The organism is Mycobacterium sp. IDUB_9 (assembly GCF_055419505.1).
On record NZ_JBVAXU010000001.1, the window covers coordinates 166103 to 277583 of the forward strand.

114 protein-coding genes, 1 pseudogene and 1 riboswitch (2 of these 116 cut by a window edge) are annotated in these 111481 nt (G+C 66.2%); of the genes and pseudogenes, 53 read left to right on the forward strand and 62 right to left on the reverse strand.

Annotation, left to right across the window (positions count from 1 at the left end):
• The 5 genes in view from ACZY08_RS00910 to ACZY08_RS00930 are tightly spaced (at most 12 nt apart) and all read right to left on the reverse strand, a layout consistent with a single transcriptional unit that may run on beyond the window.
• Window positions 1-509, reverse strand: the 5' end (the start) of a protein-coding gene (locus ACZY08_RS00910) for an MCE family protein (protein WP_463742739.1). 574 nt of this gene lie to the left of the window's left edge; 509 of the gene's 1083 nt are visible here — the first part of the coding sequence; its start codon is at window positions 507-509; the stop codon falls past the left edge of the window.
• The gene (locus ACZY08_RS00915; RefSeq protein ID WP_463742740.1) at window positions 509-1540 is read right to left on the reverse strand and encodes an MCE family protein; all 1032 of its coding nucleotides are present in this window, start codon (window positions 1538-1540) and stop codon (window positions 509-511) included. The genes ACZY08_RS00910 and ACZY08_RS00915 overlap by 1 nt, the downstream gene beginning before the upstream one ends.
• Window positions 1537-2724, reverse strand: coding sequence for an MCE family protein (locus tag ACZY08_RS00920; protein ID WP_463742741.1), 1188 nt, complete (start codon window positions 2722-2724; stop codon window positions 1537-1539). Before ACZY08_RS00920 ends, ACZY08_RS00915 begins: the two co-directional genes overlap by 4 nt.
• A gap of 12 nt (window positions 2725-2736) precedes the next feature.
• Window positions 2737-3597 carry an MlaE family ABC transporter permease gene (locus ACZY08_RS00925; RefSeq protein WP_463742742.1) on the reverse strand — a complete coding sequence of 287 codons (861 nt, stop codon included), beginning with the start codon at window positions 3595-3597 and terminating at the stop codon, window positions 2737-2739.
• A complete protein-coding gene (locus tag ACZY08_RS00930; RefSeq protein ID WP_463742743.1) occupies window positions 3594-4364 on the reverse strand; it encodes an MlaE family ABC transporter permease in 771 nt (256 codons plus the stop codon). Before ACZY08_RS00930 ends, ACZY08_RS00925 begins: the two co-directional genes overlap by 4 nt.
• A 234-nt stretch (window positions 4365-4598) precedes the next feature.
• Here ACZY08_RS00930 and ACZY08_RS00935 point away from each other — a divergent pair, with 234 nt between their 5' ends.
• Window positions 4599-5477, forward strand: a complete 879-nt coding sequence (locus ACZY08_RS00935; RefSeq protein WP_463742744.1) for an alpha/beta fold hydrolase — start codon at window positions 4599-4601, stop codon at window positions 5475-5477.
• Here ACZY08_RS00935 and ACZY08_RS00940 read toward each other — a convergent pair.
• Entirely contained in the window at window positions 5474-6118 is a 645-nt protein-coding gene (locus ACZY08_RS00940; protein ID WP_463742745.1) for a TetR/AcrR family transcriptional regulator, read from the reverse strand. The genes ACZY08_RS00935 and ACZY08_RS00940 overlap by 4 nt on opposite strands.
• Window positions 6119-6290: 172 nt before the next feature.
• Here ACZY08_RS00940 and ACZY08_RS00945 point away from each other — a divergent pair, with 172 nt between their 5' ends.
• Window positions 6291-7142: an IclR family transcriptional regulator gene (locus ACZY08_RS00945; protein WP_463742746.1), complete on the forward strand. Its 852-nt coding sequence runs from the start codon at window positions 6291-6293 to the stop codon at window positions 7140-7142.
• 81 nt (window positions 7143-7223) lie between these two features.
• On the opposite strand, the gene ACZY08_RS00950 is transcribed toward ACZY08_RS00945, so the two are convergent.
• The 4 genes from ACZY08_RS00950 to ACZY08_RS00965 all read right to left on the reverse strand — a co-directional run bounded on the left by ACZY08_RS00950 (window position 7224) and on the right by ACZY08_RS00965 (window position 11336).
• Window positions 7224-7997, reverse strand: a complete 774-nt coding sequence (locus ACZY08_RS00950; protein WP_463742747.1) for a hypothetical protein — start codon at window positions 7995-7997, stop codon at window positions 7224-7226.
• Between the two features lie 77 nt (window positions 7998-8074).
• Window positions 8075-8908 carry a mycofactocin-coupled SDR family oxidoreductase gene (locus tag ACZY08_RS00955; protein WP_463742748.1) on the reverse strand — a complete coding sequence of 278 codons (834 nt, stop codon included), beginning with the start codon at window positions 8906-8908 and terminating at the stop codon, window positions 8075-8077.
• On the reverse strand, window positions 8905-9723 hold the full coding sequence (locus ACZY08_RS00960) for a mycofactocin-coupled SDR family oxidoreductase (RefSeq protein ID WP_463742749.1): 819 nt from the start codon (window positions 9721-9723) through the stop codon (window positions 8905-8907). The genes ACZY08_RS00955 and ACZY08_RS00960 overlap by 4 nt, the downstream gene beginning before the upstream one ends.
• Window positions 9723-11336 carry a flavin-containing monooxygenase gene (locus tag ACZY08_RS00965; protein ID WP_463744098.1) on the reverse strand — a complete coding sequence of 538 codons (1614 nt, stop codon included), beginning with the start codon at window positions 11334-11336 and terminating at the stop codon, window positions 9723-9725. Before ACZY08_RS00965 ends, ACZY08_RS00960 begins: the two co-directional genes overlap by 1 nt.
• A gap of 147 nt (window positions 11337-11483) precedes the next feature.
• Here ACZY08_RS00965 and ACZY08_RS00970 point away from each other — a divergent pair, with 147 nt between their 5' ends.
• The 4 genes from ACZY08_RS00970 to ACZY08_RS00985 all read left to right on the forward strand — a co-directional run bounded on the left by ACZY08_RS00970 (window position 11484) and on the right by ACZY08_RS00985 (window position 16226).
• Entirely contained in the window at window positions 11484-12548 is a 1065-nt protein-coding gene (locus ACZY08_RS00970) for a 2Fe-2S iron-sulfur cluster-binding protein (RefSeq protein WP_463742750.1), read from the forward strand.
• 101 nt (window positions 12549-12649) lie between these two features.
• A complete protein-coding gene (locus ACZY08_RS00975) occupies window positions 12650-13843 on the forward strand; it encodes an acyl-CoA dehydrogenase family protein (protein WP_463742751.1) in 1194 nt (397 codons plus the stop codon).
• Window positions 13844-13854: 11 nt separating this feature from the next.
• A complete protein-coding gene (bphC, locus tag ACZY08_RS00980) occupies window positions 13855-14763 on the forward strand; it encodes a biphenyl-2,3-diol 1,2-dioxygenase (protein ID WP_463742752.1) in 909 nt (302 codons plus the stop codon).
• Entirely contained in the window at window positions 14760-16226 is a 1467-nt protein-coding gene (locus ACZY08_RS00985; protein ID WP_463742753.1) for an FAD-dependent oxidoreductase, read from the forward strand. The genes bphC and ACZY08_RS00985 overlap by 4 nt, the downstream gene beginning before the upstream one ends.
• 90 nt (window positions 16227-16316) lie before the next feature.
• Here ACZY08_RS00985 and ACZY08_RS00990 read toward each other — a convergent pair whose 3' ends face one another.
• Genes ACZY08_RS00990 through ACZY08_RS01005 form a run of 4 tightly spaced genes read right to left on the reverse strand, consistent with a single transcriptional unit; the run spans window position 16317 to window position 20548 of the window.
• Entirely contained in the window at window positions 16317-17327 is a 1011-nt protein-coding gene (locus ACZY08_RS00990; protein ID WP_463742754.1) for a zinc-dependent alcohol dehydrogenase, read from the reverse strand.
• A 34-nt stretch (window positions 17328-17361) separates the two neighbouring features.
• Complete coding sequence (locus tag ACZY08_RS00995) at window positions 17362-18111, reverse strand: SDR family NAD(P)-dependent oxidoreductase (protein ID WP_463742755.1); 750 nt, start codon at window positions 18109-18111, stop codon at window positions 17362-17364.
• Window positions 18108-19352 (reverse strand): alkyl sulfatase dimerization domain-containing protein, encoded by a 1245-nt coding sequence (locus ACZY08_RS01000; protein ID WP_463742756.1) that lies wholly within the window; start codon window positions 19350-19352, stop codon window positions 18108-18110. The genes ACZY08_RS00995 and ACZY08_RS01000 overlap by 4 nt, the downstream gene beginning before the upstream one ends.
• Complete coding sequence (locus ACZY08_RS01005) at window positions 19349-20548, reverse strand: sulfotransferase family protein (RefSeq protein WP_463744099.1); 1200 nt, start codon at window positions 20546-20548, stop codon at window positions 19349-19351. The genes ACZY08_RS01000 and ACZY08_RS01005 overlap by 4 nt, the downstream gene beginning before the upstream one ends.
• A 112-nt stretch (window positions 20549-20660) precedes the next feature.
• Here ACZY08_RS01005 and ACZY08_RS01010 point away from each other — a divergent pair, with 112 nt between their 5' ends.
• From ACZY08_RS01010 to ACZY08_RS01025, 4 genes and pseudogenes are all read left to right on the forward strand, one after another.
• Window positions 20661-21599, forward strand: a complete 939-nt coding sequence (locus ACZY08_RS01010) for an IclR family transcriptional regulator (RefSeq protein ID WP_463742757.1) — start codon at window positions 20661-20663, stop codon at window positions 21597-21599.
• Window position 21600: 1 nt separating this feature from the next.
• A complete protein-coding gene (locus ACZY08_RS01015) occupies window positions 21601-22617 on the forward strand; it encodes an LLM class flavin-dependent oxidoreductase (protein WP_463742758.1) in 1017 nt (338 codons plus the stop codon).
• 78 nt (window positions 22618-22695) lie between these two features.
• Window positions 22696-23376 (forward strand): annotated as a pseudogene (locus ACZY08_RS01020) (IclR family transcriptional regulator); the annotation flags it as partial.
• A gap of 170 nt (window positions 23377-23546) precedes the next feature.
• Complete coding sequence (locus ACZY08_RS01025) at window positions 23547-24470, forward strand: alpha/beta hydrolase (protein WP_463742759.1); 924 nt, start codon at window positions 23547-23549, stop codon at window positions 24468-24470.
• On the opposite strand, the gene ACZY08_RS01030 is transcribed toward ACZY08_RS01025, so the two are convergent.
• Complete coding sequence (locus ACZY08_RS01030) at window positions 24447-25652, reverse strand: NADH:flavin oxidoreductase (RefSeq protein ID WP_463742760.1); 1206 nt, start codon at window positions 25650-25652, stop codon at window positions 24447-24449. The two genes, ACZY08_RS01025 and ACZY08_RS01030, sit on opposite strands and share 24 nt — an antisense overlap.
• A 100-nt stretch (window positions 25653-25752) precedes the next feature.
• Between ACZY08_RS01030 and ACZY08_RS01035 the strand changes: the two genes are divergently transcribed.
• Window positions 25753-26739: a Dabb family protein gene (locus tag ACZY08_RS01035; protein ID WP_463742761.1), complete on the forward strand. Its 987-nt coding sequence runs from the start codon at window positions 25753-25755 to the stop codon at window positions 26737-26739.
• Window positions 26740-26882: 143 nt separating this feature from the next.
• Here the strand turns inward: ACZY08_RS01035 and ACZY08_RS01040 are convergent, their stop codons facing one another.
• Both ACZY08_RS01040 and ACZY08_RS01045 read right to left on the reverse strand, forming a co-directional pair.
• The gene (locus ACZY08_RS01040; protein WP_463742762.1) at window positions 26883-27770 is read right to left on the reverse strand and encodes an SDR family NAD(P)-dependent oxidoreductase; all 888 of its coding nucleotides are present in this window, start codon (window positions 27768-27770) and stop codon (window positions 26883-26885) included.
• Window positions 27767-29692, reverse strand: a complete 1926-nt coding sequence (locus tag ACZY08_RS01045) for a flavin-containing monooxygenase (protein WP_463742763.1) — start codon at window positions 29690-29692, stop codon at window positions 27767-27769. Before ACZY08_RS01045 ends, ACZY08_RS01040 begins: the two co-directional genes overlap by 4 nt.
• A 103-nt stretch (window positions 29693-29795) precedes the next feature.
• On the opposite strand from ACZY08_RS01045, the gene ACZY08_RS01050 reads away from it, so the two are divergent.
• The 13 genes from ACZY08_RS01050 to ACZY08_RS01110 all read left to right on the forward strand — a co-directional run bounded on the left by ACZY08_RS01050 (window position 29796) and on the right by ACZY08_RS01110 (window position 42357).
• Window positions 29796-31382, forward strand: coding sequence for a fatty acyl-CoA synthetase (locus ACZY08_RS01050; protein ID WP_463742764.1), 1587 nt, complete (start codon window positions 29796-29798; stop codon window positions 31380-31382).
• An 11-nt stretch (window positions 31383-31393) separates the two neighbouring features.
• Complete coding sequence (locus ACZY08_RS01055) at window positions 31394-32512, forward strand: zinc-binding dehydrogenase (protein WP_463742765.1); 1119 nt, start codon at window positions 31394-31396, stop codon at window positions 32510-32512.
• 18 nt (window positions 32513-32530) lie between these two features.
• Window positions 32531-33964: an aldehyde dehydrogenase family protein gene (locus ACZY08_RS01060; protein ID WP_463742766.1), complete on the forward strand. Its 1434-nt coding sequence runs from the start codon at window positions 32531-32533 to the stop codon at window positions 33962-33964.
• Window positions 33961-34737 carry a crotonase/enoyl-CoA hydratase family protein gene (locus ACZY08_RS01065; protein WP_463742767.1) on the forward strand — a complete coding sequence of 259 codons (777 nt, stop codon included), beginning with the start codon at window positions 33961-33963 and terminating at the stop codon, window positions 34735-34737. The genes ACZY08_RS01060 and ACZY08_RS01065 overlap by 4 nt, the downstream gene beginning before the upstream one ends.
• Window positions 34722-35837, forward strand: coding sequence for an acyl-CoA dehydrogenase family protein (locus ACZY08_RS01070; RefSeq protein WP_463742768.1), 1116 nt, complete (start codon window positions 34722-34724; stop codon window positions 35835-35837). Before ACZY08_RS01065 ends, ACZY08_RS01070 begins: the two co-directional genes overlap by 16 nt.
• Window positions 35834-36865 carry an acyl-CoA dehydrogenase family protein gene (locus ACZY08_RS01075; protein WP_463742769.1) on the forward strand — a complete coding sequence of 344 codons (1032 nt, stop codon included), beginning with the start codon at window positions 35834-35836 and terminating at the stop codon, window positions 36863-36865. The genes ACZY08_RS01070 and ACZY08_RS01075 overlap by 4 nt, the downstream gene beginning before the upstream one ends.
• Before the next feature lie 88 nt (window positions 36866-36953).
• Complete coding sequence (locus tag ACZY08_RS01080) at window positions 36954-37442, forward strand: polyketide cyclase (protein ID WP_463742770.1); 489 nt, start codon at window positions 36954-36956, stop codon at window positions 37440-37442.
• Window positions 37439-38302, forward strand: coding sequence for an SDR family NAD(P)-dependent oxidoreductase (locus tag ACZY08_RS01085; RefSeq protein WP_463742771.1), 864 nt, complete (start codon window positions 37439-37441; stop codon window positions 38300-38302). Before ACZY08_RS01080 ends, ACZY08_RS01085 begins: the two co-directional genes overlap by 4 nt.
• A gap of 1 nt (window position 38303) precedes the next feature.
• Complete coding sequence (locus tag ACZY08_RS01090) at window positions 38304-39284, forward strand: alpha/beta hydrolase (RefSeq protein WP_463742772.1); 981 nt, start codon at window positions 38304-38306, stop codon at window positions 39282-39284.
• A 42-nt stretch (window positions 39285-39326) separates the two neighbouring features.
• Window positions 39327-40403, forward strand: a complete 1077-nt coding sequence (locus ACZY08_RS01095) for a hypothetical protein (RefSeq protein WP_463744100.1) — start codon at window positions 39327-39329, stop codon at window positions 40401-40403.
• Between the two features lie 17 nt (window positions 40404-40420).
• Window positions 40421-41203 (forward strand): SDR family NAD(P)-dependent oxidoreductase, encoded by a 783-nt coding sequence (locus tag ACZY08_RS01100; protein ID WP_463742773.1) that lies wholly within the window; start codon window positions 40421-40423, stop codon window positions 41201-41203.
• Window positions 41196-41666, forward strand: a complete 471-nt coding sequence (locus tag ACZY08_RS01105) for a nuclear transport factor 2 family protein (protein WP_463742774.1) — start codon at window positions 41196-41198, stop codon at window positions 41664-41666. The genes ACZY08_RS01100 and ACZY08_RS01105 overlap by 8 nt, the downstream gene beginning before the upstream one ends.
• A gap of 94 nt (window positions 41667-41760) precedes the next feature.
• A complete protein-coding gene (locus tag ACZY08_RS01110) occupies window positions 41761-42357 on the forward strand; it encodes a TetR/AcrR family transcriptional regulator (RefSeq protein ID WP_463742775.1) in 597 nt (198 codons plus the stop codon).
• On the opposite strand, the gene ACZY08_RS01115 is transcribed toward ACZY08_RS01110, so the two are convergent.
• Entirely contained in the window at window positions 42326-42628 is a 303-nt protein-coding gene (locus tag ACZY08_RS01115) for a ferredoxin (protein WP_463742776.1), read from the reverse strand. The genes ACZY08_RS01110 and ACZY08_RS01115 overlap by 32 nt on opposite strands.
• Before the next feature lie 2 nt (window positions 42629-42630).
• Window positions 42631-43773: a Rieske 2Fe-2S domain-containing protein gene (locus ACZY08_RS01120; protein WP_463742777.1), complete on the reverse strand. Its 1143-nt coding sequence runs from the start codon at window positions 43771-43773 to the stop codon at window positions 42631-42633.
• A 102-nt stretch (window positions 43774-43875) separates the two neighbouring features.
• Between ACZY08_RS01120 and ACZY08_RS01125 the strand changes: the two genes are divergently transcribed.
• Window positions 43876-45579 (forward strand): 3-ketosteroid-delta-1-dehydrogenase, encoded by a 1704-nt coding sequence (locus tag ACZY08_RS01125; protein WP_463742778.1) that lies wholly within the window; start codon window positions 43876-43878, stop codon window positions 45577-45579.
• 17 nt (window positions 45580-45596) lie between these two features.
• Here ACZY08_RS01125 and ACZY08_RS01130 read toward each other — a convergent pair whose 3' ends face one another.
• Entirely contained in the window at window positions 45597-46271 is a 675-nt protein-coding gene (locus tag ACZY08_RS01130) for a PadR family transcriptional regulator (RefSeq protein ID WP_463742779.1), read from the reverse strand.
• 126 nt (window positions 46272-46397) lie between these two features.
• Here ACZY08_RS01130 and ACZY08_RS01135 point away from each other — a divergent pair, with 126 nt between their 5' ends.
• From ACZY08_RS01135 to ACZY08_RS01145, 3 genes are read left to right on the forward strand one after another with little or no spacing between them, the layout of a single operon-like run.
• On the forward strand, window positions 46398-46934 hold the full coding sequence (locus ACZY08_RS01135) for a flavin reductase family protein (RefSeq protein ID WP_463742780.1): 537 nt from the start codon (window positions 46398-46400) through the stop codon (window positions 46932-46934).
• A 4-nt stretch (window positions 46935-46938) separates the two neighbouring features.
• The gene (locus ACZY08_RS01140; RefSeq protein ID WP_463742781.1) at window positions 46939-47532 is read left to right on the forward strand and encodes a PaaI family thioesterase; all 594 of its coding nucleotides are present in this window, start codon (window positions 46939-46941) and stop codon (window positions 47530-47532) included.
• 17 nt (window positions 47533-47549) lie between these two features.
• Entirely contained in the window at window positions 47550-48779 is a 1230-nt protein-coding gene (locus ACZY08_RS01145; protein WP_463742782.1) for an APC family permease, read from the forward strand.
• On the opposite strand, the gene ACZY08_RS01150 is transcribed toward ACZY08_RS01145, so the two are convergent.
• The 4 genes from ACZY08_RS01150 to ACZY08_RS01165 are packed head-to-tail and all read right to left on the reverse strand — an operon-like array spanning window position 48776 to window position 52611.
• Window positions 48776-49444, reverse strand: a complete 669-nt coding sequence (locus ACZY08_RS01150) for a GntR family transcriptional regulator (RefSeq protein ID WP_463742783.1) — start codon at window positions 49442-49444, stop codon at window positions 48776-48778. The genes ACZY08_RS01145 and ACZY08_RS01150 overlap by 4 nt on opposite strands.
• A gap of 43 nt (window positions 49445-49487) precedes the next feature.
• Window positions 49488-50465: a transketolase family protein gene (locus tag ACZY08_RS01155; RefSeq protein ID WP_463742784.1), complete on the reverse strand. Its 978-nt coding sequence runs from the start codon at window positions 50463-50465 to the stop codon at window positions 49488-49490.
• On the reverse strand, window positions 50462-51280 hold the full coding sequence (locus tag ACZY08_RS01160; RefSeq protein WP_463742785.1) for a transketolase: 819 nt from the start codon (window positions 51278-51280) through the stop codon (window positions 50462-50464). The genes ACZY08_RS01155 and ACZY08_RS01160 overlap by 4 nt, the downstream gene beginning before the upstream one ends.
• A complete protein-coding gene (locus ACZY08_RS01165) occupies window positions 51280-52611 on the reverse strand; it encodes an MFS transporter (protein ID WP_463742786.1) in 1332 nt (443 codons plus the stop codon). Before ACZY08_RS01165 ends, ACZY08_RS01160 begins: the two co-directional genes overlap by 1 nt.
• Before the next feature lie 213 nt (window positions 52612-52824).
• On the opposite strand from ACZY08_RS01165, the gene ACZY08_RS01170 reads away from it, so the two are divergent.
• From ACZY08_RS01170 to ACZY08_RS01190, 5 genes are read left to right on the forward strand one after another with little or no spacing between them, the layout of a single operon-like run.
• On the forward strand, window positions 52825-53667 hold the full coding sequence (locus ACZY08_RS01170; RefSeq protein WP_463742787.1) for a sugar phosphate isomerase/epimerase family protein: 843 nt from the start codon (window positions 52825-52827) through the stop codon (window positions 53665-53667).
• 14 nt (window positions 53668-53681) lie between these two features.
• Window positions 53682-54452 (forward strand): SDR family NAD(P)-dependent oxidoreductase, encoded by a 771-nt coding sequence (locus tag ACZY08_RS01175; RefSeq protein WP_463742788.1) that lies wholly within the window; start codon window positions 53682-53684, stop codon window positions 54450-54452.
• 13 nt (window positions 54453-54465) lie between these two features.
• Window positions 54466-56184 (forward strand): dihydroxyacetone kinase family protein, encoded by a 1719-nt coding sequence (locus tag ACZY08_RS01180; RefSeq protein ID WP_463742789.1) that lies wholly within the window; start codon window positions 54466-54468, stop codon window positions 56182-56184.
• Window positions 56181-56651, forward strand: a complete 471-nt coding sequence (locus ACZY08_RS01185) for a ribose-5-phosphate isomerase (protein WP_463742790.1) — start codon at window positions 56181-56183, stop codon at window positions 56649-56651. The genes ACZY08_RS01180 and ACZY08_RS01185 overlap by 4 nt, the downstream gene beginning before the upstream one ends.
• A 56-nt stretch (window positions 56652-56707) precedes the next feature.
• On the forward strand, window positions 56708-58027 hold the full coding sequence (locus tag ACZY08_RS01190) for a uracil-xanthine permease family protein (protein WP_463742791.1): 1320 nt from the start codon (window positions 56708-56710) through the stop codon (window positions 58025-58027).
• On the opposite strand, the gene ACZY08_RS01195 is transcribed toward ACZY08_RS01190, so the two are convergent.
• From ACZY08_RS01195 to ACZY08_RS01215, 5 genes are read right to left on the reverse strand one after another with little or no spacing between them, the layout of a single operon-like run.
• Window positions 57963-58988: an NAD(P)/FAD-dependent oxidoreductase gene (locus ACZY08_RS01195; RefSeq protein ID WP_463742792.1), complete on the reverse strand. Its 1026-nt coding sequence runs from the start codon at window positions 58986-58988 to the stop codon at window positions 57963-57965. The two genes, ACZY08_RS01190 and ACZY08_RS01195, sit on opposite strands and share 65 nt — an antisense overlap.
• Window positions 58985-59494 carry an isoprenylcysteine carboxyl methyltransferase family protein gene (locus tag ACZY08_RS01200; protein WP_463742793.1) on the reverse strand — a complete coding sequence of 170 codons (510 nt, stop codon included), beginning with the start codon at window positions 59492-59494 and terminating at the stop codon, window positions 58985-58987. The genes ACZY08_RS01195 and ACZY08_RS01200 overlap by 4 nt, the downstream gene beginning before the upstream one ends.
• The gene (locus tag ACZY08_RS01205) at window positions 59494-60561 is read right to left on the reverse strand and encodes a type III polyketide synthase (RefSeq protein ID WP_463742794.1); all 1068 of its coding nucleotides are present in this window, start codon (window positions 60559-60561) and stop codon (window positions 59494-59496) included. The genes ACZY08_RS01200 and ACZY08_RS01205 overlap by 1 nt, the downstream gene beginning before the upstream one ends.
• 52 nt (window positions 60562-60613) lie before the next feature.
• A complete protein-coding gene (locus ACZY08_RS01210; protein WP_463742795.1) occupies window positions 60614-62041 on the reverse strand; it encodes a M28 family peptidase in 1428 nt (475 codons plus the stop codon).
• Complete coding sequence (locus ACZY08_RS01215) at window positions 62038-63543, reverse strand: M28 family metallopeptidase (RefSeq protein WP_463742796.1); 1506 nt, start codon at window positions 63541-63543, stop codon at window positions 62038-62040. Before ACZY08_RS01215 ends, ACZY08_RS01210 begins: the two co-directional genes overlap by 4 nt.
• A gap of 336 nt (window positions 63544-63879) precedes the next feature.
• On the opposite strand from ACZY08_RS01215, the gene ACZY08_RS01220 reads away from it, so the two are divergent.
• Window positions 63880-64584: a slipin family protein gene (locus ACZY08_RS01220; RefSeq protein WP_463742797.1), complete on the forward strand. Its 705-nt coding sequence runs from the start codon at window positions 63880-63882 to the stop codon at window positions 64582-64584.
• Window positions 64585-64591: 7 nt separating this feature from the next.
• Here the strand turns inward: ACZY08_RS01220 and ACZY08_RS01225 are convergent, their stop codons facing one another.
• From ACZY08_RS01225 to thiO, 8 genes are all read right to left on the reverse strand, one after another.
• Window positions 64592-65350, reverse strand: coding sequence for an ABC transporter permease (locus ACZY08_RS01225; RefSeq protein ID WP_463742798.1), 759 nt, complete (start codon window positions 65348-65350; stop codon window positions 64592-64594).
• Entirely contained in the window at window positions 65347-66291 is a 945-nt protein-coding gene (locus ACZY08_RS01230; RefSeq protein ID WP_463742799.1) for an ATP-binding cassette domain-containing protein, read from the reverse strand. Before ACZY08_RS01230 ends, ACZY08_RS01225 begins: the two co-directional genes overlap by 4 nt.
• Window positions 66292-66338: 47 nt before the next feature.
• The gene (locus ACZY08_RS01235; RefSeq protein WP_463742800.1) at window positions 66339-66629 is read right to left on the reverse strand and encodes a WXG100 family type VII secretion target; all 291 of its coding nucleotides are present in this window, start codon (window positions 66627-66629) and stop codon (window positions 66339-66341) included.
• Between the two features lie 16 nt (window positions 66630-66645).
• Entirely contained in the window at window positions 66646-66945 is a 300-nt protein-coding gene (locus ACZY08_RS01240) for a hypothetical protein (RefSeq protein ID WP_463742801.1), read from the reverse strand.
• A gap of 74 nt (window positions 66946-67019) precedes the next feature.
• Entirely contained in the window at window positions 67020-67796 is a 777-nt protein-coding gene (locus tag ACZY08_RS01245; RefSeq protein ID WP_463742802.1) for an SGNH/GDSL hydrolase family protein, read from the reverse strand.
• 6 nt (window positions 67797-67802) lie between these two features.
• On the reverse strand, window positions 67803-68561 hold the full coding sequence (thiG, locus tag ACZY08_RS01250) for a thiazole synthase (protein WP_463742803.1): 759 nt from the start codon (window positions 68559-68561) through the stop codon (window positions 67803-67805).
• Complete coding sequence (thiS, locus tag ACZY08_RS01255) at window positions 68554-68754, reverse strand: sulfur carrier protein ThiS (protein ID WP_463742804.1); 201 nt, start codon at window positions 68752-68754, stop codon at window positions 68554-68556. Before thiS ends, thiG begins: the two co-directional genes overlap by 8 nt.
• Window positions 68751-69755, reverse strand: a complete 1005-nt coding sequence (gene thiO / locus ACZY08_RS01260; protein WP_463742805.1) for a glycine oxidase ThiO — start codon at window positions 69753-69755, stop codon at window positions 68751-68753. Before thiO ends, thiS begins: the two co-directional genes overlap by 4 nt.
• A riboswitch (TPP riboswitch) is annotated at window positions 69745-69859 on the reverse strand. Its footprint overlaps the gene before it by 11 nt.
• A 39-nt stretch (window positions 69860-69898) precedes the next feature.
• Here thiO and thiE point away from each other — a divergent pair.
• Window positions 69899-70570, forward strand: a complete 672-nt coding sequence (gene thiE, locus ACZY08_RS01265) for a thiamine phosphate synthase (protein ID WP_463742806.1) — start codon at window positions 69899-69901, stop codon at window positions 70568-70570.
• Here thiE and ACZY08_RS01270 read toward each other — a convergent pair.
• Window positions 70554-71060 carry an NUDIX hydrolase gene (locus tag ACZY08_RS01270; protein ID WP_463742807.1) on the reverse strand — a complete coding sequence of 169 codons (507 nt, stop codon included), beginning with the start codon at window positions 71058-71060 and terminating at the stop codon, window positions 70554-70556. The genes thiE and ACZY08_RS01270 overlap by 17 nt on opposite strands.
• 135 nt (window positions 71061-71195) lie before the next feature.
• Between ACZY08_RS01270 and glnX the strand changes: the two genes are divergently transcribed.
• The 3 genes from glnX to ACZY08_RS01285 are packed head-to-tail and all read left to right on the forward strand — an operon-like array spanning window position 71196 to window position 75765.
• Window positions 71196-72515: a protein kinase G-activating protein GlnX gene (gene glnX / locus ACZY08_RS01275; protein WP_463742808.1), complete on the forward strand. Its 1320-nt coding sequence runs from the start codon at window positions 71196-71198 to the stop codon at window positions 72513-72515.
• A complete protein-coding gene (locus ACZY08_RS01280) occupies window positions 72512-73483 on the forward strand; it encodes a glutamate ABC transporter substrate-binding protein (RefSeq protein WP_463742809.1) in 972 nt (323 codons plus the stop codon). Before glnX ends, ACZY08_RS01280 begins: the two co-directional genes overlap by 4 nt.
• On the forward strand, window positions 73483-75765 hold the full coding sequence (locus ACZY08_RS01285; protein WP_463742810.1) for a serine/threonine-protein kinase PknG: 2283 nt from the start codon (window positions 73483-73485) through the stop codon (window positions 75763-75765). The genes ACZY08_RS01280 and ACZY08_RS01285 overlap by 1 nt, the downstream gene beginning before the upstream one ends.
• 1 nt (window position 75766) lies before the next feature.
• Here ACZY08_RS01285 and ACZY08_RS01290 read toward each other — a convergent pair whose 3' ends face one another.
• Genes ACZY08_RS01290 through ACZY08_RS01305 form a run of 4 tightly spaced genes read right to left on the reverse strand, consistent with a single transcriptional unit; the run spans window position 75767 to window position 81898 of the window.
• Window positions 75767-76897, reverse strand: a complete 1131-nt coding sequence (locus ACZY08_RS01290; protein ID WP_463742811.1) for an acetate kinase — start codon at window positions 76895-76897, stop codon at window positions 75767-75769.
• Window positions 76894-78972 carry a phosphate acetyltransferase gene (pta, locus tag ACZY08_RS01295; RefSeq protein ID WP_463742812.1) on the reverse strand — a complete coding sequence of 693 codons (2079 nt, stop codon included), beginning with the start codon at window positions 78970-78972 and terminating at the stop codon, window positions 76894-76896. Before pta ends, ACZY08_RS01290 begins: the two co-directional genes overlap by 4 nt.
• Before the next feature lie 19 nt (window positions 78973-78991).
• Window positions 78992-80311, reverse strand: a complete 1320-nt coding sequence (locus tag ACZY08_RS01300; protein ID WP_463742813.1) for an aspartate aminotransferase family protein — start codon at window positions 80309-80311, stop codon at window positions 78992-78994.
• Window positions 80312-80341: 30 nt separating this feature from the next.
• On the reverse strand, window positions 80342-81898 hold the full coding sequence (locus ACZY08_RS01305) for an APC family permease (protein WP_463742814.1): 1557 nt from the start codon (window positions 81896-81898) through the stop codon (window positions 80342-80344).
• A 245-nt stretch (window positions 81899-82143) separates the two neighbouring features.
• On the opposite strand from ACZY08_RS01305, the gene ACZY08_RS01310 reads away from it, so the two are divergent.
• A complete protein-coding gene (locus tag ACZY08_RS01310; protein ID WP_463742815.1) occupies window positions 82144-82905 on the forward strand; it encodes a GntR family transcriptional regulator in 762 nt (253 codons plus the stop codon).
• A 2-nt stretch (window positions 82906-82907) separates the two neighbouring features.
• Here ACZY08_RS01310 and ACZY08_RS01315 read toward each other — a convergent pair whose 3' ends face one another.
• Window positions 82908-83870: an endonuclease/exonuclease/phosphatase family protein gene (locus tag ACZY08_RS01315; RefSeq protein ID WP_463742816.1), complete on the reverse strand. Its 963-nt coding sequence runs from the start codon at window positions 83868-83870 to the stop codon at window positions 82908-82910.
• A 1-nt stretch (window position 83871) separates the two neighbouring features.
• Complete coding sequence (gene fgd, locus ACZY08_RS01320; protein ID WP_463742817.1) at window positions 83872-84882, reverse strand: glucose-6-phosphate dehydrogenase (coenzyme-F420); 1011 nt, start codon at window positions 84880-84882, stop codon at window positions 83872-83874.
• A gap of 34 nt (window positions 84883-84916) precedes the next feature.
• Here fgd and ACZY08_RS01325 point away from each other — a divergent pair, with 34 nt between their 5' ends.
• A complete protein-coding gene (locus tag ACZY08_RS01325; protein ID WP_463742818.1) occupies window positions 84917-85657 on the forward strand; it encodes an MBL fold metallo-hydrolase in 741 nt (246 codons plus the stop codon).
• On the opposite strand, the gene ACZY08_RS01330 is transcribed toward ACZY08_RS01325, so the two are convergent.
• From ACZY08_RS01330 to ACZY08_RS01345, 4 genes are all read right to left on the reverse strand, one after another.
• Entirely contained in the window at window positions 85654-85956 is a 303-nt protein-coding gene (locus tag ACZY08_RS01330; RefSeq protein ID WP_463742819.1) for a hypothetical protein, read from the reverse strand. The two genes, ACZY08_RS01325 and ACZY08_RS01330, sit on opposite strands and share 4 nt — an antisense overlap.
• 18 nt (window positions 85957-85974) lie before the next feature.
• Window positions 85975-87072, reverse strand: a complete 1098-nt coding sequence (locus ACZY08_RS01335) for an LLM class flavin-dependent oxidoreductase (protein ID WP_463742820.1) — start codon at window positions 87070-87072, stop codon at window positions 85975-85977.
• Window positions 87069-87554: a GNAT family N-acetyltransferase gene (locus ACZY08_RS01340; RefSeq protein WP_463742821.1), complete on the reverse strand. Its 486-nt coding sequence runs from the start codon at window positions 87552-87554 to the stop codon at window positions 87069-87071. The genes ACZY08_RS01335 and ACZY08_RS01340 overlap by 4 nt, the downstream gene beginning before the upstream one ends.
• 104 nt (window positions 87555-87658) lie before the next feature.
• Entirely contained in the window at window positions 87659-88738 is a 1080-nt protein-coding gene (locus ACZY08_RS01345; RefSeq protein ID WP_463744101.1) for a class I SAM-dependent methyltransferase, read from the reverse strand.
• Window positions 88739-88811: 73 nt separating this feature from the next.
• Between ACZY08_RS01345 and ACZY08_RS01350 the strand changes: the two genes are divergently transcribed.
• The gene (locus ACZY08_RS01350) at window positions 88812-89663 is read left to right on the forward strand and encodes an SDR family oxidoreductase (RefSeq protein ID WP_463742822.1); all 852 of its coding nucleotides are present in this window, start codon (window positions 88812-88814) and stop codon (window positions 89661-89663) included.
• Here ACZY08_RS01350 and ACZY08_RS01355 read toward each other — a convergent pair.
• Genes ACZY08_RS01355 through ACZY08_RS01380 form a run of 6 tightly spaced genes read right to left on the reverse strand, consistent with a single transcriptional unit; the run spans window position 89660 to window position 93751 of the window.
• Complete coding sequence (locus ACZY08_RS01355) at window positions 89660-90070, reverse strand: hypothetical protein (protein ID WP_463742823.1); 411 nt, start codon at window positions 90068-90070, stop codon at window positions 89660-89662. The genes ACZY08_RS01350 and ACZY08_RS01355 overlap by 4 nt on opposite strands.
• A 9-nt stretch (window positions 90071-90079) precedes the next feature.
• The gene (locus ACZY08_RS01360; protein WP_463742824.1) at window positions 90080-91294 is read right to left on the reverse strand and encodes an O-succinylhomoserine sulfhydrylase; all 1215 of its coding nucleotides are present in this window, start codon (window positions 91292-91294) and stop codon (window positions 90080-90082) included.
• A gap of 7 nt (window positions 91295-91301) precedes the next feature.
• Entirely contained in the window at window positions 91302-91715 is a 414-nt protein-coding gene (locus ACZY08_RS01365) for a rhodanese-like domain-containing protein (protein WP_463742825.1), read from the reverse strand.
• Window positions 91712-92167 carry an Rv0361 family membrane protein gene (locus ACZY08_RS01370; RefSeq protein WP_463742826.1) on the reverse strand — a complete coding sequence of 152 codons (456 nt, stop codon included), beginning with the start codon at window positions 92165-92167 and terminating at the stop codon, window positions 91712-91714. The genes ACZY08_RS01365 and ACZY08_RS01370 overlap by 4 nt, the downstream gene beginning before the upstream one ends.
• 6 nt (window positions 92168-92173) lie before the next feature.
• The gene (gene purT / locus ACZY08_RS01375; RefSeq protein ID WP_463742827.1) at window positions 92174-93424 is read right to left on the reverse strand and encodes a formate-dependent phosphoribosylglycinamide formyltransferase; all 1251 of its coding nucleotides are present in this window, start codon (window positions 93422-93424) and stop codon (window positions 92174-92176) included.
• A 24-nt stretch (window positions 93425-93448) separates the two neighbouring features.
• Window positions 93449-93751, reverse strand: coding sequence for a UBP-type zinc finger domain-containing protein (locus tag ACZY08_RS01380; protein WP_463742828.1), 303 nt, complete (start codon window positions 93749-93751; stop codon window positions 93449-93451).
• Window positions 93752-93794: 43 nt separating this feature from the next.
• On the opposite strand from ACZY08_RS01380, the gene ACZY08_RS01385 reads away from it, so the two are divergent.
• The 5 genes from ACZY08_RS01385 to ACZY08_RS01405 are packed head-to-tail and all read left to right on the forward strand — an operon-like array spanning window position 93795 to window position 99615.
• Window positions 93795-95384 carry a Na+/H+ antiporter gene (locus ACZY08_RS01385; protein ID WP_463742829.1) on the forward strand — a complete coding sequence of 530 codons (1590 nt, stop codon included), beginning with the start codon at window positions 93795-93797 and terminating at the stop codon, window positions 95382-95384.
• Window positions 95377-97383, forward strand: coding sequence for an MMPL family transporter (locus tag ACZY08_RS01390; RefSeq protein WP_463742830.1), 2007 nt, complete (start codon window positions 95377-95379; stop codon window positions 97381-97383). The genes ACZY08_RS01385 and ACZY08_RS01390 overlap by 8 nt, the downstream gene beginning before the upstream one ends.
• Window positions 97384-97393: 10 nt before the next feature.
• Window positions 97394-98200 carry an alpha/beta fold hydrolase gene (locus ACZY08_RS01395; protein WP_463742831.1) on the forward strand — a complete coding sequence of 269 codons (807 nt, stop codon included), beginning with the start codon at window positions 97394-97396 and terminating at the stop codon, window positions 98198-98200.
• Between the two features lie 9 nt (window positions 98201-98209).
• Complete coding sequence (locus ACZY08_RS01400; protein WP_463742832.1) at window positions 98210-99415, forward strand: cytochrome P450; 1206 nt, start codon at window positions 98210-98212, stop codon at window positions 99413-99415.
• A gap of 5 nt (window positions 99416-99420) precedes the next feature.
• Window positions 99421-99615, forward strand: coding sequence for a ferredoxin (locus tag ACZY08_RS01405; protein ID WP_463742833.1), 195 nt, complete (start codon window positions 99421-99423; stop codon window positions 99613-99615).
• Here the strand turns inward: ACZY08_RS01405 and ACZY08_RS01410 are convergent.
• The 3 genes from ACZY08_RS01410 to ACZY08_RS01420 all read right to left on the reverse strand — a co-directional run bounded on the left by ACZY08_RS01410 (window position 99602) and on the right by ACZY08_RS01420 (window position 102387).
• Window positions 99602-100060, reverse strand: a complete 459-nt coding sequence (locus ACZY08_RS01410; protein WP_463744102.1) for a nitroreductase family deazaflavin-dependent oxidoreductase — start codon at window positions 100058-100060, stop codon at window positions 99602-99604. The two genes, ACZY08_RS01405 and ACZY08_RS01410, sit on opposite strands and share 14 nt — an antisense overlap.
• A 51-nt stretch (window positions 100061-100111) precedes the next feature.
• Complete coding sequence (locus ACZY08_RS01415) at window positions 100112-101623, reverse strand: HNH endonuclease signature motif containing protein (RefSeq protein WP_463742834.1); 1512 nt, start codon at window positions 101621-101623, stop codon at window positions 100112-100114.
• Window positions 101624-101715: 92 nt separating this feature from the next.
• Window positions 101716-102387, reverse strand: coding sequence for a hypothetical protein (locus ACZY08_RS01420; RefSeq protein ID WP_463742835.1), 672 nt, complete (start codon window positions 102385-102387; stop codon window positions 101716-101718).
• A gap of 62 nt (window positions 102388-102449) precedes the next feature.
• On the opposite strand from ACZY08_RS01420, the gene ACZY08_RS01425 reads away from it, so the two are divergent.
• Entirely contained in the window at window positions 102450-103196 is a 747-nt protein-coding gene (locus ACZY08_RS01425) for an SDR family NAD(P)-dependent oxidoreductase (protein WP_463742836.1), read from the forward strand.
• Here the strand turns inward: ACZY08_RS01425 and ACZY08_RS01430 are convergent.
• Entirely contained in the window at window positions 103193-103816 is a 624-nt protein-coding gene (locus ACZY08_RS01430) for a PaaI family thioesterase (protein ID WP_463742837.1), read from the reverse strand. The two genes, ACZY08_RS01425 and ACZY08_RS01430, sit on opposite strands and share 4 nt — an antisense overlap.
• A complete protein-coding gene (locus tag ACZY08_RS01435) occupies window positions 103813-105108 on the reverse strand; it encodes an adenylosuccinate synthase (RefSeq protein WP_463742838.1) in 1296 nt (431 codons plus the stop codon). The genes ACZY08_RS01430 and ACZY08_RS01435 overlap by 4 nt, the downstream gene beginning before the upstream one ends.
• Window positions 105109-105213: 105 nt before the next feature.
• On the opposite strand from ACZY08_RS01435, the gene ACZY08_RS01440 reads away from it, so the two are divergent.
• The 3 genes from ACZY08_RS01440 to ACZY08_RS01450 are packed head-to-tail and all read left to right on the forward strand — an operon-like array spanning window position 105214 to window position 107541.
• A complete protein-coding gene (locus ACZY08_RS01440; protein ID WP_463742839.1) occupies window positions 105214-105795 on the forward strand; it encodes a hypothetical protein in 582 nt (193 codons plus the stop codon).
• 29 nt (window positions 105796-105824) lie between these two features.
• A complete protein-coding gene (locus ACZY08_RS01445; protein ID WP_463742840.1) occupies window positions 105825-106604 on the forward strand; it encodes a site-2 protease family protein in 780 nt (259 codons plus the stop codon).
• Between the two features lie 40 nt (window positions 106605-106644).
• A complete protein-coding gene (locus ACZY08_RS01450) occupies window positions 106645-107541 on the forward strand; it encodes a cation diffusion facilitator family transporter (RefSeq protein WP_463742841.1) in 897 nt (298 codons plus the stop codon).
• Here ACZY08_RS01450 and ACZY08_RS01455 read toward each other — a convergent pair.
• The gene (locus ACZY08_RS01455; RefSeq protein WP_463742842.1) at window positions 107538-107954 is read right to left on the reverse strand and encodes a DUF3151 domain-containing protein; all 417 of its coding nucleotides are present in this window, start codon (window positions 107952-107954) and stop codon (window positions 107538-107540) included. The two genes, ACZY08_RS01450 and ACZY08_RS01455, sit on opposite strands and share 4 nt — an antisense overlap.
• Before the next feature lie 64 nt (window positions 107955-108018).
• On the opposite strand from ACZY08_RS01455, the gene ACZY08_RS01460 reads away from it, so the two are divergent.
• The gene (locus ACZY08_RS01460) at window positions 108019-108819 is read left to right on the forward strand and encodes an Rv0361 family membrane protein (protein ID WP_463742843.1); all 801 of its coding nucleotides are present in this window, start codon (window positions 108019-108021) and stop codon (window positions 108817-108819) included.
• 9 nt (window positions 108820-108828) lie between these two features.
• Window positions 108829-109386, forward strand: coding sequence for a CHAP domain-containing protein (locus ACZY08_RS01465; protein WP_463742844.1), 558 nt, complete (start codon window positions 108829-108831; stop codon window positions 109384-109386).
• Here ACZY08_RS01465 and fbaA read toward each other — a convergent pair.
• Window positions 109383-110420, reverse strand: coding sequence for a class II fructose-bisphosphate aldolase (fbaA, locus tag ACZY08_RS01470; protein ID WP_463742845.1), 1038 nt, complete (start codon window positions 110418-110420; stop codon window positions 109383-109385). The genes ACZY08_RS01465 and fbaA overlap by 4 nt on opposite strands.
• Before the next feature lie 119 nt (window positions 110421-110539).
• Here fbaA and ACZY08_RS01475 point away from each other — a divergent pair, with 119 nt between their 5' ends.
• A complete protein-coding gene (locus ACZY08_RS01475) occupies window positions 110540-111187 on the forward strand; it encodes a VTT domain-containing protein (protein ID WP_463744103.1) in 648 nt (215 codons plus the stop codon).
• 9 nt (window positions 111188-111196) lie between these two features.
• On the opposite strand, the gene ACZY08_RS01480 is transcribed toward ACZY08_RS01475, so the two are convergent.
• A protein-coding gene (locus ACZY08_RS01480) for an LLM class F420-dependent oxidoreductase (protein ID WP_463742846.1) crosses the window boundary here: on the reverse strand, window positions 111197-111481 show its final stretch. The gene runs 615 nt beyond the window's last position; 285 of the gene's 900 nt are visible here — the last part of the coding sequence; its start codon lies beyond the right edge, outside the window; its stop codon occupies window positions 111197-111199.

A 111481-nucleotide genomic window follows, 5' to 3' on the forward strand; every position in this document is an offset into this window, starting at 1 on the left:
GCCATCCGATCGATGGTGTCCGACAACGTATCCAGCGACTGTGTCAGCGCCGTGGTGTCCGTGCCGGCGGTGTTGTTCGTGAAGTCACCGACCGCGTTGGTCAACGAATACGGTGAGGCCGTCCTGGCGATGGGGATCGTGTCCGAGGCGCGCATCGTGCCCGCGCCGGCCGGTTCGAGAGTCAACATCCTGGCGCCGAGCATCGTCCCGGTGCGGATGTGTGCAGTGGTATCGGAGCCGAGGCGGACCTGACTGTCGAGGGTGAAGGTCACCAGTGCCTTGCCGTGGCTCAGACCGACATCGGTGACGATGCCCTTGGTGACCCCGGAGATCTTGACGTCGTTACCGGTGGTGATGCCACCGGCCTCGACGAACACTGCGTGATATTTGACCGACGTAGCCCACGACCACAGTGCTTGCGGCTGGAGTCCGACAGCAATGACCATCGCGATCAGCACGATGCCGATGAGGCCACTCCGGATGAGATGCGATCCACGGTATTTCAGCATCAGGGCTCCCCACAGCGTCCGGTGTTCTGCATGATCCACGGGAAGTACGCGGTGCGCCCTTGCAGGTCGGTGACCCGGACATTCATGCCGCACAGGTACTGATTGATGAAACTTCCGTAAGCACCCAACCGGACGAGCTTGCGGTAATTCTTGGGCGCGTTCTGCAACGCCAGATCCATCCGCGCCATGTCGTCTTCATTGGAGAGCAACGGCGCCAGGCGCGTCAGTTGATCCACCGTGCCCGACAGTGGCGGCCGGGCCTGTGTCATCAGGTCCGTCAGCGACGCGGTTCCGTTGTCGAGCGCGGTGATGGCCTCTCCGATGGGATCGCGTTCTTGTGACAGACCGGTGATGAGTTGTTGCAGCTGGTCGACGGCACCCGAGAACTTGTCGCCGTCCTTGGCGACTGTTGCCACAGTGGTTTTCAGGTTGTCGATCAGTTGCTGCACGGTCTGCCCATTGTCGGCGAGCGCCTGGGTGAACGAAGTCGTATGCGCCATCAGCGATTCGACCGTGCCACCCTGGCCCTGCAGGATCTGGATCAGCGAGTTCGTCAAGGCGTTGACGTTCTGGGCGTTGAGTCCCTGGATGACCGGTTTGAGCCCTCCGAGGAGCAGGTCGAGATCCAGCGCCGGCTCGGTCCGGTCGACCGGAATCTGCGAACCGGGCGGCTGGAGTTTGGTCGAACCGGGTGCGTCGAGCAGCTCGAGATAGCGGTTGCCGACCAGATCCAGATAGCGCACGGCGATCTTCGTGGCCGTGGTCATCACGACTTCACGGTCCGAGTCGAAGCGCACCAGCACCGTGTTATCCGGCTGCAGTGCAACGTCGTTGACCGTACCGACGCGGATGCCGGCCACCCGGACGGAATCGCCGGCCTTCAGGCTCGACGCGTCGGTGAACACCGCGGAATAGCCGTTCGTCGACCCGGTGCGGTATTGGCCCATGATCGCGAACAGCGCTCCGGTCAGGAGCAGCATCGTCACTCCGAACACGCCGAATTTGACAGCGGTCCCGCGGCTGCGCGTCATCCCGGTTGTCCTATCTGGGTGGTGTTGCGCGGCGGGCCGTCGAGCGGACCGTAGAGCGCTTGCTTGAGCCCGTCGGAGTTCAACAGGATCCCCTGATTGCCGTATTGCGCTGGGTTGGCATCGATGTCGGTGACCACGAACGGCGGCCGCTGCCCGAAGCCGACCTCGGGCAGGCCCTGGCACTGCGCGCCACCGGTGGCGGCCACCTTCGGCAGGTTGCCCGGATAGCGGTAGCGTTCGGTGCCCAGCAGGAACGAGTCCAGCAGCATGACGCCGGGTAGCGGTTGCGGGGGGCCCATCGCCAGCGGCTCCATTCCCTTGAGCGCGCAGGTCAGTGCCGGGTTGTACTGGTTGAGCAAGTTCGTGGTCGGTACCAGCAGGCGCATCGCGTCCGTCACCGCGGCGCTGTTGGTCGCGACTACTTCGTTGCCCACGTCGGCCAGCCCGATCGCGCTGATGAGCAACGCATCCAGATCATTTCGGCGATCGACGAGCGTGTCGCTGAGCTGCGTCGCGTTACGGACGGTGTCCATCAGATCCGGCCCGGCGTCGGCATAGGCCTTGAACACCCTTGGCGCTACGGCCATCTCATGGCTCAGCGTCGGAAGGCTCGGGGCGATCTTGGCCAGCAGGGCGTCGAGATCTACCAAGGTCTGACCGAGTTTGTCGCCGCGGCCGTCGATGGCCTGGGCCATCGCGCCGAGCGTCTCGTTCAGTTTCTCCGGCTGGATCTGCGCCAGCACCGAGACCAATTGCTCGAATACCGTGTTGATCTCGACGGTGGTGTGCGACGCATCGAGGATCTGGCCGGCATACATCGATTCCCGCGAGGGCTGCGGCGGCGGGACAAGCTGAACGAACTTGGCGCCGAACACGGTGCTCGAGGCGATCTCTACACCGGTGTTGGCCGGGATGAGTTGCAGGTCACCAGGGTTCATCGCCAGCCGGAGCGCCGCCTGCCCGTCCGGCAGCGTCTCGATGGCGACGACCTTGCCGACCTGTGCCCCGTGCAGTTTGACCTTGGCATCAGGGTTCATCACCAGGCCGGCCCGCGGAGAGATGACGGTCACCGCGGCGGTGGGTGCGACCCCACCACGGAACAGCACGATGGCGCCCGTGATGATCGCGGCGATCACCACGACCGTGATCAGTCCGCTCAGTTGACGTTTAGCGTCACGCGACATCGGATGCCTTCTCTAGCCGGAGAGATTGAAGTTGCCGTTGGAGCCGTAGACAGCCAGCGAGATCAGCAGGGTGATCGAGACGACGACGATCAGCGACGTCCGGACCGCATTCCCGACCGCCACGCCCACGCCGGCCGGGCCGCCCGTGGCGAAGAAGCCGTAGTAGGTGTGCACCAGCAGGATGGCCAACGCCATCAGCAGCGCCTGCAGGAACGACCAGAGCAGGTCGATCGGGTTGAGGAACGTACTGAAGTAGTGGCCGTACAGCCCGCCGGACTGTCCGAGCAACACGACGGTGGTGAACTGGCTGGCCAGGAACGACAGGATCACGGCGATCGAGTACAGGGGCGTGATGGCGATCATCCCCGCCACGATGCGGGTGGACACCAGGTATTCGACGGGCCGGATCGCCATCGCTTCCAGCGCATCGACCTCTTCGTTGATCCGCATCGCGCCCAGCTGCGCGGTGACACCGGCGCCGAACGTGGCGGCCAGCCCGATCCCGGCGACGATGGGCGCCGAGATCCGGACGTTGATGAAGGCAGCCAGGAATCCGGTCAGCGCTTCGATGCCGATGTTGCCCAGAGAGCTGTAGCCCTGGATGGCCAGGACCCCGCCGGTGGCCAGGGTGAGGAACCCGACGATGACGACAGTGCCGCCGATCATGGCCAATGTTCCTGCACCCATGCTGATTTCGGCGATCAGGCGGACGACTTCCTTCCGGTAGTGCGCAGCCGCAAAGGGCACACCCGCCAGGGCCCGGCCGTAGAACAGGACATGGTCGCCGATGCTGCTCAGCACCGCCCCGGGCCGTCGCACCGCCCGGGACAGGCGCGGGTAAGCCGACTGGAGTACCACCGTCGACGCCGTCATCGGGTGGTCATCTGGATACCGATGGCGGTGACCACCACGTTGACCACGAACAAGGCCATGAAGGCGTAGACGACCGTTTCGTTGACAGCGTTGCCCACCGCTTTGGCGCCCCCACCGGACACGGTCAGACCTCGGTAGCAGGCGACCAGACCGGCGATGAGGCCGAACAACGCGGCCTTGACGCAGGAGATGATGACCTCCGGGATGCCGGTGAGCAAGGTGATGCCCGCGGCGAACGCGCCGGGATTGACGTCCTGGACGAACACCGAGAACAGGTATCCGCCAAGGATTCCGATGATGACGACGACGCTGTTGAGCAGCAGTGCAACCAGACCCGAGGCCAGCATCCGCGGAGTGACCAGCCGCTGGATCGGATTGATGCCGAGCACCTCCATGGCGTCGATCTCTTCGCGGACGGTGCGCGATCCCAGATCGGCGCACATCGCGGTGGCGCCGGCGCCGGCCACGATCAGCACCGTCACCATCGGCCCGACCTGGGTCACGGCGCCGAATGCCGCGCCCGCCCCGGATAGATCTGCCGCGCCCAGTTCCCGCAACAGGATGTTCAGGGTGAACGACACCAGGACGGTGAACGGGATGGCGACCAACAGCGTAGGCGCCATGGAAACCCTTGCCACAAACCATGATTGGTCGAGGAATTCGCGCCATTGGAATGGGCCGCGCACCACGAACCTGGCGGCATCCACCGACATGGCGAACAACCCACCCACCCCCTCGAGTGGGCCGGCGAGTTGTCGCTGCAGCATCGGATCTCCGTTCTGTGTGGCTCACGCGAGGGTCCGTATGACCTGGAACACGTCTCGACCGGGAACCATCGCAGTTCACAACCCAGCGCACCATCGCATGTCCCACCCACCGGGAATACCGCCCCGCGGCCCGCGCCGTGCACTGGTTACCGGTCAGCGGAACACGCCATTGCCGCCTTGGCGAGAGGGTGTGAAGCTGGGCGCAACGGGCCCACTCAGACGAAGGAAAGATGCATGTCAGATTCTGCTGCGGTCATCGATGGCACCGGTACGGCGGGTGCGCCGCGTGAGATCAACACGAGCGCGGGCGCTTTGCGCTACTACGACGTTGGCAGTGGTCCCACCGTGCTGTTCCTGCACGGGTCGGGCCCCGGGGTCACCGGATGGCGTAACTTCCGCGGAGTCCTGCCGACGTTCGCCGAGCGCTTCCGGTGTCTGGTGCTGGAGTTTCCCGGCTTCGGCGTCTCCGATGACTGGGGTGGGCACCCCATGGTCACCGCGCAAGGCACCGTCACCCCGTTCCTGGATGCCCTCGATATCGAACAGGCGGATATCGTCGGCAACTCGATGGGCGGCGGTGTCGGCATCAACACGGCGATCAATGCCCCCGAACGGGTGGGCCGTCTCGTCACGATCGGCGGGATCGGTACCACGATCTTCTCTCCCGGACCCAGCGAGGGAATCCGCCTGCTCCAGGAATTCACCGAGGACCCGACCCGGCAGCGCCTCATCGACTGGCTGCATTCCATGGTCTACGACCGGTCGTTGGTCACCGAGGAGCTCATCGAGGAGCGTTGGGCGCTGGCAACCGATCCCGAGACGCTGGCGGCCGCGCGCCGCATGTACGGGAAAGCGGTGTTCGCGGCGATGATGGCCTCGATGGCCGCTTCGGACCTGCCCATGCCCTGGGCGCGGATGCACAAGGTGTCGGCGCCGACGTTGTTGACGTGGGGGCGCGATGATCGCGTGAGTCCGCCTGACATGGCATTGATTCCGATGCGCACCATTCCCAACGCCGAGCTTCACGTATTCCCCAACTGCGGGCACTGGGCCATGATCGAGGCGAAGGCCGCTTTCGAGTCAGTGGTCACGACGTTCCTGGCGAGGGACTAGCGACCGGCGTCCAACCGCTCGAGGCCGGCCAGCACCAGGCCGATTCCGGACTTGTGCGCAGCTACCAATTCGTCGAGTTCGTGCGGTTTCTTGGCGTCGGTCCACCAGATGTAGGCATTGCTGCTGACGTGGACGATGAGTCTGCTGGGCAGTGAGCGGATGAATACGTCGTCCCCCAAGTCGAAATGCCCGGCCAGAAACTCGGTGATGGCGTCAGCGAGATTCTCGCTCCATTCCATCCACCTCAGGCGGTACTGGGGCGTCTCGGCAACGAGCGCCATCAGTTTCCGTGCGATCTCGACCGACTGCCGGTGCTGGACTCCGGCTGACTGCCGGTGCCGGACCTCGACCGTGAACATGTCGACGAGGACATCTACCGGGTCCGAATCCGCTGCAGCGCAGGCCAACAGGCCACGCATGTGGTTTTCGCTTCGCCGGAACAACGGCCCTAGAACATCTTCTTTGACCGGGAAGTGGCGGTAGAACGTACGCGTCGCGATGCCGACTTCGGCGCAGATGCGCTCCACGGTCGCAGTGGTGTCGCCGTCGGCGATGAAGATATCGCACGCGGTGCGGGCGATATTGAGCCGCAATTCCTCAGCGCGACGCTCGGTGAGCGTCGGCCCCTTACCCTTCGGCATTCGATGATTGTCGCTGCAATGCGCTGTTCACGGCCAGTGGCACGGCGGCCGGTCGAACGTGCAGGCGGCCCGGTGGCACCCGGCGGTCTTTACTTCGCGGCCGCGTTGTGCCTAGACTCACACCTGTCATGTTGTGACACATATGCAGAGTATGACAGGTATGGAGGGTGTTGTGCCAACGTCGCATGACGACGCAGCTCCCATCGCGATGCTCAATCGCGTGGCGTCGCTTATGGAGGTCTTCGGCACACGGCAAACGCTCACGCTGGCAGAGATCACCCGGTATTCGAACGTGCCCCGCTCGTCGGCTCATCGCATCCTGCAGGGCCTGGTCCAGCTGGGCTGGATCGAACGCCGAGGTGCCGCATATGCGCTCGGGCTCAAGATGTTCGAACTCGGCTGCCAGGCGATGCAGCAGCGGAGAGTGCCTGAGGCAGCGCTGCCGGTGATGGCAGACCTACATCGGCGCACCGGCCTCACCGCTCATCTCAGCGTCCTGTCAGATACGCACATGCTGCACGTCGAACGCTTCGGAATATGGCCCACCAGCGGCGATCGTTGGCAGGTCGGATTCAAGCAACCTGTGGCACAGAGTGCCTCCGGCCGCGCGCTCCTGGCTCAGATGGACGACGCAACCTGGCCAGAGTTGCAGTATGCGGTCATGTCGCCGGGTGGAATTCGGAACCGGGCGGAGTTGGACCGAAACCTGGCGGCGGTACGCGCCCGCGGCGGGGTCGCCGTCGATGCCGAGGGTTACGAGCGAGGAGTCACTGTCGTCGCCGCCCCCATCAGCCTAGGCGCGGAAGGCAGCCGATTCGCGCTGTCGCTGTGCGGACCCACCAGGTCAACGCGCATCGAGCCCGTGGTCGCCGCTGTTCACAGTGCATCGTGGGCCATCAGCCACAGCCTGTCAGACGTGCCCCGCAGCGGCACGAGTCATGCACGGGCAGCTCATCGCGTGGTGACGCCGGCCATGATCCATCGCACCGGCGAGTCCATCGTGGCCGCGGTCGGAGGTAGGTGACAAGAACCTATCGGCGCAGATACCTCAGGGCATACCCATCCATTCCGGATGCCGAGACTGTCACCGCATACGTACCCATGTTCACCAGTCCTGCCAGGGGATGATCGTGTTCAGTGGCGTGTCGATGACGCACTCTCCGGGTGCGGTCTCAAGCGCATCATCAGCCAGACGTTCCCTGATCCGGCCGGTGACGCGGACCGGATCGTCATCGAGGTACAGCAGCCGGATGCGCAGGCCGCCCGGCGGATCTGCGGCCTCCGCCGATCGGAGGCCCAGCCCGTTGTCCTGGTGGTGATGCAGCGCAAAGGTCCACGCCCCGGCCACACCGTCCAACTCCAGCAAGGCCGGAATCGCCACCCGGTCCTGCCACCGATGGTGCTCATGGGAGTCGGCGCCGTAGGGGTCGGCGAACCGGGTCATGGTCAGGTGCAGCCCTCGGTTGGGCCGGTACGGGATCACTCCCGGCGACACCAGCGCCGACGCCGCCGCGTAGCCCTTGACCGGTCGGAAGAACGCCAGCACCGTGCGACGCACGCCGGGGATCATGGGGCCGCGACCCCACTGGAACGAGTCGGCACCCAGTTGCTCCCACTCGCGCACCGATTGTTCGACCGGCGAACGGAACCAGTACATCGCGACGTAGTCGGTGTCAGCCTGTGCGGGTTCGGCAGTGGACGCGGCGCGGCAGGCTTCCGGGCGGCTCCAACGGTCTCCCCACGCGACCCCGGGTAGCGCCAGGTTCTCCGGCCGATGATCCAGTTGATGCCATTCGTTGTAGCGCCGGTGTTCCTCGGCTCCCCCGCCGTCGAGTACGACGAACGAGAAGAACACCAGCGGGCATTCGGCAGCTGGCATGGCATCCTCTCAAATCGCTTCGGACACAGTAGCTCCTGCCCACGGCCCGGACTTGGCCAAATCAGCCATTGCTCCTACTAGCGTTGCGTACTTCCGGCGTCAACCGGGAGGCTGACGGACGTGATGTAGCGGGCTTCATCGGAGGCCAGGAACAGGCTCGCATTCGCGACGTCGGCGGGCTGCACCCACGGGACGGCGAGCATGTTCATCCGCGACGCGGCCTCGGCGAACTCGTCACGGGTCGGTGGACGGTCCAAATCCGGCCGGAAACCGCTGCGGACGGCGTCATTCTGGATCAGCGGTGTGTCGACGTTGGTCGGATGGACGCAGTTGACCCGGACGTTGTGTGGCGCCAGATCCTGGGCCAGGCTGCGCATCAGCCCGACGACCCCGTGTTTGGCGGCCGTGTAATGAGCGACGCCGACCAGTCCTCGAAGGCCCGCGATCGAGCTGATCAACACCATCGACCCGGCGCCACGGCTGATCAGGTGGGGCGCCGCGGCCGTGCAAGTGTTCCACACTCCGGTGAGGTTGATGTCGAGCATGGTGCGCCACGCCGTCTCGGAGAGCTCAACGGTAGCGCCGCGCGAGGTGACTCCCGCAGTGGCGCAGACGATGTCGAGCCCGTTGAACCGGGCCGTACCGCGATCGACGGCGGACCGCAGTTCGTCTGGGTCACGGACGTCGACGATCTCGGTGACGACCCGCCCGCCGGCCCGCTCGACGAGACGGGCGGTTTCGGCAAGATCGTCCGCCGTGCTGGGCGGCACGTGCACGGTGTCGATCGATCCGCACACGTCGACCGCGACGATGTCCGCGCCTTCCTGTGCAAAGCGCACGGCCTGTGCCCGGCCGATACCGCGGGCCGCACCGGTGATCAGCGCGGTCTTGCCCGTGAGCCGACCGGTCATGTCGTCTTCTGAGTCAGGCCGGCGTCGACCACGAGTTGGGCACCTGTGATGTATCGGGCCTGCTCGGAGGCCAGAAAGACGGCGGCATTCGCCACATCGACGGGTTCCACCCACGGTACCGGGAGCAGGTTTCGGGCGGTCAGGACTTCCATGGCGTCCGCTTCGGTGGGGTTGGACAGGTCGGGCCGCAGCCTTTTGTAAGTGTCGGGGTTTCGCACCATCGGGGTCGCAACCGCGCCCGGATGAATGGTGTTGACCCGAATGCGCTGTGGTCCTAGTTCATTGGCCAGCGTGCGGGCCAATCCCACCGCGGCATGCTTACTCGCGGTGTAGTGCGCGGTGCCGGCGGTACCACGTAAACCGTTGGTGGAACTGATGATCACCACGGATCCGCCTTCGGAACCGATGTGGGGCACCCCGGCCTTGACGGTGTGCCAGACCCCGGTCACGTTGACATCCAAGGTGCGCTGCCATTCCTGGGCACTGATCTCCCACGCCGGCCTGTTCGGCAGGTGGATGCCGGCGTTGGCGACGATGACGTCCAATCGTCCGAGTATCTCGACGCCCGCATCGACCGCGGCAGTGACGTCGGCGAGATCGCTCACGTCGGCCGGTCCCGTCACACAGCGCCTGCCCCTCAACCGCACTTGGTCAGCTGTCTCACGAAGGTCCTCGGCCGCCTCGGAACGGTCGAGCGCGATGACATCGGCCCCGGCGTCGGCGAAGCGTTCACAGTGCACCCGCCCGGTGCCGCGGCCAGCGCCGGTGACGAGCACGACTCGGCCCGCCAAACCTGGGTCCGCCAGATCCGGCACTATGGCGCCTGCAGCAGGTCGAATCCCTTGTATCCAGCCGCCGCGGCCTCGTTGCAGATGTCCAGGTATGTCGCGAAGCCACCGATGAACAACATGAACATACGGGGCTTGCCGGGCACGTTGGCCCCCATGTACCAGGAGTTGGCCTTGGTGAACAACGTGGCTTCGGCACGCTGGGCGCACTCGGCGATCCAGCTGTCGACGGCGTCAGCGGTCGGTTCTATTGCGGCGTAGCGGTTCTGGTCGAGGTGCGCGATGGCGTCGGCGATCCAGTTCACGTGCGCTTCGGCATGCAGAACCATGTTCGCCAGCACCGCCGGCGCTCCGGGGCCCGATACCAGGAACAGGTTGGGGAAACCGTCGGTGCCCAGGCCGAGGTAGGTGCGCGGGCCGTCGGCCCAGTCGTCCGCCAGCTTCTCTCCGCCGCGGCCCACGATGTCGATCTTGGCAAGCGTTCCGGTCATCGCGTCGAACCCGGTGGCCAGCACCAACGCGTCGATGTCATAGTGCGCGTCGGACGTGTTGACACCTGTTTCGTCGATCGATTCGATCGGCGTCCTGCGGACACTCACAAGCTCGACGTTGGGGCGGTTGAACGTCTGAAAGTAGTTGGTGTCGGTGCAGATCCGCTTTGTGCCGATCGGGTGATCGTTGGGGATCAGCGCCTCGGCCACGTCCGGGTCGTCGATGACGGCGCGGATCTTGTTCTCGTAGAACTTGCGGGCCTCCTCGTTGGCCTGCAGGGAGACCATCTGATCGGCGAAGGTCTTGGAGAACAGCACACCGCCCAGTTCCCAACGCTTTTCGAAGGCATCGTGGCGCTCGCCAGACGTGGCTTCCATGGTCAGCTTGGGATGCGCCACATGTGGTGAGCCACCGCCGCTGCGCCACGACATCCGGCGCCGCTCGGCATAGTTGGCCTTGATCTCCGCGATCTCCTCACCGGTCAGTGGCCGGTTGCCCGCCGGGACACTGTAGTTGGGGGTCCGCTGAAACACATACAGCTGCTCGGCCTGTTCGGCGATGATCGGGATGGACTGGATCCCTGAGGAACCCGTCCCGATCACCGCGACGCGCTTGCCGCTGAAATCCACATCCTCATGCGGCCAGTGGGCGGTGTGGTAGACGTCCCCGGCGAAGGTGTCCAGGCCCGGGAAGTCAGGAGTCATTGCCGCCGACAACGGGCCGGTGGCCATGACCACGAACCGCGCGTCAACGGTCTCACCGGTATCGGTGGTGACGGTCCAGCGCAGCGTCTGCTCGTCGAGCACTGCCGAACTCACCCTGGTCTCGAACGTGATGTCGGAGCGCAGATCGAGCTTGTCCGCGACCCAGTTGATGTACTTCAGGATCTCGGACTGGGTGGCGTACTTCTCGGTCCACGTCCACTCTTGCTGGAGTTCGTCGGAAAACGAGTAGCAGTAGTCGACGCTCTCGACATCGCAACGCGCGCCCGGGTAGCGGTTGAAGTACCAGGTACCACCGACTTCCGGCGCCGCCTCGAAGACGCGCACCGACAGTCCCTGCGACCGGAACTTGTGCAACGCGTACAGGCCGCCGAAGCCTGCGCCGACCACCACAACATCCACAACGGCGACATCCACGACGCTCATCGATCCACTGCTCACACGGCGTACGGTAGGCGCCGATCGCGCGCTCGACCGCCACAGTTCCCGGTCACCGGACGCCGGGGCACCGTGTCCCGGCCACCGGAATAAGCGGGTTGGCGCCGTCGGCTCCTGCCACCAGAATCTCGGCCCATGATCGATGCGAGCATCCAGACCAGACGAAGCGTCCTTGTCACGGTCGCCGATGTCATCGATGAAAGCCCCGACGCTCGTTCCCTGGTCCTCACCGTGCCCCCGGACCAGCACGAGCGGTTTTCCTATCGGCCCGGACAGTTCCTGACCTTGCGGGTGCCGAGCGAGGAAACCGGATCGGTGGCCCGGTGCTACTCACTGGCCAGCTCACCGCACACCGATCCCGCTCCCAAGGTGACCATCAAGCGCACCATCGACGGGTACGGTTCGAATTGGTTGTGCGACAACGTCAAAGCCGGCGACACCATCGAGGTGCTGCCACCGTCGGGCCTGTTCACTCCGGCCAGCCTCGACGCAGACTTCCTGTTGTGGGCGGCCGGCAGCGGCATCACTCCGGTGATGTCGATCCTCAAATCGGTGTTGTCGGGGGGCACCGGTCGAGTGGTTCTGTGTTACGCCAACCGCGATGAACGCTCGGTGATCTTCGCCGGCGAACTACGCGAACTTGCCGCCCGCTACGCGGGTCGACTGACGGTGCTGCACTGGCTGGAATCGATCCAGGGCCTGCCGACCCGGGCACAGCTGAGCGGGTTCACCCAGACCGTATTCGCCGGCACCGGCGGCTTCGAGGCATTCGTCTGTGGTCCCGCACCGTTCATGGCGGTCGTCAAGGAGACGCTCACCGAGTCCGGCGTCTCGCGGGACCGGATCCACCTCGAGGTGTTCCAGTCGCTTTCCGGTGACCCGTTCGTCGATGACACCGTCGCAATGGCAACAGACTGCGATGAGAACGACGCCGCCGCCCTCCAGGTCGACCTGGACGGCACCAGTCACCAGCTGAGATGGCCGCGCCAGGCAACGCTGGTCGAGGTGCTGATCCGCTCAGGTGTGGATGTTCCGTACTCGTGCAAGGAGGGCCAGTGCGGATCGTGCGCGGCCAGAGTCGTACGCGGCGATGTGGACGTGGCCGCCTGCGACATCCTGGAAGCCGAGGACCTCGCCGACGGGGTCATCCTCGGCTGCCAGGCGCGCCCGGTCTCCGACGACATCCACATCGAATTCTGAGCCGCTGTGGTCGGCACGTTTCCACTGACCGGGATTGGCTCCCGCCACCGGTATCAAAGCGGTAGACCATCAGTACAGCCCTCGACGATAGGACCGAAACAATGACTGAGCGCGTAATCGACCGGGTGCGCGACATCGCCGACCAGTTGCGCCAGCAAGGCGCCGAAGCCGAGAAGGTCGGCAAGCTCACCGACGAGACCGTCAAGATGATGAAGTCGGCAGGAAACATCCGCCTGCTGCAGCCGAAGGCTCACGGCGGCTTGGAAGTCCATCCGCGGGAGTTCGCCGAGACCGTCATGTCCACCGCCGCACTCGACCCGTCCGCCGGGTGGATCAACGGCGTGGTCGGCGTGCACCCGTACCAACTGGCCTACGCCGACCCCAAGGTTGCCGCCGAGATCTGGGCCGACGACGTCGATACCTGGGTCGCATCTCCCTACGCGCCCCAGGGGGTGGCTGTTCCGGTCGACGGCGGCTATATCTTCAACGGCCGCTGGCAGTTCAGCTCGGGCACCGACCATTGCGACTGGATCTTCCTGGGCGCGATGATCGGCAGCAACGAACCCGGAGCCGACGGTAAGCCGTTGATGCCGCCGCAGATGCTGCACATGATCCTGCCGCGCAAGGACTACGAGATCGTGGAGGACTCGTGGAACGTCGTGGGGCTGCGCGGAACCGGCTCCAAGGATGTCATCGTCAAGGATGCGTTCGTGCCGTCCTACCGGACGATGGACGCGATGAAGGTCATGGACGGCACGGCCCAGCGTGAGGCCGGGATGACCGAAACCCTGTACCTGATGCCGTGGTCGACGATGTTCCCGCTCGGCATCAGCTCGGCGACCATCGGCATCGCCGAGGGCGCGCTGGCGGCCGCACTCGATTACCAACGTGAGCGGGTGAACTCCAGCGGTGTGGCGATCAAGGACGATCCCTACGTCATGTACGCGATCGGCGAGGCCGCCGCGGACATCAACGCCGCCCGCCAGGAGTTGTTGGCCAACGCCGACCGCATCTACGACATCGTCGACTCGGGCAAAGAGGTTTCCTTCGAAGACCGGGCCGCGGGCCGGCGTACCCAGGTGCGGGCGGTGTGGCGCGCGGTCTCGGCGGTAGACGAGATTTTCGCCCGCTGTGGCGGCAACGCCGCCCGGATGGACAAGCCGCTGCAACGGTATTGGCGCGATGTACACGTCGGGCAGGCACACGCCATCCACGTTCCGAGCACGGTCTATCACGCGTCGGCACTGAGTTCACTGGGAGTCGATCCGCAGGGTCCGCTGCGAGCGATGATCTGAGAGGACAGCACATGGGATTGATCAAGAGCCTCGGCTACGTCACCGTCGCCGCATCCGACATCGAACGCTGGCGGCACTTCGCCTTCGACGTACTCGGCTTCGCCACCGGTACCGGACCCGACCAGTCCGCTCTGTATCTGCGGATGGACGAGCGTGCCGCCCGCATCATCGTGGTGCCCGGGGAGTCCGACAAGATCGTCACCGTCGGCTGGGAGGTACGCGACCACGCCGACCTTGAGCAGGTCAAGAACGCACTCGGGGACGCCGGCGTGCCGTTCAAACAGCTCTCCCTCGAAGAGACGGACGCCCGGCGGGTCGAGGAGGCCATCGCGTTCGAGGATCCGGCCGGCACCTCGCTGGAGGTGTTCCACGGCCCGGTCCTCCAACACTCCCCTGTCATTACCCCGCACGGTGCGAAGTTCGTCACCGGCGACCAGGGTCTCGGGCATGTGGTGTTGCCAGCGCTCGACGTCAACGGCTTGTTCGAGTTTTACACCGAGGTACTGGGTTTCAAGTCTCGCGGCGCGTTCCGCGTTCCCGTGCCGCCGGAGTTCGGTCCGGTGCGGGTCCGCTTCATGGGCGTCAACGAGCGCCATCACAGTCTGGCGATCTGTCCCGCGCAGACGCTGCGCGATCCCGGCCTCATTCATCTCATGGTCGAAGTGGACAGCCTGGACGCAGTCGGTCAGGCCTTGGACCGGGTGAACGCCGAAGGCTTCCAGCTGTCGTCGACGCTGGGCCGCCACACCAACGACAAGATGGTGTCGTTCTATGTGCGCACCCCGGGCGACTGGGATATCGAATTCGGCACCGAAGGTATGCGGGTCGACGAAACCTACTACACGGCAGAGGAAATCACCGCGGACAGCTATTGGGGCCACCAGTGGGTGTCGGACCTTCCGGCGGCGATGCGTCCATGACAGGCACCGACGAGATCCGGCCGATCCCGGTCAGCGCGATCACCGAGTGGGCCGACGAAGCCGACGTTCTGATCGCCGGCTACGGCGTTGCCGGCGCGGCCGCTGCGGTGGAGGCGACACGTGCAGGGGCGGACGTACTGGTGCTGGAACGCACCGGGTCATGGGGCGGAGCCGCGTCGATGGCAGGTGGGTTCATCTACCTCGGCGGTGGCACCGACATCCAAAAGGCCTGCGGCTTTGATGATTCCGTCGATAACATGGCGGCGTTTCTCAACGTGGCGATGGGACCCGGCGCAGATACCGCACGTATCGCCGATTACTGCGAGGGAAGCGTCGCGCACTTCGACTGGCTGGTGGGCTGCGGGGTGCCGTTCAAAGCCGAGTTCTTCTCCGAGCCCGGCTGGGAGCCGATAGGTGACCAGGGGCTCATGTACAGCGGTGGCGAGAACTCCTACCCGTTCAACACGATCGCCACTCCCGCTCCGCGCGGGCACGTGCCGCAGATGCAGAACAAGAAGCAGGGCGAGTCCAGCGCGGGCTTCATGCTGATGAAGGGCCTGGTCGACACCGCGACCGCGGCCGGGGCACGGTCGCTGTACGACGTGCGCGTGCAGTCGCTGATCGTCGAGTCCGACGGCCGCGTCGTCGGCATCCGGACCAAGCGCTACGGCACCACGATGGACATCCGGGCGCGTCGCGGCGTGGTGCTGGCCACCGGCAGTTTCGCCTACAACGACGCCATGGTCGCCCAATACGCGCCGCGCATCGCCGGACGGCCGGCCGCCTCGATCGAGCAACACGACGGGCAGGCCATCCGGATGGCCCAGGCACTGGGTGCCGATCTGGCTCATATGGATGCCACCGAGGTGGCGTTGTTCATCGATCCTCAGCAGTTGGTGCGCGGGATCCTGGTGAATGAACGTGGTCAGCGCTATGTCGCCGAGGACACCTACCCCGGGCGGGCCGGTCAGCTGACGCTCTACCACCAGAACAACACCGCGTACCTGATCATCGACGGCGACGCCCAGGAGGAGGCGATGGCCTCGCTGACGCCGCTGTTGATGACGCGTCCGGCAACCTGGGTAGCCGACACCGTCGCCGAACTGGAAGCCGAAATCGGGCTGCCACCAAACTCCTTGCAGGCCACCGTGGATGCCTACAACGACGGTGCCGCCCGAGGCGAGGACCCGCTGCTGCACAAGAAGCCGCAGTGGCTCAAGCCGATCAAATCTCCGGTGGGCGCCATCGACCTCCGCGAATCCACCGGCGGTTTCACCCTCGGCGGGCTGCACACCACGCTCGACGCCGAGGTGCTCCACGTGAGCGGTGAGCCCATTCCGGGGCTGTTCGCCGCCGGACGCTGCACTGCCGGACTGGCAGCGTGGGGTTACGCCAGCGGGGTGTCACTGGGCGACGGAAGCTTCTACGGTCGCCGCGCCGGGCGGGCCGCTGCCCGCGCCTGACCCCGAACGCCCTAATCCCGAATGTGAAGAAGATCGCGAGATTCCGGAGAATTCTCGCGATCTTCTTCACATTCGGCACGCGCCGCCACGTCAGCCCAGTGTGATGACGACCTTGTCGGCCGCTCCCGGTGTGGCGACACACTCCAGCGCCCGCCCCAGGTCATCGAAATCGAAAGTGTGACTGATGATCAGCTGGTACTTCTCCCAGTTGTCGACGATGTCCTTGGTGACCTCGAAGATCTCACTCGGATAGCCCATCGACCCGACAATGGTGAGCTCGTTACTCATCACATTCATGAAGTCGATGTTGATCGGCTCTTTGTGGACGGCGACGATGCCCAGCTTGGCGCCCCGCTTGGCCGCACCGAGAGCTGTGTCGACGACTGCCGGCACTCCAGCGGCATCCAGAAACACGTCGGTGCCGGCCTTGTTCGGCCACATCGAATCCCCGGGCCCGTGGAGCTCGATCAATCGCGCGATGACGTCCTCGTCCTTGGAGTTGATCACCGCGTCCGCTCCGACTTTCAGCGCTTTGTCCAGGCGAGCCGGCAGGATGTCGGCCACCACAACGTGTTTGACGCCTCGCGATTTCAAGGCGATGGTGATGCCCAGGCCGATCGGGCCCGCCCCGAGCACCAGCACCTGGTCGCTCTGCCGAGGATTCACCTGGTTCACCGCGTGAGCGGCGACTGCCATGGGCTCGTTGAGTGCGGCTACCTCGAACGGAATGTGATCGGGCACGATCTCGAGGCTCCGGCCACGAACGGCATCCTTGATGAGCAGGTAGTCGGCCAGCGCACCGGCCGAACCGCCGTTGCCGATGATGTCGTCGGCAACGGCCATCGGATTGACCACGACACGGTCCCCCACCGCTATACCGCGCACCTCGCTTCCGACCTCCGCCACCTCACCGGCCGGCTCGTGACCGATCGGCATGCAGCCGTGCCGTGGCGGCAAACCTCCGATGGAGATGTAGAGAGTGTCAGAACCACAGATCCCGCACGCTCGAATTCTCACCAGGACGTCGCCTGGGCCCACGGTCGGCGTCGGCACCTCTACGATCTCGGTTTTGTCCGGAGCGGAGATGATGGCTGCTCTCACTGGGGTTTTCCCTCTCGTCGATGTTCGATTCCGCTCATAGCACGCTGTAGCCACCGTCGACGACGAGCGCCGATCCGGTGCTGTACGAGGCATTTCCACTGCACAGGTACAGGATTGGACCGGCGATCTCGTCCGGCGTGGCGAACCGGCCGAGTGGAATGTGGTCGACCTGTTCCTGTTTGATCTCGGGCACGTAGTCCATCGGTGCAGTCATGCGCGTGGCGACGACTCCCGGGACGACAGCGTTGATCCGGATGCCGTCGGCGGCCCATTTCGCGGCGAGGTTTCGGGTGAGTGCGAGCACTCCGGCCTTCGCCGATCCGTACCCGGGCACCACCGGTACGGATCGGATGGCCGCCATGGAGGCGAGCATCACCACGCTGGCACCGCCTGCAGCGTTCGAGGCCTTCAGCGCGCCGTGCAAACGCTCCGTCAACCTGAAGGGCGCCAAGAGGTTCACGGTTACCGAGGCGGTGAAGCCCTCCGGGGTCGATTCGTCGAGACCGCCCGGAAAGTTGGCTCCGGCGTTGTTGACGAGAATGTCCAGATCCGTGAACGAGTCTGCCAGCGCCTCGATGCCTTCCGAGTCGGTCAGCGCCAACTGCCGATAGTGCAGTCCCGACAGATCGACGTCGTAGTCCTGCGGTCCCGCTCTCGTGCCGGTGATCGTGACAGTCGCCCCGCTGTCTCTCAGAAGCGATGCGGTCGCGTGGCCGATACCACTGGTTCCTCCGGTGACCAGCGCGCTGGTACCGGTGAAATCGAACAGCACACGGTTTGTCATGACAGCTCCTTGATCTTCTCGCGCAGCCAGGCTGCTTCCCAGAAATTGGTGCTGCCCCGCAGCAGGTCTTCGTGGGCGGCGATCAACACCTGCTTGCCCTCCTGGCCGTCGGGTTCGGCGCGGTTCACGATCTCGGCCAATCGAATCGCCCGCACCGGTTCTCCGGCGTCCAGCAGTGTGCGCGCCTTACCGAGAACTGCTGCCGCACCGGCTAGTTCGAGTAGATCAACCTCGGTCGTGTCGGGGCTTTCGGCATAGAGTTCGGCCGTCGAGCGATGATGGAACCAGCCGGCGTAGTTCTCCCAGATCGCGCGCACGTTCCAGCGCACCATCCCGTAGCCCTGACCGACCTCCAGCTCGGGCGGCAGCACCACCTCACGCATCAAGGTGTGAACGTCCTTGCCGGCATTCATCCCGGCGACGGTCTGGTCGTGAATGTAGGTCACCGCATCGCGTAGTCGGGTCAGCTCCCAGTCGATGCGGTCCTTGCCGACGATCGGCCCGAAGTGCCCCGTGAGCAACGTCTCGGCCCCCAGCGCGCGGACGCGGTCGATCGATTCCACCACCGTCAGCGCATCGCGGTAGCGATCGCCGCGCACCGTCACCAGGTTCGGGATGTGGCCGAACAGCGCGCCGAAGACGTTGCCGCACAGGCAGACACCTTCTTCCGGCAGCCACACCACCAAGCTGTCGGTGGTCTCACCGCCGGGGGTGGCGTAGAGCTCCAAGCGGCGACCGCCGAGTTCGATGACGAGCTCGTCATCGACGACCACTGTCGGCGTCGGCACACTCTGCGGTGGCGGCGGACCGAATCGTGCAGCGTTGCGTTCGATCGTGTCCATCACCTTGCCCACCCACGCGAACGCAGAGTTTCTGGCCCGGAACTCTGCCAGCAGTTCGTTGTCCCGCCGCCACGTTTCCCAGTTGGCCTGGGCGACGATTTCGCTGTCGGGGTCGGCGACGGTGTCAATACCCCCGACATGGTCGACATGCCCCTGGGTGAGGATGACGTAGCGGATCGGCGCGGCGTCTATGGCGTCATAGTTGGCCCGGTGCACCGGTCCCTCGAAACCCATGCCGGTGTTCAGCACGATCCGGCCGGCATCGGTCGTCAGCATGAACGAATTCGACAGACCCGGTGAGAGCCAGATGCCGGGGCTGACTTCCTCTGCGGGGGCACCTGCACCGACGATGTCGTCGGCCCCGGGGCGGCTCAAGTAGGCGGGTTGATAGCTGGTCATGATTCCTCCCGTACGTCGAATCGGTCGAAATAGAAGCCGAAGCGCGACCGGACCTCGTCCGGCGAGCGGCCGAAGTGGCGTTGGAGGTCATACCTCATCCGGCCGTGTTTCCCGCGCGGATTGTCGTCGAGGTAACCGCGGAACGCCGCACGAGCACCATCGGTCAACGTGGTGCCGTTGTAGCCGTACACCGTCTCGAGAATCGACATCTCGTTTCCGTTGAGCTGGTGGAAGCCGATGTCCACACTTCGGTCGGAACCGATCAGCTCCCGGTCACGGACACAGGCGCGCAGCAGCCGCTCGATGCGATCGATCCAGTACTCGACGAGGCCTTCGGGATCGATCTCCTTGCGCCGCATACGGTCTCCATAGGCCAGCATCGTGACTGCGGATTGGATGACGGCTACCGGATCTCGGTGGGTGAACGCGACGGTGGCGTCCGGGAACGTTCGTATCAGCGGCCCGAGTTGCTCGCAGTGTTGCGGCGACTTGAGCACCCACTGGCGTGGGCCCCGCAAGAAGGTCAACGCCTTGAGCACCGTGCGTAGATAGCCGTAATGCTGGTCCTGGTTCAACCCGAGGTAGTAGTCCCGCCATTGCGGCACCCGGCCATGCCACTCCAGCACATAGCTGGCGAAGTCGAGGTCGAGGATCTCGACTTCTTCCTCGATCGCCTGGGGAAACCGGTCGTGCATGTTCTGTATCAGCGGAGTCATCGCCTTCGACGACTCGTGCTCGGAAACACTGCGGGCGAACCGTGGATCCACACCGTTGACGTCGGGACCTTCACCACGCAGCGGGAAGGGCTCCTGGCTCTCCCAGTACGGCAACGCCCGTCGCCTGGTATCGGAGGCGATGAGGTTGACCAGATGCGTTGTCCCCGAGCGTGGTAGACCGACGACGATGATCGGTCTGTCGATCTCGATATCGTGGATCTCCGGGTAGCGACGCAACAGGTCGGTCAACAACAACCGTTGCGAGAGCAGCCGGACGATGCGGTTGCGCAGGATCAGACGGTTGAGATTCGTGTTGCCGCTGTCGGACTCGACAGCCTCGGCGTACGCCTGTAGCCGGGGACGAAAATCGGCGGGCCCGAAGTCCTCCAATCCCGTCTTCTCGATCGCCTCACCGATCAGAAGCTCAGGATTCAGGTCCACCGTCAGGCTCTCCAGTTGCGCGAGAACCTCTTGTTGCATCGGGTTGAGCACGGGAATGGTCAGATCCTCGATGCCCAGTGCACTGTCCGGCACGCTGCTCCTTCACGGTGACGACTTGTGATGACGAATATTCGATGTAGTGTCCGAATATATGAACGCCAAGCTAGGGCAGCCCGATGAGCAGGGTCAAGACCCTTCGCCGCCCACCCGTCGCGTCGTCAGTGTCGTCGAGTTGCTCGCCGACCGGGCGGATAATCCCCTGACTCTCGCGGAAATCTGTCGTGACCTGGGCATCAGTCGATCCACGGGGCACGCGATCCTGACCACGCTCTGCTCGTGCGACTGGGTGCTGCGTGACCCACTCAGCGGGAGATACACCCTGGGCGCGGGCCTGCCCACGGCGTCGCCATCCGCGGCGCCGCTGTCGCGAATGCTGCGCGAGCCGCTGCGGACGCTGTGCTCAGCCATCGGTATGGCCGCATGCATCTCCGAGCTCCGGGACGGCTCCATTGCAGTGATCGAGTCGGCTTCGCCCGGCGCCAACCGCCCGCCCGTGGAAGCCGGCGTCCGCCTGCCCTTCGTAGCACCGTTCGGCCGGGAGTTCGTGGCGTGGGCGCCGGCGGCCGTCGGCGATGAGTGGATGGCCTCCGCGGGCCCTGTCAACGACGTCTATCGGGCGCGAATGCCCAAGGTGCTCAAAGAGATCAAGAACCGCGGCTACGGCATCGAGCGGCTCAGCGACCCGCTGCTCAAGGTGTTCGCGGCGCTGATGACGCTCGACGACGCGACTGCGCCGGATCCGGTGGCGGCGCGACTGGCCGGCGCCGTCGCCGATCTGACCATCATCGACTTCCTGCCCGGCGAGCTGAGCAAGGTCGAGGAGTGCCCGCTCGCGACGATCTCGGCGCCGATCTTCGACGGACACGGCAACGTGGTGATGTCGGTGTCCGCGCAGCCGTACAGGCGGCTGACCGATGAGGAAGTCCGAGGCGTCGGCGCCAGGGTCGTCGAGTTCGCCGCGCAAGCGAGTTCGCTGATCGCACAACATGTCCCGCCCGCCACGGCCTATTACGCCGATCGGAATCACTGAGATGGCACTGCCCATACTGAGGTTCAACTTCGCCTCGCCCAACGGGGAGCCGGCGAGGCAGCGGGACTCGATTCTGGCCGCGGTCGACATGGCGGCGTGGGGCGATACGCGAGGCGTGGCCGCGGTGAGCATCGACGAACACCACTTGACCGGCCATGGCTGGAGCTCCAATCCGGTCATGGCGGCCGCGTTGTTCTTACAGAAGACCAGCAACCTGATCGTGAGTATCGATTGCGCGCTGGGTCCGCTGTGGGATCCGCTGCGGCTGGCCGAAGACATTCGATTCGTCGACCTCATGAGCGCCGGACGACTGTCGACGACCATCGGTTTGGGATACCGGACGGTGGAATACGAAGGGTTCGGTGTTGATTTTCACCGCCGGGGCGCGCTCATGGACCGGCTGCTCGAGACGATGCTGGCGGCTTGGTCCGCGGATCCCGTCGACGGCGACTCAGGCGCGCGCATCGGCGCCGGCACCTGGTCGCAACCCCATCCACCGTTGTACGTGGGCGGCGGCGTGCGGGCGAGCGCGCGACGCGCGGTGCGATTCAGGTTGGGGCTGAGCCTGCCGGCGCATCTGCCCGAACTCGCCCGGTATTACCTCGATCTGTGCCGGGAGGCAGACGTCGCACCAGCCCTGATCATGCCGGCCGCCGTCAACCGGGGAATGGTCTTTTTGCACGAAGACCCCGAGAAGGCGTGGGCCGAGTTGGGCCGGCACATTCTGTGGGAGGCGGTGACCTACGGCGGCTGGGTCGATGGCGTACCGCTGTCGTCGATGCATCTCCCCGGCGTCCAGACGCTCGAGGCGGTTCGGGCGTCGGGCCGGTACCGGTTCCTGACGCCGGACGAGCTCATCGCCGAGGCCGGGGATTGCCCTGATTACGGGGCGCTGGTCTTTCACCCGTTGGTCGGCGGGATGCCGATCGACGAGGCTTGGAAGTCGATTCAGCTGCTCACGGACGAGGTGATTCCGCGGCTGAGCAGCCGTCACGCTCACGATCAGGCAGAAAAGTGACAGCGGACACATACTTGTGGTAGTCATATGACTATTAGTCATATGCGACTGGCAGTACCCCGCAGCCCGGAGGACCAAATGACCGCGATCATCGAACAACCCGCGACCCACAAGAAGGCGACCGCCGAGACGCCGAACGCTGTGATCGACCGGGTTTCCCTGGTCCTCGATGTCTTCGACGGACCGGGCCGGCTGACATTGGCCGAGATCGTGCGTCGCACGGGGCTACCGCGGTCCTCGGCCCACCGCATCCTGGAGCGCCTTGTACACCTGCGGTGGCTTCGCCGCGACGGCCGCGACTACGAGTTGGGTATGCGGCTGGTCGAGCTGGGGTCGCTGGCCCTGCATCAGGACCGCATCCATCGAGCAGCGATTCCCTTGCTGCGCGATCTGCACCGGGCCACCGGACTGGTTGTCCACCTCGCGGTCCTCGACGGATCCGACGTCGTCTACCTGGAGAAGATCGGCGGTCAGATGGTGGCAGCCATCCCGACACGTATCGGGGGTCGGCAGCCCGCACACTGCACGGCCGTCGGCAAGGCGATCCTCGCCGACAATTCAGCGGTCGACGTCAACTTAACCTCGCGGCTGACGCGATTTTCGATCACCACGGAACGTCAGCTGGAAGCCGATTTGGCAAAGGTCCGCGCTCACGGTGTCGCATTCGAGCGGGAGGAATCGCTCGCCGGATTCGGTTGTGTGGCAGCACCGATCGGTCCGGCCGGCGCAGCCGTCGCGGCAGTGTCGGTGTGTGGTCCGATCAGCCGGATGGCATTCGATCAGCGATTGGCCGCTCCGGTACGCATGACTGCGATGGGCATCTGGCGCAATGCCGAAGACGGGCCCCAGCGGGTGGCGCCTACGTTGCAAACCTTGCGGCCGCTCCGTGTGGGCAGCCCAGCTGGTTCTCGAGCCGCCCTGCTGCCCGCATGACCCTCGATCCTCAAATCGCCGGTCTGATCGAAACCCTCGATTCGGGCTTCCCACCGGTGCACACGATGACGGGCGCGCAAGCCCGCGCTGAAATCCGGGCGCGCTTCGTCGCCAACCCACAACCTGAGCCGGTCGCCTCGGTCACCGACCACCAGGTGCCGATCGACAACGGATCCGTCGGCGTCCGGGTCTACCGCCCCGACACGGCCGGACCCCTACCCATGCTGGTCTACGCCCATGGTGGCGGCTTCGTGTTCTGCGATCTCGATAGCCACGACGGGTTGTGCCGCAACCTTGCCAATCTCATTCCGGCTGTGGTTGTTTCGGTCGACTACCGATTGGCACCCGAGCACCGCTGGCCGACAGCAGCCGAAGACTTCTACGCTGCCACCAGTTGGGCCGTGGAGCACGCCGCCGATTTCGGTGCCGACCCGTCCCGGGTGGCCGTCGGCGGTGACAGCGCAGGCGGCAATCTGGCGGCGGCGACCGCGCAGATGGCCCGCGATCGCGGTGGGCCGGCACTGGCAGCGCAGCTTCTGCTCTACCCCGTCATCGCCGCGGATTTCGACACTCCGTCTTACCAACTGTTCGGCAAGGGTTTCTACAACCCGCGGCCGGCGCTGCAGTGGTACTGGGATCAGTACGTCCCCGACCTCGCCGATCGGCAGCACCCTTACGCGTCACCCCTACATGGCAACCTCGATGGGCTGCCCCCGGCCGTTGCCGTGCTCGCGGGCCACGATCCGCTTCGCGACGAGGGCATCGCATATCTCGACGCCCTCGAGACTGCAGGAGTGCCAATCACCCGGTGCGCCTACGACGGTGGCATCCACGGGTTCATGACGATGCCGATGCTCGATATCGCCCACCAGGCCCGGCGAGATGCCGGCCAGGCGCTAGGTGATCTTCTCGGGCCTTAGTACGGCCCCGAAGCGCTGCTCGGGATCGAGCACACAGTGCGTGCGCCCGAACACCGTCACCATGCACTTGTTGTTGTGGTTGCAGCGGCTGCGTGAGGCCGGTTCGGCAGTCATGGTGTTGACCCGGTCCGGCTCGCGCAGCAATGCCCGCCCCATCGCCAGAAAATCGAATCCTTCGCGCAACCCCGTCTCCAGGTGTTCGCGATCGGTGATACCGCCCAGCAGAATGAGTTTGGTGTTGCGCATGACGGGCACGAACTGGCGGGCGGCTTCCAGCATGTAAAGGTCCCGATACGGATAGACACCCATTGTCTGCTTGCCCACCAGCCGTACCGCCGGTCGCAATGCCGGCGGCATCACCTTCGCGAACTCCTTGACCGGTACGTCGCCACGGAACAGGTACATCGGCTTGTACACCGAAGACCCTTGAGTCAGTTCGATGGCATCGAGAGTGGCGTCGGCGTCGAGGAGTTGAGCGGTTCTGAGCGCCTCGTCGATCCAGATACTGCCCGGAAGCCCGTCGTCCATGTCCAGCTTGGCGATCACCGCGATCTGATTGCCCACGACGTCACGAACGTGTTGCGCGATCTCCCGCACCAACCGCGACCGATTGTCGATATCGCCGCCGTACTCGTCCTTTCGACGGTTGATCAGCGGACTCAGAAACGAGCTGGGCAGGTAGAGGTGACCGAAATGCAGTTCGACGGCATCGAATCCGGCGTCGACCGCTACCCGGGCCGCCTCACCGAACTGGTCGATCACGCGAGCGATTTCGGCGCGGGTGATCTCGCGGCAATAGGCGAACGACGTCGGGTTGATGAATCGGCTCGGCGCTACGGCCGTCACACCGGTCAGCTTCTTCTGCGCCACGACCCCGGCATGCCCCAGCTGTGCCGAAATAGCCGCCCCCGCACTGTGTACCGCGTCGGTGAGCCGGCGCAGGCCGGGCGCAGCTTTGCCGCTCATCACGATCTGTCCGGGAGCGCTGGCACCCTGCGGAGACACGCAGCAGTACGCGACGGTGGTCATCCCGACACCGCCCTCGGCGAAACTGCGATGGAAGTCGATGAGGTCGTCGGTGACCAACCCGTCGGGTGAGCGTCCTTCCGAGGTGGCGGCCTTGATCACTCGGTTACGCAGCGTGACGGGCCCAAGCTGGGCCGGGCTGAACGGATCGGTCATCGGCACACCATCGCGCCGACACTCACGATCGTCAACGGTGGTTTCCCGATGGCCGGGAACGCCGTCCTTCCGGTCTGGTGGCCGGCCGTAATCTCACGTCATGGCTGAGATTTTCGTCATCGACCGGGTGGTCACCGCGCCGGGCTGTGCACAGAAGTTCATCGACGCCTACCTGGCGGGTTATGTCCCGGGCGCTCGTGAGCGGGGCATGACATTGCGAGACGTCTTGGTCAGCCCGCCCCTCTGGTTCGACGACCGGCCCAACGTCGTCACGATCACCTGGTCGCTGCCCAGCGCACAGGCCTGGTGGGAGATGACGTGGAAGGGCCGCCCGGACCCCACGGTGGCGCGCTGGTGGGAAAGCGTTGCCGATCTGGTCGTGGAGCGCACTCGCGAAGTCGCATCCGCCGCCGATGATGTCACCGCCGGCGCTGCCGCGTCGGCCCCGTGCGGCACGTCAGCCGGCGCCGTCACCTTCGCAGTCACCCGATTGCTCGACGTCACCGAATCCGAACGCAGCCGAGTTCTCGACGCCCTGCGCGCCGCTGCCGAGCGCAGCGGCGCGCTGAGGTCTCTGGTCCAGCCCACGCTACCGGGGTCGCGCAATGGCGGCGACATCCTGGTCCATCTGCGGTTCGCCGACGAAGAGGCTTGGTACAAAAGCGGTTTCGACGACGTGCTGACCGATCCGGCGATCACCCATGTCAACGGCGTCACCTATCAAGGCGCTCCGGCCCGGAGCGGGGCCGGCAGCGTCTACCGCACGCTGCTGCTACGCATACCTCCCGAGGTGGGGGCGGAGACCGTTGCCGCGTTCGAACGTGAACTCGCGATGATGCCGCGGTACGTCTCGACCATCGCCGCCTGGCAACTGAGCCGGGTCGACGCCGCCGTCGGAGCCAGCGAGTGGACCCACGTCTTCGAGCAGGAATTCACCGATGTCGATGGTCTGATGGGCCCCTACCTGATGCATCCCATCCACTGGGCGGTGGTCGACCGCTGGTTCGACCCCGAGACCACCGACATCATCGTCCGAGACCGGGTCTGCCACAGCTTCTGCGAATTGGCTGCCCCAATGCTCAGCTGAGAAGTGCGGTGGATACCTCTCTGCCGCACTGTGCCGAGCGTGCAGCCTTTTGGCCGTGACAAGCCACGAATAGGGGAAAAGCCTGCACGTTCGCCACAGTGCAGCCCATCCATGCCATACCTACACTGGCCGAGACGAGCAGCTCAGACGCCGGCCGGCAGGATGTTCGGGTTCGCCGTTGCCGGCGGCTCCAGTGGGGGCAATACCGTGCCGCCGTCCAGCGAGTGCACCGGAAGTTGTTGTGACCACGGGTAATGCAGGCTGAACGCCACCAGCCCGGTCCGATCCGCTGCGGGCAGATGACACATCGCCAACACCGTTTCGGCCAGGTACTCGACAGGTTCGGTCGGAAAGCTGTCCGGAATCAGTGCCGCGGCGCCAGGCGTGCGCACCGCGGTCGACGGCCCGACGCAGTTCACCGCGATGTTGGCATCTACCAGTTCGGCGGCCACTCCCTGGGTGAACCGATGAAGGGCGGCCTTGCACGACGCGTAGATCACGTCCCCGGCCGTCTTGTTGTAGTCCCGGTAGGGCCGGAGCGGCGCCACACCGGTAACCGAGCCGATGTTGACGATCCAACCTGACCCCTGGTTACGCATGTGCGGCACAGCAGCTTTCGTCAACGCGAATGGTGTCTTCAGATAGTGCTCCACCGTCCGGTCGAATGTTTCCACCGGCATGTCCTCGACCACCGCGTAGTCGGCGAAACCCGCGTTGTTGACCAGGATGTCCAACCGACCGGTGCGCTCGATGACGGCATCGATCAAACCGTTGCGGGCGGAAGCGTCCTCCAGGTCGGCGGCCAGACCGAAGGCCGATCCTCCAGCCGCTTCGATGAGAGCGACCGTCTCCTCGATCGTGCCCGGGATCGCCTCGGTGACCCCGGCTCGCGTGGACGGAGTAGGAGTGTAGGAACGCGCGGTCACGGCCACGGTCGAGCCTTCGGCCGCCAACCGTTGTGCGATCGCGCGCCCGATACCGCGGCTGCTTCCGGTGACCAGTGCCGTTTTGCCGGCAAGCATCTGGCTCATCGGAGGACGAAGTCCTCTTCGACCGGGGCGCGGTGTTGATGCCACAGATCCACCAGGCGGTACGGTGTCGCCACCACGACGCGGCCGGACTGCGATCTGTAGTAGGTGTGGGCGTTGGGGGTGTGACACCAGACGGTGCCCTGCATCGTCTTGTCGATCCCGTCGACGTAGTCCTCGTATGCGGCCTGGGTGACTTCCATCGTGGCCGCACCACGCAAGGCCATCAGTTGCAGACACTCCAGGATGTAGTGCGCCAGTATCTCCATCGAGAAGTTTGCGCCTGCGCCATGTCCGGGGCTGTAATTCGGCGCGGAGGTGATGAACAGGTTCGGGAACCCGGGGACCGTGCCGCCCCGGTAGGAGCGCGGGCTGTCGCCCCATTCCTGGGCCAGGGTTTTGCCGTCACGCCCGCGGATGTCGACGGTGGACAGGAAATCCAGGTGGTAGCCGGTGGCGTAGATGATGACGTCGAGGTCGATCTGACGGCCGTCAGCCGTGACGATGCCGCGTTCGTTGATTTCGGCTGGTTCACTCGCTTCCACCGCTACGTGGTCGCGGGTCAGCGCGGCGTAGTAGCCTCCGGGATCACGGATGATCCGCTTGCCGTACGGAGCGAAATCCGGCGTGACCTTCTTCGCCAATTCTGTTCCGGCGCCGAACATCCGATCGATGTAGTCCAGGCACATCTGCAGAAGCACATCGTTGACCGGTGAGATCGACAGATGAGTCTTGGACCACTCGGGGTCCTGCAGGATGATGGGATAGTTGTTGTCGGCAGTGCCCCAGTAGGACTTGAGCCGATGCCACATCGAATAGAAGGGCAAGGCACGCCCCAGGTAGCGGCGGTGCTCTGGTACCTCATCGGAAAGGCGCTTTCGGGGGGCAACCCAGTGCGGTTGGCGTTGGAACACCGTCAGGTGCTCAATTTCGTTCACGCAGGCATCGACGATCTGCACCGCGGTACAGCCCGCACCGATCACCGCGACCTTCTTGCCCGCCAGATCCAGCGAGGAGTCCCACTGGGCCGAGTGAATGCTGATGCCGGCGAAGGTGTCTCGTCCCTTGATGTCAGGGAATCGCGGGCGATTCAAGTAGCCGGCCGCGGTGACGACGACGCTGGCATGGTCGATGCTCTTGGTGCCGTCGGTAGAGCGGGAGTGGATCTCCCACTGCCCCCGCTCCACATCCCACCACAACGCCTCGACCTCGGTGCCGAAGCGAATGTGACGACGGAGATCGTGTTTGTCGGCCAAGGAGACCAGATAGGCCTGGTACTCGGCGCCCTGCGGGTAGTAGTTCGTCCAGTCCGGGTTCACTTCACGCGACAGGGAGTAATACGCCGACGGTGTGTCGACACCGATGCCCGGATAGGTGGTGGTCAGCCAGGTGCCACCCACCTCGTCGTTACGGTCGAAGATCTCGAACTGCACGCCCTCTTCGGCAGCGGCCAGGGCCACCGCGATACCTGCGATACCGGCACCGATGATGGCCACGGTGGTGGATGACGGAATCGGTGTGCTGCGCGGCAGCGTCGGCTGCGACGGTCGGAAACCGCCTTGTTCGAGCAGCAGATCCACGTGTTCGTCATCGACCGCACTACCCAGCGCGATGGGCAGCAGGCGGGTGAAGAACCCACGATCGTCTGCGGGGGGCGCGCCTTCCGGGCGTGGGCGACCGAGGGCCGCGATGATCTCCTCGGCCAGCGCCTCCGCGGTACCGGGATCCGTCGTTCCGGCCCGCTCGGGCGGGTCGGGAACGTGGTCGATCTTGGCGGCGTATCGATCGATGACCGATGCATCCCCGGTCATCTGCGCCAGCACCGCAACCAGGACACCGGGGTCGGCCTCCAGCAGATGGCCGCGCAGGGCGTCAGGGTCTGGGGCGCGATCCGCGAGCGACGAGGATTCAGTGGTAGCCGTCATGGGTTCGAGTATCGAAGAAATTCGGCCCCGAGCGCCCCCACCCTGTCTACTGAGCGGGAGACGAACCACCGCACCGAGTGGTCGCACACCTACCCTGCGGTTCATGCACTCTGACGACCTCGCCGCCGTCATCGCCCAGGCTCGTAGCCACAGCCTCGCCGATATCCCCCGCCGCTCGGCACGCAAGCAGCCTGACAAGACCGCCATCATCGATGGCGACGTCGTCCTCAATTTCGCCGAGTTCGATCGCCTGGTGGACCGGGCGGCCGCCGCGTTGGGTGCCAACGGTCTGTCATCCGGTGACCGCCTCGCGCTCCTGTCACGGAACTGCTGGCAGTACGCAGTCCTGGCGTTCGCGACGGCCCGGGCCGGTGTTGTGCTCGTACCGATCAATTTCATGCTGACGGCAGAAGAGATCTCCTACATCCTCGGTCACAGCCGGGCCGCCGGCTTCATCGTCGAGGCCGACCTGATCCCGGTGGCCGAGCAGGCCATGGCCACGGGAACTGCGGTTCGCACGAAGGCCGCACTGGTCCCCGCCGGACAATCCGGCCCCGGCAGCTGGCCCGATTTCGCCGAATGGCTCACGACCACAGCGGAAGTTCCCGACCACCGGATCGACGACGATCAGTTGCTGCGGGTGATGTACACCAGCGGCACGGAGTCGCGGCCCAAAGGTGTCATGCACAGCAGCCGCAGCTTGATGTGGCAGTACATCAGCACCATCGTGGCCGGTTCGATGTCCGGCGACGACGTCGAAATCCATTCCCTGCCCCTGTATCACTGCGCGCAACTGGACAACTTCCTCGCCACGGACATCTATCTGGGAGCCACCAGCATCATCTTGCCCCGGCCCGAACCAGAACTGGTGCTGCGCGCGATCGAACGCCACGGCGTGACCAATTACTTTGCGCCACCGACGGTGTGGATCAGTCTGCTGCGCAGCCCGGTGTTCGACGAGGTAGACCTGTCCAGCCTGCGCAAGGGGTACTACGGCGCCTCACCGATGCCCACCGAGATCCTCCATGAGATGCGCCGACGTCTACCCAATCTGCGGCTGTGGAACTTCTACGGCCAGACGGAGATGGCACCGCTGGCTTCTGCCCTGGGACCTGCCGAGCAGGATGCACACGCAGGGGCGGCGGGCCGGCCCGTGGTCAACGTCGAGACCGTGATCCTCGATGACGACGACGTACCGGTCGAGTCCGGCACCGTCGGTGAAATTGCCCACCGCAGCCCGCATCTGATGCTGGGCTACCTCGACGACGAAGCCAAGACCGCCCAGGCCTTCGCCGGTGGCTGGTTTCATTCCGGCGATCTGGGCTTCTACGACGAGCACGGCCTGCTGCACGTCGTCGATCGCAAGAAGGACATGATCAAGACCGGCGGCGAGAACGTCGCCAGCCGCGAGGTCGAAGAAGTTCTCTACCGGCACAGCGGGATAGAGGAAGCCGCGGTCTTCGGATTGGCGCACCCGGTTTGGGTGGAAGCCGTCGTCGCCGCGGTGGTGACCCGCGCCGGCGCCACCGTGACCGAAGACGAGGTCCTGCGTCACTGCCGTGACCACCTCGCCGGGTTCAAGACCCCCAAACAGATCTTCTTCGTCGACTCCCTACCCAAGAACCCCAGCGGCAAGCTGCTCAAACGCGCTCTGCGACAGCGGTTCAGCCTCGAATCCACCAGCAACTGAAGGAACGCACCGTGACCAACTCCTCTCGAACCGGACGCATCGCGCGCTTCGACGAACCCGGCAAGCCATTTCGGATCGAAACGGTCACCCTGCCCGACGTCGGGCCCGGGGAGATTCTGATCCGTGTCCTGCGGGCGAACATCTGCGGCTCAGACGTCCACGCCTGGCACGGCACCTTCGCCACCCGCGGTTTGGGTGGGCAGCTGCCCACCGTGTTGGGCCACGAGATGGTCGGTGCCATCGAAGTACTGGGCGACGGAGTGAGCACCGACTCCAACGGCAAACCGTTGGGCACGGGCACGCGAGTGGTGTTTCCGTACTTCTACTGCTGCCACAAGTGCCGCAACTGCCTGGCCGGGCGCCGCAATGCCTGCCTCAACCTCAAAATGGCCATGTTGGGCCGCGCCGACCAGCCGCCCTATTTTGTCGGCGGCTACGGCGACTACTACCTGTTGCCTGCCGGTGCCGTCGTCTACACGGTTCCCGACACTCTGAGCGACGACATCGCCGCGGGCGCCAACTGCGCACTGTCACAGGTCATGTACGGACTCGAGCGCGTCGACCTGCAGCTCGGTGAGCACGTCGTGGTCCAGGGCGCCGGCGCGCTGGGCCTCTACGCGGTGGCCGTGGCCAAGGCGCGCGGGGCCGCCAACGTGATCGCCATCGACGGCGTACCCGAACGGCTCGAGCTGGCAACCGCATTCGGCGCCGACTCGGTGATCGACCTCAACGAAGCCGCCGCACCCAAGGACCGGGCGAAGGCGGTGCGGGCGCGGACCGATGGCCAGGGTGCCGATGTGGTGGTGGAGGTCGTCGGGCACCCGTCGGCCATCGACGAGGGCTTGCAGATGCTGGCCCAGTTCGGCCGCTACGTCGAGATCGGCAACATCAACATCGGCAAGACATTCGCGTTCGACCCGTCACGGTTCGTCTTCACCAACAAGACCATGGTCGGGGTCTCCCTGTATGACCCGGCAGTCCTGTCCCGCGCGTTGACGTTCCTCGACCAACATCAACACCAGTTGCCGTTCGAGCGGCTCGCCGCGGCGTCGTACTCACTCGACGACATCAACGAAGCGTTCACCGCAGCCGACGGTCGGCGTGATGTCCGCGCCAGTATCGCCCCATAAACACAGCTAAGGACGACAGTGCCCAACTACGAACACAATTCACTGTTCATCGACGGACGATGGACCGCGCCCTCGGGCGGCGGCAACGGTGGCGTTGTCGAAGTCATCAACCCGGCAACCGAAGCGGTCATCGGCCACGTGCCCAATGGCGACTCCGCCGATGTCGACGCCGCGGTGACCGCGGCTCGGCAGGCATTCGACCCGCTCATCACCGTTGACGAACGCCGTGACCGGTTGCAGCGGGTCATCGCCGCGATGGAGAAGCGCCTACCCGACATCGCCGAACTCATCACCGCCGAGATGGGTGCCCCCGTGCGCATAGCGCAGACCGTACAGACCCAGGTCCCGCTGGCGGTGGCCAAGGGATTCGCCGACGTACTGGAGACCTTCGAATCCGAAGAGCGCATCGGCAATTCGTTGGTCCTGAGGGAACCTTACGGCGTCGTCGGCGCCATCACGCCGTGGAACTATCCGCTCTACCAGGTGGTCGCCAAGGTGCTGCCCGCCATCGCCGCGGGCTGTCCCGTCGTGCTCAAACCCAGTAACGAAGCCCCGCTTTCGGTGTTCGCCTTCGTCGAAGCCTGCGAAGAGGCGGGGCTCCCGCCCGGGACGATCAACCTCGTCTCGGGCCCCGGTCGGGTGATAGGCGAACGCCTCGCGTCGCATCCGGGAATCGACTTCGTCTCGTTCACCGGGTCTACCGGCGTGGGTGCGCGCGTCGGAGAACTTGCCGGCCAATCGATCAAGAAGGTTGCTCTCGAACTCGGCGGCAAGTCGGCCAACGTGATCCTCGACGGCGCTGATCTGGCCACCGCGGTCAAGGCCGGGGTGGGCAATGCCTTCCTCAACGGCGGACAGACCTGCATGGCCTGGACCCGGATGCTGGTGCCGCAGAGCCGTTACGGCGAGGCTCTGGACCTGATCGAAGCCGCAGTTGCGCGCTACACCGTGGGCGACCCGCGCGACCCGGCGACGCGGATCGGACCGTCGGCGTCGCGGTCGCAGTTCGATACGGTTCGTGGCTTCATCGAGCGTGCCCAGCGTGACGGCGCCCGGCTGCTGACCGGCGGCACGGATCCGATCCGTGACGTCGGCTATTTCGTGGCACCAACGGTTTTCGCCGATGTGGATCCCGACTCCGAACTCGGCCAGGAAGAGGTGTTCGGTCCCGTGCTTGCGGTGATCCCCTTCGGCGACGCCGACGATGCACTGCGCATCGCAAATGGCACTCCCTATGGGCTCTCGGGTGCCGTGTGGGCCGCTACCGACGACGACGCCATCGCCTTCGCCCGTCAGGTGCAGACCGGCCAGCTCGACATCAATGGTGGCGCCTACAACCCCGCCGCCCCGTTCGGCGGGTACAAGAAGTCCGGGATCGGCCGTGAACTGGGCCGGTTCGGCTTCGAGGAATACCTCCAGACCAAATCCCTTCAGCTCAAGGAGCGTGCGTGACCTCACCGCTGGACGTCCACACCGACGGACCGGTCCAAATCTGGACGATCACCCTGCCCGACGTCGGTAATGCCATCACCGGCAAGGACATCATCGCCGCGTTCGAGGACAGTGTGGATGCCGTGAACGGTGACAACACCGTCGGTGCGGTTGTTCTCACCGGCGCCGGCAAGATCTTCTCGGCCGGCGGCAACGTCAAGGAGATGGCCGACCGCCAGGGCATGTTCGGTCTGGCGGCCATCGATCAGCGCCGTGCCTACATCGACGGCATCCAACGGATCCCACGTGCGCTGGGTCGCCTCGAAGTGCCTCTCATCGCAGCGGTCAACGGTGCCGCCATCGGCGCCGGATGCGACCTGGCGATGATGTGTGACATCCGGATCGCCTCCGAGCGAGCATCTTTCGCCGAGAGCTTCGTCCAGCTCGGTCTCATCCCGGGCGATGGCGGCACCTGGTTTCTGCCGCGCGCCATCGGCTACGCCCGCGCCGCTGAATTGACGTTCACCGGCGACCGGATCGACGCGGCCACCGCATTGGACTGGGGGCTGGTCAGTCGGGTGGTGCCGCACGACGACCTCCTGACTGAAGCACGGGCGCTGGCAGACCGGATCGCGGTGAATCCGCCGCACGCGCTGCGGATGGCCAAACGCCTGCTGCAGGAATCGACGACCGGCACCCTGGAATCCACCCTCTCCATGGCGGCGGCCATGCAGCCGCTGGCCCACCACGACACCGAGCACCAACAACGGATCGCAAAGTGGCGGACAACGTGACCGGCGCACACCTGGATCTGCTACGCGAGGAGGTTCGCGGATTCCTGGCCGGCCAGTTGGCCGCCGGTGCATTCACGCCTTTGGTCGATTCCTGGCTGTGCGGATGGGACGAGAATTTCACCGCATCCCTGGCGAAGCAGGGCTGGCTGGGCATGACGGTTCCCGAGCACTACGGCGGCCATGGCCGCTCGTTTCAAGAACGGTTCGTGGTGACCGAAGAACTGCTGGCCGCGGGCGCCCCGGTGGCCGCCCACTGGATCGCCGATCGCCAAATCGTGCCATCTCTCCTGAAATACGGGACAGAAGAACAGAAGTCAGAGTTCCTGCCACGCATCGTGGCAGGCGAGTGTTTCTTCGGAATCGGGATGAGCGAGCCAGATTCCGGCTCGGATCTGGCCAGCGTGCGCACTCGTGCGGTACGAGTCGATGGCGGGTGGTCGATCACCGGTACCAAAGTGTGGACATCGGGAGCGCACCGCGCTCATGCGTTCATCGTGCTGGCCCGCACCGAACCGGTCGATCCGTCGCACCGGCACGCCGGACTGAGTCAATTCATCGTCGACCTGCGCGCCCCGGGCGTGCAGGTCCGCCCCATCATCTCGATGAACGGCGGGCATCACTTCAACGAGGTCGTACTCGACGAGGCGTTCATCCCCGATGCCATGGTCTTCGGCGAAATCGGCCGGGGCTGGACACAGGTGACCTCCGAGCTGAGCTTCGAACGCAGCGGACCGGAACGGTTCCTGTCCACATTCCCGCTGCTGGCACACGCAGCCGAAAACACCGCAGCTGAACCGGGATTAGGGCGGTTGATCGCACGCGTTGCCGGTCTGCATCACATGTCGACCGCGGTGGCCGGCGCCCTGGAGCGTGGTGAGAATCCCGATGTTTCGGCAGCGATGGTCAAGGTCCTCGGAACCACGGTCGAAGGCGATATCGCCGACTTCGCCGACCGGCAGACCGGAGATGACGCCGCGACGGACGCCGAGTGGACGCTCCTGGTGGCCACCGCGGTGGACCAGCGCCCCGGCTTCACCTTGCGGGGCGGAACCAACGAAGTGCTGCGCGGTGTCATCGCGCGGGGATTGGGTATGCGATGAACACGGTGGATCCCGATCTGGCGGCCATGATGGACGGCGTCTTCTCCGATTACCGCGAGAGTCACGCCGGCGCCGCTCCCGGCACCCGTATCGCGTATGACCGCGACCTGTGGCAGCGACTCGGCTCCCTCGGACTGGTCCGGCTGACAGGCGCTGAGGAGACCGGGGGCAGCGGTGCTGGCTGGTTGGAAGCGACCGAATTACTCAGTGCCGCGGTGCGTCACGGTGTCCGCCTCCCACTTGCCGAACACGACTTGCTGGCGTGCTGGCTGCTGGATGCCGCCGGCTTGCCGGCCGACGATACGGTCCGAACGGCATGCCTGGTGCCGGCCGACGGTCATGCCGCGGTACCCGCACCCTGGGCCGGCGATGTCGACCGCATCGTCGTGCTGTGGCAGGACGAAGACCGATACCGGCTCACCGAACTCGACACCGCGGAATTGTCGCTCACGGCGGGCACCAACCTGATCGGCGAGCCGCGCGACACCGTCCATGTCGACACATCGGCGATCACCGGGACAGCAGTACCAACGGAATTGGCGGCCAAGCTCAGGCGGAAGTCAGCGGCGGTACGGGCGGTCCAGGTGTGCGCGGCTCTCGATCGCGCGGTGGCCCTGTCCATCGAGCACGTGGCCTCGCGAGTTCAGTTCGGACGTCCGCTGGCGAAGTTCCAGGCGATTCAGAACCTTGTGTCGGACGCCGCCGCAGAGGCCGCGCTGGCCAGAGCCGCCACCGCAGCGGCTCTCCGGTCAGCTGTCGATACCGATTGGGAGTCAGCGCATCTCGACTTCCAGATCGCTACCGCGCGATCCTGTGCCGGGCATGCCGCCTCGGTCGTGACGCGCAACGCACACCAGGTACATGGCGCGATCGGCACGACGCACGAACATCGACTGCACGAGTGCACCCGCGCCGCCCTGGCCTGGCGCTCGGAATTCGGCTCCGTGCGCTTCTGGGACGACCAGGTTGCCGCGGCGGCCGCGGCGGCGGGCGGACAGGGACTTTGGGCCCTGATCACCGGCGGCTGAGCCGCTGGCGCGCTCCGGTCGATACGGCGTTCCACTCAATGGTCACCGGTGCTGTTACCGGCGCCACATCACGGGTTGACTACCCGTCATGAGCAACGAGATCTCACTGTCTGAAGTTCAGGAGTTCCTGTCCGGTTTCTGGTTCCACTACGACCAGGGCCACTTCGACGAAGTCGGTAACCGTATCGGTGACGAGATGGAGTACCTGAGCCGCTCGGATTCGGGCAACTGCCCGTTCGAGCATCTGCTGGCTGCTGAGCTCCACGGCAAGGCCGAAACGCTGCCGTGGCTGATTCAGCACCGCAACGAGAACCCGTACCCGTGCCGCCACCAGATCATGAACGTCTACCGCACCGGCGTCGATGGTGACGTCACCAACGTCCGCTTCTACATGTACGTCAACCAGATCACCAACAACGTGCCGTTCGCCGTCTCCAGCGGAGTCGCCGAGGCCGGGGTCCGGCGCTCGGCCGAGGGTCTGGTGTTCACGTCGCTGAATGTGGTGCTCGACGCCGAGGACTCGATCCCGCTCGCCGAACACACCGCGAAGGACGCTTCCGCCAGCACCTCCGCGTGAACGCTCAAGAAGCCTTCGGCGGCGGGGTCGCCGTCATCACCGGAGCCGGCGCCGGGATCGGCGCCGGCCTCGCCCGGCATGCCAGTCGCTTGGGCATGACTGTGGTGCTGGTCGACATCAACGCCGATGCCATCGCGGACCTTCGTGACGAGATCCGCGCGGCAGGAGGAGCGGCCACCGACGTGGTCTGCGATGTGCGCGACGCAGATGCCGTGCAAGCACTGGCCGATGACGTCTACCGCGACCTCGGACCGGTGCGGCTGTTGGTGAACAACGCCGGCATCGAGCAGTTCGGCTATCTGTGGGACACCCCGGTGGCGAACTGGCAACGCGTCGTGGACATCAACATCAGCGGTGTCTTCCACGGCATCAGAGCATTCCTGCCCAGGATGATCGCCACCGACGCACCGGCGTGGATATGGAACCTGTCCTCGATCGGCGGCGTCGCCGTGATTCCGTTGCAGGCGCCCTACATCATGAGCAAGCACGCCGTTCTCGCACTGACCGAATGCCTGAACCTCGAAGTGCAATCCGCCGGCCATGACCACCATGTGCACGTGCAGGCGGTGCTTCCGGGTGCCGTGGTGTCCAGCATCTTCGAGTCAGCGGGCGGGGTGGACTCCGGGGATGCCGGAGCAGCCGAAGGGCAGCGCGCTGCCATGCTCGATATCAAGGCCGAGGCGATGGATCCGATCGCCGCGGCCGAGGTGGTGTTCGAGCAGGCCGCCGAAGGCCGGTTCTATCTCCTCACCCAACCCGACTATGTCGGGTCGGCGATGGCGGAGCGGGCTCGCGTGCTGAGCAACCAGGAGGCGCCCCGATTGCGGACCGAACGCCGTTTCGACCCGGCGCAGAGTTGAAATGACCTATCCGCCACTCGACCCCGACGCCGCCGCCCGCGTTGCCTCGTTCGGTGAGATCACTCCCATGCGTGCCCGGGGACTGGCCGCCGTACGTGACGGCCTTGAATCCGCACCTCCGCCGGAAATGCCGGCCATGACCGGCATCGAAGACTTGTCAGTGCCGGGTCCGGCAGGCCCGATTCCGGTCCGGCTGTATCGGCCCAGTGCGGAACCTGGGTTGCCGGTGTTGGTGTACCTGCACGGCGGCGGGCTGGTGATGGGCTCCAACCGTTCGTTCGAACCACTTGCGCGCGAACTGGCACATGCCAGCGGTGCCGCAGTGGCGGCCGTCGAATACCGACTGGCACCGGAATCGCCTCCGCCGGCGCAATTCGACGACGCCTACGCGGCCACCGAATGGGTAGCGGCACATGCCGACAACCTGAACCTGGATGCACGACGGCTGGCGGTCGTCGGCGACAGTGCCGGCGGATCGCTGGCCGCTGCAGTGGCTTTGGCGGCCCGTGATCACGCAGGTCCACAGATTTTCGCTCAGGTGCTGCTCTATCCCGGTCTGGACCGCGACATGGGAGCGGCATCGATCACCTCCATGCCCGATGCCCCGCTGCTGCGCCACGAAGACATCGTCTACATGCACGAACTGGTCGACCGCGGGAGTCCGCCCCGAGATCCCTATCAGGTTCCGGCCTATGCGACCGACCTGCGCGGCCTGCCGGCAGCGATCGTCGTCACCGGCGAGTGCGACCCGATCCGCGATTGGGGCGAACGGTATGCCACCAGGCTGCGTGACGCGGGAGTCCAGACCACCGTCACCCGCTATCCCGGTATGTACCACGGCTTTCTGATGCGCTCGGATGCCACCGCACGCGGCCGTCTGGCCATCGCGGAGACCGGCGCGCTGCTTCGGGCCAAGTTCGCGCATCCCGTTGGCAGCAACGAGTCTCCCGATCAACGGACGGGTACCGACTCACCGGGCTGAGCGCTGCCCACAATCGAGAACCACACCATGAAGGAGATCACCATGCTGACCGATGAGCAGCGTCTCGCGCTGTCCGACATCTTGCATCCCGTTGCCCCGCCGCGCGAGATCACCGATGTCTACACCGACGACCAGAAGCAGCGACTGCTCGATGTCGTGCACACGCAGGGTCCGTGGAAGCTCATCATCGCCCAGCACTTCGCCTCGGCCGACGAGTTGATGGCCACCATGAGCGGTGCCTTCCCCGAAGGGTTCACCCCGTCATTGGACCTGTTCCTCACGCCGACGTTCCGCGGTTACCTGGCCAACTACGGCACCGTTCTGTTCCCCGAGCTGCATGACTGCTTCTACAACTCCGCATTCATCGAGCACGCCAAGAGCTACTGGAATGCCGAGTACGCCAAGCCGGAGATGATGCTGTTCAACATCAACGGGCCCTGCGCCAACCGCGATCCCGGTCACCTGGACTCCCCCAGCTTCCGTGGCATACGCCACGAGAACGCCCCCACCTGGTTGTGCAGCGTGATGGGCAAGTCCGGCCTGTTCACCGACTACCTGATCAAGATGGCCCAGGTGATCACCTGGTTCTCCCTCGATGAAGGCTCAGGCTTCACCTACTGGCCCGATGGCCCGCTCAAGCCGCCCGCCCGGGTATTGCCCCCCATCAACAACCGCGCCGTCGTCGTGCAGAACGAGATGATGGTGCACCGCGGGGAGGCCAACGGCCCGTTGGATCAACAGGTTCCGGCCGGCCTGGCCTTTGACACCATGTTCGCCGGCGACCCGGCCGACCGCGACCACTGGCTGCTGAAGAACGGCGTCGACGTCATCGCCCGTCACCACACCGACGAGTTGCGGTTCCTCGTCCACTGGTCCGCCGAGGTGTTCTCCGACTACGAGGAACTCAAGAAGAACATGGACGGATCGGACGACATCACCATCGAACGGGCGATCGGAATGATGGTCGACGATCTCAAGGGCAAGGGAATCACGCTCGACGTGCCCGGCGAGCCGTTGCACGACCCCGCCTTCATCGGTGCACTGAACGCCGCCTACGACCTCGGCGGCCCAAGCAGCTACCCGGACGAAGCTCCGATCTCTGCCTTCCAACTCGCCTGATTCCGAGGGGATTTCCAATGGACCGTTTCTCAGATCGTCGCGTCATCGTCACCGGCGCCGGGTCGGGTATCGGCGCGGCCACGGTGGCCCGACTGCTCGATGAAGGCGCCACTGTGGTGGCCTACGACATCTCCGCCGACGGACTGGCCGCGACTACGGCCACCGCCGAAGACGCCGGTACTGCAAAACGACTCACGACTGCTGTCCTCGACATATCGCGCGAAGATGACGTCGTCGCCGCGGTGAACGCCGGAGTTGCCGAGTTGGGCCGGCTCGAGGTACTCGTCAATGTGGCCGCCATGCAGACGTGTTCGCACACCCATGAGACCAGCCTCGAGGAATGGAACCGCACCCTGGCGGTCAACCTCACCGGAACGTTCCTGATGACCCGCCAAGCACTCCCGGCACTGCTCGAGTCAGGACGAGGCGTGGTGGTGAATTTCACTTCCACCGCTGCGACATTCGCCCACCCGTACATGGCGGCGTATGCGGCCAGCAAGGGTGGAATCCTCAGCTTCACCCACTCCCTGGCACTCGAATATTCCAAACAAGGACTGCGGGCGGTCAACATCCAGCCCGGCGGGGTGTCGACGGCACTGGCCAACAGCACCCTGGAGAAGATGCCCGAGGGATATGACCTCGGACTGTGGGGCAAGCAGACCCCGCTGCTGCACGGCACCGAGAGCGAAATCCTCGGAGATCCAAGTGCTGTCGCATCGGTCATCGCGATGGTCGCCTCCGACGACGGTGCGTTCATCACCGGCACGGAGATTCGTGTCGACGGCGGCGCGCATGCCTGAACAGGTTGACACGGTGGCCACGGAGTCAGATCTTCTGCGGGTCTTGTGCGACCAGCGAGACGTCGAACGCGCGCTGAATCTGTTCGCCCGCGCGATGGACGAGCGTGACTGGACCACAATGGCCGAGATTCTCGCCGAGGACGCCGAAGGAGACTTCGGGACCGGACGCCTCGCCGGGAGCACCGCGATCATCAGCTTGATCCGTGGCTATCTCGACAGTTGCGGTCCCACCCAGCATCTACTGGGCAACGTCGTCATCGACATCTCCGGCGACACCGCGACCAGCAGGGCCTACATCCGCGACGTTCATCTGAACTCCGCTGCGGATCCCTCCACGCGGTTCTACACCATGGGCGACTACCACGACACCTGGCGGCGATTCGGCGACGGCCGGTGGCGCATCGTCGAACGGGTCAAAGTCAACCGTGCACACGTCGGTCCGCTGGAAATCTTTGACAGTTAGGCGATTCCGCCTCGATCTACTGCGCGCGACCAATGAGCTGCAGCAGATCTAGTATTCACAACGTGAGGACAACGGCACGGTGAAGCAGCCGACAATGTTGTACCGCCTGCCCGGCGGATTGAGCTCGTACACAACAGAAGCCAGAACGGGACGGCATGCCCGCCGCGATCGGATCGTCACCGCCGCCATGCGACTGGCCGCCGGGGGCTACGACAACTGTCAGATCCGTTCAGTCGCCACGGCGGCGGGAGTGGCGCCCAGCACTGTGTACCAATACTTCCCATCCAAGGACGACCTGCTGCTGGCGTGTTTTCACGAATGGCTGTGGGATTTCGAAACGGAGTCTTGCTACGTCACCGACAAATCGGATCCGTTTCAGCGCCTGCTGCAGGTATCCCTGACCTTGACCGACAGGCTGTGCTCATCACCACGGTTCGCCGAGGCCATGATTCGCCCGTATCTCTACGCCGACGGCACGGCCGCGATCCAAGCTGACCTGGTCCGCCGGCAGACGGTCCGGATCTTCGTCGAGTCTGTCGGAGGCGCCACATCGGCACCGCAGGAAGTCGGCGCCGCCGAAATACTCTCCGACGTCTGGATGACCAACGTCGCCGCATTCGCCCAGCAGCGCATCGCGCTGGGAGAACTGTCCCAACGGCTCACCCGTACCGTCGGTCTCCTGAAGGGTTAGCCTCATCGACCACGGGCAGCGCCCCTGAACGCACCGCGTTGACGATCGATCCGCGCAGAGCCGAGCATTCCAGGAACAGTCCGCGGCCCCCTGGCGGCGCCAATTGTTCTGCGGTGCAGCGCTCCTCACAGTGCCGCAACGCGGAGTCGGTCCATTGAACGCTGGTCTGGTTCCAGCTGCTCTTGCGTACCTGTACCCCCGCACCACAGCGCCGGCACATGACCGGCACCATGGGTGCGTCGTCGAGCCGATTGTCCGGGCGGACAGTCATCTTCATCCCACCGTCCCGGAAGCGCCGGCCCGAGCTGCCAGGTTGGCCTCCACTTCCTTCATCCAGGACTCGTACGGTCGGGTGGTGTCCAGCTCGAACTCGAAGCGATCCACCATGTCCGGCGCTACGTCGGCCGCATCTACATAGAACTGCTCATACCAGCGCCTCAGCTGATACACCGGCCCGTCCTCTTCGACCAGAAGCGGATTGTCGATGCGGGTCTTGTTACGCCAGATTTCGACGTCCTGCTCGAATCCCATCTTCACGAAGTCGCCGAGGGCGACAGCCGTCTCCATGGCGAGATCCTCGGGCATGGCGGCGTTTTTCTCGACCACGATGCCGTACTGCAGCACAAACGAATTGGCGTCGATCGGATAGTGGCAGTTGATGAGCACCGTGCGCTGGTCGAAGCCCTCGTAGTGGTAGGTCAGGTCGTCGATCATGAACGAGGGACCGTGGTACGCGGCCAGCGAACTCGTGCCGAGCATCTTCGCCTCCCCGGGCTCACCGAGATCGGGCCGGCCGGCGCTCTTCATGTACTGGGTGGCGACCTGGCCTTCGAAGATGTTCTTGAAATGCGTGGGGAGCGACCCGTGAATGTAGAAGAAGTGCGCCATGTCCACGACGTTGTCGATGATCTCGCGACAGTTGGTGTGAACCACCGTGGTGTACCAGTGCCAGTCGGTCCAACCGTCGCTGGTGGCCCCTTCGATGCGCGGGATGCTCACGTCCGCCGGCGGCGCCTTGCGTTCGGGATCGTTCCAGACGAACAGCATGCCGTCCTGCTGCAGCGTGGGCCAGGCTGCGGTGCGCGCCAATCGCGGTGTGCGCTTGCTGTACGGCACCATCTTGCACCGGCCGTCCCCACCCCAGCGCCAGTCATGGAACGGGCAGGCGAGCTCGCTGCCTTTGACAGTTCCCTGAGACAGGTCGCCGCCCATGTGCCGGCAGTACCCGTCGAGGACGTTGATGGCACCGTCCTCGCCCCGGAACACAACCAGCTTCTGCCCGAAAGCATTGACCTGGTGCGGTTTTCCATCCCCGAAATCGCGGATCAGTCCCAGGCAGTGCCACCCACGGGCAAACCTGGTGGGTACCGAACCGGCCTCGATCAACCGAATTTCGTCGGTATCTGAGTGAGTCATGGCACCATTGAACTGCGCTTACCGGCCGACGGGAAGGTCAGTGTTCCGCTCAACAGGACGCGAGAATCAACATTGCCGGTCGCCGACCTATCGTCTTCGATCGTGACCGCTACCAGCCACAAGACCATTCCCGCCGGGCTCACCGTTGCCGCCACCGATGTTGACCTTCTCGTCGTCGGATCCGGCACCGGCCTGGCCGCCGCCCTGGCAGCCCAGGAGCAGGGGTTGTCCGTTCTCGTCGTCGAGAAGTCTTCCTACGTCGGCGGTTCGACGGCCCGCTCCGGTGGCGCGCTCTGGCTGCCGGCGAGCCCGGTGATCGAGGACTGCGGCGGAAACGACCCCGTGTCCCGGGCACACACCTACCTGGAGTCCGTCGTCGGGGATTCCGCGCCGCGTGAGCGCTCTGCGGCGTACCTGGACAACCTTCCTGCAACGGTCGAAATGTTGCGCCGCACCACACCCATGAAGCTGTTCTGGGCCAAGGAGTACTCCGACTATCACCCGGAGGCTCCGGGGGGATCAGCGGCGGGGCGCACGTGCGAATGCCGCCCGCTCGACACCGCAATCCTCGGCGATTACCTGGCTGATCTGCGACCCGGCGTCATGGAAGTCAAGTTCCCGATGCCGACCACTGGTGCCGACTACCGCTGGCTAAACCTGATGAGCCGGGTGCCACGCAAAGGCTTGCCCACGATCATCAAGCGACTTGCGCAGGGCATTGGCGGCCTCGCACTCGGTAGGCGTTACGCCGCCGGAGGTCAGGCATTGGCCGCAGGGTTGTTCGCCGGGGCAATCCGCGCCGGCATCCCGATCTGGCTCGACACTTCACTTACCGAGCTGGTCACCGACGGCGGCCGGGTCACCGGGGCCGTCGTCGAGCACGGCGACAAGACCTTCACCGTCACCGCCCGGCGCGGTGTCGTGCTCGCGGCCGGCGGCTTCGATCACCACATGGACATGCGGCACAAGTTCCAATCCGAGTCCCTCGGTCGCAATCTCAGCCTGGGTGCGGAGTCCAACACCGGCGACGCCATTCGGATCGGCCAGGAAGTCGGTGCAGACATTGCGCTGATGGATCAATCGTGGTGGTTCCCTGCCGTAGCGCCGCTCCCGGAAGCAGCTCCTGCGGTGATGCTCGCCGAGCGGTCGTTGCCCGGATCGTTCATCGTCGACCAGGACGGTCACCGATTTGCCAACGAGTCGGCCGATTACATGAGCTTCGGGCAGCGCGTTCTGGATCTCGAAGCTGCGGGTACACCGGTGGAAAGCATGTGGATCGTCTTCGATCAGCAGTATCGCAACAGCTACGTCTTTGCCGCCGAACTGTTTCCGCGCATGCCGATCCCACAACCCTGGTATGACGCCGGAATCGCCGGCCGGGCAGACAGTTTCACCGAGCTCGCATCCAAAATGGGTGTGGCCGAGGACAACTTCTCCGCCACCGTCGCGCGCTTCAACGAGAACTCCTTCGCTGGTGAGGATCCCGACTTCGAACGGGGCCGCAGCGCCTATGACCGTTACTACGGGGACCCCACGATCACGCCGAACCCGAACCTGCGTCCACTGATCAAGGGACCGTTCTATGCGGTCAAGATGGTGCTCAGCGATCTGGGTACGTGCGGCGGCCTGCGCGCCGACGAGAACGCTCGCGTTCTTCGCGAAGACGGCACCGTCATCGACGGGCTCTATGCGATCGGCAACACCGCTGCCAACGCATTCGGCAACACCTATCCCGGCGCGGGGGCGACCATCGCGCAGGGTTTGGTCTACGGCTACATCGCCGCCCGTGACGCGGCACGCAGGTAAGCGCGACGGACGGAAGGTCAGTCTGTGCCTGCGATGTCTTCGGCTTCGGCTTTCCTCTCGATCTCATACCAGTACGAAGGATCCGGCCACGGAATCTTCGCGCCTTCACCGACTTTCGGGAAGTTGGCCTCGGCCTCGTCGAGGTCCTTGATCAGTTGCAAGGTGAGTTCCCGCTCGGACGCGTAGTAGCGATCAGCCCAATCCAACGCGATCTTGGCGTATGCCCACGCCGGGTCGGCCGTGGACCAACGTGCTTCCTTGGCGGCGTCGCGTTGCATCCCATCGACATAGGCAAGATGTTCCTGCAGCATCTGCTTCAGCGTGGCGGGGTCACTGAGGTGGCCCATCGTCACTCGCATGAGCGCAGGATGCTTCAACGACGGGGGATCCGGCGGCGTCTCCCGCGCCCAGTGTGTGACGGCATCCAGACCCGACTGAGTGATCTTGTAAAGACGGCGGTTTCGCGTGCCGGTGCCATCCACTCGAGAGGTGAGCAAGCCCATCTTCTCCAGCTTCTTCAGATCGGAGTAGATCTGGCTGTACGCCGGGCTCCCGTAGAAATAGCGCATGCTCCAGTGGAGCCATTTGCGGATGTCGTAGCCGGAGAGTTCCTGCTCATAAGACAGCAACCCGAGCAGCGCCCAGCTGTTCGCGGCCAGCGCCGGCGTGGCTGTCTGCTCGGGGTCGTCCATGGCCCAAGGGTAACAACCCAGGTCACGCGGCCGTTCTCGATGAACCGCTGGACGGGAGACTGCATTGCACCAACGTGCTCACCTCGGTGAATCTGGGTCACGACACAAGACACCGGACGGAGAGCAATGGGACTCGAGAACGCCGCGACACTCGGCACGGCACCTCCGCGACCAGGACCCCAGGACATGCGCGCGGTGCTCGGGCACTTCTGCACCGGCATCGCCGTCATCACTGGTCACGACGGGCTGCGGCCGCTGGGATTTACCTGCCAATCGGTCACGTCGGTGTCGCTCGACCCGCCATACGTCTCGTTCTGCCCGTCCCGGAGCTCCTCAAGCTGGCCGCTGATCCGGGCCACCGGCCGGATGTGTATCAACATCCTGGCCGACGACCAGGAATCGTTGTGCGCACAGTTCGCCCGCAGCAGCGACGACAAGTTCGCCGGGATGGCCTGGAGCCCGGCCACGAATGGTGCCCCGCGCCTGCACGATACGTTGGCCACCATCGAAGCCGACCTTGAGTACGAGCACGGCGCGGGTGACCACACCATCGTGGTCACCCATGTCACGGCACTGGAAGCCCACAGCGGGCGGCCGCTGCTTTTCTATCGTGGTGATTACGGTGGCTTCGCTGACCGACGGCTCGATCCCACAACGGAGTAATGCATTGTCCGTACACAGCGAAACCGATGTCCCAGAAGCGCTTTACGCATCCCTCACCGAATCCGTGCGTCGAGTCGTCGACGCGACGATCCGAAGTCAGGCCGATCTGGACACGATTCGGTCCGCCAAAGCGAAGATCGATGCGGCGGCAGACGAACTCAGCCAGTCGTTGATCCCCGGTTCCTTCGGTATCCAAGAGGCCCTCGACGGGCAATCCCTCGCATGGGGTAACGCCGTCATCGGCTTGCGCAACGCCCTGGCGCCCCCATTGCTGGTCCATCACGAATCCGACGGCCGAGTCTGGGCCGATGTGACGCTCGGCGCGGCCTACGAGGGTCCCGCCGGCCATGTGCACGGCGGAATCTGTGCGCTTCTGCTCGACCATGTCCTCGGTGCCACCGCCCACAAGCCAGGTCAGCCCGCGGTAACCGGAACGCTGACCGTCCGCTACGAAGCCGGGACCCGCCTCGGACCTGTTCGCGCCGAGGCACACATCGACCGCGTTGAAGGCGCGAAAACCTTTGCCGTCGGGCACCTCGCGACCGCGGACGGCATCACGGTTCGCGCCGAAGGTGTCTTCTTCCACCCACGCGCATGACCGCTTAACATCGCGGGGTGACCACGCCCGGCGGCCTTCAGCGCAGACTCGGGACCACCGACGCCGTAGTGATCGGCCTGGGATCGATGGTGGGGGCGGGCATTTTCGCCGCCCTGGCCCCGGCCGCCGGTGCGGCCGGGAGCGGACTGCTCATCGGCCTCGCAGTCGCCGCCGTCGTCGCCTACTGCAATGCGACGTCGTCTGCGCGACTGGCCGCGCGCTATCCGCAATCCGGCGGCACCTACGTCTACGGGCGCGAACGGCTCGGCGAGTTCTGGGGTTACACAGCCGGCTGGAGTTTCATCGTCGGCAAGACCGCCTCATGTGCGGCGATGGCGCTGACCGTCGGGGTTTACGTCTGGCCGCAGTGGGCGCATGCCGTGGCGGTGGCCGCCGTGGTGGCGTTGACGGCGGTGAACTATGCCGGAATCCAGAAGTCGGCACTGCTGACCCGGATCATCGTCGCGGGCGTGCTGGCGGTCCTGGCCGCGGTCGTGGTGATCATCGCCGGTTCCGGTGCCGCTGACTCGGTCCGCCTGGAGGTCGGCGACGTGGGTGTCGGCGGCGTGCTTCAGGCTGCGGGCCTGCTGTTCTTCGCGTTCGCCGGATACGCCCGGATCGCCACCCTCTGTGAAGAGGTCCGTGACCCGGCCCGGACCATTCCACGTGCGATTCCGATTGCGCTGGGTATCGCGCTGGTGATCTATGCGGGCGTGGCGGTCGCGGTGCTCTCGGTCCTCGGTGGTTCCGGTCTGGCGACCGCACCCGCACCATTGGCCGACGCGGTGGCGGCCGCCGGCGCGCCCGGCTGGCAACCGGTGGTGCGGGCCGGAGCCGCGACCGCGGCCCTGGGCTCCCTGCTGGCCCTGATCCTCGGGGTGTCGCGCACGACGCTGGCGATGGCCCGTGACCATCATCTGCCACATGGGCTGGCCGCCGTGCATCCTCGGTTCGCGGTCCCGCACCGTGCCGAAGTGGTGGTCGGCATCGTGGTGGCGATACTGGCCGCGGTGGTGGATCTGCGTGGCGCGATCGGGTTTTCGTCGTTCGCGGTGTTGTTGTACTACGCGATCGCGAATGTCTCGGCGTGGACGCTGGAGCCGAAGAACTGGTGGCTGCGCATCATCCCGGCTCTGGGTCTGCTGGGCTGCCTGGTGCTGGCTTTCTCGCTACCTATGACTTCGGTGGTCGCCGGGCTAGCGGTGGTGGCGGTCGGTGCCGCGATCTATCGCGTGCGGCGATGCTAGTCGGCGTCTTCCACCAAAACCGTTGCGGCAGTGCACATATGCTCCCGGACAGTGGCCGCCGCCGCGCCGGCATCGCCGGATTCGATGGCATCGACGATTTCCAGATGCCGTTTGGCGTCCATGTTCTTGAGCGCCCGGTCCACCCCGGCATACATGATCGACATCCGGATGCTGCCCTCCAACGACGACCACAGATGCAACAAGGTCTCGTTGCCGCTCAAGTGACACATCGTCCGATGAAACTTGAGGTCAGCCTCGATCCGATCCTCCAGGTTCGACGCCGCCCAACGCTCCATGTCGGCGACGGCGCTACGCAGGGCCGACACGGCGGCGCTGCGATCCTCCCGCGATGCCAGTTCACTGGCGGCCAACGACTCCAGGGCGCCCCGGACGTCGAACATGTCCTTGATTTCCTTGGTGTCGAGATGACGGACCGAGAGCCGGCCCCGTGGCCCGGCCGAAATCAGCCCTTCCTGCTGCAGCTGCCGCATGGCTTCGCGCAATGTGCCCCGGCTGATCTGCAGTGCGTCGGACAGATCAGTCTCGACCAGGTGGGTGCCGGGCTGGAGCTGGCCCGAAGTGATTGCCCGGCGCAGCGCCGAAAGCGCTTGCTCACGCAGGCTGGTCTTCTCAAGCCGCAGCAGCGACGGGGTATCGACCGACATTGACTGCTCCTTGATTGTTAACATTTGTATGTCAACACTGATGCTACAACCGCTCCAGCACCGACGCGACAATTCGCCGGGTCGACAGGCCGTAACGGTCGTGCAGGGTCGGCAAGGCGCCGGCGGCCAGAAATTCGTCCGGCAACGCGATGGGCGTGACCTGTCGGCTGACTCCTCGCTGCACCATCGCCGAGGCGACGGTTTCGAACAATCCACCGACCACGGTGTGGTTCTCCAGAGTCAGCGCCAACCGGTCCGAATCGAGCTCGCGCAACACGGTTTCCGCGTCGAACGGCTTGAGCGTCGGCGTGTGCACAACAGCAGCCCCGACATTGTGGGCGGCCAGTTCCTCGGCGGCCAACAGCGCCCGCATCGTCATCAGCCCACTGGAAACGAACACGACGTCGTTGCCGGGCCGCACCACCTTGGCTTTGCCGAGTTCAAATGTGTAGCCGTACTCGTCAAGCACCGTCGGGACCTGCCCGCGCAACAGGCGCAGGTAGGTGGGGCCCGCGTGTTCGGCCAGCTGCGGCACGGCCTGCTCGATGTCGACCGAATCGCACGGATCCACGATGGTCAGCCCGGGCATTCCGCGGAAGATGGCAACGTCCTCGGTGGCCTGGTGTGACGGGCCGTAGCCCGTGGTCAGGCCGGGGAGCCCACCGACAATGTTGACGTTGAGGCCCGGCTCCGCGATGTCGAGACAGATGAAGTCGTAGGCCCGTCGTGCGGCGAACACCGAATAGGTCGAGGCAAAGGGGATCAGCCCGGTCTCGGCCATTCCCGCTGCGGCACCGAACAGCAACTGCTCCGCCATACCCATCTGAAAGAACCGCTCGGGGAAGGACTGAGAGAAGATGTGCATGTCGGTGTATTTGCCGAGATCGGCTGTCAGGCCGACGATGCGGTCGTCGGCCTGGGCGGCTTTGACCAGCGCATGCCCGAACGGCGCGGGGGTGGTCTTCTGGCCCGGATCGGCGAATGACGCGATCATCGCCGATGTGCGCAGCTTGGTGGTCATACCGATACTCCTTCAGTGAGCTGGTTGCGGCAGATCTGCCACTCGTCGGCGTCGATCCGCATGAAGTGTGCTTTCTCCCGATTTTCCAGCAACGGCACTCCCTTGCCGATCCTGGTGTCGCACAAGATGACTGAAGGTCGTTCGGTACTGACGCCATCGAACGCATCGAGCAATGCGTTGACGTCGTTGCCGTCCACGCGCTGGACATGCCAGCCGCACGCGGCCCACTTGTCGGGCACCGGCTCGGTGCGCAAGACCCCGGCGGTCGGCCCGTCGGCCTGAAGCGCGTTGATGTCCACCATCGCGATCAGGTTGGTCAGGCCGTGATGCGACGCGCCCATGGCCGCCTCCCACGTGGAGCCCTCGTCGAGTTCGCCGTCGGAGAGAAAGTTGAACACGCGCGCGTTGTTTCCCTGGTGTCGCAGGCCCAGCGCCATCCCGACCGCCACGGTGAGACCGTGACCGAGCGATCCGCCGGAGATCTCCATTCCCGGTGTGTAGCTGGCCATTCCGGACATGGGCAAACGCGACTCATCCGAACCGTAGGTTTCGAGTTCGGCAACGTCGACGATGCCGGCCTCGGCGAGTGCGGCATAAAGACCGATCGCGTAGTGCCCGGTCGACAGCAGGAACCGGTCACGGCCGGCCCAATGGGGATCCTCGGCACGGTAGCGCAGTTGGTCGGCGTAAACCGCGGCGAGCATGTCGGCGGCGCCCAGAGCCTGTCCGACATAGCCCTGCCCTTGAGCTTCGCCCATGTCGAGTACGTGGTGACGCATCCGGTAGGCAGCATCACGCACCTTCGCCGCGCGCATCAGGCGGCCAGAGCGAGGTCGGCGGCTGCTTTGTCGGCGGCCTTACGTTCGGCCGGTCCCCAGGTTTCCCGGGTGACGAGGGCCGCCCACAGGCCGATCGCGGCGTAGGCCGAGAACAACAAGGCCGGTCCCATCCATCCCATCCACTCGAACAGCAGCGTCGTGATGAAGGGCGTAAAGCCTGAGACCATGGCCGAAATCTGGTAGGCCAGTGAGGCACCGGATGCGCGGGTGTTCGCGGTGAACAGCTCCGGGAACCAGGCGCCCTGGGCACCGGCCAAAGCGTTCTGGCACATGCAGTAGGCCACCACGAACGTCGCTACGATCATCAGGACCATGCCGGTGTTGACGAGCATGAACATCAACACACCGAACGGGATACCGAAGGCACAGACCCAGATGTAGACCGGCCGCCGTCCCACCCGGTCGGTGAGCTGGGCCCAGGCCGTGGTTGCCACGATGCCGACTCCGGCGGCAATACACAGTGCCACAAGGGTTTCAGTGGCCGTGGCGAGCTTCGCGGTCTTGAGGTAGGAGATCATGTAGGTGATGGACACCGCGTAACCGGCTGTCTCGGCGATTCGAAGGCCGATGCCGCGCACGATGTTTCGCCAGTCGTTCTTGATCACCTCGACGATCGGCGCCTTGACGATCTTGCCCTCGTCCTTGACATCTTCGAACACCGGCGATTCGGGCACCTTGGCCCGGATGATCAGCCCGACGACGACGAGCACGATGCTGGCCAGGAACGGCAGCCGCCAGGCCCAGTCCCCACCGATGTGCACGCTGCCGAGGAACACCAAGTTCGCCAGCAGCAGACCGACCGGGAAACCGGCCTGCACGATGCCGGTGTAGCGGCCCTTTTCTTTCCAGGGGGCGTGCTCGTAGCTCATCAGGATCGCTCCGCCCCATTCCGCACCGAAGGCCAGGCCCTGAACGATGCGGACGGTGACCAGCAGAATGGGTGCCAGCACTCCGACCGCGGCGTAGGTGGGCAGCAGACCGATGGCGAACGTGGCCAGTCCCATGATCAGCAGGGAAGCCACCAGCACGGGTTTGCGGCCGACCTTGTCACCGAGGTGCCCGCCGATGATGCCGCCGAGTGGGCGGGCCGCGAAGCCGACACCGAGGGTCGCGAAGGCAGCCAGTGTGCCGGCCACCGGACTGGAGTTCGGAAAGAACGCGTGGCCGAAGTACAGCGCGGCGGCGGTTCCGAATCCGATGAAGTCGTAGGTTTCGATCACGGCGCCGACGGCGGAGCCGACGGCCACCCGTTTGGCGTCCTTCGTGCCGAGTACAGGACCCCGCATGTTGAGAGCGTCGTCGCTCATGGGCTCATCCTTTCAAATCCCGTTCAAATCGGTGTCTAGCTGGGAATCCCCGGGACTGTTGACGGTCAACAGTGCGTAGCGAATCCCAGTGTGAGCCCGCACACACCACACTGTCAACAGTCGACATAAATTGAATGCCGCCCGTTGACTGTTAACAGTCGACTGGCGTACTGTGGGCGCGGTCACAAGGACCAGGAAGAAAGCACCAGCCAGATGCCCGAGCAGTCACCGTCCGCGTTCCACAGCCGCCTCGGCTGTTCGACGATCAGCTTCCGCCACCAGCCGCTGCCCCAGGCCCTGGAGACCATCAGCGGACTCGGCTTCGGCGAGATCGACCTCGGCGCGCTGCCCGGCGTGTGTGATCACGTTCCGTACGTGCTGGACGAGGACGCTGTGCGGGAGGTGTCGGCCACGGTTTCGTCCTCCGGCATCCGGGTCCGCTCGATCAACGGCGACATCGGCGATCTCAACGTCCCGCTCGACGACGCAGCTCGCGCGGCGCGGGCCCGCCACCTGGACATGCTGCTAAAGCTCGCCTTCGCCACCGGAGCCGATGCCCTGGTGCTGCCGTGCGGCGCGCTCGACCACACGCCGGCGCGCTCACTCGACGAGGATCTGGGTCTGGTGGCCGCCGAGCTGGCCGCCGCGGCCACCAGCGCCGCTGACTACGGCGTCGAGCTCTGGACCGAGTCCCTGCACTTCTTCCGGTTGTGCTGCGACATCGAGCGGGCCCGGCAATTGACCGACCAGCTGGACGAAAACGTCGGAATCGTCATGGATTTCAGCCACATCGTGGCCTCCGGCGGCAACCCCGTCGACTTCGTGGACCGGTGCGGGCCGCGAATCACGCACGTCCACATCCGGGATGCCGTTCCCGGCAACATCAACCTGTCGGTCGGCAACGGCCAGGTCGATTTCGCAACCGGGCTCAAGAGTCTCGCCGATGCCGGTTACCCCGGACACTTCGCGCTGGAACTCGAAACGCGCGATGTCAGCCACGACGATCGTCCCGCCGCCACTGCCGCGGCCGGAAACCTCATCTCCGCCCTGATCTGAAAGGAACCACTCCAATGTCAGTCACCCGTACCGCCGTCGTCACCGGAGCCACCTCCGACAAGGGCATCGGCGTCGCCGTTGCCGAGCGCTACGCCAAGGAGGGGTGGGCCGTCGTCATCCTCGACCTGGACGGCGAGAAGTCGGCCAAGGTCGCCGCCGAGATCGGCAACCAATTCGGCGTTCCAGCCTTCGGCCATGCCATCGACGTGACCTCCGAGGATTCGGTGACCGCCGCCCACGATGCGGTCGCCGCCGAGGTGGCGTCGGGCAATCTCCCAGTCGTCGGTGCGCTGGCCAACATCGCCGGCATCACCTCGCCGGTGCCGTTCCTCGAGACCAGCCTGGACCTGTGGAACAAGGTCATGGCGGTCAATGCCACCGGAACCTATCTGGTGACGAAGGCTTTCCTGCCCGGCATGATCGACGCCGGCTGGGGCCGCATCGTCAACATGAGTTCGGTGTCCGCGCAGCGCGGCGGCGGCGTCTTCGGCAAGGTGCCCTACTCCTCGGCCAAGGCCGCGATCCTCGGCTTCACCAAGGCCCTGGCCCGTGAGATCGCCGATACCGGCGTCACCGTCAACGCCGTGACCCCCGGCGCGGTCGACACCAACATCCGGGTCGGCTCCACCGACGAGCAGGAGGCCAAGCTCGCCGCCGACATCCCGATCGGCCGTACCGCCACCACCGATGAGATCGCGGCTGTCATGACGTTCCTGTCCAGCCAGGACGCCAGCTACCTGACCGGAACCACCGTTGACATCAACGGTGGCAGCCACATGCACTGACGAGGACTCCGCGATGACACGCCTGTTCAACGATCCGGCCACCTTCACCGAAGACATGCTCGCCGGCTTCCTCGACGCGAACGCACAGTACGTCACCGGGGTGCCCGGCGGAGTGGTGCGCTCCACCGAAACCCCTTCGGGCAAGGTCGCAGTCGTCGTTGGCGGCGGCTCTGGCCACTACCCCGCTTTCTGCGGAGTGGTCGGCAGGGGCTTCGCCGACGGAGCGGTGGTCGGCAACATCTTCACCTCACCGTCCACCCGTGAGGCCGTATCGGTGGCCCGCGCCGCCCACGGGAATGCCGGGGTTCTGATGATCACCGGCAACTATGCCGGCGACGTGATGAACTTCGGTCTTGCCGTGACGCAGCTGCAGTCCGAAGGCATCGACGCCCGCTACCTGGCGGTCACCGACGATATAGCGAGCGCGCCCGTCGAAGACATCGCCAAACGACGTGGCATTGCCGGAGATTTCACCGTATTCCGTTGCGCAGGTGCGGCTGCCGAGGAAGGTCACGGCCTCGACACCGTCGAGGCCGTGGCCCGCAAGTCAAACGACCTCACCCGCACGCTGGGTGTCGCATTCGACGGCTGCACCATGCCGGGCGTGGACCGACCGCTGTTCACCGTCACGGCAGGCTCGATGGATCTCGGCCTCGGCATCCACGGCGAGCCCGGCGTATCCAGCCACACCATGCCCACCGCGGCCGAGTTGGCCGAGCTTCTGGTCACCGGCGTCATGGCGGAAAAGCCTTCGGGCACAAGTGATCGCGTTGCGGTGATCCTCAACGGGCTTGGCCGCACCAAATACGAAGAACTGTTCGTGGTGTGGAAGACCGTGGCGGCACTGCTGGCCGAGGCCGGCTACACCGTGGTGCAACCGGAGGTCGGTGAACTCGTCACCAGCCTGGACATGGCCGGATGCTCACTGACCGTGATGTGGCTCGACGACGAACTCGAACGGCTGTGGACTTCACCCGCCGACACCCCTGCCTACCGCAAAGGCAGTATCACCGCCGGCGATGCCAGGATCCGCACGGTCGTGACAGCGCAGGCAGACCACGCACAGATCGATCTGGCCGACACTGATGGTGCGGCGGCGGCAGCGCTTGTCGCCACGGGCATTTCGGCGATCGCCGCGCGGATGGTCGCGGCCGAGCAGGAGCTCGGACGCATCGACGCGGTGGCCGGGGACGGTGATCACGGGCGTGGAATGGTCAAGGGCACCGGGGCCGCCGATGCCGCGGCCGCCTCAGCGCTCGCACAAGGCGGAGGCACCGAGTCGGTGCTGGCCGCCGCGGGTGATTCCTGGGCTGCCAAGGCGGGCGGAACCTCCGGCGTGCTGTGGGGCGCCGCGCTCACAGCGGCCGGCCGCCGGCTCGGAGATTCCGGGGCCCCCGGAGACGTCGACGTCCTCGCGGCGCTGGAGGCAGGCCGCGATGCCCTGATCTCGTTGGGCAACGCCCAGCGAGGCGACAAGACGATGCTGGATGCGCTGATTCCATTCGTGGCGGCCGTGCAATCCGCGGTAAACAGCGGAATCGACTGGCGTACAGCATGGTTGGCGTCAGTAGAGGTGGCCGAGAAGGCGGCCGCAGAGACCGCCGAGCTGCGGCCGAAGGTGGGCCGGGCCCGCCCGCTGGCCGAACGCAGCATCGGAACCCCCGATGCCGGGGCGATATCCCTGGCGATGTGTGTCCACACTGTCGCCGACCTGATCGAGGAGCACCGATGAGCCACCCGAGTCTGCGCATCGTCGTCGGGTGTGACGACGCCGGGTTGCAGTACAAGGACACCCTGCGGGCCGACCTGGAGGCCGACGAGCGCGTCGCCTCGGTCGTCGACGTCGGGGTCGGCGCCGACGAGCACACCGCCTATCCGCACGTCGCGGTCGCCGCGGCCCGGATGGTAGCCGAAGGTAGGGCCGACCGGGCGCTGCTGGTCTGCGGCACCGGGCTCGGGGTGGCGATCAGCGCCAACAAGGTCCCGGGCATCCGTGCGGTGACCGCCCACGACAGTTTCTCCGTCGAGCGGTCGGTGTTGTCCAACAACGCCCAGGTGCTGTGCTTCGGCCAGCGGGTCATCGGTATCGAGTTGGCCCGCCGCCTGACCCGGGAATGGCTGGGCTACACCTTCGATCCCTCCTCGGCGTCGGCGGACAAGGTCTCGGCGATCTGTGGGTACGAACCGCAGCACGCCTAGCCCGGAATGCCGTTTCGGCGGGCGCGGCAGCCGATCATGGTGTGTAGTCAACAATCGTGATTCCGCTGCGTTGGAAATACGTCGAGACCCGCACCGACGACGACTTCGTCGTCGCCCCCGGAGAACGGCTCGATTGGGCCAGCACCATCGGCATCGGTGCCCAGCACGTGGTGGCCATGTTCGGCGCCACGTTCCTGGTTCCGGTGCTCACGGGCTTTCCGCCGGCCACCACTCTGCTGTTCTCCGGTGTCGGGACAATCTTGTTCCTGCTCATCACGGGCAACCGGTTGCCGAGCTATCTGGGGTCGAGTTTCTCGGTGATCGCCCCGGTGACGGCAGCGGTGGCCGCCCACGGAACCGGAAGTGCGCTGGGCGGTTTGATCGCCGTCGGAGTGTTGTTGATCCTCATCGGCGCCGTGGTGCACCTGATCGGAACCCGGTGGATCGACCTGACCCTGCCGCCGGTGGTCACCGGGGCGATCGTCGCGCTGATCGGCTTCAACCTGGCCCCCGCAGCCAAGGCCAATTTCGAGAAGGGCCCGCTGGTCGGGTTGGTGACACTGGTATTGCTGGTCGGCACGCTGGCCTTCTTCAAGGGGTTGATCGGCAGGCTGGCGATCTTCGGCGCGGTCGTGATCGGGTATCTGCTGGCGCTGGCACTCGGTGACGTGGACACCACGGCGATCGCGGCGGCGCCGTGGCTGGGACTGCCCGAGTTCCACACCCCCACGTTCAGTCTGGCGGTGCTACCGCTGTTCTTGCCCGCGGTGATCGCACTGGTGGCCGAGAACATCGGGCACGTCAAGTCGGTGGGACAGATGACGGGCACCGACCTCGATCCGATGATCGGCCGGGCACTGGCCGCCGACGGGGTGGCCACCGTGCTGGCCGGCGCCGGCGGCGGTTCGGCCACCACCACCTACGCCGAGAACATCGGGGTGATGGCGGCCACCCGGGTCTACTCAACCGCGGCGTACTGGGTGGCCGCGGCGGTGGCCATCGCATTGTCGTTGTGCCCCAAGGTCGGAGCGGCGATCTCGGCCATCCCGCCGGGTGTACTGGGCGGCGCGACCATTGTGCTCTACGGCCTGGTCGGCATCCTGGGCGTACGGATCTGGCTGACCAATCACGTGGACTTCTCCAAGCCCGTCAACCAGATGACCGCGGCCATCCCGCTGATCATCGGAATCGCCGATTTCACCTGGCAACTGGGTTCGCTGACGTTCACCGGGATCGCGCTGGGCTCCATCGCCGCGCTGCTGGTGTTCCACGGCATGCGGTTGCTGGAGTACCTCGGTGACCTGGCGCGGCCTACTCCCCCAAAGCATTCACCACCCGAGCAAACACCGACGGCAGCGCCGCCGACGCCGGGGTGATGCAAGCCCGCACCGGACCAAAACCACTGCCGTGCAACAGGGCTGCGGTCAGCAAGCGATAGCGGCGCGTCAACGCGCGCCACTGCCGGTCGTAGTCACCCGGGGCGTCCGCCCGCACACATCCGACCAGAAGTTCGGCCGCACCGAAGGCCAGGCCCAGCCCCTCCCCGGTCAGCGCATCCACGTAGCCTGCCGCGTCACCGACCAACAGCACCCGCCCCGCACTGCGGTTGCGGACTTTCTGCCGTAGCGGCCCGGCGGCCCGGTCCTGGCCGTGTTCAAGGCCGTCGATCCGCTCGACCAGCATCGGGAACGCCGCCAGGTGCTGATCGAAGCCGCCGCGCTCCGACGTCAGGATGGCTATCCCGACACAGTTCTCGCCGACCGGCGTCACATACGCCTCGGTGTCGGGTCCCCAGTAGACCTCGACGCAATCCGACCACGGGGCGATCTGGATGTGACGGCGAATTCCCCAACGGCGTCGCCTGCCCTCACCGCCGCTGAGCCCGAGCGAGCGGCGGATCGGCGAATGCAGACCGTCGGCGGCCGCCAGGTAGCGGGCCTGAAAACCGGCCGCGCTCACCGATATCGAGTCCTGGGTCACCGGGCCCACCTCACCGTGGACCACCCGAACCCCGGCCGCCGACGCCGCCTCCGACAGCGCGGCATGGAGCTCCGTGCGGCGCACTCCGCGGCCTGCCCCGTCGCGGAACCTGGCCTCGGCGGTGCGGCGCCCGTCGAGGTAACGAATGCCGAAAAAGGCCCTGCAATTCCCTCCCTCGATGTCCGCGCCCAGACGCTGCAGCTGCCGGACCGAGTGCGGCATCAGGCCCTCACCACAGGCCTTGTCGATCGGGCCCTGGCGACGTTCCACCACCACGACCTCCAGCCCGGCGCGGGCGGCGTGCACCGCGGTGGCCAGTCCGGCCGGGCCGCCACCTGCCACGAGCAGATCGATCATGTCAAGCCTTGCAACGCTTCATTTTCCACACGGATCCGGGTTCGCAGCAGGGCAGCGTTGGCCACGGTGAACACCAGAGCGGTGATCCATGCGCCGCCGGCCAGCGGCAACGCGGCCCCCTCGGTGACCACTGCCACGTAATTCGGGTGCGGCAGCACCCGGTACGGTCCGTCGACGATGCGCGGGGCGCCCGGCACCACCACGACCCTGGTGTTCCACTGCCTGCCCAGCGTGGTGATGCACCACCAGCGCAGCGCCTGGGCAGCGAGCACGACCACCGCCATCATCCGGCCGAGGATGGGCGATGGCCGGCGCCGACGTGCCTCCACCACCGCACCCACCAGCAGCGCGCTGTGCAGCGCCACCATCACCGGATAGTGACTCGCCCCGAATTCCTTGCCGCCCGAAGCGATGCTCCACTTCAGGTTGCGTTTGGACACCACCAGCTCCAGGAGCCGCTCAGCGGCAACAAGAACGATCAGCGCGGTGAATCTCTTGGCCGTCATCAGCGCCAGCGCAGCAGGACGAGTTCGGAACAGAACCCCGGACCCATGGCCATCATCACCCCGGGCGTATCCGACTCCGGCCGTTTGCGGATGGTGTCGCGCAAGACGTGCAGCACCGAGGACGATGACAAGTTGCCGACGTCGGCCAGCGACTGCCAGGTGAGATCCAGTGCGTCCTCAGGTAATCCGAGGGTTTCGATGATGGCCTCGATCACCTTGGGCCCACCCGGATGGCTGACCCAGGCGGACACATCGTCGACGGAGAGGCCGTGCCCACCGAGAAATCCGGTGACGTCATCGCCCAGGTAGCGCCCGACGAAGCCCGGAACCTCGGCGCTGAGCACGATCTCGAAGCCGTCGGAACCTATATCCCAGCCCATGGCGTGCAACGAATCCGGATACAGATGACTGCGTGAGTCCAGCACATCGGGTCCGGTGGGGTTGAGCTGACGGGCCCGTTCCTCGCCGACCGCAACCACCGCCGCGGCACCGTCACCGAACAGTGCACCGGCCACCAGCGTCGGCATGGAGGGATTGTGTTTGCGGGTCAGCGAACACAATTCCACCGACACCAGGACCGCCACCGTGTCGGGCGCACCGCGCAGATAGTCGTTGAGGCGGGCGATGCCGGCGGCGCCGGCCACACAACCCAGACCGAAGATCGGGATGCGGCGCACGTCCGGCCGCAGGCCGAGGCGCCCGGCGATCCGGGCGTCCAGCGACGGAACCGCGGCGCCGGTGACGGTGGTGGTGACGATCAGGTCCACATCCTGCGGACGCAGACCCGCATCATCGAGCGCACCGGACAGTGCGGCGCAGCCCAGTTCTGTTGCGTGCTCGATGAACAGGCTGTTGCTCTTACCGAAATCGTCGAGCTGGGCATATTCCTCGAGCGGGAGAACCAGATACCTGCTGTTCACTTTCGCGCTCTTGTGCAGCGCCCGCACCACCTCCTCGGACTCGGCGTATCCGGGCAGGTCCAGCAGGGTGGTGGTGACCTCCTCCTGGGTATATCGATGCGGCGGCAGTACCGCATGGACGCCGGCAATGGAGCTGTGGCTGGGCATTCTCGCGACGTTAATTCCCATACCCGTACAACGGGGGCCTACCCCTGACGGTTCAACCGCGGTGCCTCTTGTCCCGTGCCGGCACACCGTTGAGGCCCTCGATCGACTGGGCGTAGGTGCCAACGGTGAACGCGATCGCCGATCCCATGATCCCGAGCGCACGCGCATCGATGTTGTCGATGGTGTCACGTGCGGTGTGATAGTTCGGATCGAAGGCCACCCCGGTTCGTCCGCCCCACAGTCGGGCCTGAACCTTGCTCTTGCGCTGCGACGATCCGGTGGTGGCACCTCCGATCGGCACCCCGGCCTGCAGGAGTGGATGGTAGTCGGTGTTGATGCCGATCGGCATGTCCGCGGGCCGCACCCCGGCGAGGTTGAGGTAGCCGGCCATGGTCCGTTCGATGCCGGCCGAACCCTCGGGTATCGGTTTGGGGTCTCCTGCCTGGCCGGACTGGTCGCCGTCGTAGGTGAAGAACCCGGCGTTGGGTGAGCCGACCATGTCGAAGTTCAGGTACAGCGCGAGATCGTCGAGTTGGTCCAGCGGCAGGCTGCGCACGTACTGCGTCGACCCTTCCAGCCCCATCTCCTCGGCACCCCAGAACGCGAACCGCACTGCATTCGTCGCCTTCGGCGAACTACCGAGCTGCAGCGCGGTTTCCAATACGGCTGCCACGCCGGACCCGTTGTCGTTGATGCCGGGGCCACCACCCACACTGTCCAGGTGCGCGCCGACGAGCACCACATCCGAGGTCGAACCGGTCTTCGTCTGCGCAGTCACGCTGCGGGATTTGACCATCTCGGCTTTGCCGTCGAGGGTCAGCCGAACCGGGGCGCTGGTGCCGAGCAGCGCCGCATCTGCAGTCTCGTCGATGACGCCGACCGGCACGGTGAGTTGGCGGTAGTAGCCGGTGCTGAACAACCCACCCGGAGCGGGCTGCCGCCCACGGTTGACCACAAGCAACCCGACCGCGCCCTTGGCCAACGCGGTGTTCTGTTTGACCACAACGGAACACCCGGTCTCGTCGACAACCGCAATGGCACCGGAGATATTCACCGAGCCGTAGTCGGAGGCCGCGCACCCGGAGGGCTTGGCCGGCCGCAACGTGGGCGCGTTGAGCCCGCCCGGTGCCGTCATCACCAGCATCGACGCCTGATCCACTTCGTAACTGCGCCCGGAAACGTTCAGCGAGGGGTTCCCTCCGCGCATCGAGCCCATCCGCTCGAACTCGGGTGTCTGCACGTCGAAACCCTTGTCCCGCAGCAGTTGTGCCACATAGTCGACGCTGGCGTCGTATCGGGAACTGCCGACCGCCCGGTTGCCGTCATGGCTGTCGGCGATCTCCTGGAACTTGCGCAGGTGGGTGAACATGGCGTCGACGGTGATCTTGCCTGCCAGATCCTGGGGCTCGACAGCCGACTGCGCCGAGCAGCCCGCCAGTGCGGCACCGAGCAATATTGCAGCGAGTCGACGCGCCGTCACTGCGGGGTGATCTGGTGGCGCGTACGGTCTGCGCGGACCGGTAAACCGTTGCGACCCCGCTGATCTTGGGCATATAGCCCGACAGCAAATGCAACTCCCTCGCCATGTATCTGCAACGCATCCCGGTTCACGTGGTCAAGGGTATCGGTGTTCTTGTGATAGTTCGGGTCGAATGGTTCATCCGCCTGGCCGGCCCACAATTTCGCCTCTTCGGCGGTCATCTTGTCCTCGGCGCCCGAGAACAACCCCCCGGCGGGAACCCCGGCCATGGTGAACCCGTCGTAGTCGGACCGACCGTCAAAACTGGTGTCACGCGGCGTCTTTCCCGCTTCTTTCAGATAGGCCGCCAGGGTCCGCTCGATTCCCGCCGAGCCCTCGGGAACACGCGGACGCCCCTGTTCGTCCAGCGGTGCGGACTGGTCGCCGTCGTAGGTGAAGAAGCCCGCGTTGGGCGAGCCGAGCATGTCGAAGTTCAGGTACATGGCAATGTCCTTGAGCCCTTCGTCATCCAGGGACTCGACATAGTTGGTCGAGCCGAGCAAACCTTCCTCCTCGGCGCCCCAGAAGCCGAATCGCACGGCGTTGGCCACCTCCGGCGAATCACCCAGCTGCAGAGCAGTTTCCAGGACGGCGGCGACCCCGGAGCCGTTGTCGTTGATGCCGGGGCCCTCGGGAACGCTGTCGAGGTGTGCCCCGACCATGACCACGTCCGAGGTCGACCCGGTCTTCGTCTGGGCGACGACATTGCGGGTGTGCTCGACGCGCACCCCGGCCACGAGCTTGAGCGTGGCGGGGCCGGGCGCGTTGCGTAAACGGGTGCCCTCGTCCTTCGTCACACTGACCACCGGAATCTTGACATCGGTGTTGCGGCCCAGCGTGCCGCCCATCTTCTCTTCGTTGTCGGTGTTGACGACGATCATCGCCACAGCACCGCGCTCGGCGGCCGCGGACTGCTTGTCCGCGAAGGGGCAGGAGCCACGGTCGACCAGGACCACGGCGCCGGCGACGGGCAGTCCGTCATAGTCGGCGGCCTGGCACCCCGGCGTGTCCTCCACCTTCGCGGGGACCAGCGGCCCGGACACCCCTTCCTGGGCGGTGCCGATGGTGAACCCCAGCGGCTTGGCGGTGACCGGCTGACCACCGACGGTCACCTGCGGATCCTCGGCGAACGGGAGTTTCACCTCGAACTCCGGGGTCTGGACGTCAAATCCCTTATCGCGCAGCGCACCGGCGACGTAATCGACACTCGCGTCGTACCCCGCGGTGCCCAGCGCGCGGTTGCCGTCGTGCGCATTGGCTATCTCCTGCAGCTTGCCCAGATGCCCCATCATCGCGTCGGTCGACACCTGCGCACGCAACTCGTCGGCGTACAGCACCGCCGACGATGAGGACTCCCGGGACGCCTGCCCGTCGGTCTGCAGTTCGGTCTTTGCATCACAGCCGGCCAGCCCCACGGTCAGCGCCAGTGCGCCGAGAACCGCCCCCGTCGAAGTACGTCGCATTGGACCCACGGTAGCCGCTGCCTCGAATTGCCCGACCGATAAATCAGTTGCCTGGCGATTTGCTGTGATGGCATGGTGTTCCACGGCGCCGACAGGGAAGCAGGCCGCGCGGGGTACCGCAACGTTTCTGCGTGTTGCCGGCGGCGTCATGGCACAGGTAAAGGGCCTGAGGTTCGAATCCTCTCTTGCAACCCCGATACCGTCGCCGGAATCGCGCACTCGGGGGCCTTGCGGCCCGCACCCGCCGGTACGGGGGTGCGACGCCCCGCCCGCGGTTGCGTCCGGTGGCGGTATCCCTTTGCCACACAGACACATACACCGGAAGGAGGACACGATATGGGCATCTTCACGTTCAACCGAATCACCGTTTCTGCAGGCCAGTGCGCACTGGAGTACCGCGACGGCACGCTGGGTCGTGTCCTGCCCCCGGGGCGCCACCGCATTGATGTGGCGGCCTCGGTGGTGCGTGTCGAGATGCGTGAGCAGGTGCTCACGCTGGCGCCGCAGGAGGTGCTGACCTCGGATGCGGTGACGCTGCGGATCACCGTCGCGCTGCAGTTCAAGGTCAGCGACGCGGTGGCCTACGTGGAGGCGGCGGCCGATCCGATGGCCGCGGTGTACCTCGCCGCGCAGATCGCCCTGCGCGACCTCGTCGCCGCAGTGACCGCCGACGAGGTGATGCAGCGGGGCAACCGCATCGATGCTGCGGCGATCGCTGCGGCAGCGCGGACGGCCGGTGCCCGCACCGGGGTCGAGGTGATCGAGGCGTTCGTGAAGGACGTGATCATCCCGGCCGAGATCCGGGCCGCGGCCATGCAGCTGGTGACGGCCAAGGCCACCGGGGCGGCCAAGCTGGAAGCGGCCCGCGCCGAGACCGCGGCACTGCGCGCGCTGGCCAATGCCGGCAAGCTGCTGGATGCCCACCCGGCCCTGGCTCAGCTGCAGCTGATCCAGCGCGTGCCGTACGGGTCGAAGGTGGTACTGGCCCTCGGCACGGCCGAAGCGGCTGGTTCGACGGAGGTGGCGTCTGACCCGGAGTAATTCCGGGTCAGGCGTCACGCCTGTTCAGCACGACCGCGGCGGCGACAAACGCCACCGCGACCCACACCATGAAGTACACCAGCGAGCCCAGCTCACCCCACGGCATGACATACGTCGGGAACAGCCAGTCCACGTGCAGGAACGTGAACATGTTGGCGAACGGCAACCAGGGACCTGTCTGCGGGCCGGAGTTCGGCATGTTGCCGAGCAGAGGCTCGGCCACCAGCGGCCACAGCAGCAGGACCGCCACCGCGCCCGCAGCGAATCGCACCAGCGCCCCGACCGCCACCCCGAGCACCGCGGCCAGCGCGGCGTACAACGCGAACCCGCCGGCCACCCGCCACGTCGCCGGGTTGGCCATCGACAGCTGCGGACCGACCACCGGGTCGGCGACCATCCGGGCCACCAACACCGAGGCCAGCACCATCACCACCGCGCACACCGAGGAGAACGCCGCGCACACCACCGCTTTCGCGGTGAGCACCTGCGTTCGGTTCGGGGTGGCCAACAAGGTCGTGCGGATCAGGCCGCTGCGGTACTCGCCGGTCATCGTCATCGAGGACAGGACCATGAGCACGGGAACCCCGAACACCGCGACACCCAACGCGGCCTTGGACGGGGACAGCGCGGAATAGTGGTCCGCCGTCATGCCCTGCATGGCGGCCAGGCCGAGGCTGAGCACCGCGACACCGACCGTCGACCACAGCGGGGAGCGGGTGGTGGACAGCTTGATGCGCTCGGCGTCGAGTGCGGCCAGTGCGCTCATCGTTCTTCTCGGTTCTTCGCGCGAGCGCTCATCACAACACCAGCCCGGTAATCGACGGCATCATCGGTGAGTTTCAGATACGCCTCCTCCAGCGAGGCCTGCCGCTGGCTCAACTCGTGCAGGGTGATCGCGTTGCGCGCGGCCAGGTCGCCGATCACCTCGATCGCCGCGCCGTGCACCGCCAGCGCGTCGCCGTCGGCGGCGGCCTCCACCTCGAACCCGGCATCGGTGAGAACCTCACGCAGTGTCTCGAGTTGTGGGGTGCGGACCCGCACGGCATCGGCGGACGTGCCGCTGACGAACTCGCTCACCGTCGTCGAGGCGATCAGCTTGCCCTGCCCGATCACCACCAACCGATCTGCGGTGTTGGACATCTCGGCCAGCAGATGGCTGGACACGAACACTGTGCGGCCCTCGGCGGCGAGGCTGCGCATCAGGGTGCGCACCCAGTGGATGCCCTCGGGATCCAGGCCGTTGACCGGTTCGTCGAACAGCAGCACCGGCGGATCGCCGAGCAGCGCGGCGGCGATCCCCAACCGCTGGCTCATGCCCAACGACAGCGCCCCGGCATTGCGTTCTCCTGCCGCCGTCAGCCCGACCGTCTCGAGCACCTCGTCCACCCGGGTCGCCGGAATCCGGTTGGCCGCGGCGATCCAGCGCAGGTGGTTGCGGGCGGAGCGGTTCGGATGGGCCTGCCGCGCGTCGAGCAGGGCGCCGACCGTGCGCAGCGGGTCACGTAGCTCCCGATAGTGCTTGCCGTCGATGGTCGCGTTCCCGGCACTGGGATGGTCCAGTCCGAGGATCAGCCGCATCGTGGTGGTCTTGCCTGCGCCGTTGGGCCCGAGGAAGCCGGTGACCACGCCCGGCTCGACGGTGCACGTCAGATCGTCGACAGCGCGGTGGGTGCCGTAGAGCTTTGTCAGCCCGGTCAGTTCGATCATCACCGCCATCATTGCAGGCGGTGTCGTTCTGACTGCTCAGGTTCAGATCAGCTGAACATTCCCGTCACATCGGACTCGGTGGTGTTGAGCGTGTCGATGCCCGCGTGAACCGCGGCGCACAGCTGGTCCAGCGCCTGAGCCTCTTCGTCGGCTTCCTTGTTCCACTCGCTGTACTGCTGATTGAACTGTTCCGAGGCCGTGCCACTCCACATCCCGCCGATGTCGGCCATCAGCGAGGTCTCTTCCTCGAGGATCTGTTTGACCTTGGCGGCCTCGGCATCCAGCTCGGCGGCCAGCTGCCGCGTCCGTTCGAACTGGACGCTGATATCGGTGCTCATTCGGAAACCTTCTGTTTCAAATGTTCATGGACTGGGCCAGCGAACCCGCCGCGTCACTGTCGGTCCCCTCGTATGCCGCGATCGCCTCGCTGAGGAGGTGCGACATGTCGAGCTCTTCCCGACGGACGTCCGATGCCTGCGTGAGGTAATTCGAGAGTGCGGTCTGGACCGCTGAGCCCGACGTTCCCGCCCATGCTGTGGCGAGCTCACCTGCGATCTCGGCGACGCGGCGCTCGTGCTGGGCGCGTTCGGCGGCGAATTTCGACAGTTGGGCAGACTTCTTCCGAAGCTCGTCACCATTCAACCCCAGGGCCATGGCACCTCCCTCAATGCAAGCCAGAACTTCTTCAAAGATTGTTACACGCCGCCATCAGCCCCGATGTCACGAATTCAGGCGCCGGCGCCGGCCTGCGCCACCACCAGATCGGCAACCGCCCGCATGCCCGCGGCGTTGGGATGCAGCGGCGCCGGCCGGCATGGCCAGGGCAAACCGGGCCGCGTCGTCCATGGCCGGGCCGACCAGGCATGGTGCGCCACGCTGGCCTGCGCAGCGCGAACCCATCCGCAGTCTGTCTGCGCGGCCGCCTCTCCGGTGAGTCGTTCCAGGGTGGCCGCGATGTGCCGTCCGAGCGCGACGTCGGCCTCCGACAGGGGCGGCGACACGACGCCTTCTGGCGGCAGCAGAGTCAGGTAGTCCACGAACAGCACCCGTGCCAGCGGAGCGCGCCGCCGGATCTCACGTCCCACGGTCACCAGTGCAGCTGCCACGTCGGTCAGCGCCGCCGCCCGTGCGTCGGGGTCGAGCAGGTCACGCAACCGCGAACCCAGCAGCGGCAGGGACCGGGTGAACCGAGGCAGGGCGGCGGCCATCAGCTGGGGCACGTAGCCGGCGTCGTTGCCACCGATCGTGACGGTGACGAGAGCCTCGGACCCGTCGAGCGCATCGATCTGCGGTGGCGCACCGTTCTGACGATCCCGCAGTATGTGCGCGGTGGTGGCCCCGGAGTAGGTCACATCTACCAGATCGAGCCCGAGCTGGGCGGCCACCAGATGCGGGTAATTGCGGGCCGAGCGGCTCGCCTGCCACGGCGCGCCGGCAGCCGACGGCTTGATCCCGGGCCCGGCCGCCATCGAACTGCCCAGGGCCACATAGCGTTTACCGTGCACGTCGAATCACAATGCCGGGCTCGACGCCTGCGCCCAGAACCGCTTCGGAATCCGGCCCGCCTGGCGTGCCAGATATCCGGCGGTGACGGCCGCCGACATCGCCGCAGCCATGGTGGGTGGATCGGATGCCCGGGTGACGGCGGTGGCCAACAGCACTGCATCGCAGCCCAATTCCATCGCCAGCGCGGCATCCGACGCCGTGCCGATCCCGGCGTCCAGCACCACCGGCACCCCGGCCTGCTCGACGATCATCTCGATGTTGTGCGGGTTGGAGATGCCCAGGCCTGTTCCGATCGGCGAGCCCAGCGGCATGACCGCGGCGCACCCGGTGTCCTCCAGCCGGCGGGCCAGCACCGGGTCGTCGTTGGTGTAGGGCAGCACGATGAACCCGTCATCGACCAATTGTTCTGCCGCCTTGACCAATTCGATGGCATCGGGCAACAGTGTGCGGTCGTCGGCGATGACTTCGAGTTTGACCAGATCGGTGCCCAGCGCCTCGCGGGCCAACTGCGCGGTGAGCACGGCCTCGGCCGCGCCGCGACAGCCCGCGGTGTTGGGCAGCGCCGCGATACCGAGCCGGTTGAGCAGATCGAGCACTCCGGTGCCGGCCTCGGCGTCCACCCGTCGCATCGCCACGGTCGTCAACTCTGTCCCCGAGGCGACCAATGCCTCTTCCAGCACAGCCAGATTCGGTGCACCGCCGGTGCCCATGATCAGCCGGGAGCCGAACTCCCGGCCGCCGATGACGAGTTTTGAATCAGCCACCCTGCACCGCCGTCACGACCTCCACCCGGGCGCCGTCGGCCAGCGTCCGGTCCCATTCCGACCGGGGCAGCACTGTCCAGTCCAGAGCGACGGCGATGCCCTTGTCCGGAAAGCCGCGAGTCTCCAGGAGTCCCTCGACGGTGGTCTGGTCGTCCACCTCCAGGGCCTCGTTGTTGACCGTGATGGTGATCATTTCGCTCCCACACTCATCTCGAGCTCAGCCGCGACCCGCTCAGCGGTCCACGGTGCCAACAGAAATCCGTTGCGGCCGTGCCCGACGGCCACCAGGGTCCGCTCGTCGACCCGCTCGACGATGGGCAGCCCGTCGGGCGTCATCGGCCGCAGTCCGGCCGCAGTCTCGGCCAGCTCGTACTCGCCCAGTGCGGGCATCACCGCGCAGGCGTCCTCGAGCAGGTCGCGCACCCCGCTGACCACCGGCGCGGTGTCGCGCCCGTGCTCGTACTGGGTGGCGCCGACCACCACGCCGTCGGCACGCGGCACGAGGTACACCGGCCGGCCGTGCACACGGGCCCGGATCACCCGCTGCGGCACCGGCATACAGCCCTTACGCCACCGCAGCCGCAGCACCTCGCCCTTGACCGGGCGCACCGGCAGGCCCGGCCACAGCTTCGGGGAGTCGATCCCGTTGGCGATCACCCGCACGTCCGCCTCGATTTCGGACAGGTCCGCGACCGGCCCGGCCCACCGCACCGCCAGTCGTTCGCAGTGCGCGGCCAGCCCGTCGACCACGGCGCGGTTGTCCACGGCGAGTTCGGTGGTGGCCCGGAACCCGTGCCGGATGCCTTGGGCTAGTAGGGGTTCCACGTCACGCGCGGCCGTGGTCAGCTCGACCGGCTGTCCTTGGGCAGACAGCCATTCGGCGACGGTACGCAGATCGGCCACGTCGGCCCGGTCGACGGCGACCACCAGCGACTCGCGGGCGGTGACCACCTCGGGCGCCAGCCCGTCGAGAAACCCCGAGTGCCACAGCTTCAGCGATTCCAGGCCGATCTGCAGGATCTGCTCTTCGCCCGGCCAGCCTTCGCTGTGCGGGGCCAGCATGCCGCCGGCCACCCATGAGGCACCACGTTCGGTGGTGCAGTGCAGCCGCACGGTCCAGCCGTCCAGCGCAGCCCGGCGTGCGACAGACAGCCCGATGACACCGCCGCCGATGACGGCGAGTGTTCGCGCCATATCCGCTCCCTTCGCCGGCATGACCCGGATCAGGTGTGACGGTCAGGGCCGGTCCGTGTGCCCACTCTCAGCCCCTCGTCCCAGGGACTCCCGTATTGATTGCCAGTCCAGGGTACTCGGGCGGTACCCGCTACCGTCGCGGTGTGGAATCACCCGCCGACCGTTTGCAGCGCGCCACCCTCTACCTGTGCACCGACGCCCGTCGGGAGCGCGGTGACCTGGCCGAATTCGCCGACGCGGCGCTGGCCGGCGGGGTGGATCTGATCCAGCTACGTGACAAGGGCTCAGCCGGGGAGAAGCGGCTCGGCCCACTGGAGGCCCGGCAGGAACTCGAGGCGCTGGAGATCCTGGCCGGGGCCGCCCGCCGCCACGGTGCACTGCTCGCGGTCAACGACCGCGCCGACATCGCGCTGGCGGCCGGAGCCGACGTGCTCCACCTGGGCCAGGACGATCTGCCGTTGGACGTTGCGCGCGGCATCATCGGCGATCGTCGGGTGATCGGTCGCTCCACGCATGACGCCGCGCAGGCCGCGGCGGCCGTCACCGAAGCAGTGGACTACTTCTGTGTCGGCCCGTGCTGGCCCACCCCGACCAAGCCGGGCCGAACCGCGCCGGGACTGGACCTGGTGCGCTCGACGGCGGCGCTGAACCCGGCCAAGCCGTGGTTCGCGATCGGCGGGATCGATCAGCAACGGCTGCCCGAGGTGCTGGCTGCCGGGGCCCGGCGCATCGTGGTGGTCCGCGCGATCACCGCGGCCGAAGATCCGCGGGCCGCAGCCTCCGAACTCAAGGCAATGATCAGCGCGGCGGGTTGAGTTCGAGCGGCAGGGACGCCGTCACCGCCCGAAGCTGCTCCCAACTGGCGGCGAACCCGGGATGCAGCGGCAACTCGGCGACCTCGTCCTCGGCCACCCAGCGCAACTCCGAGCTCTCCCGGTTCGGAATGGTCTCCAGCGGTGCGGGCACATCGGCGATCACCGTGGTGTAGCTCCAGTGCGTGCCGCCGGTGCCGGCCACCTCGGCCGTCACCACCGTGGTCCGCACGGTGAGCTGCTCGGCGGTCACCCCGGCTTCCTCGTTGGCCTCCCGGACCGCGGCCTGCTCGGCGGTCTCGTGACTGTCGCGGGCACCTCCGGGCAAGGCCCAGGTTCCGCCCTGATGACTCCACGGGGCGCGGTGTTGCAGCAGCACGGCCGCCGATCCACCCGGCCACGGCGCGCGCAGCAACAGGCCGGCCGCACCGTGACGCCCCCAGTAACGGGCGCCGTTGTCGGAGAACACCCAGCCGTCACCGTCGCCTCGCACCCGTACAGAATAGGGAACGTCGCCAGTTTCGGTGGGGCCCAATTTCTCCGCGAGCCTAAGCGCAGCCCTCTTAGAATTTTTTTATAGTGTGGGGACAGCCCGTTTGCACCGAAACTAAATGAGGTCCGCGCACAGGTGACTGTGGAGTTGGCACATCCCTCGACCGAACCGCTCGCGTCCCGGTCGCCGACCACTCCTGCGCACCCGCGGTGGTGGTTCCTGTGGACCACCCCCGGACGCATCCTGACGATCGGACTGGTGCTGTCGGCACTCGTGATCGCCAGCGCGTTCGCCACATCCACCACGATCAACGACCGCCAGCAGGCGCTCACCACGGTGCTCGATCACACCGAGCCCCTGGCATTCGCGGCCGGCCAGCTCTACACCACGCTGTCGGTGGCCGACGCCGCCGCGGCCACGGCCTTCATCGCCGGGGCCGAGCCCCGCGACGTGCGGCAGCGCTACGAGCAGGCCATCACCGACGCCTCGGTTGCGGTGACCCGGGCTTCGAGCGGGTTGACCGACGAAGAGCTGGTGCAGCTGCTCGGCCGGATCAATGCCCGGCTGGCCGTCTACACCGGCCTGGTGGAGACCGCGCGGACCAACAACCGGGCCGGCAACCCGGTCGGCTCGTCATACCTGTCGGAAGCCTCGGCACTGATGCAGTCCCAGATCCTGCCCGACGCGCAACGCCTGTACGAGGAGACCTCCGCACGGGTGGATGCCGAGACGACGGCCTCCACCCGGATCCCCGCCGCGGTGATGTTGGTGGTGCTGGCGACGTTGATGTTCGGCGCGTTCGCCAACCGCTGGTTGGCACGACGCACCCGGCGCCGGGTCAACATCGGTTTCGTGGCCGGCGGGATGGCCGTGCTGATCATGCTGATCTGGGTGACGACGGCACTGGTGATCTCGACATCGGACAGCCGCAGCGCCAAGGACACCGCCGCCGAATCCCTGAAGACCGTGACCAATCTGGCCATCACCGCCCAGCAGGCCCGGGCTGACGAAACGCTGGCCCTGATCCGGCGTGGCGACGAAAACCTGCGTAAACAGTCCTACTACCAGCGCATCGAGGCCATGCAGCAACAGCTCGCCCAATATCTGGCCCGCGACACCCGCATCGACAAGAGCGATCTGACGGGTGCCGAAGATCTGCTCACCAAATGGCGGGCGGCCGATGACCGGATCAACGCGTATATCGCGGTGGGCAATTACCAGGCCGCGACGCAGGTGGCTCTGGGCACCGGCGAGGACGATTCCACGTCGGCCTTCGACAAACTCGACGATTCGTTGTCCAAGGGCATCGAACAGAGCCGCAGCCAGTTGCGCAACGACATCGCCAATGCCCGCCGGGTGCTGTCCGGCGCGACCGTGGGTGCCGCCCTGCTCAGTGTGGCCGCGGCGCTGGCGGTGGCGCTGGGCCTGTGGCCTCGACTCAGTGAGTACAGATGATGGCAAAACTGCGAAAGATGTTGGCCGCGCTGACCGCAGCCGTGGCGGTGGCCGGATGCGGTCAGAGTGCACCGGCGTTGACCGTGCCGACGATGACCCTGGCCCCGCCCAGCCCGGCCGGCATGCAGGAGCTGGCGCCTCAACCGGTGCGGGTGCCGGAGCCGGAGACCGACGAGTGCAACCGCACCGCCAGCCTGCGACCGTTCACCAACAAGGCCGACGCCGACGCGGCAACGGCCAGGATCCGCGACCGCGGGCGGTTGGTCGTCGGATTGGACATCGGCAGCAATCTGTTCTCGTTCCGCGATCCGATCACCGGTCAGATCAACGGGTTCGACGTCGACATCGCCGGTGAGGTCGCCCGCGACATCTTCGGCACCCCGTCACAGGTCGAATACCGCATCCTGTCCTCGGCCGACCGCATCACCGCACTGCAGAACAATCAGGTCGACATCGTGGTCAAGACCATGACGATCACCTGCGAGCGCCGCAAGCAGGTGAACTTCTCCACGGTGTATCTGATGGCCCACCAACGGATCCTCGCCGCCCGCGATTCCAACATCTCGCAGGCCTCCGACCTCTCGGGCAAGCGAGTCTGCGTGGTGGACGGCACCACCTCACTCAAGCGGATCCAGCAGATCAGCCCGGCACCGATCATCGTCTCGGTCGTCACCTGGGCCGACTGCCTGGTGGCGCTGCAGCAGCGCCAGGCCGACGCGGTCAGCACCGACGATTCGATCCTGGCCGGGCTGGTGGCCCAGGATCCGTATCTGCACATCGTCGGTCCCAGCCTCAACGAGGAGCCCTACGGCATCGGGTTGAACCTGGAGAACACCGGGCTGGTCCGGGTCGTCAACGCGACGCTGGAACGCATCCGCCGCGACGGCACCTGGAACACGTTGTACCGCAAGTGGTTGACCGTACTGGGTCCGGCACCGTCTCCCCCGGTCGCGAGGTATGTCGACTGATGAAGAAACCCGACGACGCTGATTTGCCGGTGCCTCCCGATTCCGACCCCGATACGAGCGGAGGGCCCGGTACGCAGCCGGCGAGCCTGGAAGACCTCGACATGGATTCGCGGTCGACCATGCGGCCGATGGCCACCCAGGCCGTGTTCCGTCCGGAGTTCGGCGACTCCGACGACGGGCCGTACGGCGACACCGAACCGCAGAACCTCGCGACGATCGCGACCCGGACGCTCTCGCCGGCCCGCAGGCTGGGCGGCGGCCTGGTCGAGATCGCGCGGGTGCCCGAGCGCGATCCGTTGACAGCGCTGATGACCAATCCGGTGGTGGCCGAACAGAAGCGGTTCTGCTGGAACTGCGGCAAGCCCGTCGGTCGATCGTCATCCGACGGGCATGCCCTGTCGGAGGGTTGGTGCCCGCACTGCGGCAGCGCGTATTCGTTCCTGCCGCAGCTGTCCCCGGGCGAGATCGTTGCCGACCAATACGAGATCAAGGGCTGTATCGCCCACGGCGGGTTGGGCTGGGTGTATCTGGCCTTCGACCACAACGTGAACGAACGTCCCGTCGTGTTGAAGGGCCTGGTGCATTCCGGTGACGCCGAGGCCCAGGTGATCGCCATGGCCGAACGCCAATTCCTGGCCGAGGTGACGCACCCGGGGATCGTGAAGATCTACAACTTCGTCGAACACGATGACAAGCACGGCAATCCGGTCGGGTACATCGTGATGGAGTACGTCGGCGGGACATCGCTCAAACAGGCCAGGGGAACTCGGCTTCCGGTGGCCGAGGCGATCGGCTACATGCTGGAGATCCTGCCCGCGCTGGGCTATCTGCATTCGATCGGGCTGGCCTACAACGACCTGAAGCCCGAGAACATCATGATCACCGAGGAGCAGCTCAAGCTGATCGACCTCGGAGCCGTATCCAAGCTCAACTCCTACGGATACCTCTACGGCACACCAGGATTCCAGGCTCCCGAGATCGTGCGTACCGGGCCCACGGTGGCCACCGACATCTACAGCGTGGGACGCACGCTGGCCGCGCTCACCCTGAAACTGCGGACCCGGCGGGGTCGTTACGTCGACGGGCTGCCGTCCGAAGATCCGGTACTCGACACCTACGATTCCTTCGGCCGGTTCCTGCGCCGCGCCATCGATCCGGATCCGCGACGCAGGTTCACCAGCGCCGAGGAGATGTCGTCCCAGCTGCTCGGCGTGCTACGCGAGGTGGTGGCCACCGACTCCGGAATTCCCCGCCCCGGCCTGTCGACGGTGTTCAGCCCGTCCCGGTCCACGTTCGGGGTCGATCTGCTGGTGGCACACACCGACGTTTACGTTGACGGGCAGGTCCATTCGGAGAAGCTGACCGCACAGGAGATCGTGCGGGCGCTGCCGGTGCCGCTGGTGGACCGCACCGACGTCGGGGCTCCGCTGCTGGTGGCCAGTGTGCTCAGCCAGCCCGTGCACACCCTGGACCAGCTGCGCGCAGCACGCCACGGCGCGATCGACGCCGAGGGCGTGGACGTGTCCGAATCGGTGGAACTGCCGTTGATGGAGGCACGCGCCCTGCTGGATCTGGGCGATGTCGCCAAGGCCACCCGAAAGCTCGACGAGCTCGCCGTGTGGGCCGGTTGGCGCTGGCGACTGGTCTGGTTCCGCGCCGTGGCCGAGATGCTCTCAGCCGATTACGACTCGGCCACAAAGCATTTCACCGAAGTCCTGGACACGTTGCCCGGGGAGCTGGCCCCCAAACTGGCGTTGGCCGCGACGGCCGAACTGGCCGGCAACGCCGACGAGCTGAAGTTCTACAACACCGTGTGGAGCACCGACAACGGCGTGATCTCGGCCGGCTTCGGGTTCGCCCGCGCCGAGTCTGTTGCCGGGTCGCGGGACAAGGCGGTCCAGACCCTGGACGAAGTTCCACCCACCTCACGACATTTCACCACAGCCCGGCTGACGAGTGCGGTCACCCTGCTGTCGGGGCGGTCCACCGGTGAGATCACCGAGCAGAACATCCGCGATGCGGCGCGGCGGGTGGAGGCGCTGCCCGATTCGGAACCACGGGTGTTGCAGATCCGGGCCCTCGTGTTGGGCACCGCGATGGACTGGCTGGCCGACAACACTGCGAGCAGCAATCACATTCTCGGATTCCCGTTCACCGAACACGGTCTCAAGCTCGGCGTCGAGGCGTCGCTGCGGGCGCTGGCCCGCGTCGCCCCCACCCAGTCGCACCGCTACGCCCTGATCGACCTGGCCAACAGTGTGCGGCCGATGAGCACCTTCTGAATCAGGCCAGGGCCGCGCAGGCCTTCGCGATCGCCAATTCCTCATTGGTCGGCACCACGAGCACCGTCACCGACGAGTCCGGTGTCGAGATCCGCCGGGCCTCGTGCGCTTGCACCTTGTTGAGTTCCTCGTCGATCTCGATCCCCAGTGCGCTGAGTCCGGACAATGCGTCGCGGCGCACCGCGGCGTCGTTCTCCCCGACCCCCGCGGTGAAGCTGATGACATCGGTACGACCCAGCACCGCCAGATATCCTCCGACATACTTGCGTAGCCGGTGGATGTAGACGTCGTACGCCAATTGCGCATTCTCATCACCGGATTCGATGCGCGCGTGTAACTTCCGGAAGTCGTTCTCGCCACCGAGGCCACGTACACCCGACTGGCGGTTGAGCATCGTGTCGATGTCCTGGACGTCCATGTCCGCCGCACGGCGCAGATACAAGATGATGCCGGGGTCGATGTCGCCGCTGCGGGTGCCCATCACCAGGCCCTCCATCGGCGTCAACCCCATCGACGTGTCCACGGGCCGGCCGCCGGTGATAGCGCTGGCCGACGCACCGTTACCCAGGTGCAGCACAATCTGATTCAGCGACTCGTAGGGCCGGTCCAGGAACGTGGCGGCCTGCTCGCTGACGTACTGATGCGAGGTGCCGTGAAAGCCGTACCGCCGGATACCCCAGCGCTCGGCCACCTCACGATCGATGGCATAGGTCGCCGCCGCCGCGGGCAGGTTGTGGAAGAACGCGGTGTCGAAGACCGCCACGTGAGGCAGATCGGGCAACAGCTTGCGGGCTACCTCGATACCGAGGATGGCCGGCGGATTGTGCAGCGGGGCCAGTGGCGACAGCTCTTCGAGCTTGGCGATCAGATCGCCGTCGATCAGGGTGGGCTGGTAGAAGGCCCTGCCACCGTGCACCACCCGGTGCCCCACTGCCACCAGACCCAGGGTGTCGAGGTGCAGACCCTGACCCGCCAGTTCATCGAACGCCGCCCGCAGTGCGGCGTCATGGTCGGGCACCTGCTCCGAGCCGATCTGCTCGATGATGCCGTCGGCCAGGAATTCTCCCGAATCCGGTTTCACCACGGCATATTTCAGTGACGAAGATCCGGAGTTGACCACCAGAACCGTCATGGTTGCCCCTGTGCCTGGATCGCCGTGATCGCCACGGTGTTGACGATGTCCTCCACCAGGGCGCCGCGGGACAGGTCATTGACCGGCTTGTTCAGACCCTGCAGCACCGGGCCGATCGCGATCGCGCCGGCGCTGCGCTGTACCGCCTTGTAGGTGTTGTTGCCGGTGTTGAGGTCGGGGAAGATCAGCACGGTGGCCCGCCCCGCCACCGGCGAGTCGGGCATCTTGGTGGCCGCCACCGACGGCTCCACCGCCGCGTCGTACTGAATCGGCCCCTCCACCAACAGATCCGGTTCGCGTTGACGCACCAGTTCGGTTGCCGCCCGAACCTTGTCGACGTCGGCCCCGGTACCCGAGGTTCCCGTCGAATACGACAGCATGGCGACCCGCGGATCGATGCCGAACTGCGCGGCGGTGCGCGCCGAGGAGACCGCTATGTCCGCAAGTTGCTCCGAGGTCGGGTCCGGCACGATCGCGCAGTCGCCGTAGGCCAGTACCCGGTCGGCGAGACACATCAGGAAGATGCTCGACACCGTCGAGATCCCCGGCGCGGTGCGAATGATCTCGAAGGCCGGCCGCACGGTGTGCGCAGTGGTGTGCGCGGCGCCCGACACCATGCCGTCGACCATTTGGTTATGCACCAGCATCGTGCCGAAATACGAGACGTCGTGGATGATCTCGCGGGCCTGCTCGACAGTCACGCCCTTCTTTCGGCGCAGCTCGGCGTACTGCTCGGCGAACCGGTCGCACAACTCGCTGGTACGCGGGTCCAGCACCACGGCCGCATCGATGTTCACCCCCAGTTCTGCTGCCCGGGAGCGGATCTGACTTTCCTCGCCGAGGATGGTCAGCTCGGCGACCTCATGCTGCAACAACCGGCCCGCGGCCTTGAGGATGCGGTCGTCGGTCCCCTCCGGCAGCACGATGCGCCTGCGGTCGGAGCGGGCCTGGTCGAGCAGTTGGTAGGTGAACATCTGCGGCGTGGTGACCGCGGGAATCGGGATGCTCAGCTGCGCGATCAGATCGTTGACGTCCACGTGCTTGTCCATCAGCGCGAGCGCGGTATCGATCTTGCGCTGCGATTTCGCCGTGACGCGGCCGCGTGCACCTGCGACCCGGCTTGCGGTCTCGAAGGTGCCGTACTTCGTGGCCACGATCGGCAGCCGCAGACCCAACCCCTCGACCAGCGACGCAACAGCGGGATGCAGTTCGAGCCCACCGTTGAGGATGATGCAGGACAGTGACGGAAAGCCCTCTGCGGCATGGGCACTCACCACAGCGAGCACCACATCGGACCGGTCACCCGGCGTCACCACGGCGACACCCTCGGTCAGCCGCTCCAGCACATGCTCAGCCGTCATCCCGGCCACGAGCACGCCCATCGCCTCGCGCGACAGCAGCGCCGGATCCCCGGCGATCACCGTGCCGTCGACCGCCACCTGCAGTTCGGCCACCGACGGGGCGAACAGCAACGGCTCCTCGGGCAGTACATAGGCGGGCGTGCCGAGCGGCTTGAGGGCCTCGGCCACCGCATCCAACTGCGCGGGGTCACACCGGTTGGCGACCACGGCGGCGGCGTGCGCATGCTGATGGTTCAACTCGGCCAGGCACACCTCGGCCACATGAGCGACCTCCTCAGGCGTGCGGTCCGCCGCCTTGACCGCGAGCACGACGGGCGCACCGAGATTGACCGCGATGCGCGCATTCATGCTGAGCTCGCTGGGGGTGGCGACGTCGGTGTAGTCGCTGCCGACGATCAGCACGGCATCACACTGCTCGGCCACGCGGTGGAACCGGTCGACGATATCGGCGATCGCGACGTCGGGATCCTCGTGCACCTGCTGGTAGCTGACCCCGACACATTCGTCGTAGCTCAACCCGGCCGTGGCACTGGCCAGCAACAATTCGAGGATGTAGTCCCGATTCTCGCCGAGGCGTGTGATCGGACGGAACACCCCCACCCTGGGCACCGTCGCAGCAAGTCGATGCAGGATGCCCAGCGCAATCGTCGACTTGCCGGTGTCACCTTCGGGTGAGGCTACGTAGATCGCGGTCGCGATGTCTCCATCCGGCACGGCTCCAGCATTCCCTAGATCAGGGCAGCGCCGCCACCGCCCCCGCAAATTCCGTACAGAACCAGTCCACGTCGCTCATCGAGAACACCAACGGTGGACGCACCTTGAGAACGTTGCCGTGCGTGCCGCACACCGAGATCAGCACCTTGCGGTCGCGCATCGCGTTGACCAGGTCATGGGCGCCGGCGCGGTCAGGGGTCCTCAGGTCGGGGTCGGTGACCATTTCGACGCCCACATACAGCCCAGACCCGCGGATATCCCCGATGCGGGGATTGTCGGCGGCCACCCGGGTGAGGTCGTCGCGCAGGGCCGTGCCGGCCCGCGCCGCGTTGGCCATCAGCCCGTCGTCCTCGATGACGTCGAGGACGGCGGCCGCCGCGGCCATCGACACCGGATTGCCCCCGAAGGTGTTGAAGTACGGCACTTCGCGGGCGAACGCCTCGAGCACGTCGCTGCGGGCGGCCATGGCCGCAACCGGCAACCCGTTGGCCATCGGCTTGCCCATGGTGACCAGGTCGGGCACGACACCGTGCCGGGTGAAGCCCCACATCGACTCCCCGGTGCGGCCGAAACCGGGCTGCACCTCGTCGGCGAGGAACACCCCGCCGGCCGCACGGACCGCCGCCACCGCCGGCGCCAGCACCGAGGGGTCCGGGTAGATGCCGTCGGACGAGAAGAAGGTGTCCACGATCAGGCAGCTCAGCCCGACACCGGCCGCCTTCAGCTCGGCGATCGCGGTTTCCACATCGGCCAGGAACCGGCCTGCCACATCGGCACCCGAGCGGTAGCTGTCCGGTGCGGCCACGGCGCGTACATGCGAACCGATGGTGGTGGCACCACCGATCGACGGTGAAATCGCCGTCACCGCTTCGGTATTGCCGTGGTAGGCGTCGCGGGTGACGATCACGCCGCGTGCCCCGGTGTACCGCTGAGCCACCCGCAGGGCCAGGTCGTTGGCCTCCGAACCGGTGCAGGCGTACATCACCTGGTCGACTTCACCCGGGAGTGTGGCCAGCAGCCGCTGCGAGTACTGCACGATGCCGTCGTGCAGGTAGCGGGTATGGGTGTTGAGTGTCTCGGCCTGGCGGGTGATGGCTGCCACCACATGCGGGTTGCAGTGCCCGACGCTGACGACGTTGTTGTACGCATCGAGGTAGCGCGCACCGTCGGCGTCGAACAGATGGCTGCCGCGCCCGCGGACCAGGTGTACCGGCCGTTCGTAGAACAGCCGGTACGCCGGGCCCAGCAGGTGGGTGCGGGCCTCGATCAGCTTTTCGGTGTCAGGATCGGTCGAAATACCGCTGTAGCTGTTCGAATCCATGATGTTGGAAAAACTCATGGCATCCCTTTCGCGACATGCGGCCACCCGCTAACGTTCGTGCGCTTCCTCCAACACTGTGCGCCCGATATCGGAATAACGTTCCGGATCCCTGAATTTCAGGAACAGCGCCCACAGCACGCCCCCGATCCCGGCGATGCCGACAACATACGGGATCGAGGTGAAGATCCAGTCGGAAGCGGCCGTGCCCGCAGCAAACGACGCGTTCTTGGCCAGCAGATAGATGACGTAGAGCATGCCGGTTCCGCCCAGCAACGGCGCCAGGAAGGTGGTGAACCAGTTCGCCGTCTCCGGGTGGCGCTTCTGTACGTGGAAGTAGGAGATCACCGAGAACGCCGCCAGGGCCTGCACGATCATGATGGCCGTCGTGCCCAGCAACGCCATCAGGCCGTAGAGCCCGGTGTAGGGGTCACGTCCGGTGATGTCGAAGAACATCACCACCACGGTCGCGAAACCGGTCTGCACAAATCCGGCGATGTGGGGCGAGCCGTGTACCGGGTGGGTGGAGCCGATGGTCTTGCGCATTCCCGGCAGGACGTTCTCGCGTCCGAGGGCGTAGAGGTACCGGGCGGCGCAGTTGTGGAACGCCATGCCGCAGGCGAAGGAGCCTGACATCAGCAGGATCTTGAACAGGTCGACGGCCCAGTCGCCGAGGTGCAGGCGCACCGGGTTGAAGAAGATGTCACCCGCGGTCGTCGAATCTTGCGCCAGCGCAATGGCATTCTGCGGCCCGGTGCCCACGATCGCCAACCACGAAACCAGCACGTAGAACGCGCCTATGCCGACCACCGAGCTGATCACCGCGATCGGGATGATCTTCTTGGGGTTGCGGGACTCCTCGCCGTACATGGCACTGGATTCGAAGCCCACCCAGGACCAGAACGCGAAGAACAGACCGACGCCGGCCGATCCGGCGACGGTGATCATGCTGCCGTCGACACCGGCCACCTCGCCCGAGAGACTCTGAAAACCGTTGAGCGGGTTGAGCGATCCCAGCGACCAGCCCTGCGGGCCGCCACCGGTGAACACGACTGACAGCGCCATCATGGCCAGCATGATGATCTCGGTGATCAGGAACACCGCGAGCACCTTGGCCGCCAGGTTGATGTCGAAGTAGGTCAGCACGGCGTTCACCGCCAGCATCACCACGGCGAAGAGGATCCACGGCACATCGACGTTGAAGAACGACTTGAACAGATCGTTGCCGAAGAACGAGAAGATGCCGATCAGCGAGGCCTCGAACACCATGTAGGCCAATGCGGTCAGGAATCCCGCACCGAGACCGACGACACGCCCCAGTCCGTGCGAGATGTATCCGTAGAAGGCACCGGTAGCGGTGATGTGCTTGCTCATCGCCGCGTAGCCGATGGCGAACAGGGTCAGCACGATGGTGGCGACGAAGTATCCGGCGGGCGCGTTGACACCGTTGCCGAAGCCGACCGCGATCGGAACGTTGCCGACCATGGCCGTGATGGGGGCGGCGGTCGCGACTGCCATGAACAGCACGCCGACCAGTCCCACGGCGTTGGGTTTGAGGCGCTGGATTCCGGCACTCGACGGTGCCGGCGGATCGATGATCTCGCTCATTGCGGGTCCTAACTGAGGACGACTTTCGGACCACTATTTGGTCTGATTGTTCGGGGGTCGCCGACGGCATTGTGGTGCGACGCAGCACATTGTTAGCCCGCAGAGGCGGCGGCGGCAACTCGAAACTTATTGCAGGTCAAGTCATTTGTTGCAGCTACGTTACGAACCTGGGAACCGTGAAACGGGGAGGTTAACCGGTCGGTTTTGGTCTGCTCTGCGCGGTCGATTTGGTCCATACTCGCGCTATGTCCACGACATCGGGCGGCCCCGTCGCCGAGGACGTGCGCCGGCGCATCCTGTCCATGTTGGCCGCGGGCGCCCTGCGGCCCGGCTCGCGGCTGGGCACCGAGCGTGAGATGGCGGCGGACTTCGCGGTGTCGCGCTCCACGTTGCGCAGCGCACTGCTGCCGTTGAGCCAGGCCGGCGTGCTGGAGCGCCGCACCGGACGCAACGGCGGCACCTTCGTGCGCGCCGACGTCGTCGAACGCAACGCCGCCGAACTGGCCGGCTTACCTGCCCGATTGCACAGCGGCGGCCACACCAGCGCCACCCGGGTACTGGCGACCGACCGCAGACCGGCCACCCCGGTGGAGTCGCACGCCCTCGAAATCGCCGATGGGGCAGATATATTCACGATCCGGCGGCTGCGGTACGCCGACGGCGCACCGTTGTCGGTGGACCTTTCCTGCTTCGACGCCGAGCGCATGGACGACCTGCTGGAACAGCCGCTCGGCGGTTCGCTCTACGAGTTGGTGCGCGTACGGTACGGCCTGACCCCCGCTGCCACCACCGAGACCATCGAAGTGGTCAGCGCCAGCCCGCGCGAAGCACAATGGCTCGACATCGCCCAGCGCAAACCGCTCTTGGCCATCACGCGCGTCACCCGCGACAGTACCGGCCAGCCGTTCGAGTACGCCTATGACCTGTTCCGGGCCGACCGGGTTCGGCTCACCGCCACCAGCCACGGCAGTGCCGGCGCCGTGCGGCGGTCGGTGAACAGCGCCTGAGGTCAAATGCCTTGCGGGACGACGATATCCGCGATGAGTGCCAGGTGGTCGGCACCTGGTACGAGCTCCGTTCGTACCGCGGTGGCATCTGCATTGCGCAACAGCACATGGTCGATGCCGACGGCGGGTACCCGCCTGGGGCCGACCGGGAAGGTGCGGATCAAGCCCCCGCCGGCCTGCTCCGCGGCGTCGCGGTAGCCGGTGGCCAGCAGTTCCCGGAACGGCAGCATGTCGTAAGTGGCATTGAAGTCCCCGGCAACGATCACCGGGCCCGGTCCGGCGTCGGCGGCGAGCTGCCGCAGCATCGTGGGGAACCTTTCCATGTCCTGGCGCCATGACTCGATAGGCTGCGGCCACGGCGCGGCGAAATGGACACCGACCAGGACCGGGGCCACCGCGACCTCGGGCACGTGCAACCGCGTCCGCAGCATCACCATCGAATAACCAGGAACGTGAGCGCTGTCGGTCAGCGGGAACCGGCTCCATATCCCCAGGCCGCCGGCCATCGGCTCCGGGTCGAAGATCCGGTGGCCGAAGGACTTCTCCAGCCCCGCCGCGATCAGGCCGTCGGCAGCTTCCTGCGTGAGCTCCTGCAGCACTACGACATCAGCGGTGCGCTCGGCAGCGGCCACCACGGCGGCCGGGTCACCCCGCCCCATACCGAGATTCGAGCTGAACACCCGAACCGGTGCCGACTGTGCCGTCACCGCCTCCGGACCCAGGTACTGCGGCACGTGGATCACCGCGGCCGCCAGCGTCAGCACCACGGCCAGCGTTGCCAGCACCCGCCGCCGGCCGAGCATCAACATCAGCACCGCCACCGGCGCTGCCAAGGTCAGGTACGGCGACGCCGTGGCCAACAGCACCGTGCCGTGGCGGCCCAGCGGTACGTAGCGCACCGAGAGGCCCACCGCAGCGATCACCGCCGCAACCACCCCGAAGAGGGTCGCGAGAATTCGGATCAAATCAGCCGAGCTTGCGCAGCCGGGGCTCCAGATCCGTCTTGAACAGTTCGAGGAACCGGCGTTGATCGTGTCGCGGGTCGTGGAACACCAGGTGGTTCAGGCCCCACTTCACGTACTGGCCGACCATCTCGACGGCCTCGTCGGGATCAGAGGCCACGATCCAGCGCTTGGCGACCTGTTCGATGGGAAGCTCGTCGGCGGCCTTCTCCATCTCCATCGGGTCGTTGATGCTGTGTTTCTGCTCGGCGGTCAACGACAGCGGCGCCCAGAACCGGGTGTTCTCCAGCGCCTTCTGCGGGTCGGGATCGTAGGAGATCTTGATCTCGATCATCCGGTCGATGTCCTCTGGATCGCGCCCGGCGGCCTCGGCACCTTCCTTCACCGCGGGGATGAGCTTGTCCTTGTAGAGCTCCTCGCCCTTGCCCGACGTGCAGATGAACCCGTCACCGGCCCGGCCCGCGTACTTGGCGACCTGCGGTCCACCGGCGGCGATGTAGATGGGAATGCCGCCCTCGGGGACGTCGTAGATCGAGGCGCCCTTGGTCTTGTAGTACTCGCCTTCAAAGTCGACGCGGTCGCCGAGCCACAGCTCGCGCATGAGCTTGACCGACTCGCGCAGCCGGGCGTAGCGCTCCTTGAACTCGGGCCAGTCGCCCTCGTAGCCGGTCGCGATCTCGTTGAGCGCCTCACCGGTACCCACCCCGAGGAAGATCCGGTCGGGGTACAGACATCCCATGGTCGCGAAGGCCTGCGCGATGACCGCAGGGTTGTACCGGAACGTCGGCGTCAGCACCGAGGTGCCCAACACCAGCCGCTCCGTGCGCTCACCGACCGCCGTCATCCAGGCCAGGGAGAACGGTGCGTGCCCGCCCTCGTGACGCCACGGCTGGAAATGGTCGCTGACCGTCGCACTGTCCATGCCCGCCGCCTCTGCGGCGACCGCCAGCTCCACCAGTTCACGCGGAGCGAACTGCTCCGCCGATGCCTTGTATCCCAGTTTCAGTTCAGCCACGGTTCGTTTCTACTCCTATGCTTAAACTCGCGACATGGCAGCAGCCCTGACCGCGATCACCGAGCATGTGCACTTCGCGCAAACCGACTTGGTCAACTGGACGCTCGTGACCGACGGGGATCGGGTCATGCTGATCGACGCCGGGTTCCCGGGGCAGCGCGAAGACGTCATCGGATCGGTCCGCCGGCTGGGGTTCACCGTCGACGACATCGCCGCCGTCCTGCTGACCCACGCCCACATCGACCATTTCGGAACTGCCATCTGGCTCGCGAAAACCCATGGCACACCGGTGTTCTGCCACGACGCCGAACTCGGCCACACCAAACGTGAATATCTGGAACAAGCCGCCCCCGCTGACGTGGTCCGCAACATCTGGCAGCCCCGCTGGCTGAAGTGGGCGGCCACCATCACCGCCAAAGGCGGGATGAACCACGCCGGCATCCCGACCGCGCAGGCGCTGACAGCCGAGACCGCGGCGGGCCTGCCCGGGACGCCGGCGCCGGTCCCCACGCCGGGGCACACCGGCGGCCACTGCTCGTTCATCGTCGACGGGGTCCTGATCAGTGGCGACGCCCTGGTCACCGGGCACCCGCTGTTGCGCCACACCGGCCCGACGCTGCTGCCGGCGCTGTTCAACCACGACGAGGACGGCTGCCTGGCCAGTTTGACGACGCTGGCGGCAGTCGAGGCCGAGGTGATGCTGCCCGGACACGGCCCGGTGTGGCGCGGACCGATCGCCGACGCCGCCTCCGCGGCCGCCGCTCTCCACGCCTAGTGCTGCAGGATCCGGTACCCCAGCAGGAAGAACCCGGTCAGGCACAGGCCGCAAGCCAGCACGATCGTCGGCATCAGGACCATCTGGTCTAGCTCGTCGGGGTCGAACTCCTCGTCGTCGTACACCGACCCGAACAGCACCCGGGCAAACTTGGTCCGGCGGAATGCGTGCATCCGCCGCCGAGACTCCGCCGATTCGGACCGGCGACCGATGAAAAGCCGCAAGGCCACCCCGATCGCAAACACCACCGCAGCCGCTACCAGTAGCAGCGATCCCACGATTACCTGCAGACTCGGCATCGCAGGCCAGCCTAGCCGCTATTGGTGCCACCGCTCGGCGATCAGCTGGTGGGAGCGCAGCCGGTCGGAGTGCCGGTGCGTCACCGAGGTGATGACGAGCTCGTCCGCCCCGCTGACCCGATGGAGTGCCTCCAGCCGGGTGGCCACCTGATCGGGGTCGCCGACGAATTGTGTTGCGATACGGTCCCGGACCACGTCCAGCTGCTCGTCGGACAGCGGCCCGCAATCGGCGGGATCCGGGTAGGGCACCGCGCCGCCGCCGGCCCGGATCGAATACACCCAGTGGCCGTAGCTCGACGCAAGATGTCGTGCGGTGGATTCATCGTCGGCCACGACCACGTCGGCCGACACCGCCACGTACGGTTCGGACAGGCTCTCCGACGGCGTGAATCCGTTGCGGTACACCTCGATTGCCTCAAGCGCGGTGGCCGGCGTGATGTGGTAGCTCGCCACGAACGGCAGCCCGCGCGCGGCCGCGACGCGCGCACTCTGCCCCTTGCTGCTGCCGAACACCCACGGTGTCAGGCCGGCGCCCGCACCGGGAACGGCTGTGCCCACCTCGTAGCGCCCGGCGAGCATGGCCAGGATGTCGTCCACTTGTTCGGCGAAATCCGGTGTGAGAGCTTCGGGTTGCTGCAACACCGCCATCCGCGACCGCAGCCGCGGGTCCCGAATCAGTGCACTGACGTCGTAGGGCGCCGGGATCACCACACCGTCGATCTCGTGCCACTGGCGCGGCGGTCTGGGCTCACGCGGCTTGTCCCGCACCGCTTCGGCGCGTTTCTGACCCGAGCGGCCCACGCCCAGATCGATCCGGTCGGGGTAGAACGCGGCCAGCGTGCCGAAGCTCTCGACTACCGAGATCGCCGTGGTGTGGCCGAGTTGCACGGCCGCGGTGCCGATCCTGATCCGTTCGGTGGCCGCGGCGATCTGGCCCACGAGCACCGCGGGCGACGAGCTGGCGACCGATACGAAGTGATGCTCGGCGACCCAATACCGTTGGTAGCCCCACTGTTCGGCGTGACGGGCCAGATCGACGGTGTTGCGCAGCGCCGTCTGGGCGTCGCTGCCCGCACTGATCGGAGCCAGGTCGAGGATCGAGAGCGGCGCGCTCACGTCAGCTCCTTCTCGAAGGCGATCGGGAAGACCGTCCCCTCCCCCTCGGGCGGCAACGGTGCGAGCAGCCGGGTGTAGCCCGCGGAGTCGTAGAGCGCCTCGGCCTCCGGCTGCAGGTGACCCGTCGTCAGGTAGACCCTCCGGTACCCGCGCGCGGCGATCTCGCATTCGAGATGGGCGAGCAGCACGCGGCCGTATCCACGCTGCCGGTAGCGACTGTCGGTCCAGATGCGTTTGAGCTCGGCGGTCTGGGTGTCGAATCGGGTGAATGCCCCGCCGGTCACCGGCACGCCGTCGAGCACGCCGATGTACAGGCCGCCGCCCGGCGGGGCGAACTCGTCCGCCGACTTCCCGCGCAGCCAACCCATCATCTGCTCCGGCGTTCCGCCGTAGCGCCCCGAGTACTCCACCGCCAGCTCGGTCATCAGCGGGAGAGCCAGTGGGTCCTCCAGGCCGACCGCGACAAACCGCACACCACTCACGGGGGCTGACTTAACCACCGTTTCGATACCCACGGCACTTCCAACGCGGGTCATGCCGGGAACATGCCCACCGGCTCAGCCTGATTAAAAGCCCGGCGAGCTGCTCATTTCCTGGCGAGGTAGTAGTAGTTCGACGGGTCCTGCTCGACCTCGGAGACTTTCACGTCAGTGAATCCGGCGTCGGCCAGCATCGACACAGCCAGCTGCCTGCCCCACATCGTGCCCAGCCCGGCGCCTCCCAGGCCGAGCGAGACCGACATGCAATGCGTCAGGGAAACGGCGTAGCGATACGTACTCATCGCAGCGCCGATGTTGTCCTCGAGTCGACTGGAGGCCTTGATGTCGGCCATCACCAACACGCCACCCGGCCGCAACGCGCGATAGATGTTCTCCAGTACGCGGGCCGGCTGCGCCTGGTCATGAATCGCATCGAATGCCGTGATGACGTCGTACGCCGCGGTCTGGTCGAGGTCCGCCAAGTCGGCAGCCACGAACGAGACATTGGTCAAACCACGTTGCGCCGCCTGCGCGGCCCCGGTGGCGATCGCCTCCGGCGAGAAGTCGATACCGGTGAAACGGCTGGCCGGGTAGGACCGGGCCATCAGGCCGATCGCGTACCCACTGCCACAACCGAAATCGGCGACGTCGATTCCGCTCTCGAGCCGTCGAGGAAGTCCATCGACCAACGGCAGCACGGCACTGATCAGCGCAGCGTCGAATACCTCACCACTCCGCTCGGCCATCACGGTGTGGAAGCGCGGATAGTCGTCGTAGCTGAGACCACCGCCATCGCGGAAGCAGCCGAGGATCTTCTGTTCGACTTCGCACATCAGCGGGACGTACTGCGCCAGGCGCGCCAGATTGCCCAGACCGGCGTCGCGCGTGAGTGCAGCGGCGCGGTGGCGGGGCAATCGATACGTCGAGGACTCCGCGTCGTACTCGACCACCCGCCCCGCGGCCATCCCACCGAGCCATTCACGGACGTAGCGCTCATCGAGGCCGGCCAACTCGGCGATCTCAGCGCTGGTTGCCGACGGCAGCTTCGCCATCGCGTCGAACAGCCCGGTCTGGTGGCCCAGGCTCATCAGCAGGACCAGGCCCGCACTGTCGATCGCGGAGGTGATCCGCTCGGAGAAGTCTTCTACGGTCTCGGTAACTACCGGCTGGTCAGTGCCATTCACCATCACGCCCGCCCAGACTACGCCGCCTCGGCCACCCCCTTCCGCGCCAAACTTGACACGTGTAAAGTTCGGCGCCATGGACAACATCCGGGGCAAGACCATCGCGATCACCGGCGCCGCCCGCGGCATCGGTTACGCCACCGCCAAGGCCCTGCTGGCCAAAGGCGCCCGCGTCGTCATCGGCGACCGTGACGTCGCCCTTCAGGAGTCGGCCGTCGTCGAGCTGACCAAGCTCGGACAGGTCTCCGGCTACCCGCTCGACGTCACCGACCGGGAGTCCTTTGCGACATTCCTGGACAAGGCCCGTACCGACGGCGGCGGACACATCGACGTGCTGATCAACAACGCCGGTGTCATGCCGGTCGGCCCGTTCCTGGAACAGAGCGAACAGTCGATCCGGTCCAACATCGAGGTCAACGTGTACGGCGTGCTCACCGGCTGCCAGTTGGCGCTGCCGGAGATGGTGAAGCGCCGCAGCGGCCACGTCATCAACATCGCCTCGCTGTCGGGCCTGATCCCACTGCCGGGCCAGGTGGTCTACGTCGGCGCCAAGTACGCCGTCGTCGGACTGACCACCGCGCTCGCCGATGAAATGGCCCCGCACGGGGTGGACGTGTCGGTGGTCATGCCGCCGTTCACCAACACCGACCTGATTGCGGGCACCAAGTCCGGTGGAGCGATCAAGCCCGTCGAGCCCGAGGACATCGCCGCCGCCATCGTCAAAACCTTGAACAAGCCCAAGACCCACGTGTCAGTGCCGCCACCGCTGCGCTTCACCGCCCAGGCCGCGCAGATGCTGCCGCCCAAGGGCCGGCGCTGGATGAACAAGAAGCTGGGCCTGGACAACGTGTTCCTGGAGTTCGACGCCGCCGAACGCAAGAGCTACGAGGACCGGGCCCAGAAAGCTCAGGGAGTCATCGAAAGCTAGAACTTCGGCAGGGGTTGACCGGCGCGGTAGCCCTCGATCACGTCGAGGGCACCGCCGCGCAATTCGTCGTGGGTGAACTCGTAGCGCTCGACGCTGCCGACGAACACCACCCGCACGATCTCGCCGTCCTCGGCCGCGTCCAGCCACAGTGAGGTCACCGGGAGGCCGTCGGACACCTGGGCGCCGGACGGCTCGTAGAACCACACCGCATAGTCGTCGTTGGACTCGTCTTCGTCGAAAGTCCAGCCGCGGGCGGTGATTCGCTCATCGAACTCGGCCAGATCGGCGACGACGGCATCCGGGATGTCGGCCAATTGCTCGACGGACTCCGCCGACACCCGGTTCACGCCCCGGTCGGCCTGCCGCTTTTTGCGGCGGGCCTTCTTGGCATCGGAGCCCTTGGACACGTCTGACCCCTAGCTCAGCGCCTGGTCGAGATCGGCGATCAGATCCTCGGTGCCTTCCAGACCGATCGAGATGCGCACGACGCCGTCGCCCAGCCCGATCGCGGCGCGACCCTCCGGGCCCATGGCCCGGTGCGTGGTGGTGGCCGGGTGGGTGATCAGAGTCTTGGCGTCGCCGAGGTTGTTCGAGATGTCGATGACGCGCAGCTTGTCGAGCACCTCGAATGCGCGCGCCTTGCCATCGGTGCCCTTCAGCTCGAAGGTGATGACGGTGCCGCCACCACGCATCTGACGCTGGGCCAGGTCGTACTGCGGATGCGACTTCAAGAACGGGTACTTCACCCAGCTCACCGACGGGTGGCCTTCCAGGAACTCGGCGATCCGCTGCGCCGAGCGATTCGAATAGTCCACCCGGACCGCAAGCGTCTCAAGGCCTTTCAACAGCGTCCAGGCATTGAACGCGCTGATCGCCGGGCCGGTGTGGCGCATCAGCTTCTGCACCGGGCCGTCGATGTACTCCTTGTCGCCGAGGATCGCCCCGCCGAGCACGCGGCCCTGCCCGTCGATGTGCTTGGTGCCCGAATACACCACCACATCCGCGCCGAGCGGCATGCCCTGCTGCAACAGTGGCGTGGCGAAGACGTTGTCCAGCACCACCTTTGCGCCCGCGGCATGGGCCAGTTCGGACACCGCGGCAATATCCACCAGGGATTGCATCGGGTTGGACGGCGTCTCGAAGAACACCGCCGTCGTCGGCACCGAGAGTGCCTCTTCCCATTGCGCGAGGTCTTCGCCGTCGACGAACACCGTCTCCACACCCCAGCGCGGCAGGATCTCGTTGCACACCACGAAACACGACCCGAACAGGCTCCTGGCGGCCACCAGGCGGTCACCGGCACCCAGGAGTGCGCCCAGCGCGGTGAACACCGCTGCCATGCCGGTGGCCGTCGCGAAACATGCGGGCGCATCTTCGATGAGGCGCAGCCGCTCCTCGAACATCGAGATGGTCGGGTTGCCGTAGCGGGAGTAGACGAAGCGGTCGATCTCGCCGGTGAACGCCTGCTCGGCCGCGGACGCGGACTCGTAGACGTACCCCGAGGTCAGATACATCGCCTCGGCGGTTTCCTCGAACTCCGACCGCAGGAGACCGCCGCGCACACCGATGGTGGCCTGGCTCACGCCCTCGGGCAGGGCAGCCGGGATCCGGACAGATGGGATGTCAGTCATCGAACTCTCAACTTTGTTTCCAAGGCAGACCAACGGCCTTCCAGCCGGTACCGCCGCGGTGGCGGTTCTCGTCGAGATTGCCCTCGAAGCCGTCGAGGATGTTGTAGGACGGCGCGATACCGGCCGCGGTGGCGGCCTCGGCAGCGCCGATCGAGCGATTGCCGGAGCGACAGAGGAAAACCACCGGCCGCTCCCCCGGCGTCACTCCGGAAGCCTGGAGATCGTCGACGAACGCATCGTTGTGGCCGCCGTCGGTCCGGTTCCACTCCACGTACACCGCGTCACGCTCGAGGCTGGACAGATCCGGCACCCCGACGAAGCGCCACTCAGCGTCGGTACGACAGTCCACCAGCACGGCCTCGGAATTCTCACTCAGAAGCTTCCAGGCCTCCTCAGGCGTGATGTCTCCTGCATAGCTCACGGGCGTGAGTCTCCCATACTCGAACAGACGCGCCATTCGCCGTCCTCACGCACAAAGGCCGTCTCGGTGTTCACCTTGGCGTCCGGGGTATTGCCGAAGTGGTAGACCACCTTCGCGGTGGCGCGGTCACCCTCGACCTGCACCGCGGAGACATCGTCGACATACCTGGCGCCCTGCTTGGCTACCGAATCACGCTGCCGGGCAATGAAATCTGCCTCGGTGCCGCGTTGCGCGGCGCAGGTGTGAACCGAGAATTCGCCGAAGTTCTCGCGCTGCAGGGCGTCGTTCTGGCCGACCGCTGCGAGGCTGACCTTCTGCTCCTCGCTGCGCCCGTCGCTGCCGAAGACGTTGAGCAGAACGACAACGATCACCACGAGCACAATGACGGCCAGCGCGCCGAGAAAGGGCGCCATCGTGGGCCGATCCTCGGTGTCGTCGGTGTCCTCAGCCATTCCCGGCTACCACAGCTTGCGCAGCGCAGAACCGACCCGGCGGGCACGGTCACGGGCAATGATCACATCCGGCGCGGTGGCCAGTGCGACCCCGAGGCGCCGTGGGGCCTCGGATTCGCCCGGCCGACCGAACAACCGCACATCACTTTCCGACGTGGCCAGCGCCTCGGACAACACACCGCTGATGTCGGCCGCCAGCTCGCCGGCATCGGCCCCGCCGTAGCTGACCTCGGCGGCTGCCGGGGAGATCATGATGGTGTCCACCGCCAGACCCAGAATCGCCCTGGCGTGCAGCTCGAACTCCGACAACCGCTGCGACCGCAGCGTCACCAGCCCACTGTCGTGCGGCCGGATCCGGACATCGGAGAAGTACACGTCGTCGCCCTGAACCAGCAGCTCGACACCGAACACCCCGCGTCCGCCCAACGAGTTGACGATCCGCGCGGAGATGGACTTCGCGGCGTCCAGCGCGGCCGGCGACAGGGGCTGAGGCTGCCACGACTCCAGCACGTCCGCACCGACCTGACGGTGCCCGATCGGCTCGCAGAACTGCACGCCGGCACCCGACGGCCCGGCCGTGCGCACCGTCAACATCGTGATCTCGTATTCGACCTCGACCACGGACTCGGCCAACACGCGGTTCTGGGCGATGTGTCCGGCGGTGGTCGCACGCTGCCAGGCTGGTTCGACGTCGTCGGGTCGCAGTAGCACCGACTCACCGTCGCGTTGCGCGCCCACTACCGGCTTGACCACCAACGGGAAGCCGGCATGCTCGGCCACCGCGGTCAGTTCCTCGACCGAACCGGCGAACCAGAACGGCACCGTGGGCAGGCCCAGCTCGTCCGACGCCAGCCGGCGCAGACCTTCACGGTCCTGGCTGAGCCGGATGCTACGCGGGGCAGGCAGAACCTCGATACCGCCCCGCTCGGCCACCGCGACCAGGGCGTCGGCAGCGATGACGCCGGACTCGGCCACCACGTAACGTGGCTTCTCCCGCTCGATCAGCGCGGCGAGTTCCTCGGCGTCGTTCATCTTGATCACCGCCGAGCGGTCCGCGACGCCGTGCGCCGGGGCGTAGTACCGGTCCGCGGCCACCACGACACCGCCGAGCCGCTGGAACGCCAGCGCGAGCTCCCGGCTCAACTCGCCCGAGCCCAGCAGCAGCACCGTCGCCGCGGGGTCGGTGGGCTTGTCGGCGCCCGCTTCGGCGCCGTCGACCTGATCTTCGGTCTGCACGTCCTCTATCGATTCACTCATCGCACGCACCAGCCTGCCAGATCGTCAACCGACCCGATGGTCGATATAGCACCAACGCCAACTCTCGCCCGGTTCCGCCGAGCGCATCACCGGATGACCGCTTTGCTGAAAGTGCTTGGTGGCATGCTGATGCGGGCTCGAGTCACAGCAACCGACGTGACCGCACGTCACACACATCCTCAGATGGGCCCAGCTGTTCTCGCCGTCTTCCTCGCATTCCTGGCACTGTCCGGGAGTCAACGGTTGCGGCTCGGGGACCTCTGCATCGAGATGTTCACAGGTGCGAGGCGTCGGACTCTGCTCACGCCGACGTGATCTCCTCAACATGTTGATCAAGGATAGGCACGGCACAAGAAGGAGGAACGACAACGTGGGTGCCTCACTCCTGGCGGCCCTGGTCGCCGCGATCCTGCTGGCCGCCGTCGCCCGCCGCTTCGACGTCTCGGCGCCGTTGGCGCTGGTGGTGGCCGGGCTGGCCGGCAGCACGCTGCCCGCCTTCCACGACGTCCAGCTGGATCCCGACCTGGTGCTCTTCGTGATCCTGCCCCCACTGCTGTGGTCGGCGGGACTGGAGAGCAGCTACGTGGCGCTGCGCCGCAACATCCGGCCGATCGGGCTGCTCGCCGTCGGGCTACCGCTGGCCACGACGTTCGCTGTCGGCATCGTCGCGTTTCACACCGTGCCCGAACTCACCATCGCAGCGGCCCTCACCCTCGGCGCCATCGTCGCCCCGCCCGACGCGGTCTCGGCCACCGCGGTCGGCCGTCGCCTCGGTCTGCCCCGACGCACCATGACCCTGCTCGGTGGGGAAAGCCTGCTCAACGACGCCACCGCGCTGACCGCCTACAAGGTGGCGCTCGGAGCCGCCATCGGCACGGCCGCCAGCTGGGGCGACGGCCTGGCCACCTTCGGGTTGGCCGCAGTCGGCGGCACCGTGGTCGGCGGTGTGATCGGCATGGTGGTGCACTTCATCCGCACCCGCCTCGACGATCCCCTGGTCGAGAGCGCCATCGGCCTGATCGCACCGTTCTTCACCTACCTGCTGGCCGAGGAGATCCACGGCTCCGGCGTGATCGCCGTGGTGGTGGCGGCGTTGATCCTGGGCCAGCGGGAGACACAGGCCGGCTACGCCACCCGGCTGCAGGACAAGGCGGTGTGGAAGGCCCTGCAGCTGATCCTCGAATCGTTCGCGTTCCTGCTGATCGGCCTGCAGCTGCCGAAGGTGATCAGCGAGCTGGCCGGTATCTCGGCGGCCACCCTGGCGATCTCGTCGGCGGCCGTGCTCGCCACCGTGATCGGGGTGCGCATCGTGTGGGTGTACGTCTCGACCTATCTGCCCCGTGTGCTGTCCAAGAAGCTGTGCGCGCGCGAGACGGCACCGACGAGCGGTCAGGTGTTCGTCGTCGCCTGGGCGGGCATGCGGGGCGTGGTGTCGTTGGCCGCGGCGTTCGGTGTTCCGGCCACCACGCTGGCAGGCGATCCGTTCCCCGGCCGCCCGCAGTTGGTGTTCCTCACCTTTGTGGTCGTGGTCGGCACGCTGTTGCTGCACGGCTTGACCTTGCCCTGGTTCATCCGGGTGCTCGGGGCCCAGGGGGACGAGGCGCACAGCGACGCCGTCGCCACAGCCGCGGCGCAGGACAAGGCGGCCCGGGCCGCCGCTGAACGGCTCGACGCCCTGATGTCCGAACAGTCAGCCACCGATGTGCCCGAACGTGCCGCCGACGTCCTGCGGGCATGGAACACCCGGCGCCGCAATGCCGCCTGGGAACGTCTGGGCCGTGACGACGCCGACATCGGGGAGAGCCCGACGTCGGCATTCCGCCGGTTACGCCTCGAAATGCTTGCCGCCGAACGGGACACGTTCATCGCCGAACGCGATGCGGGACACATCGACGACGAGGTTCTGCGTACTGTGCTCCATGGGCTCGACTTGGAAGAGGCGACACTGAATCGTGATTAGGCGTCTGGCGTGGCTCGCGGTGTTGGTCGTGATCGTCTCGGGCGCGCTACTGGGCCTGCTCAGCGGCAGCGAGGCCGCCTCGCAGTCGCCGGTCGCCGTTCCGTCCGATGCCGAGTCGGCACGGGCTGACGCGCTGCGGGCCGAATTCCCCGGCGGAGATCAGGTACCGGCGATCCTGGTGGTGACCCGCACCGACGGCGGTGAACTCACCAGCAGCGACGTCGACGCCACCGCGGACGCACGCCACCGGATGACCGATGCACCGGGGCCGCCCGTAGTGGTCGCCGATGACGGCAAGGCCGCGGTGGCCACCGTGCCGTTGAAGGCCGACCTGTCCGGTTTCGGGCTGAACGACGCCGTCAAGGATCTGCGCGCCACCGCGGCCAACGGCCTCCCGGCCGGGCTGCGGGCCGAGATCACCGGAGGCCCGGCGTTCGGTGCCGACATCGCCAATTCGTTTGCCGGAGCGAACATCACACTGCTCGCGGTGACGGCGGCGGTGGTGGCCCTGCTGCTCATCGTCACCTACCGCTCACCCGTGCTGTGGCTGGTGCCGCTGCTGGTCATCGCCTTCGCCGACCGCGTCGGTGCCGTCGTCGGGACCGCGGTGGCCTCCGGGCTGGGCCTGAGCCCCGACGGGTCCACCTCGGGTATCACGAGCGTGCTGGTATTCGGCGCGGGCACCAACTATGCGTTGCTGTTGATTTCACGCTACCGAGAGGAACTCGGGCGCACCGAGCAGCATCGCGCGGCCCTGGTGACGGCGGTGCGTGCCGCCGCCCCGGCGATCGTCGCCAGTAACGCGACCGTGGTGCTGGCCCTGCTGACCCTGCTGTTCGCCTCCGCACCCAGCAACCGCAGCCTCGGCGTGCAGGCCGCATCGGGTCTGGTGGTCGCCGCGATCTTCGTCATGGTCGTGCTGCCGCCGTTGCTCGCGCTGTGCGGCAAGCGACTGTTCTGGCCGTTCATTCCGCAAGTGGGTGCCACGCCACTGACCGAAAGCGGTGTCTGGCACCGGGTTGCGGACTCGGTGGCCCGCAAACCGGCCCGCGTGGCGGTGGCCTCGCTGGCCGGCCTGGCCGTCCTGTGCACCGCCCTGTTGTCCACCCCGATCGGGCTGACCCAGACAGAGCAGTTCCGGGTGCAGGCCGAATCGGTGACCGGCTATCAGACACTGGCCGCCCACTTCCCGAGCGGTCTCACCGACCCCACGCGCGTCGTCGCGTCCACAGCCAAAGCCGGTGCGGTGCAGCGCGCAATCACCGACACCCCCGACGTCGTCTCCGCCACCCCTGCAGGCCAATCCCCAACCGGGCTGACCCAATGGTCGGTCGTACTCAAGGCCGAACCTGCCTCCGACGAAGCCTTCGAAACCATTGACGCCCTGCGTGATTCAGTACATTCGGCGGACCGCACCGCGTTGGTGGGCGGGTCCGACGCCCAGGCCAGGGACATCGCCAAAGCAGCGCAGCGTGACCGGCTGGTGGTGATCCCGGCGATCCTGGCGGTGGTGCTGGCCGTGCTCTACCTGCTGCTGCGGTCGGTGTTCGCGCCGCTGGTACTGGTCGGGGTCACGGTGCTCAGCGCACTGGCCGCACTCGGACTGGGCGGCTGGGCCAGCGTTCACATATTCGGATTCCCGGCCCTGGACAACAGCACCCCGCTGTTCGCCTTCCTGTTCCTGGTGGCCCTCGGCGTGGACTACACGATCTTCCTGGTCACCCGGGCTCGCGAAGAGACACCGGAGTACGGAACTCGGCAGGGCATCGTGCGTGCCGTGTCGGCCACCGGAGCGGTGATCACCAGCGCCGGTGTGGTGCTGGCGGCAGTGTTCTGCGTTTTGGGTGTGCTGCCGCTGATCGTGCTGACCCAACTGGGCATCATCGTCGGTCTGGGCATCCTGCTGGACACGTTCGTGGTCCGCACCGTGATCATTCCTGCCCTGTTCACATTGATCGGCCCGCGGATCTGGTGGCCGGGACTACGTGCCGACCGCTAGCTTGGCAGGTGTGCAGGAGCTGCGAGTGCCGACGAAACTCGGCCGCCTTCGCGTCCAGGTCCGCGGTGACGGCGATGCCGTCCTGTTTTGGCCGAGCCTGCTGATGACCGGCGACATGTGGGCCGGGCAGGTGCAGGAGTTCGAGCCCGATCACCGGGTCATCGTCGTCGACCCGCCCGGTCACGGCGGCAGCGAAAAGCTCACGGCCCCCTTCAGTTTCACCGACTGCGCCGATGTCGTCGCCGACATTCTCGACGGCGCGGGCGTCGAACGCACGCACTTCGTCGGCAACTCGTGGGGCGGGATGATCGGTGGAACGTTCGCGGCCTTGCACCCGAGCCGCATCGGCCGTGCCGTGTTGATGAACTGCACGGCGTCACCCGCCGGGCGAGCGCAGAAGTTGGAGTACGGCCTGCTGCTGCGGATGGCCAAAACGCTCAGGGGTATCCGCGGTCCCCTCACCCGACCGGTGCTCGCGGCGTTCCTGGGCCCGACGACGTTTCACACGCGTCCCGAGGTGGTCAGCTTCGTGCGGAACGCCGTGCACCGCGTCGACGTCGATTCCGCCGCGTGGGCGGTGCAGAGCGTGGTACCGCAGCGCCCGGACCAGCGGACGTTGCTCTCCCGCGTTAAGGCACCGGTGCTCGTGGTCGCCGGCGCCGAAGACGCGACGTTCCCGCTGCGGGAGACCATCGCGATGGCCGACGCCATTCCGGGGGCCGACGTGACGGTGCTCGACGGCGTCGCACACCTGGCCGCGCTGGAGAATCCCCGCCTCGTCAACACGTTGATCAGGCAGTTCCTGGCACGCGAGTAGCGTCGTGGCATGACTGGGCCGACGACGCTGCCGCCATTGCACATGCGGCGCAATGCCTTCGACCCGACCCCGGACCTGCGTGAGATCCGTGAGACCGACGGGGTGCGCAAGATCATCAGTGCGCTCGGCAACGCCGTGTATTTGGTCACCCGCCACGAGGACGTCAAGGCGATGCTGGGTGATCACGAACGGTTCTCCAACAGCAGACCACCCGGTTTCACCCTGCCCGGCGCGCCGGCGATGTCCGACGAGGAGCTGGCCAGCGCACGGGCAGGCAACCTGCTGGGCCTTGACCCGCCCGAACACCAGCGGCTGCGCCGGATGCTCACGGCGGAGTTCACCATCCGCCGGATGAAACGCCTGGAACCTCGCATCCTCGAGATCGTCGACTCCCGGCTCGATGCGATGGCGGCGGCCGGCGCACCCTCGGATCTGGTGGCCGACTTTGCGCTTCCCATCCCCTCTCTGGTGATCTGCGAACTGCTCGGCGTGCCCTACGAGGATCGCGACGACTTTCAGCAACGGTCCACACACCAGCTCGACCTGTCCCTTCCCATCGCGGAACGTCTTGCACTGCAACAGCAGAGCCGTGACTACATGCGCGGCCTCGTCGCGCGGGCCCGCCGCGATCCGGGCGAGGACATCCTCGGCATGCTGGTGCGCGACCATGGCGGCGAGCTGACTGACGACGAACTCGTCGGCATCGCCGGGCTGCTGCTGCTCGCCGGGCATGAAACCACGTCGAACATGCTGGGCCTCGGTGTCCTGGCATTGCTGCGCCACCCCGACCAGCTGGCCGCAGTCCGCGACGATCCGGATGCAGTCGGCCCCGCTGTCGAGGAACTGCTGCGCTGGCTGTCCATCGTGCAGAACGCCATCCCGCGCTTCACCACCACCGAGGTCGAAGTTGCCGGCGTGCGGATTCCCGCGGGCGAGTTGGTCTTTGCCTCATTGCCCGCGGGCAATCGGGACCCGGACTTCATCCACACCCCTGACACGCTCGACATCGGCCGCGGCGCACCCGGCCATCTGGCCTTCGGCCACGGCGTTCACCATTGCCTCGGCGCTCCGCTGGCCCGCATGGAGATGCGGATCGCCTTCCCGGCCCTGCTGCAACGGTTCCCGGACCTCGCCTTGGCCGAGCCGTTCGACGACGTCGCCTACCGGTCTTTCCACTTCATCTACGGGCTCAAATCGTTGGCGGTAACGTGGTGAGTGCCATGAAAGTAGAACCAGATCGGGACGCCTGTATCGCATCGGGCAACTGCGTGATGGTCTCCGACATCATCTTCGATCAGGACGATGACGGCGTGGTCGAAGTCCTCGTCGATGAGGTGCCCGACGATGAGATCGCGCATGCACGCGAGGCCGTCAAGCTATGCCCGGCATCGGCATTGAAGCTCACCGGGGAGTGACGTCGGGCGTCAGGACGATCACCGGAATCGGCCGCGACGTTCGCTTCTGATATCCGATGTAGCGGTCCTTGTTCCCTGGCATGTCATTGACGATCCCCCACAGCCGCGGATAGTCAGCACCGTCTGGAAACACGGGTTTGGCGGTCGCTTTCAGCCGCTTCGGGCCGATGTTGATCTCCACGCGGGGATTGGCCTTCAAGTTGTGATACCACCCGGGTGCGGTTGGTTCGCCACCCTTTGACGCCACAACCAGATAGTCGTCTCCGTCGCGGGCGTAGGCGAGCGAATTGGCCCGCTGCTGACCGGTCTTGGCTCCCACGGTGTGCAGGATCAGGGTCGGAGGACCGCCGGGGATGTGATGCCCGATCCGTCCGCCTGTGGCCTTGTAGACCTTGTCGTGCAGCATCAGCATCGGCAAGCCGATGTACTTCTCCCACCACGGCATGCTCATGCGCCAATCCTGCTCGGCATTTCGAGGTAACGCCAGTGCTGGCGCTCAGAAGGGTGGTGGCGGTCCGTATTCTTCGGCGATCCAGGCTTGGAAGTCGCGTTCGAATTCGATGTCGCCGTTGAGTTCGGCGCGTAGCCGGCGTTCTTCGGCGATGCGGTCTTGGCGGTCTTGTTCGCGGGTTTGTCGGCGGGTCGGCATCTTCGCGCACCGGTTCGTCTCTGGCGCTTGCGGCTCGGGCTCGGGGAGGTTCAGGTTCCCGGTGGGTTGGCCCAGGGTCGGGAACATCGCGCCGCCGTGGGGTTCGGTGAGATACGTGTGTCCGGTGGGTGAGCTGAATTCGATGGTGCCGTCAGGATATTGGCGGTCCGACCAGCCGGGGCAGAACGTTTTAACCAGGTGGTGTGCGCGGCAATAGAGCTTGGTGTTGGAGGGGTGGGTCGGGCCCAGGGGGTAGGGCACCGTGTGGTCGATATCGCAGCGTTCGACGGGGGCATCACAGCCGGGGAAGCGGCAGGTGAGATCGCGGAACCGGATGAACTCCGACAATGCTGCTGACGGCCGGTACTGCGGCTCAGCCGCGCCGGCGTCAGCGTTCTCGGTGTGGGCCGTCAGCGCAGTGTTCTCGGTGTGTGTGTCGGTGCCGGTGTGTGTGCCGGTGTCAGTGGCGGGCACCACCACCGGTTTGTGTTTGGCGTTGGCGGCCAGGTCACGCACCGTCTCGGCGGGCAGGATCCCATAGCCGGGCAGATACCCCGGATCATCAGAGGTGCCGTCTAGGGTCGACTCGGTGGCCAACACATGGACCATTGCAGCAGTGGCCGCGGCCCGCTGCTGGCCGGCCGGGCAGTCCGGTAACCCGCACAGGCATTGCAGTTGGGACTGCAGGCGGGCCAGCGGACCGATCGCATCGGCGCGGCGTTGGGCATGGGTGCGCGGATCGTGCTCGCACACCGTGTCGGCCAACGCGTCCAGCCGTTGATCCAGGGCGGCCCCGTCGGTGACGTCCAGATTGGCCCACACGGTGGCCTTGCCCGGGCTGCCCACCTCGACCTGAACAAACCGTTCCTCGGCCACATTGGGTGGCACCCGTACCCCGTGGGGGTCGAGTTTGGCGATCCACTGATCGATCCGGTCGCGGAGCTGGTTTTCGGACAGGCGCATCCACCGGTGTGCGCGGGTGGCCAGTTCCTCATCCAACCCCGCCCACACCGAGGGGTCCACGATGCCGGTGCGGGCAATGATCATCTGCACCACCCGATAGTCGATGTCCCCGGTGGCGAAGCGGGCCGCGACCAGGGGCAGTTTGTCGCGCAACACCCGGGCGTGGTGGATCTGGGTGCCGGCCCGGTGCCGGCTGATCCGCAGGGCAGCCGAGATTTCGGCGGCCACCTCGGCGAAGGGGTCGGTGGTCCAAAAGATCGATTCGGCCAGTTCGTGTGCGCGGCGGGTGTCGAGTTCCCCGATCGCCGCCAGGCGGCCCGCGATCGCCGCCGATTCGGCCCGCGCCCCGACACTGACCCGGTCGATCAGGTCAGCAGCAGAATCGGTGTCGAACACATGTTCGATTATGCCACAGCGGGCAGACAAACGATGGTGTCTCAGGACATCGGTGACAGTTGCGGGCGCTTGGAGCCGGCCGGTGATGAGAGCTACGCGGATTCCTCGCGTTCGCCCGGCAGGTCGATCACCCCGGCCCGGATCAGGATCAGGAGACTGACCGCAAACACCCAGAGTGGGAACGCCAGCACGATCCACATGCTGACATTGCCGGCGACCAGAAGCGCCACGGCAACAAGGTAAGTCGCGTATACGAGCGGGCGCGGCATCAGGCCGGTCTTCAACCAGATCGTCGCCAACGACATCATGAACACCGCCGCCATCCGGACGCCGTAGGTCTTACTCAACGCCATCAATACCATTTGCCCGAACGTGGCGACGTGACTGTAGGAGGTGGCGTCGGCAATGCCTGCCCGGCTGGCGATCAGCCCGGCACCCACGGCCGAGGAAACGAACATCGTCGCCAGGAAGAGGATTCCGCTGCCGAGGAACACCGAAGAGAAGAACCGGTCCTCATAGCGGCCGAAGCCGTCGCGCACCACCCCGATGAACCACAGGAACGCGATACCTGCGAACGGCATCAACACCGACGCGACCCGCAAGCGGGTAGTCGCGCCGTCGACCCATTGCGAGCCCGGCTCCGCGCCCTCGGGCAACGCAGTACGGATCATCACGAGGGCCACCCCGAACAGCACTGCGAACAGTACGCCGGCCAATGCCGCCGCCCGCGGCGTCGACAAGCGGTGCAAATGTTGTTGAACCACGGCGTCATAGTGACACTCCGAGCCCCAAACTGCGATGAGATCGGCCCCTTTAATATGACCAGGTGCCACTCGATGGAAGAACCGCATTGGTCACCGGTGCGACGAGCGGTATCGGCTATGCCACCGCAATACATCTCGCTGAGCGAGGCGCTCATGTCCTGGCGAGCGGTCGGGACGCGGACCGCGGAGCTGCGGTGGTGACCGCGATCCGCAACGCCGGCGGCACCGCCGACTTTCTCGGCGCCACGTTGACCGATGCGGCCAGCGCGCACGAATTGGTGGACAGCGCAACCAATATCACCGGTCAGATCGACATCCTGGTCAACAACGCCGCCATAGCGGTCTTCGGACCTACCGCAGCGATCGCCGAACAGGACTTCGACGCCTGCTTCGACCTCAATGTGAAGGTTCCGTTCTTCCTCGTGGGAGCGGTGGCACCGGCCATGGCTGCGCGCGGAGACGGCGCGATCGTCAACGTCAGCACCATGGTCTCCATGTTCGGCACCGCCGGCTCGGCGGTCTACGCGTCATCGAAGGCCGCGCTGAATCTGCTGACCAAGTCGTGGGCCGCCGAATACGGACCCAAGGGCGTCCGGATCAACGCCGTCGCTCCGGGACCGACACTCACCGAAGGGACCGCGGCTCAGTACGGCACTGACCGCCTGGCTGCGCTCGCGGCACAAGCCCCGGCACGCCGCTACGCCGATCCCGCCGAAATCGCCAGAACCATCGGCTTTTTGGTGAGCGACGACGCCAGTTTCATCCACGGTGCGGTGCTGCCTGCAGACGGCGGCCGCACCGCGATCTAAGGCTGTCCCGGTAACAGTCTGATCATCAGACCGTTGGCCTCGGCGAGCAGGTTCTCGTCGGGGTCACGGAGTTCGGCGTTCACAAATGCCTTGCGCCCTTCGGCTTCCCGCACCCAGCCGCGCGCGGTGAGCTTGGTGTCGATGGGAGTCACCTTGCGGTAGTCCACGTGCAGGAAAGCGGTACGGCTGATCGGTCGGCCTGCAGCATGGATCACCATGCCGAACACCGAGTCGAACAGCAGCGGCAGCACACCGCCGTGCACCGCATAGTTGCCGCCGACGTGAAACCGGCTGAACTGCACGTGCAATTCGACGCCTTCGGGCTCGAACTTCGACATGGTCCACGGCGGCATCAGGAGGCTGCCCGCGCCCGGCAACGAGGGCACCCGGTTGGCCGGCCCCACACCCTCGGCAGCTTGGTACGGGTCGAGCAGCTTGATGAGTTCCTCGACGCGGTCAGCCGCGTCATCCCAGGTGTCGCTGTCGGGGTCGGCCGAGACGGCAAGGTCCTGGGCCCGGCGCATGGCCGTCAGAAACCGCTCGAAACCCGGCCCGGGATCGGCCGGCTCGAAAACCGGGAATCCACCGTGCTGATCGACGTAAGGATTCCCGTCACTCATGAAGGCGCCAGGATGTCGCGCCGCACGATCGTCTGTTCGCGGCCCGGACCCACACCGATGCAGGAAACATGAGCGCCCGCAAGCTCTTCCAGCCGCAGCACGTAGTCCTGGGCCTTGGCGGGCAGATCGGAGAACTCACGGGCGGTGGAGATGTCCTCCCACCAGCCGGGCAGCTCCTCATAGATCGGCTCGGCGCGGTGGATGTCAGACTGCGTCATGGGCATCTCGTTGGTGCGCTTGCCGTCGACCTTGTAGCCGACGCACACCGGGACCGTCTCCAGGCTGGACAGCACGTCCAGCTTGGTCAGGAAGTAGTCGGTGATGCCGTTGACCCGGGTGGCGTACCGCGCGATCACGGCGTCGAACCAGCCGCAGCGCCGGGCCCGGCCCGTGGTCACGCCGACCTCGCCGCCGGTCTTGGCCAGGTAGGCGCCGTGCTCGTCGAACAGCTCGGTCGGGAAGGGACCCGACCCTACGCGGGTGGTGTAGGCCTTCAGGATTCCGAGCACGGTGGTGATCTGCGTCGGCCCGATCCCGGAGCCGACGGCGGCGCCGCCGGCCGTCGGATTCGACGAGGTGACGAACGGGTAGGTGCCGTGGTCGACGTCGAGCAGGGTGCCCTGCGATCCCTCCAGCAGGACGGTCTCGCCCTTTTCCAGCGCCTGGTTGAGCAGCAGCCGGGAATCGGCGATGCGGTGCTTGAAGCCTTCGGCCTGAGTGAGCAGGTTCTCCACCACCTCGGCCGGCTCGAGCGCCTTGCGGTTGTAGATCTTGACCAGCACCTGGTTCTTGAATTCCAGTGCGCCCTCGATCTTTTCGGCCAGCTGCTGCTCGTCGAGCACATCGGCGACCCGAATGCCGATGCGGGCGATCTTGTCCTGATAGCAGGGACCGATGCCGCGGCCGGTGGTGCCGATCTTCTTGCTACCCGCGTAGCGCTCCACCACCTTGTCGATGGCGACGTGATACGGCATCAGCAGATGCGCGTCCGCCGAGATCAGCAGGCCCGAGGTGTCGACACCGCGCTCTTCCAGGCCCTGGAGCTCGGTGAGCAGCACACCGGGATCGACCACCACACCGTTACCGATGACGTTGGTGACCCCCGGCGTCAATATGCCCGAGGGGATGAGGTGCAACGCGAAGTTCTCGCCGGTGGGCAGGACGACGGTATGCCCGGCGTTGTTGCCCCCCTGGTAGCGAACAACCCATTGCACACGACCACCGAGCAGATCGGTGGCTTTACCTTTGCCCTCGTCGCCCCATTGGGCGCCGATGAGGACGATTGCCGGCATGGCGTAGTCTCCCGCTCAATCTTCCGCACTAGTGTGGTGCAGCCGGTAGGTCACCTTATCCCAGCACACGCTGCGAACACATTTTCTTGACCGCGAGGAGCAGTTTTGTCCGCCTCACATGGGGTCGCGGTGGTCGGTACAGGCCGTGTTCCGCGCCCGCTCCAGGGCCTGCCGAGGGTCGGCGTCGATGACCTCGGCACCCACCGCAGAGTGGTCGTGACCGGCGGTGAAGCCGAGCTTTCTGCCGTACTCACCGCGTTGCTGCGCACCGATCGGCTCGATGTCGAGGTCGCTGCGGCAGCCGGTATCTGGTCGGCCCGACGCGCGCTCCGTGCCACCGCCCGGCGTGTCCCGCTGATCCGCGATGAGACGGGAACGGTGCTCGTCAGCGCGGCGCACTGGCAGGGAGTCGACGGCGCGCCGCTACAAGGCGAGGCCATCGTCGACGATTGCGTGCTGTTCGACGGTGAGGCACCCGGTGTCCGCGTCGAGCCGACGGTGAACATGCCCGGGCTGCGCGCGAGCGTGGTCTCCGACCGTGGCCGCACGCGCGGCTGGGTCGTCGGCCGCGCCGCGCAGCTGGGCACCCCGGGCGCCCAGGTGATCCGTGATGGGGTGGCCGCGCCCAGGACGGTCCGGCGCTCGACGTTCTACCGGCACACCGAAGGCTGGCTGAGAGTCGGCTGATCTACCAACACTGCAGGTAGCGTCGAATCGTGAACATCCGCCCGCTGCATCAGTCGGTACGGCCCAGCCCGGTCTTTTTGGCCGTCGTCGCGATCACCGTGGCCGGCGGGGTGCTGGCCTGGCTGTCCGCCGACAACGTGAAGCCCTTGTCATATGTGGGCGTCTTCATCCTGGTGATCGCCGGCTGGCTGGTGTCGCTGTGCCTCCACGAGTTCGGCCACGCCTACACCGCGTGGCGATTCGGTGATCATGACGTCGCGGTCCGCGGCTACCTCACACTCAACCCGTTCAAGTACTCACACCCCCTGTTGTCACTGGGGTTGCCAGTGCTGTTCATCGCCCTCGGCGGCATCGGCCTGCCCGGCGGGGCCGTCTACGTCCGCACCTCGTGGATGACTGCGCGGCAGAAGACCTTGGTCAGCCTCGCCGGCCCGGCCGCCAACCTGGTGTTGGGCGCGCTACTGCTGGGCATCACCCGGATCTTCTTCGACCCGGCCCACGGGGTGTTCTGGTCCGGGCTGGCCTTCCTGGGCTTCCTGCAGGTCACTGCGGTCCTGCTGAACCTGCTGCCGATCCCCGGGCTGGACGGATACGGCGCATTGGAACCACACCTGAGCCCCGACACCCAGCGGGCGCTGGAGCCGGCCAAGCAGTGGGGTTTCTTCATACTGTTGATCCTGCTGATCACACCCACGCTCAACCGGTGGTTCTTCTCGGTCGTCTTCTGGTTCGTCGACCTCTCCGGAGTGCCGAGTGTGCTGGTCTCGCTCGGCAGCCGGCTGACCCGCTTCTGGTCCGGCTGGCTCTGACACTTGCGACATATGCGTACTTCCGCATATATTTCGGGGCATGGGTGCCGGCCACGATCACAGTCACAGCAGCGATACCCGCGTCAGCAGGATGATCATCGCCGCGGCGATCCTCAGCGCATTCTTCGTCCTTGAACTGGTCACCGCGCTACTGATCAACTCGATCGCCCTGCTCGCCGACGCCGGCCACATGCTCACCGATCTGGTCGCCATGTTCATGGGTTTGACCGCGGTGTTGTTGGCCAAGCGCGGCAGCTCCTCCCCCGCCCGCACCTACGGCTGGCACCGGGCCGAGGTCTTCACCGCCGTGGCCAACGCCGCCCTGCTCCTGGGCGTGGCGGGCTTCATCCTGTACGAGGCCATCGAACGCTTCGGCAATGCGCCCGACGTCCCAGGTGTGCCCATGATCGTCGTGGCCCTGGCCGGACTGGCCGCCAACGCCGTCGTGGTGATGATGCTCCGATCGCACTCCAAGGACAGCCTGGCCGTCAAAGGCGCCTACATGGAGGTCGTGGCCGACACCGTCGGCAGCATCGGCGTCCTAATTGCCGGCATCGTCACCGTCACCACCGGCTGGCCCTACGCCGACGTCGTGGTCGCAGTCCTCGTCGCCCTGTGGGTGCTCCCGCGGGCCATCGCGTTGGCCCGGGCAGCGCTGCGGATCCTGAGTGAATCCTCCCCGCAGCACATCGACGTCGAGGAGCTGCGTACCGCGCTCGGGGCGGTGGAAGGCGTGACCGGCGTGCACGATCTGCACGTGTGGACGCTGGTCCCCGGGAAAGACATGGTCACCGCGCACCTGACCAGCAATGCAGACACCGCCCGCGTGCTCGACGACGCGCGCGCAGTACTGAACGCCCGAGGTCTGGCCCACGCCACCGTGCAGGTGGAGCCGCCCGAATCAGCGGACGACTGCTCCTGCGAGGCGAAAGACTAGGCCAGGCCGAGTTCGGCCCGGGCCGACGGATCGCAGTCGTCGAGCAGATCGAGGCACCGCTGGAGTTCGTCGGTCTCACCGATGTCGTCGGCCGCCCGGGCCAGCGAGGCCACACACCGCAGGAATCCCTGGTTCGGCTCGTGGGCGAACGGCACCGGGCCGAAACCCTTCCAGCCGTTCCGCCGCAACTGATCCAACCCACGGTGATACCCGGTGCGGGCATACGCATATGCGGTGACGGCCTTGTCGTCGGCGAGCGCCCGCTCGGCCAACACCGCCCATGCGATCGACGCCGACGGGTGGGCGGCCGCCACGACGGCAGCCTTTTCACCCGCAGCCAATTCGTCCTCGGCCTCGGGGTCCCCGGGAAGGAGGACCGGATCCGGCCCCAACAAATCACCCATCCGTGTCATGGGCCTATTGTGCACCGACCGATAAGCTCCACCGGTACCGACGTACGGGAGGACCGCAGCAGGGATGTCTAACCCAACGGGACCTGACGAAAATCGCACCGACCATAGCGACACACCGACCGAGAAGGTGGAGTTGCCTTCCGCTGCCGACCTGTCCGCCCTGTCCGAGCCGGCCACCGAGATCTTCGGCTCGGCCGACGAAGTCACAGGGGAAGTGCACCTCAACGAAGAACGACGCTTCACCGCACCGTCCGGGTTCGACGGATCGACCCAGAAGATCGACACTCCACCCGACCCGGAGACCGAGGTGTTCGCGCCGCCCACCGAGGGCGACACGGTCACCGAGGAAGTACCGAAAGGCGCTGCTCCGCAAGTTATCCCGCCGCGCGAGGAATCGGATCAGCCACCGGCGCCCGCTGCCCGCCGCAGCTGGGGATGGGTGGTCGCAGTCGTACTGGTGATCGCGGCCCTGGTGGCGATCGCAGTGCTCGGGACCGTCCTGCTGACCCGCAAATCATCGTCGCCGTCCTCCCAGGAAGACGACGTCCGCACGACGATCCAGGACTTCGACTCGGCCATCCAGCGTGGCGACTTGGCCGCCCTGCGATCGATGACCTGCGGCTCCACCCGCGACAACTACGTCAAATACGACCAGAAGGCCTGGGACGAAACTCACGCCCGGGTGGAGGGCGCCAAGCAGTACCCAGTGGTGGCCAGCATCGACCAGGTGGTCGTCAGCGGCGACCACGCCGAGGCCAACGTCACCAGCTTCATGGCTTTTGCCCCGCAAACCCGGTCCACCCGCAGCTTCGACCTCCAGTTCCGCGACAATCAGTGGAAGATCTGCCAGGCACCTACCGGCTAATCTGGTCCGGTGACCCTGCGCGGCCCCAAACTGTGGTTGACACTGTGCACATTCGGCGCGGTCATCGTGGTGGGCCTGACCACCCTGTTGGTCCGGCACCCCGGCACCTTCCCCGAGATCGACCGCACCGCACTCGATCCGGCGCAGGCGCGCATCGTCGATGTGCTGCAGTCGCAGTACGACGCTCAGCCCGGTGGCAGCCACTTCTCCGAAGGCGTCGAGGAGCCGTGGTGCGCCGACTTCGTCAGCTGGGTGCTCAACGAGGCGGGCCAACCGCTGGCCAACCCGAACTCGGGGAGCTGGCGCATCCCGGGCGTGTACACGCTGCAGGAGTACTACCAGGCCGCGGGCCGGTTCACCGATCCGGCGGGATACCGACCGCGCACCGGTGACGTAGTGATGTACGCCGATGGCAGCCCGCTCGGGCTGCACACGAATTTCGTTGTCACCGTGGATGACAACGCGATCACCACCATCGGCGGCAACGAGGAGGGCGGCATCCGGGTGCACACCCTCGATGACGCCGAGATCGCGGGGATCATCGGCTACGGCCGGTTGACCGCCTAACCGGCGGTGACGCTGCGTCCCGCGCTGTGCAGGTCGTTGCAGGCCTCGATGACGCGCTCGGTCATCGACGCCTCGGCCTTCTTGAGGTAGCTCCGCGGGTCGTACACCTTCTTGTTGCCGACCTCGCCGTCGATCTTGAGCACACCGTCGTAGTTGGTGAACATGTGCGCGGCCAGCGGACGGGTGAAGGCGTACTGGGTGTCGGTGTCGACGTTCATCTTCACCACGCCGTACTTGAGGGAATCCTCGATCTCGGACTTCAGCGAACCCGACCCGCCGTGGAAGACGAAATCGAAAGGCTTTGCGTCACCGGGCAACCCGAGCTTCGCGGCGGCCACCCGCTGCCCCTCGGCGAGCACCTCGGGCTTGAGCACCACGTTGCCGGGCTTGTAGACACCGTGCACGTTGCCGAACGTCGCGGCCAGCAGGTAAGCGCCATGTTCGCCGGCGCCCAGCGCGTCGATGGTCTTCTCGAAGTCCTCCGACGAGGTGTAGAGCTTCTCGTTGATCTCGGCCTCGACGCCATCCTCTTCACCGCCGACCACGCCGATCTCGACCTCGAGCACGATCTTGGCCGCGGCCGCGATTTTCAGCAGTTCCTGCGCGACGGCCAGGTTCTCGTCGATCGGGATTGCCGAGCCGTCCCACATGTGCGACTGGAACAGCGGATTGCGGCCCGCGGCAACGCGCTCGCCGGAAATCGCCAGCAGCGGACGCACATAGGTGTCCAGCTTGTCCTTCGGACAGTGGTCGGTGTGCAGGGCCACCGTGATCGGGTACTTCTCGGCGACCACGTGCGCGAACTCGGCCAGCGCGACGGCACCGGTCACCATGTCCTTGACGCCGAGCCCCGAAGCGAACTCGGCCCCGCCGGTCGAGAACTGGATGATGCCGTCGCTTCCCGCGTCGGCGAAACCCTTGATGGCGGCGTTGACGCTCTCGGAGCCGACGCAGTTGATGGCCGGGAACGCGAAGGAATGCTCCTTGGCCCGGGCCAGCATCTCGGCATAGACCTCAGGAGTGGCGATCGGCATGGCATGTCCTTCCATCTGGACGCGAGTTATCGCAGGTGAAGACCGCTGGTGGGGCCCAGGTACCCTAGGGAGTCGTGATCGACATCGCCCTCCCTGAGGCTACGACCAATCTGGCGCTCATGCCGGATTTCATGGATCCGCTGCACCTCATCGGATCCTTCGGCACCTGGGCCCTGGTGGGCATCCTCGTCGTCGTCTTCGTCGAGTCCGGGGTACTGTTCCCGGTCCTGCCCGGTGACTCGTTGTTGTTCGTCGCGGGCATGCTCGCCGCGGGCACCGCCGCGCAGGGAACGTCGGTGGACGCGAACTTCGCACTCTGGCAGCTGCTGGTCTTCATCCCCGTCGCGGCGATTCTCGGCGGCCAGGTCGGCTACCTCATCGGCCGGTTCATCGGTGTCGAGATGTTCAAGCCCGACGCCCGGATCCTCAAGCAGAAGTACCTCGACGAGGCCCACGGATTCTTCGAGCAGCGCGGCCCGTTCGCAATCGTCATCGCCCGCTTCGTGCCGATCGTGCGGACGCTGGCACCGCTCGTCGCCGGCGCCGCGAAGATGCGTTATTCGGTGTTCACGACATTCAACGTCCTCGGAGCGGTGGTGTGGGGCGTCGGCCTCGTGCTCCTGGGCTACTGGCTGGGTCAGTTCGAGATCATCCAGAAGCTGCTCGAGCCGATCTTCATCCTGATCGTCGTGGCGTCGGTGGCACCGATGTTCATCGAGTGGCTCAGGCGCCGCCGCGCCGCCAAGAAGGCCGCCGAGCAGGTCTAGCCGCCCCGGCTACGTAAGATTCAGCGCGGCCGCGAGCTCGCGCAGCGCCGGGCGCGGATCGGCCGTCGGGTTCTCTCCCAGTGCCTGCACGACGACGTGATCGGCGCCGGCATCCAAGTGCGCGGTGATCGCCGCGGCCGCCTGCCCGACCGAACCCATGCCGACGAGCTTGCGGGCCAGTCGGTCCGATCCGCCGCGAACCAGGTCGGTGTCGTCGAAACCCTGCCGTAGCCACGAGTTCCGGTAATTGGGCAGACCGCTGTAGACGTCGAGGTGCTTGTGCGCCCGTGCCAG

Excerpts from the sequence above, each read along its gene's own strand:
- ACZY08_RS00915 (WP_463742740.1), bottom strand. The coding sequence starts at position 1,540 with ATGACGCGCAGCCGCGGGACCGCTGTCAAATTCGGCGTGTTCGGAGTG.
- ACZY08_RS00920 (WP_463742741.1), bottom strand. The coding sequence starts at position 2,724 with ATGTCGCGTGACGCTAAACGTCAACTGAGCGGACTGATCACGGTCGTG.
- ACZY08_RS00925 (WP_463742742.1), bottom strand. The coding sequence starts at position 3,597 with ATGACGGCGTCGACGGTGGTACTCCAGTCGGCTTACCCGCGCCTGTCC.
- ACZY08_RS00930 (WP_463742743.1), bottom strand. The coding sequence starts at position 4,364 with ATGCTGCAGCGACAACTCGCCGGCCCACTCGAGGGGGTGGGTGGGTTG.
- ACZY08_RS00935 (WP_463742744.1), top strand. The coding sequence starts at position 4,599 with ATGTCAGATTCTGCTGCGGTCATCGATGGCACCGGTACGGCGGGTGCG.
- ACZY08_RS00940 (WP_463742745.1), bottom strand. The coding sequence starts at position 6,118 with ATGCCGAAGGGTAAGGGGCCGACGCTCACCGAGCGTCGCGCTGAGGAA.
- ACZY08_RS00950 (WP_463742747.1), bottom strand. The coding sequence starts at position 7,997 with ATGCCAGCTGCCGAATGCCCGCTGGTGTTCTTCTCGTTCGTCGTACTC.
- ACZY08_RS00955 (WP_463742748.1), bottom strand. The coding sequence starts at position 8,908 with ATGACCGGTCGGCTCACGGGCAAGACCGCGCTGATCACCGGTGCGGCC.
- ACZY08_RS00965 (WP_463744098.1), bottom strand. The coding sequence starts at position 11,336 with ATGAGCGTCGTGGATGTCGCCGTTGTGGATGTTGTGGTGGTCGGCGCA.
- ACZY08_RS00970 (WP_463742750.1), top strand. The coding sequence starts at position 11,484 with ATGATCGATGCGAGCATCCAGACCAGACGAAGCGTCCTTGTCACGGTC.
- ACZY08_RS00975 (WP_463742751.1), top strand. The coding sequence starts at position 12,650 with ATGACTGAGCGCGTAATCGACCGGGTGCGCGACATCGCCGACCAGTTG.
- bphC (WP_463742752.1), top strand. The coding sequence starts at position 13,855 with ATGGGATTGATCAAGAGCCTCGGCTACGTCACCGTCGCCGCATCCGAC.
- ACZY08_RS00985 (WP_463742753.1), top strand. The coding sequence starts at position 14,760 with ATGACAGGCACCGACGAGATCCGGCCGATCCCGGTCAGCGCGATCACC.
- ACZY08_RS00995 (WP_463742755.1), bottom strand. The coding sequence starts at position 18,111 with ATGACAAACCGTGTGCTGTTCGATTTCACCGGTACCAGCGCGCTGGTC.
- ACZY08_RS01000 (WP_463742756.1), bottom strand. The coding sequence starts at position 19,352 with ATGACCAGCTATCAACCCGCCTACTTGAGCCGCCCCGGGGCCGACGAC.
- ACZY08_RS01005 (WP_463744099.1), bottom strand. The coding sequence starts at position 20,548 with ATGCAACAAGAGGTTCTCGCGCAACTGGAGAGCCTGACGGTGGACCTG.
- ACZY08_RS01010 (WP_463742757.1), top strand. The coding sequence starts at position 20,661 with ATGAACGCCAAGCTAGGGCAGCCCGATGAGCAGGGTCAAGACCCTTCG.
- ACZY08_RS01015 (WP_463742758.1), top strand. The coding sequence starts at position 21,601 with ATGGCACTGCCCATACTGAGGTTCAACTTCGCCTCGCCCAACGGGGAG.
- ACZY08_RS01025 (WP_463742759.1), top strand. The coding sequence starts at position 23,547 with ATGACCCTCGATCCTCAAATCGCCGGTCTGATCGAAACCCTCGATTCG.
- ACZY08_RS01030 (WP_463742760.1), bottom strand. The coding sequence starts at position 25,652 with ATGACCGATCCGTTCAGCCCGGCCCAGCTTGGGCCCGTCACGCTGCGT.
- ACZY08_RS01035 (WP_463742761.1), top strand. The coding sequence starts at position 25,753 with ATGGCTGAGATTTTCGTCATCGACCGGGTGGTCACCGCGCCGGGCTGT.
- ACZY08_RS01040 (WP_463742762.1), bottom strand. The coding sequence starts at position 27,770 with ATGAGCCAGATGCTTGCCGGCAAAACGGCACTGGTCACCGGAAGCAGC.
- ACZY08_RS01045 (WP_463742763.1), bottom strand. The coding sequence starts at position 29,692 with ATGACGGCTACCACTGAATCCTCGTCGCTCGCGGATCGCGCCCCAGAC.
- ACZY08_RS01050 (WP_463742764.1), top strand. The coding sequence starts at position 29,796 with ATGCACTCTGACGACCTCGCCGCCGTCATCGCCCAGGCTCGTAGCCAC.
- ACZY08_RS01075 (WP_463742769.1), top strand. The coding sequence starts at position 35,834 with ATGAACACGGTGGATCCCGATCTGGCGGCCATGATGGACGGCGTCTTC.
- ACZY08_RS01080 (WP_463742770.1), top strand. The coding sequence starts at position 36,954 with ATGAGCAACGAGATCTCACTGTCTGAAGTTCAGGAGTTCCTGTCCGGT.
- ACZY08_RS01090 (WP_463742772.1), top strand. The coding sequence starts at position 38,304 with ATGACCTATCCGCCACTCGACCCCGACGCCGCCGCCCGCGTTGCCTCG.
- ACZY08_RS01095 (WP_463744100.1), top strand. The coding sequence starts at position 39,327 with ATGCTGACCGATGAGCAGCGTCTCGCGCTGTCCGACATCTTGCATCCC.
- ACZY08_RS01100 (WP_463742773.1), top strand. The coding sequence starts at position 40,421 with ATGGACCGTTTCTCAGATCGTCGCGTCATCGTCACCGGCGCCGGGTCG.
- ACZY08_RS01105 (WP_463742774.1), top strand. The coding sequence starts at position 41,196 with ATGCCTGAACAGGTTGACACGGTGGCCACGGAGTCAGATCTTCTGCGG.
- ACZY08_RS01110 (WP_463742775.1), top strand. The coding sequence starts at position 41,761 with ATGTTGTACCGCCTGCCCGGCGGATTGAGCTCGTACACAACAGAAGCC.
- ACZY08_RS01115 (WP_463742776.1), bottom strand. The coding sequence starts at position 42,628 with ATGACTGTCCGCCCGGACAATCGGCTCGACGACGCACCCATGGTGCCG.
- ACZY08_RS01120 (WP_463742777.1), bottom strand. The coding sequence starts at position 43,773 with ATGACTCACTCAGATACCGACGAAATTCGGTTGATCGAGGCCGGTTCG.
- ACZY08_RS01130 (WP_463742779.1), bottom strand. The coding sequence starts at position 46,271 with ATGGACGACCCCGAGCAGACAGCCACGCCGGCGCTGGCCGCGAACAGC.
- ACZY08_RS01135 (WP_463742780.1), top strand. The coding sequence starts at position 46,398 with ATGGGACTCGAGAACGCCGCGACACTCGGCACGGCACCTCCGCGACCA.
- ACZY08_RS01150 (WP_463742783.1), bottom strand. The coding sequence starts at position 49,444 with ATGTCGGTCGATACCCCGTCGCTGCTGCGGCTTGAGAAGACCAGCCTG.
- ACZY08_RS01155 (WP_463742784.1), bottom strand. The coding sequence starts at position 50,465 with ATGACCACCAAGCTGCGCACATCGGCGATGATCGCGTCATTCGCCGAT.
- ACZY08_RS01160 (WP_463742785.1), bottom strand. The coding sequence starts at position 51,280 with ATGCGCGCGGCGAAGGTGCGTGATGCTGCCTACCGGATGCGTCACCAC.
- ACZY08_RS01165 (WP_463742786.1), bottom strand. The coding sequence starts at position 52,611 with ATGAGCGACGACGCTCTCAACATGCGGGGTCCTGTACTCGGCACGAAG.
- ACZY08_RS01170 (WP_463742787.1), top strand. The coding sequence starts at position 52,825 with ATGCCCGAGCAGTCACCGTCCGCGTTCCACAGCCGCCTCGGCTGTTCG.
- ACZY08_RS01175 (WP_463742788.1), top strand. The coding sequence starts at position 53,682 with ATGTCAGTCACCCGTACCGCCGTCGTCACCGGAGCCACCTCCGACAAG.
- ACZY08_RS01180 (WP_463742789.1), top strand. The coding sequence starts at position 54,466 with ATGACACGCCTGTTCAACGATCCGGCCACCTTCACCGAAGACATGCTC.
- ACZY08_RS01185 (WP_463742790.1), top strand. The coding sequence starts at position 56,181 with ATGAGCCACCCGAGTCTGCGCATCGTCGTCGGGTGTGACGACGCCGGG.
- ACZY08_RS01195 (WP_463742792.1), bottom strand. The coding sequence starts at position 58,988 with ATGATCGATCTGCTCGTGGCAGGTGGCGGCCCGGCCGGACTGGCCACC.
- ACZY08_RS01200 (WP_463742793.1), bottom strand. The coding sequence starts at position 59,494 with ATGACGGCCAAGAGATTCACCGCGCTGATCGTTCTTGTTGCCGCTGAG.
- ACZY08_RS01205 (WP_463742794.1), bottom strand. The coding sequence starts at position 60,561 with ATGCCCAGCCACAGCTCCATTGCCGGCGTCCATGCGGTACTGCCGCCG.
- ACZY08_RS01215 (WP_463742796.1), bottom strand. The coding sequence starts at position 63,543 with ATGCGACGTACTTCGACGGGGGCGGTTCTCGGCGCACTGGCGCTGACC.
- ACZY08_RS01220 (WP_463742797.1), top strand. The coding sequence starts at position 63,880 with ATGGGCATCTTCACGTTCAACCGAATCACCGTTTCTGCAGGCCAGTGC.
- ACZY08_RS01225 (WP_463742798.1), bottom strand. The coding sequence starts at position 65,350 with ATGAGCGCACTGGCCGCACTCGACGCCGAGCGCATCAAGCTGTCCACC.
- ACZY08_RS01230 (WP_463742799.1), bottom strand. The coding sequence starts at position 66,291 with ATGATCGAACTGACCGGGCTGACAAAGCTCTACGGCACCCACCGCGCT.
- ACZY08_RS01235 (WP_463742800.1), bottom strand. The coding sequence starts at position 66,629 with ATGAGCACCGATATCAGCGTCCAGTTCGAACGGACGCGGCAGCTGGCC.
- ACZY08_RS01240 (WP_463742801.1), bottom strand. The coding sequence starts at position 66,945 with ATGGCCCTGGGGTTGAATGGTGACGAGCTTCGGAAGAAGTCTGCCCAA.
- thiS (WP_463742804.1), bottom strand. The coding sequence starts at position 68,754 with ATGATCACCATCACGGTCAACAACGAGGCCCTGGAGGTGGACGACCAG.
- thiO (WP_463742805.1), bottom strand. The coding sequence starts at position 69,755 with ATGGCGCGAACACTCGCCGTCATCGGCGGCGGTGTCATCGGGCTGTCT.
- ACZY08_RS01280 (WP_463742809.1), top strand. The coding sequence starts at position 72,512 with ATGATGGCAAAACTGCGAAAGATGTTGGCCGCGCTGACCGCAGCCGTG.
- ACZY08_RS01285 (WP_463742810.1), top strand. The coding sequence starts at position 73,483 with ATGAAGAAACCCGACGACGCTGATTTGCCGGTGCCTCCCGATTCCGAC.
- ACZY08_RS01290 (WP_463742811.1), bottom strand. The coding sequence starts at position 76,897 with ATGACGGTTCTGGTGGTCAACTCCGGATCTTCGTCACTGAAATATGCC.
- ACZY08_RS01300 (WP_463742813.1), bottom strand. The coding sequence starts at position 80,311 with ATGAGTTTTTCCAACATCATGGATTCGAACAGCTACAGCGGTATTTCG.
- ACZY08_RS01305 (WP_463742814.1), bottom strand. The coding sequence starts at position 81,898 with ATGAGCGAGATCATCGATCCGCCGGCACCGTCGAGTGCCGGAATCCAG.
- ACZY08_RS01310 (WP_463742815.1), top strand. The coding sequence starts at position 82,144 with ATGTCCACGACATCGGGCGGCCCCGTCGCCGAGGACGTGCGCCGGCGC.
- ACZY08_RS01325 (WP_463742818.1), top strand. The coding sequence starts at position 84,917 with ATGGCAGCAGCCCTGACCGCGATCACCGAGCATGTGCACTTCGCGCAA.
- ACZY08_RS01330 (WP_463742819.1), bottom strand. The coding sequence starts at position 85,956 with ATGCCGAGTCTGCAGGTAATCGTGGGATCGCTGCTACTGGTAGCGGCT.
- ACZY08_RS01345 (WP_463744101.1), bottom strand. The coding sequence starts at position 88,738 with ATGGTGAATGGCACTGACCAGCCGGTAGTTACCGAGACCGTAGAAGAC.
- ACZY08_RS01350 (WP_463742822.1), top strand. The coding sequence starts at position 88,812 with ATGGACAACATCCGGGGCAAGACCATCGCGATCACCGGCGCCGCCCGC.
- ACZY08_RS01360 (WP_463742824.1), bottom strand. The coding sequence starts at position 91,294 with ATGACTGACATCCCATCTGTCCGGATCCCGGCTGCCCTGCCCGAGGGC.
- ACZY08_RS01370 (WP_463742826.1), bottom strand. The coding sequence starts at position 92,167 with ATGGCTGAGGACACCGACGACACCGAGGATCGGCCCACGATGGCGCCC.
- purT (WP_463742827.1), bottom strand. The coding sequence starts at position 93,424 with ATGAGTGAATCGATAGAGGACGTGCAGACCGAAGATCAGGTCGACGGC.
- ACZY08_RS01380 (WP_463742828.1), bottom strand. The coding sequence starts at position 93,751 with ATGTTGAGGAGATCACGTCGGCGTGAGCAGAGTCCGACGCCTCGCACC.
- ACZY08_RS01400 (WP_463742832.1), top strand. The coding sequence starts at position 98,210 with ATGACTGGGCCGACGACGCTGCCGCCATTGCACATGCGGCGCAATGCC.
- ACZY08_RS01405 (WP_463742833.1), top strand. The coding sequence starts at position 99,421 with ATGAAAGTAGAACCAGATCGGGACGCCTGTATCGCATCGGGCAACTGC.
- ACZY08_RS01410 (WP_463744102.1), bottom strand. The coding sequence starts at position 100,060 with ATGCCGTGGTGGGAGAAGTACATCGGCTTGCCGATGCTGATGCTGCAC.
- ACZY08_RS01430 (WP_463742837.1), bottom strand. The coding sequence starts at position 103,816 with ATGAGTGACGGGAATCCTTACGTCGATCAGCACGGTGGATTCCCGGTT.
- ACZY08_RS01435 (WP_463742838.1), bottom strand. The coding sequence starts at position 105,108 with ATGCCGGCAATCGTCCTCATCGGCGCCCAATGGGGCGACGAGGGCAAA.
- ACZY08_RS01450 (WP_463742841.1), top strand. The coding sequence starts at position 106,645 with ATGGGTGCCGGCCACGATCACAGTCACAGCAGCGATACCCGCGTCAGC.
- ACZY08_RS01455 (WP_463742842.1), bottom strand. The coding sequence starts at position 107,954 with ATGACACGGATGGGTGATTTGTTGGGGCCGGATCCGGTCCTCCTTCCC.
- ACZY08_RS01460 (WP_463742843.1), top strand. The coding sequence starts at position 108,019 with ATGTCTAACCCAACGGGACCTGACGAAAATCGCACCGACCATAGCGAC.
- fbaA (WP_463742845.1), bottom strand. The coding sequence starts at position 110,420 with ATGCCGATCGCCACTCCTGAGGTCTATGCCGAGATGCTGGCCCGGGCC.
- ACZY08_RS01475 (WP_463744103.1), top strand. The coding sequence starts at position 110,540 with ATGCCGGATTTCATGGATCCGCTGCACCTCATCGGATCCTTCGGCACC.